Origin of the sequence: Chromobacterium sp. ATCC 53434 (assembly GCF_002848345.1) — a bacterium.
Taxonomy (GTDB): Bacteria; Pseudomonadota; Gammaproteobacteria; order Burkholderiales; family Chromobacteriaceae; genus Chromobacterium.
On record NZ_CP025429.1, the window covers coordinates 782,566 to 895,878 of the forward strand.

98 protein-coding genes, 8 tRNA genes, 3 rRNA genes and 2 pseudogenes (1 of these 111 only partly in view) are annotated in these 113,313 nt (G+C 65.1%); 68 read left to right on the top strand and 43 right to left on the bottom strand.

The window, feature by feature from the left end; translation table 11 throughout:
- The first annotated feature begins 3 nt into the window (after positions 1-3).
- The 3 genes from CXB49_RS03630 to CXB49_RS03640 all read left to right on the top strand — a co-directional run bounded on the left by CXB49_RS03630 (position 4) and on the right by CXB49_RS03640 (position 1,335).
- A tRNA-Pro gene (locus CXB49_RS03630) sits at positions 4-80 on the top strand.
- Positions 81-141: 61 nt separating this feature from the next.
- Positions 142-217 (top strand) — tRNA-Thr (locus CXB49_RS03635).
- A gap of 71 nt (positions 218-288) precedes the next feature.
- Positions 289-1,335 carry an IS630 family transposase gene (locus tag CXB49_RS03640; protein WP_101706528.1) on the top strand — a complete coding sequence of 349 codons (1,047 nt, stop codon included), beginning with the start codon at positions 289-291 and terminating at the stop codon, positions 1,333-1,335.
- A gap of 374 nt (positions 1,336-1,709) precedes the next feature.
- On the opposite strand, the gene CXB49_RS03645 is transcribed toward CXB49_RS03640, so the two are convergent.
- Complete coding sequence (locus CXB49_RS03645) at positions 1,710-3,170, bottom strand: PQQ-binding-like beta-propeller repeat protein (RefSeq protein ID WP_101707131.1); 1,461 nt, start codon at positions 3,168-3,170, stop codon at positions 1,710-1,712.
- A gap of 974 nt (positions 3,171-4,144) precedes the next feature.
- Between CXB49_RS03645 and CXB49_RS03655 the strand changes: the two genes are divergently transcribed.
- The 7 genes from CXB49_RS03655 (at position 4,145) to CXB49_RS03685 (ending at position 8,779) form a co-directional block, all read left to right on the top strand.
- A complete protein-coding gene (locus tag CXB49_RS03655) occupies positions 4,145-4,468 on the top strand; it encodes a PepSY domain-containing protein (RefSeq protein ID WP_101707132.1) in 324 nt (107 codons plus the stop codon).
- Complete coding sequence (locus tag CXB49_RS03660) at positions 4,455-5,090, top strand: undecaprenyl-diphosphatase (RefSeq protein ID WP_101707133.1); 636 nt, start codon at positions 4,455-4,457, stop codon at positions 5,088-5,090. The genes CXB49_RS03655 and CXB49_RS03660 overlap by 14 nt, the downstream gene beginning before the upstream one ends.
- A gap of 31 nt (positions 5,091-5,121) precedes the next feature.
- On the top strand, positions 5,122-5,904 hold the full coding sequence (locus CXB49_RS03665; protein ID WP_101707134.1) for a hypothetical protein: 783 nt from the start codon (positions 5,122-5,124) through the stop codon (positions 5,902-5,904).
- A gap of 26 nt (positions 5,905-5,930) precedes the next feature.
- Positions 5,931-6,401, top strand: a complete 471-nt coding sequence (locus CXB49_RS03670; protein WP_199406777.1) for a hypothetical protein — start codon at positions 5,931-5,933, stop codon at positions 6,399-6,401.
- A complete protein-coding gene (locus CXB49_RS03675; protein WP_101707135.1) occupies positions 6,398-7,063 on the top strand; it encodes a response regulator transcription factor in 666 nt (221 codons plus the stop codon). The genes CXB49_RS03670 and CXB49_RS03675 overlap by 4 nt, the downstream gene beginning before the upstream one ends.
- Positions 7,039-8,391 carry a HAMP domain-containing sensor histidine kinase gene (locus tag CXB49_RS03680; protein WP_101707136.1) on the top strand — a complete coding sequence of 451 codons (1,353 nt, stop codon included), beginning with the start codon at positions 7,039-7,041 and terminating at the stop codon, positions 8,389-8,391. Before CXB49_RS03675 ends, CXB49_RS03680 begins: the two co-directional genes overlap by 25 nt.
- 127 nt (positions 8,392-8,518) lie before the next feature.
- The gene (locus tag CXB49_RS03685) at positions 8,519-8,779 is read left to right on the top strand and encodes a hypothetical protein (RefSeq protein ID WP_158300604.1); all 261 of its coding nucleotides are present in this window, start codon (positions 8,519-8,521) and stop codon (positions 8,777-8,779) included.
- Between the two features lie 756 nt (positions 8,780-9,535).
- Here the strand turns inward: CXB49_RS03685 and CXB49_RS03695 are convergent.
- Positions 9,536-10,375 (bottom strand): SPOR domain-containing protein, encoded by an 840-nt coding sequence (locus CXB49_RS03695; protein WP_101707137.1) that lies wholly within the window; start codon positions 10,373-10,375, stop codon positions 9,536-9,538.
- Positions 10,376-10,507: 132 nt separating this feature from the next.
- Here CXB49_RS03695 and ndk point away from each other — a divergent pair, with 132 nt between their 5' ends.
- The 15 genes from ndk to CXB49_RS03770 all read left to right on the top strand — a co-directional run bounded on the left by ndk (position 10,508) and on the right by CXB49_RS03770 (position 25,845).
- A complete protein-coding gene (ndk, locus tag CXB49_RS03700; RefSeq protein ID WP_011137089.1) occupies positions 10,508-10,933 on the top strand; it encodes a nucleoside-diphosphate kinase in 426 nt (141 codons plus the stop codon).
- Between the two features lie 67 nt (positions 10,934-11,000).
- The gene (rlmN, locus tag CXB49_RS03705) at positions 11,001-12,095 is read left to right on the top strand and encodes a 23S rRNA (adenine(2503)-C(2))-methyltransferase RlmN (RefSeq protein ID WP_101707138.1); all 1,095 of its coding nucleotides are present in this window, start codon (positions 11,001-11,003) and stop codon (positions 12,093-12,095) included.
- A gap of 32 nt (positions 12,096-12,127) precedes the next feature.
- Positions 12,128-12,835 (top strand): type IV pilus biogenesis/stability protein PilW, encoded by a 708-nt coding sequence (pilW, locus tag CXB49_RS03710; protein WP_101707139.1) that lies wholly within the window; start codon positions 12,128-12,130, stop codon positions 12,833-12,835.
- Positions 12,836-12,837: 2 nt separating this feature from the next.
- Positions 12,838-13,782 (top strand): helix-turn-helix domain-containing protein, encoded by a 945-nt coding sequence (locus CXB49_RS03715; RefSeq protein ID WP_101707140.1) that lies wholly within the window; start codon positions 12,838-12,840, stop codon positions 13,780-13,782.
- Positions 13,783-13,795: 13 nt separating this feature from the next.
- Positions 13,796-15,091 carry a flavodoxin-dependent (E)-4-hydroxy-3-methylbut-2-enyl-diphosphate synthase gene (gene ispG, locus CXB49_RS03720; protein WP_101707141.1) on the top strand — a complete coding sequence of 432 codons (1,296 nt, stop codon included), beginning with the start codon at positions 13,796-13,798 and terminating at the stop codon, positions 15,089-15,091.
- A 35-nt stretch (positions 15,092-15,126) separates the two neighbouring features.
- A complete protein-coding gene (gene hisS / locus CXB49_RS03725; RefSeq protein WP_101707142.1) occupies positions 15,127-16,398 on the top strand; it encodes a histidine--tRNA ligase in 1,272 nt (423 codons plus the stop codon).
- A 17-nt stretch (positions 16,399-16,415) separates the two neighbouring features.
- Positions 16,416-17,045, top strand: coding sequence for a tetratricopeptide repeat protein (locus CXB49_RS03730; RefSeq protein ID WP_101707143.1), 630 nt, complete (start codon positions 16,416-16,418; stop codon positions 17,043-17,045).
- Between the two features lie 4 nt (positions 17,046-17,049).
- Complete coding sequence (gene bamB / locus CXB49_RS03735) at positions 17,050-18,189, top strand: outer membrane protein assembly factor BamB (protein ID WP_101707144.1); 1,140 nt, start codon at positions 17,050-17,052, stop codon at positions 18,187-18,189.
- Positions 18,190-18,199: 10 nt separating this feature from the next.
- Positions 18,200-19,609: a ribosome biogenesis GTPase Der gene (gene der / locus CXB49_RS03740; protein ID WP_101707145.1), complete on the top strand. Its 1,410-nt coding sequence runs from the start codon at positions 18,200-18,202 to the stop codon at positions 19,607-19,609.
- Positions 19,610-19,700: 91 nt separating this feature from the next.
- On the top strand, positions 19,701-19,961 hold the full coding sequence (gene hfq / locus CXB49_RS03745; protein WP_101707146.1) for an RNA chaperone Hfq: 261 nt from the start codon (positions 19,701-19,703) through the stop codon (positions 19,959-19,961).
- A gap of 100 nt (positions 19,962-20,061) precedes the next feature.
- A complete protein-coding gene (hflX, locus tag CXB49_RS03750) occupies positions 20,062-21,192 on the top strand; it encodes a ribosome rescue GTPase HflX (RefSeq protein WP_101707147.1) in 1,131 nt (376 codons plus the stop codon).
- Positions 21,179-22,378 carry an FtsH protease activity modulator HflK gene (gene hflK / locus CXB49_RS03755; RefSeq protein WP_101707148.1) on the top strand — a complete coding sequence of 400 codons (1,200 nt, stop codon included), beginning with the start codon at positions 21,179-21,181 and terminating at the stop codon, positions 22,376-22,378. Before hflX ends, hflK begins: the two co-directional genes overlap by 14 nt.
- Entirely contained in the window at positions 22,375-23,259 is an 885-nt protein-coding gene (gene hflC / locus CXB49_RS03760; RefSeq protein ID WP_101707149.1) for a protease modulator HflC, read from the top strand. Before hflK ends, hflC begins: the two co-directional genes overlap by 4 nt.
- 99 nt (positions 23,260-23,358) lie before the next feature.
- Complete coding sequence (locus CXB49_RS03765; protein WP_101707150.1) at positions 23,359-24,510, top strand: ATP phosphoribosyltransferase regulatory subunit; 1,152 nt, start codon at positions 23,359-23,361, stop codon at positions 24,508-24,510.
- Between the two features lie 39 nt (positions 24,511-24,549).
- Complete coding sequence (locus CXB49_RS03770) at positions 24,550-25,845, top strand: adenylosuccinate synthase (protein ID WP_101707151.1); 1,296 nt, start codon at positions 24,550-24,552, stop codon at positions 25,843-25,845.
- A gap of 78 nt (positions 25,846-25,923) precedes the next feature.
- Here the strand turns inward: CXB49_RS03770 and CXB49_RS03775 are convergent, their stop codons facing one another.
- Complete coding sequence (locus tag CXB49_RS03775) at positions 25,924-26,274, bottom strand: VOC family protein (protein WP_101707152.1); 351 nt, start codon at positions 26,272-26,274, stop codon at positions 25,924-25,926.
- Positions 26,275-26,333: 59 nt separating this feature from the next.
- Positions 26,334-27,581 (bottom strand): cytochrome-c peroxidase, encoded by a 1,248-nt coding sequence (locus tag CXB49_RS03780; RefSeq protein WP_101710590.1) that lies wholly within the window; start codon positions 27,579-27,581, stop codon positions 26,334-26,336.
- Between the two features lie 162 nt (positions 27,582-27,743).
- On the opposite strand from CXB49_RS03780, the gene CXB49_RS03785 reads away from it, so the two are divergent.
- Complete coding sequence (locus CXB49_RS03785; protein WP_101707153.1) at positions 27,744-29,855, top strand: acid phosphatase; 2,112 nt, start codon at positions 27,744-27,746, stop codon at positions 29,853-29,855.
- Between the two features lie 101 nt (positions 29,856-29,956).
- Positions 29,957-31,354, top strand: coding sequence for an MFS transporter (locus CXB49_RS03790; protein ID WP_233492928.1), 1,398 nt, complete (start codon positions 29,957-29,959; stop codon positions 31,352-31,354).
- A 51-nt stretch (positions 31,355-31,405) separates the two neighbouring features.
- Here CXB49_RS03790 and CXB49_RS03795 read toward each other — a convergent pair whose 3' ends face one another.
- The 3 genes from CXB49_RS03795 to CXB49_RS03805 form a co-directional block, all read right to left on the bottom strand.
- A complete protein-coding gene (locus tag CXB49_RS03795) occupies positions 31,406-32,485 on the bottom strand; it encodes an ABC transporter ATP-binding protein (RefSeq protein ID WP_101707154.1) in 1,080 nt (359 codons plus the stop codon).
- Positions 32,478-34,220 (bottom strand): iron ABC transporter permease, encoded by a 1,743-nt coding sequence (locus CXB49_RS03800; RefSeq protein WP_101707155.1) that lies wholly within the window; start codon positions 34,218-34,220, stop codon positions 32,478-32,480. Before CXB49_RS03800 ends, CXB49_RS03795 begins: the two co-directional genes overlap by 8 nt.
- A gap of 69 nt (positions 34,221-34,289) precedes the next feature.
- Positions 34,290-35,375: an ABC transporter substrate-binding protein gene (locus CXB49_RS03805; protein WP_101707156.1), complete on the bottom strand. Its 1,086-nt coding sequence runs from the start codon at positions 35,373-35,375 to the stop codon at positions 34,290-34,292.
- A gap of 121 nt (positions 35,376-35,496) precedes the next feature.
- On the opposite strand from CXB49_RS03805, the gene CXB49_RS03810 reads away from it, so the two are divergent.
- The 12 genes from CXB49_RS03810 to CXB49_RS03865 all read left to right on the top strand — a co-directional run bounded on the left by CXB49_RS03810 (position 35,497) and on the right by CXB49_RS03865 (position 47,126).
- On the top strand, positions 35,497-36,177 hold the full coding sequence (locus CXB49_RS03810) for a response regulator (protein WP_101707157.1): 681 nt from the start codon (positions 35,497-35,499) through the stop codon (positions 36,175-36,177).
- Complete coding sequence (locus CXB49_RS03815) at positions 36,170-37,561, top strand: sensor histidine kinase (protein ID WP_158300605.1); 1,392 nt, start codon at positions 36,170-36,172, stop codon at positions 37,559-37,561. The genes CXB49_RS03810 and CXB49_RS03815 overlap by 8 nt, the downstream gene beginning before the upstream one ends.
- Positions 37,562-37,695: 134 nt before the next feature.
- Entirely contained in the window at positions 37,696-38,628 is a 933-nt protein-coding gene (locus tag CXB49_RS03820) for a LysR family transcriptional regulator (protein WP_101707159.1), read from the top strand.
- 145 nt (positions 38,629-38,773) lie between these two features.
- Positions 38,774-39,637, top strand: coding sequence for a VOC family protein (locus CXB49_RS03825; RefSeq protein WP_101707160.1), 864 nt, complete (start codon positions 38,774-38,776; stop codon positions 39,635-39,637).
- 13 nt (positions 39,638-39,650) lie between these two features.
- Complete coding sequence (locus CXB49_RS03830; protein ID WP_101707161.1) at positions 39,651-40,334, top strand: class II aldolase/adducin family protein; 684 nt, start codon at positions 39,651-39,653, stop codon at positions 40,332-40,334.
- Positions 40,298-41,809 carry a 2-hydroxymuconic semialdehyde dehydrogenase gene (locus CXB49_RS03835; protein WP_233492929.1) on the top strand — a complete coding sequence of 504 codons (1,512 nt, stop codon included), beginning with the start codon at positions 40,298-40,300 and terminating at the stop codon, positions 41,807-41,809. Before CXB49_RS03830 ends, CXB49_RS03835 begins: the two co-directional genes overlap by 37 nt.
- 71 nt (positions 41,810-41,880) lie before the next feature.
- On the top strand, positions 41,881-42,687 hold the full coding sequence (locus tag CXB49_RS03840) for a fumarylacetoacetate hydrolase family protein (protein ID WP_101707163.1): 807 nt from the start codon (positions 41,881-41,883) through the stop codon (positions 42,685-42,687).
- Complete coding sequence (dmpH, locus tag CXB49_RS03845) at positions 42,684-43,472, top strand: 2-oxo-3-hexenedioate decarboxylase (RefSeq protein WP_101707164.1); 789 nt, start codon at positions 42,684-42,686, stop codon at positions 43,470-43,472. The genes CXB49_RS03840 and dmpH overlap by 4 nt, the downstream gene beginning before the upstream one ends.
- A gap of 24 nt (positions 43,473-43,496) precedes the next feature.
- A complete protein-coding gene (locus CXB49_RS03850; protein WP_101710592.1) occupies positions 43,497-43,688 on the top strand; it encodes a 2-hydroxymuconate tautomerase in 192 nt (63 codons plus the stop codon).
- Between the two features lie 17 nt (positions 43,689-43,705).
- The gene (locus CXB49_RS03855) at positions 43,706-44,659 is read left to right on the top strand and encodes an acetaldehyde dehydrogenase (acetylating) (protein WP_101707165.1); all 954 of its coding nucleotides are present in this window, start codon (positions 43,706-43,708) and stop codon (positions 44,657-44,659) included.
- Positions 44,656-45,756, top strand: a complete 1,101-nt coding sequence (gene dmpG, locus CXB49_RS03860; RefSeq protein WP_101707166.1) for a 4-hydroxy-2-oxovalerate aldolase — start codon at positions 44,656-44,658, stop codon at positions 45,754-45,756. The genes CXB49_RS03855 and dmpG overlap by 4 nt, the downstream gene beginning before the upstream one ends.
- Before the next feature lie 26 nt (positions 45,757-45,782).
- Entirely contained in the window at positions 45,783-47,126 is a 1,344-nt protein-coding gene (locus CXB49_RS03865; RefSeq protein ID WP_101707167.1) for an aromatic acid/H+ symport family MFS transporter, read from the top strand.
- A gap of 174 nt (positions 47,127-47,300) precedes the next feature.
- Here the strand turns inward: CXB49_RS03865 and CXB49_RS03870 are convergent.
- From CXB49_RS03870 to CXB49_RS03885, 4 genes are all read right to left on the bottom strand, one after another.
- Positions 47,301-47,387, bottom strand: a tRNA-Leu gene (locus CXB49_RS03870).
- A gap of 59 nt (positions 47,388-47,446) precedes the next feature.
- A tRNA-Leu gene (locus tag CXB49_RS03875) sits at positions 47,447-47,533 on the bottom strand.
- A gap of 33 nt (positions 47,534-47,566) precedes the next feature.
- A tRNA-Leu gene (locus CXB49_RS03880) sits at positions 47,567-47,653 on the bottom strand.
- A 51-nt stretch (positions 47,654-47,704) separates the two neighbouring features.
- Positions 47,705-47,791 (bottom strand) — tRNA-Leu (locus tag CXB49_RS03885).
- A gap of 72 nt (positions 47,792-47,863) precedes the next feature.
- On the opposite strand from CXB49_RS03885, the gene rnr reads away from it, so the two are divergent.
- The 7 genes from rnr to CXB49_RS03920 all read left to right on the top strand — a co-directional run bounded on the left by rnr (position 47,864) and on the right by CXB49_RS03920 (position 57,678).
- Positions 47,864-50,662 (top strand): ribonuclease R, encoded by a 2,799-nt coding sequence (gene rnr, locus CXB49_RS03890; RefSeq protein ID WP_101707168.1) that lies wholly within the window; start codon positions 47,864-47,866, stop codon positions 50,660-50,662.
- A 440-nt stretch (positions 50,663-51,102) separates the two neighbouring features.
- A 16S ribosomal RNA gene (locus CXB49_RS03895) occupies positions 51,103-52,638 on the top strand.
- A 182-nt stretch (positions 52,639-52,820) separates the two neighbouring features.
- A tRNA-Ile gene (locus CXB49_RS03900) sits at positions 52,821-52,897 on the top strand.
- 86 nt (positions 52,898-52,983) lie between these two features.
- Positions 52,984-53,059, top strand: a tRNA-Ala gene (locus CXB49_RS03905).
- A gap of 256 nt (positions 53,060-53,315) precedes the next feature.
- A 23S ribosomal RNA gene (locus CXB49_RS03910) occupies positions 53,316-56,207 on the top strand.
- Positions 56,208-56,331: 124 nt separating this feature from the next.
- A 5S ribosomal RNA gene (gene rrf / locus CXB49_RS03915) occupies positions 56,332-56,446 on the top strand.
- The 16S, 23S and 5S rRNA genes sit together here with 2 tRNA genes alongside, the layout of an rRNA operon.
- Before the next feature lie 185 nt (positions 56,447-56,631).
- Positions 56,632-57,678, top strand: a complete 1,047-nt coding sequence (locus CXB49_RS03920) for an oxidoreductase (RefSeq protein ID WP_101707169.1) — start codon at positions 56,632-56,634, stop codon at positions 57,676-57,678.
- Here the strand turns inward: CXB49_RS03920 and CXB49_RS03925 are convergent.
- Entirely contained in the window at positions 57,675-57,992 is a 318-nt protein-coding gene (locus tag CXB49_RS03925; protein WP_101707170.1) for a hypothetical protein, read from the bottom strand. The two genes, CXB49_RS03920 and CXB49_RS03925, sit on opposite strands and share 4 nt — an antisense overlap.
- A 226-nt stretch (positions 57,993-58,218) precedes the next feature.
- On the opposite strand from CXB49_RS03925, the gene CXB49_RS03930 reads away from it, so the two are divergent.
- From CXB49_RS03930 to CXB49_RS03940, 3 genes are all read left to right on the top strand, one after another.
- Positions 58,219-58,959: an acetoacetate decarboxylase gene (locus CXB49_RS03930; RefSeq protein ID WP_101707171.1), complete on the top strand. Its 741-nt coding sequence runs from the start codon at positions 58,219-58,221 to the stop codon at positions 58,957-58,959.
- A 115-nt stretch (positions 58,960-59,074) separates the two neighbouring features.
- Complete coding sequence (locus tag CXB49_RS03935; protein ID WP_101707172.1) at positions 59,075-59,365, top strand: glycine zipper domain-containing protein; 291 nt, start codon at positions 59,075-59,077, stop codon at positions 59,363-59,365.
- A gap of 206 nt (positions 59,366-59,571) precedes the next feature.
- Positions 59,572-61,560 carry a methyl-accepting chemotaxis protein gene (locus CXB49_RS03940; RefSeq protein WP_101710593.1) on the top strand — a complete coding sequence of 663 codons (1,989 nt, stop codon included), beginning with the start codon at positions 59,572-59,574 and terminating at the stop codon, positions 61,558-61,560.
- A gap of 384 nt (positions 61,561-61,944) precedes the next feature.
- On the opposite strand, the gene CXB49_RS03945 is transcribed toward CXB49_RS03940, so the two are convergent.
- Complete coding sequence (locus CXB49_RS03945; RefSeq protein WP_101707173.1) at positions 61,945-63,867, bottom strand: protease pro-enzyme activation domain-containing protein; 1,923 nt, start codon at positions 63,865-63,867, stop codon at positions 61,945-61,947.
- Between the two features lie 530 nt (positions 63,868-64,397).
- Between CXB49_RS03945 and moaA the strand changes: the two genes are divergently transcribed.
- Positions 64,398-65,372: a GTP 3',8-cyclase MoaA gene (gene moaA, locus CXB49_RS03950; RefSeq protein ID WP_101707174.1), complete on the top strand. Its 975-nt coding sequence runs from the start codon at positions 64,398-64,400 to the stop codon at positions 65,370-65,372.
- Positions 65,373-65,389: 17 nt separating this feature from the next.
- Here the strand turns inward: moaA and CXB49_RS03955 are convergent, their stop codons facing one another.
- From CXB49_RS03955 to queC, 12 genes and pseudogenes are all read right to left on the bottom strand, one after another.
- Positions 65,390-65,911, bottom strand: coding sequence for a hypothetical protein (locus CXB49_RS03955; protein WP_101707175.1), 522 nt, complete (start codon positions 65,909-65,911; stop codon positions 65,390-65,392).
- Positions 65,912-65,920: 9 nt separating this feature from the next.
- Positions 65,921-66,769 carry a phosphoserine phosphatase SerB gene (gene serB, locus CXB49_RS03960; protein ID WP_101707176.1) on the bottom strand — a complete coding sequence of 283 codons (849 nt, stop codon included), beginning with the start codon at positions 66,767-66,769 and terminating at the stop codon, positions 65,921-65,923.
- Positions 66,770-66,842: 73 nt separating this feature from the next.
- Positions 66,843-67,313 carry a DoxX family protein gene (locus tag CXB49_RS03965; RefSeq protein WP_101707177.1) on the bottom strand — a complete coding sequence of 157 codons (471 nt, stop codon included), beginning with the start codon at positions 67,311-67,313 and terminating at the stop codon, positions 66,843-66,845.
- On the bottom strand, positions 67,310-68,077 hold the full coding sequence (locus CXB49_RS03970; RefSeq protein ID WP_101707178.1) for a DNA-binding domain-containing protein: 768 nt from the start codon (positions 68,075-68,077) through the stop codon (positions 67,310-67,312). Before CXB49_RS03970 ends, CXB49_RS03965 begins: the two co-directional genes overlap by 4 nt.
- Positions 68,064-68,894: a DUF692 domain-containing protein gene (locus tag CXB49_RS03975; protein ID WP_101707179.1), complete on the bottom strand. Its 831-nt coding sequence runs from the start codon at positions 68,892-68,894 to the stop codon at positions 68,064-68,066. The genes CXB49_RS03970 and CXB49_RS03975 overlap by 14 nt, the downstream gene beginning before the upstream one ends.
- A 58-nt stretch (positions 68,895-68,952) precedes the next feature.
- The gene (locus CXB49_RS03980; protein WP_101707180.1) at positions 68,953-69,201 is read right to left on the bottom strand and encodes a DUF2282 domain-containing protein; all 249 of its coding nucleotides are present in this window, start codon (positions 69,199-69,201) and stop codon (positions 68,953-68,955) included.
- 91 nt (positions 69,202-69,292) lie between these two features.
- The gene (locus tag CXB49_RS03985; RefSeq protein WP_101707181.1) at positions 69,293-69,544 is read right to left on the bottom strand and encodes a DUF2282 domain-containing protein; all 252 of its coding nucleotides are present in this window, start codon (positions 69,542-69,544) and stop codon (positions 69,293-69,295) included.
- Between the two features lie 323 nt (positions 69,545-69,867).
- Positions 69,868-70,503, bottom strand: coding sequence for a 7-carboxy-7-deazaguanine synthase (gene queE, locus CXB49_RS03990; protein ID WP_101707182.1), 636 nt, complete (start codon positions 70,501-70,503; stop codon positions 69,868-69,870).
- A gap of 16 nt (positions 70,504-70,519) precedes the next feature.
- The gene (locus tag CXB49_RS24325; RefSeq protein WP_304441850.1) at positions 70,520-70,846 is read right to left on the bottom strand and encodes a 6-carboxytetrahydropterin synthase; all 327 of its coding nucleotides are present in this window, start codon (positions 70,844-70,846) and stop codon (positions 70,520-70,522) included.
- A 39-nt stretch (positions 70,847-70,885) separates the two neighbouring features.
- A pseudogene (locus tag CXB49_RS24330) lies at positions 70,886-71,236 on the bottom strand (6-pyruvoyl tetrahydropterin synthase family protein); the annotation flags it as partial.
- Between the two features lie 93 nt (positions 71,237-71,329).
- Positions 71,330-71,539: pseudogene (locus tag CXB49_RS24335) on the bottom strand (6-carboxytetrahydropterin synthase); the annotation flags it as partial.
- 1 nt (position 71,540) lies between these two features.
- A complete protein-coding gene (gene queC / locus CXB49_RS04000) occupies positions 71,541-72,245 on the bottom strand; it encodes a 7-cyano-7-deazaguanine synthase QueC (RefSeq protein WP_101707184.1) in 705 nt (234 codons plus the stop codon).
- A 270-nt stretch (positions 72,246-72,515) separates the two neighbouring features.
- Between queC and CXB49_RS04005 the strand changes: the two genes are divergently transcribed.
- Complete coding sequence (locus tag CXB49_RS04005; RefSeq protein ID WP_101707185.1) at positions 72,516-73,610, top strand: M35 family metallo-endopeptidase; 1,095 nt, start codon at positions 72,516-72,518, stop codon at positions 73,608-73,610.
- Between the two features lie 215 nt (positions 73,611-73,825).
- On the top strand, positions 73,826-74,977 hold the full coding sequence (locus CXB49_RS04010; protein WP_101707186.1) for a PP2C family protein-serine/threonine phosphatase: 1,152 nt from the start codon (positions 73,826-73,828) through the stop codon (positions 74,975-74,977).
- A gap of 48 nt (positions 74,978-75,025) precedes the next feature.
- Here the strand turns inward: CXB49_RS04010 and CXB49_RS04015 are convergent, their stop codons facing one another.
- From CXB49_RS04015 to CXB49_RS04030, 4 genes are all read right to left on the bottom strand, one after another.
- The gene (locus CXB49_RS04015) at positions 75,026-75,955 is read right to left on the bottom strand and encodes a diguanylate cyclase (RefSeq protein WP_101707187.1); all 930 of its coding nucleotides are present in this window, start codon (positions 75,953-75,955) and stop codon (positions 75,026-75,028) included.
- Complete coding sequence (locus CXB49_RS04020; RefSeq protein ID WP_101707188.1) at positions 75,952-80,523, bottom strand: response regulator; 4,572 nt, start codon at positions 80,521-80,523, stop codon at positions 75,952-75,954. The genes CXB49_RS04015 and CXB49_RS04020 overlap by 4 nt, the downstream gene beginning before the upstream one ends.
- A gap of 163 nt (positions 80,524-80,686) precedes the next feature.
- The gene (locus CXB49_RS04025) at positions 80,687-82,756 is read right to left on the bottom strand and encodes a prolyl oligopeptidase family protein (protein ID WP_101707189.1); all 2,070 of its coding nucleotides are present in this window, start codon (positions 82,754-82,756) and stop codon (positions 80,687-80,689) included.
- A 179-nt stretch (positions 82,757-82,935) separates the two neighbouring features.
- Positions 82,936-84,390: an amidase gene (locus CXB49_RS04030; RefSeq protein ID WP_101707190.1), complete on the bottom strand. Its 1,455-nt coding sequence runs from the start codon at positions 84,388-84,390 to the stop codon at positions 82,936-82,938.
- 120 nt (positions 84,391-84,510) lie between these two features.
- On the opposite strand from CXB49_RS04030, the gene CXB49_RS04035 reads away from it, so the two are divergent.
- Complete coding sequence (locus CXB49_RS04035; RefSeq protein ID WP_101707191.1) at positions 84,511-85,113, top strand: TetR/AcrR family transcriptional regulator; 603 nt, start codon at positions 84,511-84,513, stop codon at positions 85,111-85,113.
- 36 nt (positions 85,114-85,149) lie between these two features.
- Here CXB49_RS04035 and CXB49_RS04040 read toward each other — a convergent pair whose 3' ends face one another.
- From CXB49_RS04040 to CXB49_RS04050, 3 genes are all read right to left on the bottom strand, one after another.
- On the bottom strand, positions 85,150-86,244 hold the full coding sequence (locus tag CXB49_RS04040) for an alkene reductase (protein WP_101707192.1): 1,095 nt from the start codon (positions 86,242-86,244) through the stop codon (positions 85,150-85,152).
- 28 nt (positions 86,245-86,272) lie between these two features.
- Entirely contained in the window at positions 86,273-87,013 is a 741-nt protein-coding gene (locus tag CXB49_RS04045) for an NADPH-dependent oxidoreductase (RefSeq protein ID WP_101707193.1), read from the bottom strand.
- Positions 87,014-87,089: 76 nt separating this feature from the next.
- Positions 87,090-87,707, bottom strand: coding sequence for a TetR/AcrR family transcriptional regulator (locus tag CXB49_RS04050; RefSeq protein ID WP_101707194.1), 618 nt, complete (start codon positions 87,705-87,707; stop codon positions 87,090-87,092).
- A 197-nt stretch (positions 87,708-87,904) separates the two neighbouring features.
- On the opposite strand from CXB49_RS04050, the gene CXB49_RS04055 reads away from it, so the two are divergent.
- Positions 87,905-88,861 (top strand): metallophosphoesterase, encoded by a 957-nt coding sequence (locus CXB49_RS04055; protein ID WP_101707195.1) that lies wholly within the window; start codon positions 87,905-87,907, stop codon positions 88,859-88,861.
- Positions 88,862-88,876: 15 nt separating this feature from the next.
- On the top strand, positions 88,877-89,194 hold the full coding sequence (locus CXB49_RS04060; protein WP_101707196.1) for a cupredoxin family copper-binding protein: 318 nt from the start codon (positions 88,877-88,879) through the stop codon (positions 89,192-89,194).
- Between the two features lie 17 nt (positions 89,195-89,211).
- On the opposite strand, the gene CXB49_RS04065 is transcribed toward CXB49_RS04060, so the two are convergent.
- Positions 89,212-89,484, bottom strand: coding sequence for a metal/formaldehyde-sensitive transcriptional repressor (locus tag CXB49_RS04065; RefSeq protein ID WP_101707197.1), 273 nt, complete (start codon positions 89,482-89,484; stop codon positions 89,212-89,214).
- Positions 89,485-89,599: 115 nt separating this feature from the next.
- On the opposite strand from CXB49_RS04065, the gene CXB49_RS04070 reads away from it, so the two are divergent.
- On the top strand, positions 89,600-90,703 hold the full coding sequence (locus tag CXB49_RS04070) for a nickel/cobalt efflux transporter (RefSeq protein ID WP_101710594.1): 1,104 nt from the start codon (positions 89,600-89,602) through the stop codon (positions 90,701-90,703).
- A gap of 182 nt (positions 90,704-90,885) precedes the next feature.
- Positions 90,886-93,153: a nitric-oxide reductase large subunit gene (locus CXB49_RS04075; RefSeq protein ID WP_101707198.1), complete on the top strand. Its 2,268-nt coding sequence runs from the start codon at positions 90,886-90,888 to the stop codon at positions 93,151-93,153.
- A 50-nt stretch (positions 93,154-93,203) separates the two neighbouring features.
- On the opposite strand, the gene CXB49_RS04080 is transcribed toward CXB49_RS04075, so the two are convergent.
- On the bottom strand, positions 93,204-93,731 hold the full coding sequence (locus CXB49_RS04080) for a GNAT family N-acetyltransferase (RefSeq protein WP_101707199.1): 528 nt from the start codon (positions 93,729-93,731) through the stop codon (positions 93,204-93,206).
- A gap of 231 nt (positions 93,732-93,962) precedes the next feature.
- Here CXB49_RS04080 and CXB49_RS04085 point away from each other — a divergent pair, with 231 nt between their 5' ends.
- Positions 93,963-94,277: a hypothetical protein gene (locus CXB49_RS04085; protein WP_101707200.1), complete on the top strand. Its 315-nt coding sequence runs from the start codon at positions 93,963-93,965 to the stop codon at positions 94,275-94,277.
- A gap of 54 nt (positions 94,278-94,331) precedes the next feature.
- On the opposite strand, the gene CXB49_RS04090 is transcribed toward CXB49_RS04085, so the two are convergent.
- Positions 94,332-94,667, bottom strand: coding sequence for a hypothetical protein (locus CXB49_RS04090; protein WP_199406778.1), 336 nt, complete (start codon positions 94,665-94,667; stop codon positions 94,332-94,334).
- Positions 94,664-97,288, bottom strand: a complete 2,625-nt coding sequence (locus CXB49_RS04095) for a glycoside hydrolase family 15 protein (RefSeq protein WP_101707201.1) — start codon at positions 97,286-97,288, stop codon at positions 94,664-94,666. The genes CXB49_RS04090 and CXB49_RS04095 overlap by 4 nt, the downstream gene beginning before the upstream one ends.
- A gap of 332 nt (positions 97,289-97,620) precedes the next feature.
- On the opposite strand from CXB49_RS04095, the gene hmpA reads away from it, so the two are divergent.
- Together hmpA and CXB49_RS04105 are read left to right on the top strand one after the other, a co-directional pair.
- Positions 97,621-98,835 (top strand): NO-inducible flavohemoprotein, encoded by a 1,215-nt coding sequence (gene hmpA / locus CXB49_RS04100; protein WP_101707202.1) that lies wholly within the window; start codon positions 97,621-97,623, stop codon positions 98,833-98,835.
- 69 nt (positions 98,836-98,904) lie between these two features.
- Entirely contained in the window at positions 98,905-99,342 is a 438-nt protein-coding gene (locus tag CXB49_RS04105) for an Rrf2 family transcriptional regulator (protein ID WP_101707203.1), read from the top strand.
- A 216-nt stretch (positions 99,343-99,558) separates the two neighbouring features.
- Here the strand turns inward: CXB49_RS04105 and CXB49_RS04110 are convergent, their stop codons facing one another.
- On the bottom strand, positions 99,559-99,939 hold the full coding sequence (locus tag CXB49_RS04110; protein ID WP_101707204.1) for a VOC family protein: 381 nt from the start codon (positions 99,937-99,939) through the stop codon (positions 99,559-99,561).
- A gap of 115 nt (positions 99,940-100,054) precedes the next feature.
- On the opposite strand from CXB49_RS04110, the gene CXB49_RS04115 reads away from it, so the two are divergent.
- Positions 100,055-100,396 carry a YnfA family protein gene (locus CXB49_RS04115; RefSeq protein ID WP_199406779.1) on the top strand — a complete coding sequence of 114 codons (342 nt, stop codon included), beginning with the start codon at positions 100,055-100,057 and terminating at the stop codon, positions 100,394-100,396.
- A 106-nt stretch (positions 100,397-100,502) separates the two neighbouring features.
- Here CXB49_RS04115 and CXB49_RS04120 read toward each other — a convergent pair whose 3' ends face one another.
- Genes CXB49_RS04120 through CXB49_RS04130 form a run of 3 tightly spaced genes read right to left on the bottom strand, consistent with a single transcriptional unit; the run spans position 100,503 to position 102,458 of the window.
- Positions 100,503-101,549: an IS630 family transposase gene (locus CXB49_RS04120; RefSeq protein WP_101706528.1), complete on the bottom strand. Its 1,047-nt coding sequence runs from the start codon at positions 101,547-101,549 to the stop codon at positions 100,503-100,505.
- Between the two features lie 28 nt (positions 101,550-101,577).
- The gene (locus tag CXB49_RS04125) at positions 101,578-101,985 is read right to left on the bottom strand and encodes a DMT family transporter (protein WP_101707205.1); all 408 of its coding nucleotides are present in this window, start codon (positions 101,983-101,985) and stop codon (positions 101,578-101,580) included.
- A 2-nt stretch (positions 101,986-101,987) separates the two neighbouring features.
- Positions 101,988-102,458 carry a DMT family transporter gene (locus tag CXB49_RS04130; RefSeq protein WP_101707206.1) on the bottom strand — a complete coding sequence of 157 codons (471 nt, stop codon included), beginning with the start codon at positions 102,456-102,458 and terminating at the stop codon, positions 101,988-101,990.
- A 121-nt stretch (positions 102,459-102,579) separates the two neighbouring features.
- Here CXB49_RS04130 and CXB49_RS04135 point away from each other — a divergent pair, with 121 nt between their 5' ends.
- Both CXB49_RS04135 and CXB49_RS04140 read left to right on the top strand, forming a co-directional pair.
- Entirely contained in the window at positions 102,580-103,527 is a 948-nt protein-coding gene (locus CXB49_RS04135; protein WP_101707207.1) for a LysR family transcriptional regulator, read from the top strand.
- Positions 103,524-104,939, top strand: a complete 1,416-nt coding sequence (locus tag CXB49_RS04140) for a deoxyribodipyrimidine photo-lyase (RefSeq protein ID WP_101707208.1) — start codon at positions 103,524-103,526, stop codon at positions 104,937-104,939. Before CXB49_RS04135 ends, CXB49_RS04140 begins: the two co-directional genes overlap by 4 nt.
- Here CXB49_RS04140 and CXB49_RS04145 read toward each other — a convergent pair.
- Positions 104,929-105,750, bottom strand: coding sequence for a helix-turn-helix domain-containing protein (locus CXB49_RS04145; RefSeq protein WP_101707209.1), 822 nt, complete (start codon positions 105,748-105,750; stop codon positions 104,929-104,931). The genes CXB49_RS04140 and CXB49_RS04145 overlap by 11 nt on opposite strands.
- Before the next feature lie 102 nt (positions 105,751-105,852).
- Between CXB49_RS04145 and CXB49_RS04150 the strand changes: the two genes are divergently transcribed.
- From CXB49_RS04150 to CXB49_RS04170, 5 genes are all read left to right on the top strand, one after another.
- Entirely contained in the window at positions 105,853-106,743 is an 891-nt protein-coding gene (locus CXB49_RS04150) for a DMT family transporter (RefSeq protein WP_233492930.1), read from the top strand.
- Positions 106,744-107,304: 561 nt separating this feature from the next.
- The gene (locus CXB49_RS04155; RefSeq protein WP_101707211.1) at positions 107,305-108,951 is read left to right on the top strand and encodes an Nramp family divalent metal transporter; all 1,647 of its coding nucleotides are present in this window, start codon (positions 107,305-107,307) and stop codon (positions 108,949-108,951) included.
- 160 nt (positions 108,952-109,111) lie between these two features.
- The gene (locus CXB49_RS04160; protein ID WP_199406780.1) at positions 109,112-109,840 is read left to right on the top strand and encodes an MgtC/SapB family protein; all 729 of its coding nucleotides are present in this window, start codon (positions 109,112-109,114) and stop codon (positions 109,838-109,840) included.
- A 234-nt stretch (positions 109,841-110,074) separates the two neighbouring features.
- Positions 110,075-111,601 (top strand): fumarate hydratase, encoded by a 1,527-nt coding sequence (locus tag CXB49_RS04165; RefSeq protein WP_101707212.1) that lies wholly within the window; start codon positions 110,075-110,077, stop codon positions 111,599-111,601.
- 271 nt (positions 111,602-111,872) lie between these two features.
- Positions 111,873-112,649 (top strand): class I SAM-dependent methyltransferase, encoded by a 777-nt coding sequence (locus CXB49_RS04170; RefSeq protein ID WP_158300606.1) that lies wholly within the window; start codon positions 111,873-111,875, stop codon positions 112,647-112,649.
- A 1-nt stretch (position 112,650) separates the two neighbouring features.
- On the opposite strand, the gene CXB49_RS04175 is transcribed toward CXB49_RS04170, so the two are convergent.
- Positions 112,651-113,064 carry a DUF2721 domain-containing protein gene (locus CXB49_RS04175; protein ID WP_101707214.1) on the bottom strand — a complete coding sequence of 138 codons (414 nt, stop codon included), beginning with the start codon at positions 113,062-113,064 and terminating at the stop codon, positions 112,651-112,653.
- A protein-coding gene (locus CXB49_RS04180; RefSeq protein ID WP_101707215.1) for a L,D-transpeptidase crosses the window boundary here: on the bottom strand, positions 113,064-113,313 show its final stretch. 380 nt of this gene lie beyond the right edge of the window; 250 of the gene's 630 nt are visible here — the last part of the coding sequence; its start codon lies off the right edge, out of view — the gene reads right to left on this strand; it ends in the stop codon at positions 113,064-113,066. The genes CXB49_RS04175 and CXB49_RS04180 overlap by 1 nt, the downstream gene beginning before the upstream one ends.

Below are 113,313 nucleotides of genomic sequence, written 5' to 3' on the forward strand. Positions count from 1 at the left end.
AATCGGAGTGTAGCTTAGCCTGGTAGAGCGCTACGTTCGGGACGTAGAGGCCGGAGGTTCGAATCCTCTCACTCCGACCAGATTCAAAAAGCCTTGATTTTCAGATTGAAGAGAATCAGGGCTTTTTTAACGGTTTGGTTTGCCGGTATAGCTCAGTTGGTAGAGCAGCGCATTCGTAATGCGAAGGTCGGGGGTTCGACTCCTCTTACCGGCACCATTAGAATCAAAGGGTTGCGGCTTATTTATTAATTCGGCAGTAATAATCCGTACAGATTGTATACTTCCGGCATGGAAAAAATCGATGTGCGCAAGCTTGAACTGGCCGCCCGTGAGCAGCTGAGGCGTACCGCTATCCGGATGTACAAGCGAGGCCGGTCTCAAGCCAGTATTGCCGAAGAACTCGGGCTGCGCCGCCCCACCATTTCCGCCTGGGTGGTGCGTGAGGCAGCACTAGGTGCGCAGGGATTCAAAGAACAGAAGCGCGGTCGCGCCGAAGGCACCGGCCGTCGGCTGACCGAGGCGCAGGAAGCCCGGATCAAGCAGGACATCGTGGATCGCACGCCAGACCAGATGAAGCTGAGGTTTGCCCTGTGGAGTGCTCAGGCGGTCAAGGCTGTAATCAAGCAGATGTTTCTGATCGATCTGCCGATCCGTACTGTCCGTCTGTACTTGGCCCGCTGGGGCTTTACGCCGCAGCGCCCGCTCAAACGCGCTTATGAGCAGCGACCGGCAGCAGTCGAGAAATGGCTCAAGGAGGAATACCCGGCTATCGTCGCGCGTGCCAAAGCGGAAATGGCTGAAATCAGCTGGGGCGACGAATCGGCGGTGTCGAGTGTTGAGCACTTTCCGCGTGGCTACGCCCCAAAAGGCCAAACCCCAGTTCTGGTGTTATCCCAATCGAAAAGAGCGCGCATCAACTTGATTTCGGCCATTACCAACCAAGGCAAGATGCGCTTCATGCTGTACCGGGAGACCTTGACGGCCCGGGTGCTGATCAAGTTTCTGATGCGGCTGATCCGTGATGCTGGCGGCAAGAAGGTGTTCTTGATCCTCGACAACTTGCGCGTGCATCACAGCAAGCTGGTGCAAGCATGGTTGGAGGAGGAAGAGAACAAGAAGGCGATTGAGTTGTTCTTCCTGCCCAGCTACTCACCGGAACTGAACCCGGATGAATACTTGAACGGCGACCTGAAGGCCAGAATGAGCGCAGGTGAGCCGGTTCGATCAGACGGTCAACTTCAAGGGAAAGTGCTGTCCCATTTACGCTCATTGCAGAAGCAGCCGGCCAGAATCCGGTCGTACTTCCGGCATGAAAAAATCCGCTACGCGGCATGAGCTTTCTGTACGGTATTTGACTGCCGGATTAATAGCTTGCAACCCTTTTTCTATGGAATTTCATCTTTAATGATGCGGGCGAATTCCCTCCTGCCTGATTCATATAAATCCATATTTTAATTCAGCGGCTGCTTGAATATCGCCGGGCGGTCCCGCTTGCCGGTGTCCGGCACCGACAAGCAGATCGCCAGCCCGCTGACGCCGGGTCTGAGCAAAACGCCGGCGATAGCCAATCGGCAGGCCGCCCGCGCGGCGCCAGCCACGGCTGCTGGCCGCCGGCGGGCAATAAAGCCGCGCCGAACAAGAAAAACCCCGGACTTCCGTCCGGGGTTTGCGCATTCCCGCATGCCGAATCGGAGTGGTCGACATCCACCCTATTCAGCCAAGCCGGTATTTCGAGAGTTGCCGAACTCGCACGGCCAGTCGGATTTGGCGAGAGGCTCCTTGGCGCTGAAAGCCGCGACATGATGCCGCAAAGCGCTGTTGCCGCCCTCCTCATGCACGGTGACAAAACCGAGATAAACGGTGCCGTCCGCCCCAAGCTGCGGGGCCGTCACCGCCCAGGCGGCCCGCCCCTGGCGAGCGAGAGTCGAAATCACGGCAGCGGTCGGCGGCAGCGAAACCCGCCACGACGGCTCCCCGGTCGACGCCGAGATCGCATGCAGCTGCGGCGTACGCAGCAAGTCATAAGGGGCAGCCTTGCCGGCCACATGATAAGCATTGGACAGCAGGCTGAAATAAATGCTGCCCCCGGCGGTTAGAACCGGCGCCCCCGCCATCAGTCCGTCAACGGCATATCGCCACTTCACGCTCCCGGTCTGGCTGTCTATCGCGTAGAGCGTAGTGGCAAGCGCCTCCTCACCCTCGACATTCCGCGCCTTGCCCCCGGCGACAAAGATCACCCCCCGCTCACCGATAATCACCGTGGACAAGATGCCCAGCTGGCTATCCGGCAGCCTGATATCCCTGGCTTTTCGATAGCCCCCGTCGACGCCCATTTCCAGAATATCGATTTGATTGCCTGGTACCAGACGCTCCGTCGAGGAGCCCGGACTGTCATGCTCAACCGTTGCAAACATTGTGCCATTGCGCGCGATGGTCAGTCGGCGGTAGCTGCTGCCGACAGGATTTTCGGCGAACGCCGCCTCGACACCGCTATCAACCTTCAAGCCGATTACGCCATTCTTATAGGTTTTCTCATCGCCAAAGACCGCATAGGGAAAATAGAGCAAGCCATTGCGCCCCATGCACAGATGACGGATCGCAATCCCGCTTCGGCTCCAGCGCCACAGAATCTCTCCCGTATCCTGCCTTAAGGCATAAACATGTCCGCCATCTATATCGTTGTGTGAAATATACAGCACGCCAGCGGATAAAATCACACCATGCCCCATATTGATCATATGCGCTTCATTACCGGTGGCAGGTGATAGCTGAGAGAAAGATAGACTCCATTTTTCGCCGACGCCAGCGTCAAGTTTGGCAAGCACTTTTACAATCTCGTCATCACTGATGACTTTTTCCGCAACAATATAACTGGAATAAATATCGCCGTGATCATCGACCGCCAAAATGGAATCGAAGTAAGGCTGTATATTAAATCTACTCCAAATCTCCCGCCCCTCAGCGGCATCTATTGCGGTCAGCCGCCGCGACATGACCGAGGTAATATATATTTTTGATTTATCAACGGCCAGCTGCATTCCCGGCCCTTTTATTATATATTCTCCATCCCAGTCTACCGTTCCCAAATCATACTGCCACTTTCGCGCACCAGCCTCAGGATTCGCCTGATCGAATCTAACAAAGGCGGAGTCAGGCAACGAAGTCAACATATCGCTCTCCAATCACGCTCAACAGATCATCAATCAAAACGAATGAATTGCCAAATCAGCACATCTATTGCATCCGATAAAGCAGCCCATCCCTCCCAGACATGCCGCAGCGCGCTCCGGAACACGCTTTGGCAGTGAAGCTGCGCATAGCCCGCAACCACCCTGGACTGAATAGGGCCACAGCCAAATTCCAGCCGCCCCATCAGTTCGGATATATCAGAGCAATCCGAACAGGACCCGGCTCCGTCAAGGCGCAGGCAATCACGCTCCGGCAGAAGCTAAAACGGCATAGCATTGAAATGCTCGCCCGCATGCGCCGAGCGCGCAGACCAGTTGAAATCCGGTTCAAGAACACTCAGGGGGGGAGGGGGCAGTTCCACCAATTGGGATGGAGAATGGAAAATGATTCAGAGCTTGTTTGAGACAGCAATATAAACCACTGCCGGACATACTTTATGAAAACGCTGCGACAATGAAGGACCAGGCCATGGGCTCGGTTAGGATGCGGCATCGGGAATGATGGTTGGACGAAAGAGAGCAAGAGACGGAAATTCCGCCGCCGAAAGGACGGGCCGCAGCAATCAGACAGGCGCGGCAGCGGACAGCGCGCCAAATCCCCCAAGCAAAATACTCGCCGACGGAAAAAGCAAAAGGCCCGTTCTAATGAACGGGCCTTTTGCTTGGGTATTCTGGCAGGCGGTACGGGGCCCGAACCTGTGATCCTCGGAATCAAAATCCGATGCTCTACCAGCTGAGCCAACCGCCAACACTGCCTTCTCGCCACGCGATTTGCATCGCGCCACAATGTCCCTGATCGTGAATGACGCCGGGGATGGGTTGTTCTTTGCGCCCCGCATCCGCAGGGGCGGCCTCGAGGCGCCTGAATAAAGATCGCGATCGGGCTCTAAGCCTACGCTAAGTTTGTCCCCGTACTCTCCGTGCCATGCGCTTGGCGCGTCATTCGGGGGTTCGATATGTACCGTTATTCCAAACTGTCTCTGCTGGCCATCATCGTCTTCACCTGCGGCGCGGCCGCCTATGCCGCGAGGAGCGGCGCCAGAAACGATGCGCTGGCCGTTTCCCAAGTCAGGATTCCGCTGACCCAGGCGATCGCGATCGCCGAGCGGCATGTGAATGGCAGGGCGGTCCGAGCGGAGAGCGAACGCGCCGACCTCGGCTGGGCGTATGCGGTGGAGGTGGCCCGCGGCGGCAAGACCTTCGATGTCAGTGTCGATCCCGACAAGGGCGTGGTGCTGGCGCCCCGGGAGGAGAGGATGGACCGCGATGAGCGCGATTGACGGCCTCATCGGCCTGGGGAGCGCGCTGAAGGGCCTGAATTTCGCGCTGTTCGCCAGCTTGAACGCGCCCGCGCATCCGGCGCCGGCGATATTGTATCTGGCAATGTTCTGCGCCGAAGGCCTGATCTGGGCGATTCCCGCCGGGATCGGACTGGCCTGGCTGCGCGGCGGCGAGTCCGCCCGCAAGGCGGCGCTGGCGGCGGCGATGGCCGGACTGGCCGGCTTGCTGCTCAATCAGTTGATCGGCCTGGCCTGGCCACATCCGCGGCCATTCATGATCGGGCTTGGGCATACGCTGATTCCGCATGCCGCCGATTCCTCCTTCCCCAGCGACCACCTGACCCTGTGGTGGTCCGCCGCCTTCAGCCTGCTGCTGCGGCTGGACTGCCGCCGCGTCGGTTATGCGCTGGCCGCGCTGGGCCTGGCCATGGCCTGGGCGCGCATTTATCTGGGCGTCCACTTTCCGTTCGACATGGCGGGCGCCGCCGCGACGGCGTTGGCAGCCGCCTGGCTGGCCGGGCCGCAGCATCAGCCGCATCTGGAACCGATATACCGTCTCGCGCTGCGCGCCCGCCGTTTGTTGTTCGGCAGGCTCATCGTCGCCGGATGGCTGCGCGCCTGAGCGGCGCGGGAACAATTGAAAGGAGAATGCGATGAACACGCTTCCCGCCGCCGAGCCGGCGCGATGGCTGAACAAGGTGCCGGAGGTTGCGCTGACCTTCTGGATCATCAAGATTCTTTCCACCACCGTCGGCGAAACCGGAGCGGACTTCCTCGCCGTCGACGCCGGCTGGGGGCAGGGCGCGACGCGGGCGCTGATGGGCGCGTGCCTGGCGGCGGCTCTGTTCGCACAGTTGCGGACCCGTCGCTGCGTCCCGTGGCTGTACTGGCTCACCGTGGTGCTGGTGAGCGTGGTGGGCACCCAGATCACCGATTGGCTGAGCGACGGGCTGGGCGTCAGCCTGTATGCCAGCACCGCCGCCTTCGCCGCCGCGCTGGCGGCGATCTTCATCGTCTGGCACCGGATGGAGCGCACGCTGTCCATTCGCGATGTCTGCACGCCGAGGCGGGAGGGTTTCTATTGGACGGCCATCCTGTGCACCTTCGCGCTGGGGACGGCGGCCGGCGATCTGGCGACCGAGGCGCTTGGACTGGGCTTCACGCTGGGCGCGCTGGTGTTCGGCGCCTTGATCGCCGCGGCCTGCGCCGCCTGGCGCATGGGGGGCAACGCGGTGCTGACGTTCTGGCTGGCCTACATCCTGACCCGGCCTTTCGGCGCGGCGCTGGGCGACTGGCTGACCCAGGCCAAGGCTTATGGCGGCATCGGTATCGGGGCGATGTGGACCAGCGGCTTGTTCCTGTTGGTGATCGCCGTCCTGGTGGCCGCCGCGCAGATGGGGTGGTCCGGCCGCAAAGCCGCCGCGGCCGCCGAATGAGGTCTTTCATTTTCCCAGGAGCGATCATGCAACACTCTCACTCTTTCGGACGGACGGCCATGCTTGCCGCGTCCATCGTTCTGTTGGCTGGGGCGGCTGGGTGTTCCAGGCAGGGCGGCGCCGGCAAGGCTGCGGCCGCGCCAGCGGTTCACGCGCAGGCCTCCCGTCTGGGCGATCTGAGCGCCTTCCGCCGCATCGCCGCCGATGTGGCCGGCATTGTCGGCAAGGGGAACTTGCCGGCGGCGAAGGCGCGGATCAAGGATCTGGAACTGGCCTGGGATGCGGCGGAGGCCGGATTGAAGCCGAGGTCGGCCCAGGATTGGCATATGCTGGACAAGGCGATAGACCAGCGCGCTGGAAGCGCTGAGGGCCGATGCGCCCGATCCGGCCGACTGCAAGGCGGCGACGGCGGATTTGCTGCGGGCTTTCGATGGCGGCCAGAGAGGCGCTTGAGCGGGAACAAGCCTGCGGTGGGAAAACGCGGAGGAGGGGGATGAGGGTATTGCTGATCGAGGACGATCCGATGATAGGCGAGGCGGTCCAGGCCGCGCTGCGCGACGAGGGGCAGGCCGTCGATTGGGTGCGGGACGGGCGTTCCGCGCTGACGGCGCGGGGATGCCAGCACTATGATCTGGTCTTGCTCGATCTAGGCCTGCCGGGCAGGGATGGCCAGTCGGTGCTGGCCGCCATCCGCGCCGGCGGCGACGCGATTCCGCTGTTGGTCATCACCGCCCGCGACGGTCTGGACGACCGCTTGCGCGCGCTGGACGGCGGCGCGGACGACTACCTGGTCAAGCCGTTCGAGATGGCGGAGCTGCTGGCGCGCATGCGCGCGGTGCTCCGGCGCAAGGGCGGCAGCGCGGCGCCGCTACTGGGCAACGGCAAGGTGTCGCTGGACCCGGCCACGCGTATGGCGACGGTCGCCGGCGGCGAGCCGGTCCAGCTGTCCAATCGCGAATTCTCCCTGTTGCACGCGCTGTTGATGCGCCCGGGCGCCATCCTGTCGCGCGGCAGTCTGGAGGACCGCATCTATGGCTGGGGCGAAGAGGTGGAAAGCAACGCGGTCGAGTTTCTGATCCATTCGCTGCGCCGCAAGCTGGGAAGCGACGTGATCAAGAATGTCAGGGGGGCGGGATGGATGGTTTCAAAAGGCGCTTGAGCGAGTCGGTGCAACTGAGGCTGTCGTTCGCGCTGACCGTGGCCATCCTGCTGTTCGGCGTGGTGGCCGGGGTGTTTTCCTTTGCGTCCGCGCTCGACGAGGCGCATGAATTCCAGGACGACGTGCTGCGCCAGGTGGCCGCGCTGCTGGACAGGGAGCGGCTGCCGGCCGATTTTCCCGAAGGTGGCGCCCAGGGCGGAAACGAGGAGTCCAGGGTGATCGTGCAGCGGCTGGGAAGCTGGAGGCCGGCGGCGCCCGGGGTCGACGCCGGCGGCGTGCTGAGGCTGGAGAAATCCCTGCCGGACGGTTTGCAGACGGTGGAGACCAATGGCGAGAGCTTCCGCGTGCTGGTGCGGACGATGAAGGACGGGCAGCGGATCGCCGTCGCGCAGGAGGCCGGCTTTCGCGACGAACTCGCCCGGGACGGCGCGCTGCGCACGGTGATGCCTTTCCTGTTGCTGGTTCCGTTGCTGTTGCTGATGGTGGCCAAGCTGGTGCGGGGCATGTTCCGGCCCATCGCCGAGCTGTCCCGCGAAGTGGACCAGCGCGCGGAGCAGCAGCTGCATCCGCTGGACCCGGATGGCCTGCCGATGGAGATCAAGCCTTTCGTGTTGGCCATCAATCGCCTGCTGGAGCGCGTCGCGCAGTCGATGCGGGCGCAGCGGCGCTTTGTCGCGGATGCTGCCCACGAGTTGCGCTCGCCGCTGACCGCCTTGTCGCTGCAGGCGGAACGCCTGGCCGACGCCGAGATGTCCGAGGCGGCGCGGGAGCGCTTGTCCGTGTTGCGCGGCGGCATCGCGCGCGGGCGCAATTTGCTGGACCAGCTGCTGGCGCTGGCCCGGGCGCAATCGGCGACGGCGGCGCCGTCCGCGGTGTCTGTCACGGAGGTGTATCGCCGGGTACTGGAGGATTTGATGCCGCTGGCGGAGGCCAGGCATATCGACATCGGCGTCGAGGGCGGGAGCGATGCCTGGGTGTGGGCGGCCGAGCTGGATCTGTTCACGCTGCTGAGGAATCTGGCGGACAACGCGATCCGCTACACGCCGGCGGGCGGCCGGGTGGATCTGGCCGTCGGCGCGGCGGACGGGCGGGTGTTGTTGACGATAGACGATACCGGCCCCGGCATCCCCCGCGACGAGTGGGAGCGGGTGTTCGACCCTTTCTATCGCAGCCTGGGAAGCGGAGAGCAGGGGGCTGGGCTGGGCTTGTCCATCGTGCGCACCATCGCCGAGCGGATCGGCGCGCGGGTCAGCCTGTCCTTCCGCGACGAGGCCGGCCAGTCCGGTCTGCGGGTGTCGGTCAGCATGCCGGCGGCGCGCGGGATTTGACGCGCGGGCGATGATTTCTGGCCGCTAAGTTCCGGCTAAGTCTGGCCTGCTAAGTTGCAATGGCATGATGCTGGGCGTGCGTCCCGCATTGCGCGTTTCGCGTTCGAATCCTTTCGGGAGACACACCATGATGATCGCCTCGGTTTCCGCCCAGGTCCCGCAGACCGCATTGACAGCAGACGCCGCGCCCGCAGCCGCGCCGCAACCGCAGACGCAAGCTCAACCCGCCCAGCCGGTGGCGCAGGAAAAGGTCACCATCAGCAGCGCGGCCCGGGCCTTGCAGGAGCTGGCGGAAACGGCCACGCAAACCGCCAAGGAGGCCCAGAGCGGGGATAGGCAGGCCCAGCGCAAGCTGGCGGCGGAAGAGGCGCGGCGGGCCGCGCGCTGATTCGGGAGGCCGGTCTGCGTGACGCGGGCCGGCCGTCGGTAATCGCGGCATCCGTTCTTTGGCGCGGCGGATTCGGGCGGCTGGGCGCTGCTTGCCCATTATCGCCCGGCAGTATTTGATCATCGGACCGGATTATCTTTCAGAAGGCCGCGCGTCGATTGGCCGGAGGTATTCTTTTCTCCGCGGCGGTTTTTCATATTCATCCGCCTTGCGAAGGCGATGGGCGCCGTATGAGAAGTCGCGGGAGGCGAAGCGATGGCTTTATTGCTGTAACTATTTGAATCAAATCGTTAATTGTGGAAAGTTTTCTTTTGGGCGGTATTTGCGGCGACGGTGCCCGCGAATGGTTGAATCCGCCGCCCTTTACCGGTGTTCGCGTTACCTCTTCCGGATTGGGTGGGCTGTGATTTCGGTTTTTATCCGGAAGCGCGCCTGAGTCGCCGCCGGCGTTGATATCCGGCTTGCCCGGGCTTGGCGATCGGCCGCAGAATTTTTTAAAAAAGTCTTGTCAGGAAGAATGCCGCACGGTATAGTTCGTCTCTCTGTGACGAGCGATGCAAATCGCGAATCCAGATAGGCGATGTTGGCGGTTAGCTCAGTTGGTAGAGCATCGGATTTTGATTCCGAGGGTCACAGGTTCGAGCCCTGTACCGCCTGCCAGGAATTACGAAAAGCCCCGGATGAAAATCCGGGGCTTTTTCATTGCGGCTGCCGGCGCGGTCGCGGCAACGGGGTCCCTGCGGGGGCCCCGTTTTGCTATTGGCCGGCGGCCAGCAGCGGCGAGTAGCCGAGCTCGCGCAGTTTCTTCATCGCCTCGTCCGCTTCGGCGCGGTTCTTGAACGGTCCGAGTTGCACGCGGGTGACGGTGTGGGCGGCGATGCCGTGTTTCTGCAGATCGCGAACCAGTTTCTGCGCATTGCCTATGCTGGAGAACAGGCCCAGCTGCACCTGGTAGCCGACCGAGCTGCCGGCCGGTTCCGCCTTGGCCGGAGCGGGCGGGGCCGCGCTCGCTGCCGGCGCGCTATTGGCGGTGACGGTCGGCGCGACGGTCGGCGTCGTATTGGCGGCTGCGGGCGCCGGAGCGGTGTTGCCGCCCGGCGCGGTCGATGTGGGCGGTGTTGCGGCTCTGGCCTGCGCCTGGTGCGCCGGCGGATTCGTCTTGGCGGGCGCCGGGCCGTGGCTGGCGCGTTCGCCGGCTGCCTGGCGGGTCGCCGCCTGTTGATTGGCTATCGCCGGCGTCTTGCTCAGGTCCGGCGTCTGCGGGCTGTTCGCGGCCGGGGTCGCCGGCGCGTGGCTGGCGGTGTCGGCGGCGGGCGCGCTGCTCTGGACCGTCGGCGCGCTGGCGGCCTGCGGCGCGGGGGCGGTCGCGGCGGTGTCCGGCGCGGCGGCCGGCTTGATGATCTTGCCGGAGCTCGGACTTTGCGCGTCGCTGCTCATCTCCTGCTTCGGCTTGGTCAGCGCGTCCATCAGCGGGATCGCGGCCAGCGCGACGGCAACCAGGCCGCCGGCGAACCAGAGCCGCTTTTTCAGCTTGCTGTTGAGGTCGGATTCTTCGCCGCCGTCGGCCGGCGTCTGCTGTTGGTTTTGTTCGCGCATGGTGCCTGAGTGGAATGTGCAGCACGTGTTTGAAAACACTGCTAAAATATCGGGTTCGTCAGAATTGGGTAACCCGAGTGGCCGCATAATACTCAAGTTTAGCCACTTGTCTTGTCGTTAGGGAGAATTTATATGGCAATTGAACGTACCTTGTCCATCGTGAAGCCGGATGCCGTAGCGAAGAACGTAATCGGCAAAATTTACGATCGTTTCGAATCCGCCGGCCTGAAGATCGTTGCCGCCAAGATGAAGCAACTGTCCCGCGCCGAAGCCGAAGGCTTCTATGCCGTGCACAAAGAGCGCCCGTTCTTCAAGGATCTGGTCGACTTCATGGTTTCCGGCCCGGTGATGATCCAGGCGCTGGAAGGCGAGAACGCCGTGCTGAAGAACCGCGAACTGATGGGCGCCACCGATCCGAAGAAGGCTGAAGCCGGCACCATCCGCGCCGATTTCGCCGAGTCGATCGACGCCAATGCCGTTCACGGTTCCGACAGCGTTGAAAACGCTGCCATCGAAGTGGCCTACTTCTTCGCCGCTTCGGAAATCAGCTCCCGCTGATTGCCGCTGTAGTTGAATGACCGGAGGTCGCCGCTGCCGGCGGCCTCTTTTGCCTGTTGAGGATTGCATGAAAACCAACCTGCTCGACTTCAATCTGGACCAGCTGACGCAGCACTTTGCCGAGATGGGCGAGAAGCCCTTCCGCGCCAAGCAGGTGATGCGCTGGATGCACCAGATGGCCGAAGACGATTTCGACGCGATGACCGACCTCGCCAAGAGCCTGCGCGCCAAGCTGCACGAGCGCGCCGAGGTGGGCGTGCCGTCGCTGATGACCGGGCAGGAGTCCAGTGATGGCACCCGCAAGTGGCTGCTCGACGTCGGCACCGGCAACGGTGTGGAAACCGTGTTCATTCCGGAAGACGAGCGCGGCACCTTGTGCGTGTCATCCCAGGTGGGTTGCGCGCTGGAGTGCACGTTCTGCTCCACCGGCCGCCAGGGATTCAATCGCAACTTGTCCACCGCCGAGATCATCGGCCAGCTGTGGTGGGCGAACAAGGCGATGGGCGTGACGCCGAAGAACGAACGCGTCGTGTCCAATGTGGTGATGATGGGCATGGGCGAGCCGCTGGCCAATTTCGACAATGTGGTCAGCGCGATGCAGATCATGCTGGACGACCACGGTTACGGCCTGTCCCGCCGCCGCGTGACGCTGTCGACCTCCGGCCTGGTGCCGCAGATGGACCGGCTGCGCGAGGAATGCCCGGTGGCGCTGGCGGTGTCGCTGCATGCGCCGAACGACGCGATCCGCGACGTGATCGTGCCGATCAACAAGAAATATCCGTTGTCGGAGCTGATGGCCGCCTGTAGCCGCTATCTGGAAAAGGCGCCGCGAGATTTCATCACCTTTGAATATGTGATGCTTGACGGGGTCAACGATAGGCCGGAACATGCTCGCCAGCTGCTGGAATTGGTCAGGGACGTGCCGTGCAAGTTCAATCTGATTCCGTTCAACCCGTTCCCTAACTCGGGTTATGATCGCTCCAGCAACAACGCGATTCGCATTTTCCGTGAAATTCTGCAAGAACAAGGATACGTGGTGACCGTGCGCAAGACCCGCGGCGACGATATCGACGCGGCCTGCGGCCAGCTTGCCGGCCAGGTGCAGGACAAGACGCGGCGCCAGGCCAAGTGGACGCAGATCATCGAGGATAGAAAACTATGACGTCATGGCGGGGGTGGTTGGCTGGATGGCTGTTGGCATTTGGCATCGCCGCCCCCGCCGTGGCGGCGAGCAATCCGCACGAATTGGCCAGGGTGCGCAGTCAGCTGGCCGTCGAATACGCCAAGATAGGCAATCTGAAGGCGGCGCTGGACAATGCCAACCAGGCGGTGGCGGCCGACTCGTCCTATGTGACCGGCTATGTCACCCGCGCCTACGTGCTCGGCTTGCTGAGGCAGGACGGCCAGGCCGAGAGCGATTTTCAGCAGGCCCTGCGTCTGGATCCGGCCAGCCCGGAAGCCAATAATAATTACGGCCTGTTCCTGTGCGAGCACGGACGGGTCCAGGATTCGCTGGCGCTGTTCCAGAAGGCGCTGGCCAATCCATTGTATGATTCGCCGCAGTCGGCCTATCTGAACCTGGGGCGCTGCAGCGCCAAGCTGGGGCAGACCGACCAGGCCAACGACTATTTGCTGAGCGCCTTGCGCGCGGCCCCGGACTTCGCGCCGGCGCTGCGCGAGCTGGCCGAGATGCATCTGGGACTCGGTAACGCCAAGCTGGCCGCGTTTTATTTCGCCCGCCTGCACCGCGGCTCGGACGGCCTGGACGCGCCCGACTGGTGGCTGGGAGCCAGAATCGCCCGAAAGACCGGCGACGGCGCGCTGGAGCGGGAATGCGAGAACGCGCTGAAGAACCGGTATCCGGACTCTAGAGAAACACAACTGCTGTTGAGTGGAAGCTGAGGATGGAAGAAAAAATCGAACATCACGACGCGTCGGCGCCAGGCGGCATCGGCGCCCGTTTGCGGGCCGCTCGCGAGGAGGCCGGCCTGGGCCTGGGGGAAGTGGCCGACAGGCTGAAGCTGTCGATGAGGCAGCTTGAGGCGATAGAGCGCGACGATTTCGCCGCCTTGCCCGGCGCGACCTTCGTCCGCGGCTTCGTCCGTAATTACGCCCGTTTTCTGGAAGTCGATCCGGCGCCGCTGATGCAAGCTCTGGAACAACATTTCCCTTCCGCGGTCAATGATGTGGCCAACTTGGTCAAGGGCACGGCGGCGCGCGAGCATGCCGAGGAGCCGGACGAGGAGGAAGAGGAGGCGTCTTCCGGCGATGGCGGCAAATGGGCGCTGCTGTTGCTGCTTGTCGCGGGGCTGGCCGGCGGCGGTTACTGGTACGTCAATCGCGACGATTCGCCGATCAAGGCCGCGGCCGAACGCGCGGCGAATGAACTGGCGCCGATGCTGACCGAACAGTCGTCCGCGCCGGTGGCCAGCGCGGCGGCTTCGACGCCGGCGAAGGCGGTCCTGGCCGCCAAGCCGGCCTCCGCGCCGACGATTGCCGCGACAACGCCCAAGCCGGCGGCGTCGGCTGCCCTGGCCGCGGTCAAACCGACGGCCAGCGCGCCGGCCAAGCTGCTCAAGGCGCAGCCGGCCAGCGCGCCGCAGGCCCTGGGCTCCGATCGCGTCAGCGTCAACGTCAAGGATGCGGCCTGGGTCTCGGTGCAGGACGCCAATGGCCGCAGGCTGATCTACAAGGTGCTGCAGCCGGGCGATTCGACCGAGGTGACCGGCGCGGCGCCATTCAAGGTGGTGGTCGGCAACGCCGATCAGGTCGAGTTGAGCTACAACGGCAAGCCGGTGGACCTCTCCGACAAGATTCGCGGCACCACCGCCAAGATTCAACTCAAGTGATGCAGGGTAGCGAATGGATAGCGTGAACATCGCGCGCCGTTCCACCCGCCTGGTGCGGGTGGGACATGTTTTGGTGGGATCGGCCGCGCCGGTGATGGTCCAGTCTATGACCAATACCGACACCGCCGACGCGGCGGCCACCGCCGAGCAGGTGTACCAGCTGGCCGAAGCCGGCTCCGAGGTGGTGCGCATCACCGTCAACTCGCCGGAGGCGGCGGCGCGCGTGGCGGAAATCCGCCAGCGTCTCGACGATCTGGGCTGCGAGGTGCCGCTGGTCGGCGACTTCCACTTCAACGGCGACCGCCTGCTGAAGGAGTTTCCGGACTGCGCGAAGGCGCTGGCCAAGTACCGGATCAATCCGGGCAATGTCGGCAAGGGCGCGAAGGGCGACGACAAGTTCGCCTTCATGATCCGCACCGCGATGGAATACGACAAGGCGGTGCGCATCGGCGTCAACTGGGGCAGTCTGGATCAGGCGCTGCTGGCGCGGATGATGGACGCCAACAACCGCGCCCAGGCCCCGTTGCCGCTGCCCAAGCTGATGCAGGAGGCGCTGATCGTGTCGGCGCTGGAGTCGGCCGAGAAGGCGGTGGAGATCGGCCTGTCGCCGGACAACATCATCCTGTCGTGCAAGGTCAGCAATGTGCAGGACCTGATCAGCGTCTACCGCGAGCTGGGCGGTCGTTGCGACTACCCGCTGCACCTGGGCCTGACCGAGGCCGGTATGGGCAGCAAGGGCATCGTCGCCTCCAGCGCCGCGCTGGCGGTATTGCTGCAGGAAGGCATAGGCGACACGATACGGATCTCGCTGACGCCGCAGCCGGGCGAGGCGCGCACCAAGGAAGTGGTCGTCGCGCAGGAGCTGCTGCAGACCATGGGCCTGCGCAGCTTCACGCCGCTGGTCACCGCCTGTCCGGGCTGCGGCCGCACCACCAGCACCTTCTTCCAGGAGCTGGCCGACCATATTCAGAGCTATCTGCGCGAGCAGATGCCGATCTGGCGGTTGCAGTATCCGGGCGTGGAGGACATGAAGGTCGCGGTGATGGGCTGCGTGGTCAACGGACCCGGCGAGTCGAAGCTGGCCGACATCGGCATCTCGCTGCCGGGCACCGGCGAAGTGCCGGTGGCGCCGGTCTATGTCGACGGCCAGAAGGATGTGACGCTGAAGGGCGACAACATCCCGGCTGAGTTCACCGCCATCGTCGACAACTACGTCAAGACCCGTTACGGCGAGGGCGGCGCCAAGCGCCGCGAGGACGGCGGCAGCCGCACCATCCCGATCCGGCCTATCCCGTCGGCGAAGGTCTGACGAAAACAGAATTCAGCGGATACAAGAAGATAGCAATGGCTCAGAAATACCAAGCGGTCAAAGGCATGAACGATGTGCTGCCGGCCGAATCCTACCAGTGGGAATACTTTGAAGAGGTGCTGCGCAAGCTGCTGGCCGACTACGGCTATCAGAACATCCGCACCCCCATCGTCGAGGGCACGCCGCTGTTCGTGCGTTCCATCGGCGAGGTGACCGACATTGTCGAGAAGGAAATGTACACCTTCATCGACAGCCTAAACGGCGACAGCCTGACGCTGCGCCCGGAAGGCACCGCCGGCACGCTGCGCGCGGTGGTAGAGCACAATTTGCTGTACAACGCCACGCCCAAGCTGTGGTACATGGGCCCGATGTACCGCCACGAACGCCCGCAGAAGGGCCGCTACCGCCAGTTCCACCAGGTGGGCGTGGAGGCGCTGGGCCTCGCCGGTCCGGACATAGACGCCGAAATCATCGCGATGACCGCCGATCTGTGGCGCCGGCTGGGCATCAGCCAGTACGTGCGGCTGGAGATCAACTCGCTGGGCAACGCCGCGGAGCGCGCCGCCCACCGCGAGGCGCTGATCGCCTATCTGGAACGCCACGTCGACATCCTGGACGAGGACGGCAAGCGCCGGATGCACAGCAATCCGTTGCGGGTGCTGGACACCAAGAACCCGGCGCTGCAGGAAATGGCCAACGCCGCGCCCAAGCTGTCCGACTACCTGGGCGAGGAGTCGCGCGCCCACTACGAGGGCTGGAAGGCGATGATCGCCGCGCTGGGCCTCGAATACATCGAGAATCCGCGCCTGGTGCGCGGCCTCGACTACTACAACCGCTCGGTGTTCGAGTGGGTGACCAGCGAGCTGGGCGCCCAGGGCACCGTCTGCGCCGGCGGCCGCTACGACGGCCTGATCGAGCAGCTGGGCGGCAAGGCCGCGTCCGGCATCGGTTTCGGCATGGGCATGGAGCGCGTGTTGCTGCTGCTGCAGGACAAGGGCCTGTTGCCGGCGCAGCGCAGCGTCGACGTCTTCCTGGTCAACCAGGGCGAGGGCGCCGGCCTGTACTCGATGAAGCTGGCGCAAAGCCTGCGCGCCGCCGGTTACGCGGTGGTGCAGCACCTGGGCGAAGGCAGCTTCAAGTCGCAGATGAAAAAGGCCGATGCCAGCGGCGCCGAATTCGCGCTGATCGTCGGTGAAAACGAAATCCAGGCCGGTCAGGTGGTGGTGAAGGCGCTGCGCGCCGAAGCCGCCCAGCAGACCGTGGCGGCCGATGCGGTTCTGGCCACCCTCGCCACTCTGAAAGCTTGATAGGAAGGGGGAACGCGATGGCGTTCGACTTGCAGGAACAGGAACAGATCGATTCTCTGAAGGTATTCTGGCAACAGTGGGGCAAGCTGATCGGCGGCGCGGTGCTGGCCCTCAGTCTTGGCTATCTGGGCTACAAGGCCTACGGCATGTACCAGCGCGGGCAGTCCGAGAAGGCCGCGGTCGCCTACGAGGCCGTCGACGACGCGGTGGCCGCCAAGGACATCGCCAAGCTGAAGGCCGCGATCCAGCAGCTGCAGGGCGAATACGCCGGCACCGTCTACGCCAGCCGCGGCGCGCTGGTGCTGGCCAAGGCCGCTTTCGACAAGAACGACGCGGCGCTGGCCGAAAGCCAGCTGCAGTGGGTGCTGAAGAACGGCAACGACGTCGAGCTGCAGGCCATCGCGCGCCTGCGCCTGGCCTCCTTGTTGCTGGACCAGAAGAAGTACGAGGGCGCGATCGGCGAGCTGAGCCAGGAACATCCGGCGGCCTTCGACGCGCAGTATCTCGAATTGAAGGGCGACGTCTTCGTCGCCAAGGGCGACAGCGCCGCCGCGCGCGACGCCTACAAGGCCGCCCTGGCCAAGCTGGTGGAGGAAAGCCCGAACCGCCAGCTGGTGCAAACCAAGCTCGACGCGCTGGGAGGCTGACCGAATGCGCCGCCATCTGTTGTTCACCGCGATGATGTCGTCCCTGCTGCTGGCCGGTTGCGCCAGCTGGTTCGAGGGTTCCTCCCAATTCCAGCCGACGCCGCTCGCGACGATCAAGCCGCTGCAGACGCTGGACGTCAAGTGGACCTTGTCCCAGGCGGCGCCGGCCGCCAGCTTCCTGCCGGTTTACGCCAACGGCAATGTGGTGACCGCCGACGCCGAAGGCCGCATCCGCAGCGTGGACGCGCTGTCCGGCCGCGTGCAGGCCGACGTGGCGCTGAAGCGCGCGCTGGCCAGCGGCGTCGCCGTCAGCGGCGACACCGTGCTGGTCGGCACGCAGGACGCCAAGCTGCTGGCCGTCGACCGCGCCAGCGGCAAGATAGCGTGGGAGCAGCCGCTGACCAGCCTGCTGCTGGAGCCGCCGCAGATCGCCGGCGGCATCGTCGTCGTGCGCACCAACGACGCCCGTCTGACCGGCTTCAACCTGACCGACGGCAAGCAGCAGTGGTCGCAGGCCAATGTGCTGCCGCAGCTGACCGTGCGCAACAACGGCTCGATGCAGGCGGTGGGCAAGGAGGCGGTGATGGTCGGGCAGGCCGGCGGCCGGCTCGACATCGTCAATCCGCTGACCGGCAACGTGCTGTGGCAGGGCGCGGTCGCCACGCCACGCGGCGCCACCGAGCTGGAGCGCGTCACCGACGTCACCAGCCGGCCGGCCTTCGACGGCAGCCAGGTGTGCGCGGTGGCCTATCAGGGCCGCGTGGCCTGCTTCGACGCCCGCAGCGGCAGCCTGCAGTGGGCGCGCGAAGTCTCGTCCAGCCGCGGCGTGGCATTGGACGCGCGCAACGTCTACGTCACCGCCGAGGACGGCTCGATCTGGGCTTACGACCGTCAGAGCGGCCGCAACGTCTGGAAGAACGACGACCTCAAGTACCGCAATGTCTCCGGCCCCGCGCTGATTGGGCGCTTCGTGCTGGTAGTGGATGGCGAAGGCTACGCCCATCTGCTATCCAACGAGAGCGGCAGCATTGTCGGACGTAACAAGATCGGTACCTCCGGGCCGGTCAATCAACCGGTGTCGCTTGGCTCCTCCGCCCTGATTCAGGGACAGGACGGCCGCCTGGCGATGCTGAATCTGGGATAAGCAGTTTTAGATGAAACCTACCGTAGCGCTGGTCGGCCGCCCCAATGTGGGCAAGTCGACCCTTTTCAACCGGCTGACCCGCAGCCGCGACGCCCTGGTCGCCGACCAGCCGGGCCTGACGCGTGACCGCCACTACGGCCAAGGCCGCGTCGGCGAGAAACCGTACCTGGTGGTCGATACCGGCGGCTTCGAGCCGGTGGTCGACGAAGGCATTCTGTTCGAGATGGCCAAGCAGACGCTGCAGGCCGTCGACGAGGCCGATGCCGTGGTCTTCCTGGTCGACGGCCGCGCCGGTCTGACGCCGCAGGACAAGATCATCGCCAACCGCCTGCGCCAGCTGGATCGTCCGGTGTTCCTGGCCGTCAACAAGGCCGAGGGCATGAAGCACGCGATCGCTGGCGCCGAGTTCCATGAGCTGGCGCTGGGCGAGCCGCTGGTGGTCTCGGCCGCCCACGGCGACGGCGTGCGCGAACTGATGGAGCTGGTGCTGGAAGGCTTCCCCGACGAAGTCGAGGAAGAGGACAGCCGCCACCCGAAGTTCGCGGTGATCGGCCGCCCCAATGTCGGCAAGTCGACGTTGGTCAACGCCATCCTCGGCGAAGAGCGGGTGATCGCCTTCGACCAGGCCGGCACCACTCGCGACAGCATCTATATTGATTTTGAGCGAGAAGGCCATACCTATACCATCATCGACACCGCCGGCGTGCGCCGTCGCGCCAAGGTCAACGAGATGCTGGAGAAGTTTTCCGTCATCAAGACGATGAAGGCGATCGAAGACGCCAACGTCGCGGTGCTGGTGCTGGACGCGCAGCTGGACATTTCCGAGCAGGACGCGACCATCGCCGGCTTCGCGCTGGAAGCGGGCCGGGCCTTGGTGGTGGCGGTCAACAAGTGGGACAATCTGGACGGCGAACAGAAGGAAAACGTGCGCCGCGAGATCGCCCGCAAGCTGAACTTCCTGGATTTCGCAAAGTTTCATTACATCTCGGCCATTGAAGGCCGCGGTGTGGCAGACTTGTTCAAGTCCATCGACGAGGCCTACCGCGCGGCGATGGCCAAGCTGGCGACGCCGAAGCTGACGCGGGTGCTGCAAGTGGCGCTGGAACGCCAGCAGCCGCCGCGTGCGGGCCTGATCCGCCCGAAGATGCGCTACGCGCACCAAGGCGGCCAGAACCCGCCGATTATCGTCGTGCACGGCAACGCGCTCGACAATATACCGGCCAGTTACACCCGTTATCTGGAACATACGTTCCGCAAGGTGTTCAAACTGCAGGGCACGCCGCTGAGAGTGCAGTACAAGTCGTCGGACAATCCGTTCGACAACGACGAGAAGGACAAGCCGCGGGCCAAGGCCAAGCCGATGTCCAAAATGCGGGGCAGGGAAAAGGAAGTTCGCTACGGCAAGAACAGCAAGAAATAGTACGACGGAATGTTTTCTGCTAAAAATAAGCAGGCCGCCGCGCTGTTCGCTGTACAGTTAATACAACAATCAACGATTCGGAGAAAAACGAATGAGCTCTAAAGGGCAAATGTTACAAGACCCGTTCCTGAACATCCTGCGCAAGGAACACGTGCCGGTCTCCATCTACCTGGTCAACGGCATCAAGTTGCAGGGTCAGGTCGAATCTTTCGACCAATACGTCGTCCTGTTGAAGAATACGGTGACCCAGATGGTTTACAAACACGCCATCTCCACCGTGGTTCCGGCCCGTCCGGTCAACATCCCGCACGAACATCCGGTGCAAAAGCAGGAACAGGCGCAGGACGCGTAAGCCGTCTTCGCTCCGCCGATCGGGCCGATTGGCCGCATCCCAGGATGTGGTCATTCGGCCTTTGTCGTTTATCGCCGTACTCAATATGGTGTAGCAAACAGTGTTTGATCGTCCCGACTTAGGCGACCAGGCCATCCTGGTCAGCCTGGATTTTGGTGATGCCGACTATCAGGAAAGCGTCGCGGAATGCGCCGAGCTGGTGCGCGGCAGCAAGGTGGAAATCCTGGGCATGGTGCAGGGCAAGCGCCAGCGGCCCGACGCCGCGCTGTTCGCCGGCAAGGGCAAGGTGGAAGAGATAGCCGTCATGGCGCGGGCGACCGGCGCCAATGTGGTGATCTTCAACCACGCGCTGTCGCCGGGCCAGGAGCGCAATCTGGAGCGCGCGCTGCAGTGCCGCGTGATAGACCGCAACAGCCTGATCCTCGACATCTTCGCCCAGCGCGCCCGCAGCCACGAGGGCAAGCTGCAGGTGGAGCTGGCCCAGCTGTCCCATCTGTCGACCCGGCTGGTGCGCGGCTGGACCCACCTGGAGCGGCAGAAGGGCGGCGTCGGCCTGCGCGGCCCCGGCGAGACGCAGCTGGAAACCGACCGCCGTCTGCTCGGCATCCGCGTCAAGGCCTTGAAGGACAGGCTGGTCCAGGTGCAGAAGCAGCGCAGCACCCAACGCAGGAGCCGCAACCGCGCCGGCGTCGTCTCGGTGTCCATCGTCGGCTATACCAACGCCGGCAAGTCCACCTTGTTCAACGCGCTGACCAAGGCCAACATCTACACTGCGGACCAGCTGTTCGCGACGCTGGACACCACCAGCCGCAAACTGTTTCTGAATCACGATTGCTCGGTGGTGCTGTCGGACACCGTCGGTTTCATCCGCGATCTGCCGCACACGCTGGTGGCGGCCTTCCGCGCGACGCTGGAGGAGACGGTGCAGGCGGATCTCTTGCTGCACGTGGTCGACTGCGCCAGCGAGACGCGCGAGACGCAGATCGACGAGGTCAACAAGGTGCTGGCCGAGATCGACGCCGACGGCATCCCGCAGCTGATCGTGTGGAACAAGAGCGACCTGCGCGAGCTGCCGCCGGAGATAGAACGCGACGACGAGGGCCGCATCGTCGCGGTGCGAGTGTCGGCTTTGCGTGGCGAGGGTCTGGAACTCTTGCGCGAGGCGATTGCCGAACGGGTGCAAGTTTCCGCAAACAACCATAAAGAACCATACGAGCATGTCGCAGAATGACCCGAACCGTGGCCGCAACGGCCAGAATGGGCCACCGGACCTCGATGAAGTGTTCCGTGATCTGAACAGAAAACTTTCCCGCCTGCTTGGCGCCAAGCCCGGCGGCGGCGGCGGCCGTCCCGGCGGGACGGCGACGCCGCCGTCGTACGGCAGGGGCGCGGCCGCGGTGGCCGGCGTGCTGGCCGCCTTGTGGCTGGCCAGCGGCTTCTACATCGTTGACGCCCGCGAGGAGGGCGTGGTGCTGAGGCTGGGCAGCTACAACCGCGTGACCGAGCCCGGCCTGCAATGGCATGCGCCCTACCCGTTCGAGAAGGCCGAGATCGTCAACCTGACCGAGTTGCGCAGCATCGAGGTCGGCTATCGCGGCAGCGCGCAGAACCGCGTGCCGGAAGAGTCGCTGATGCTGACATCGGACCAGAACATCATCGACGTGCAGTTGTCGGTGCAATACGACATCAAGGACGCGCGCGCCTTCCTGTTCAACAACGCCGCGCGCGAGCGCGACGGCAAGGACCTGGTCAAGCAGGCGGCCGAGACCGCGATCCGCGAAGTGGTTGGTCGCAACAAGGTGGACTTCGTGCTGAACGAGGGCCGCGCCCAGATCGCCGCCGACGCCCGCAAGCTGATCCAGGAGGTGCTGGACCGCTACCGGGCCGGCATCCGAGTCGCCAAGGTCAACATCAACGACGTGCAGCCGCCGCAGCCGGTGCTGGCGGCGTTCGACGACGCGGTCAAGGCGGGACAGGACAAGGACAAGCTGCTGAACGAGGGGATGGCCTACGCCAACGAGGTGGTGCCGAAGGCCAAGGGCATGGCTTCGCGACTGGTGCAGGAAGCGGAAGGCTACCAGCAGCAGGTGGTCGAGCGCGCCCAGGGCGATGCCGAGCGTTTCAAACAGGTGTTGCCTGAATACAACAAGGCGCCCAAGGTCATGCGCGACCGTCTCTACCTGGACATGATGCAGCAGATCATGAACAACAGCAGCAAGGTGCTGGTGGACCAGAAGGGCGGCAACAGCCTGCTCTACCTGCCGCTGGACAAGCTGACCCAGATGGCCTCGCCGGCCGCTGTCGCGCCGGCGCCGTCCTCCGCCAACCCGACTCCGGCCCAGCCGGCCTCGCCGCCGGCGGCGAAGAACGGGCGCGACGCGTCGCGCGGTCGTGATTTCTTTGGAGCGGAGCGATGACTGAAAGACTGATTCCCATGCTGACGGCGGCGGTCGGTGTGCTGTTCATCGCCAGCCTGTCGCTGTTTACCGTCGATCAGCGCCAGTACGCGCTGGTTTTCCAGTTCGGCGAAGTGGTGAAGGTGATCTCCGAGCCGGGCATGCAGTTCAAGATTCCGCTGCTGCAGAATGTCCGCTATTTCGATCGCCGCGTGCAGACGATAGACGCCGAGGCGCCGGAGCTGTTCAACACCCGCGAGAAGAAAAACGTGCTGGTCGACAGCTTCGTCAAATGGCGTGTTGTGGATGTGTCACAGTTCTACAAGAGCGTCGGTTCCGAGACCGCCGCGGTCGCGCGCTTGAAGCAAACCATCAATGACGGCCTGCGCGCCGAGTTCGGCCAGAAGACCGTCGCCGACGTCATTTCCGGCCAGCGCGACCTGGTCATGGAGACGGTTCGCAAGCGCGCGGACGCAGATGCGCGTAAAATAGGCGTGGAAATTCTCGACGTACGCTTAAAACGCGTCGATTTTCCGGATAAAATAAGCAGTTCCGTCTACGACCGCATGCAGTCCGAGCGCCGTACGGTGGCCAGCCAGCTGCGCAGCGAGGGTTCAGCCGACGCCGAGCGCGTCAGGGCCGAAGCCGACAAGCAGCGCGACGTGATCCTGGCCGAGGCCTACCGCAAGGCGCAGGAGCTGAAGGGCGCCGGCGACGCCAAGGCGGCGGCGATCTACGCCGACGCTTACGGCAAGAACCCGGAGTTCTACGCCTTCTGGCGCAGCATGGACGCGTACAAGGAGTCGTTCAAGAACAAGAGCGACGTGCTGGTGCTCGATCCGAGCAGCGATTTCTTCAAATACCTGAAGAATCCGCAGGCAGGACAGGGCAAGGGCAAGTAGGCGACAATTTGATATACGAGAACACTGGCCGGGGCGACCTGGCCAGTTTGCTGATGACAAGGCGGGTCGCACCCCGCCTTTTATTCTGTTGAAGACGAAATGCGCAATTGGCTGTTACCCGAATACATCGCCGACATCCTGCCGGCCACCGCCCGCCAGGTCGAGTCGGCCAAGGCCGCGATGCTGGAAGGCTTCCGCGTGGCTGGCTACGAGCTGGTGCTGCCGCCGCTGATCGAGTACATCGACTCGCTGGTCAGCGAGGGCGACGTCACGCTGGATCTGAAAACCTTCAAGCTGGATGACCAGCTGTCCGGACGCCAGCTGGGCCTGCGCGCCGACATCACGCCGCAGGTGGCGCGCATCGACGCCCACCTGCTCGGCGGGCGCACCGGCGTGACCCGGCTGTGCTATGCCGGCAGCGTGGTGCACAGCCGTCCGTCCGGCCTGACCAGCTCGCGCGAGCCGCTGCAGGTCGGCGCCGAATTGTACGGCTATGCCGGCATCGAGGCCGATCTGGAGATCATCGCGCTGATGCTGTCGACGCTGGAGAACGCCGGCGTGAAACAGCTGAGGCTGGATGTCGGCCACATCGCCATCTACCGCGGCCTGGCCGCGGCGGCCGGCCTCGCGCCGGAAGTGAGCCGCGAGCTGTTCGGCCTGTTGCAGAACAAGGACGCCGCCGGCATCGCCTCGCTGGTGGCCGGCGTCGCCGAGCCGTACAAGAGCGCCTTCCTGGCGCTGCCGGAGCTGTATGGCCCGGCGGCGGTGCTGGAGAAGGCGCGCACCCGGCTGCCGTCGCTGCCGGAAGTGGAGCTGGGCCTGATGCAGCTGTCGGCGATCGCCCGCGCGATGGAGGGCAGGGCGGAGCTGAGCTTCGACCTGGCCGAGCTGCGCGGCGACTTCTACCATACCGGTCTGATGTTCGCGGCGTACGCGCCGGGCTGGTCCGACGCGATCGCCCGCGGCGGCCGCTACGACAATGTCGGCCGCCGCTTCGGCCGCGCCCGTCCGGCCACCGGTTTCAGCCTGGATCTGCGCGACCTGCTGCGCATCCTGCCGGAGCGCGACTCCAGCCGCGGCATCCGCGTCGCGGCGCGCGATCTGCCCGCCGCCGCGGCCGAGGTGGCGCGCCTGCGCGCCGGCGGCGAGATGGTGGTGGTCGATTACCTGGGTGAATCCGCGGCCGCGCTGAACTGCGACCGCGAGCTGGTGCTTGCCGCCGATGGCTGGCAGCTGGCGCCGTTTAACTGACTTTTTGTTTGAATCCGACTGAAGAAGAGGTTTTTTCCAATGTCCAAGAACGTTGTCGTGATTGGCACCCAATGGGGTGACGAAGGCAAGGGCAAGATCGTTGACTGGCTGACCGACCACGCGCGCGCCGTCGTGCGTTTCCAGGGCGGCCACAATGCCGGCCACACCCTGTGGGTGAATGGCAAGAAGACCGTCGTCCGCCTGGTGCCGTCCGGCATTCTGCGCCCGGACGTCGAGTGCTTCATCGGCAACGGCGTGGTGCTGTCGCCGGAAGCGCTGCTGAAAGAAATCGACGAGCTGGAGGCCGCCGGCGTCAACGCCTCGGCCCGTCTGAAGATCGCCGAGGGTTGCCCGCTGATCCTGCCGTACCACATCGCGCTGGACCAGGCGCGCGAAGCCGCCAAGGGCGATGCCAAGATCGGCACCACCGGCCGCGGCATCGGCCCGTGCTACGAGGACAAGGTCGCGCGCCGCGCGCTGAAGGTCATCGACCTGTTCGATCCGGCCCGCTTCGAGACCAAGCTGAAGGAAAACGTAGACTACTACAACTTCCTGCTGACCCAGCTGTTCAAGGCCGAGCCGGTTAGCTACGAGGCGATCCTGGCCGACACCATGAAGATGGCCGAGCGCATCAAGCCAATGGTGGCCGACGTGTCGCGCACGCTGTACGACCTGAACGAAGCCGGCACGCCTATCCTGTTCGAAGGCGCGCAGGGCACGCTGCTGGACATCGACCACGGCACCTATCCGTACGTGACCTCGTCCAACTGCGTCGCCGGCGCCGCCGCGCCGGGCGCCGGCGTGCCGCCGCAGATGCTCAACTACGTGCTGGGCATCGTCAAGGGCTACGCCACCCGCGTCGGCTCCGGTCCGTTCCCGACCGAGCAGGAAAACGAAATCGGCGCCTTCCTGGCCGAGCGCGGCAACGAGTTCGGCTCCGTTACCGGCCGCCCGCGCCGCTGCGGCTGGTTCGACGCCGCCGCGCTGAAGCGCTCCATCCAGATCAACGGCGTGTCCGGCCTGTGCGTGATGAAGCTGGACGTGATGGACGGCCTGAAAGAGATCAAGCTGTGCACCGGCTACATGCTGAATGGCCAGAAGGTCGACATCCTGCCGTTCGGCTCCGACGCCGTCACCAAGTGCGAGCCGGTGTACGAAACGCTGCCGGGCTGGACCGGCACCACCGTCGGCGTCAAGCGCTGGGAAGACCTGCCGGCCAACGCCCAGGCCTATCTGAAGCGCATCGAAGAGGTTTGCGGCGCCCCGGTAGACATCGTGTCCACCGGTCCGGACCGCGAAGAAACCATCGTGCTGCGCCACCCGTTCGGTCTGTAAGCGAAGCTAGGCTTCAGCGATGAAAAAGCCCGCCGTTTTCGGCGGGCTTTTCGTTTGCGCGCTTCCCGACCCGGACGGTCATTCGTGCTGCAGGATGTTTATCAGCTTGCCCAGCGGATCGCGGATGAAGAAGCGGCGCACGCCCCAGGGTTCGCTGGCGGGCCCGTATTCGACGGCAATGCCGGCGTCGCGCACCCTGGCCAGCGCCTGCTCCAGATCATCCACCTCCACCGACAAGGCCGGGACCGGCGTCCCGGAGCCGCCTTCGCTGGCGAAGCTGATCTGTGGCTGCATGGCGGCACCGGAGGCGTAGGTGCGGATCCAGCCGTGATCCATCACCAATTCCAGGCCTAGCACGTCGCGATAGAAGGCATCGACCCGGCCTGGGTCATCCACGTCGAAATTGGCGATGATGCGGCGGATTTTCATTGTCCGATGTCCATGGCGGTTTGAATCATTCATCATAGCCCGCCGTGGCGCGATGGATCTCAGCTCTTGCCCCGGCCGGCGGGTTTGTAGCCGTCGTTCAGCGTCTTCAGGAAGGCCAGCATGTCGTCGATGTCCTTTTCGTCGAAGGCCGGCTTGCCGCCCGCTTTGCCGCCGAACGGCGCTTCCATGTTGACGTTGGCCTGGTAGCGGGCCGGCAGGTCGTCGAATTTGGCGGTCTTGCCGTCGCGGCCCTTCGGATACCACTTGGCCGGATTGGTGTCGCGCTCGGCGTAGAAGCGCAGCACCTGGCGCAGGTCGTGGAAGGCGCCGTTGTGGAAGAAAGTCTGGCGGGTGGCGACGTTGCGCAGGCCGGGCGTGCGGAACAGGCCGCAATAGTCGGCGCGCCGCTTGAAGTCGCCGCGATACGGTCCGCACAGGCCCAGATCGAAATAGCGGCCGTCGCGATTGGCGGCGATGGCCGGATTGCGTGGCGCGCCGACGGCGATGTGGCCGAAGTCGCTGAAGGCGGGGAAGGCGCCGCTTTCGCTGCGCTGGCTCAGGTGACAGGAGGCGCAATTGCCCTTGGCCGGATCGTTGAAGGCCTTCAGGCCGCGGGCCTCCTGCGCCGACAGCTTGGTCTGGCCGCGCAGATAGGCGTCGTACTTGCTGTCGTACGGATAGAACTCTTTCGGATTCTGCTGGAAGGTTTCCAGCGCCAGCACCGCCTTGTCGAAGGCTTGAGCCGGGTGCGCGAAGATGTCCTTGCCGAACAGTTCACGGAAGCGGGCGGCGGCCGGCGAGGCCTGCAGCCGCTTTGCCGCCTGGGCCGGCGTGCCGTTGGCCATCTCGTTGGCGGCCAGCAGCGGCAGCGCGGCCTGGGCGTGGGTGGAGTCGGCGCGGCCGTCCCAGGTATAGCCGCCGGTCGGGCCGGCGTCCTCGCTGTCGTTGCCGTCGTTGTCATGGAAATGCTCGCTGAACGGCGGCACGTTCTGCAGATAGCGCAGCGACGGGACGGCGCGGGTGCCCGGCTGCCTGCCGTCGCGGCCGCCCAGCTGCGCGGCCAGGCCGTTCGGCGGTCCGTAGGCGTGGCTGGGGCTGTGACAGCTGGCGCAGGACATCGCGCCGGAGGCCGACAGCGAGCGGTCGAAGAACAGCTGGCGACCCAGCGCCTCCAACTGCCCGGCGCTGACCGGGTGGGCGGACGGGGCGTAGCTGGCGCCCAGATAGGCGGGCTTGGGTGCGGCGCCGGACAGCGCGGCGATCAGCAGCGCGGCCAGCGCGCTGCTGCGGATCAAGGTGTGGCGCATGATGTTCACGAAGCGGGGATGTGGGCGGGGACTCTACTGCCGAAAAATGACGGAAATATGAAAACCGCTTCGAAGGCGGGAAAATATTAACCAAATGTAAATGGAGTGTAACATTCGATCGGGATAATCCGCACTCTCCCTAGAACCGCAAGGAAAACAATAATGCAACGCCTGAGCTGTGGCTTCGCGCTGACCCTGATCGGCGCCGCCGTGTTGAGCGCCTGTGGCGGCGGCGGCTCCTCCGCCTCGTCCACCACCAGCGGTGTGGTGACCGGCAGTTATTTCCGTCATGCCAAGGTATGCCTGGACCAGAACGGCAACGGCCGTTGCGACGCCGGCGAGCCGTCCACCTATACCGACGCCAACGGCGCCTTCACGCTGAAGGGCAATGGCGCGGTGCTGGTCGAAATCGGCACCGATGCCGTCCGCTACGATCCGGACAGCGATACCGCGACGCCGGTGAGCGACCCGTTGATCTTCCGGGCGCCGGCCGGCGCCGGCAATGTGGTGGTCAGCTCGCTGAGCACCGAGGTGGCCGACCTGATGGACGGCGGCATGGACTTGAACACCGCCCGCAACGCGGTGGCGGACCGCCTGGGCGTGACGCCGGACAAGGTGCTGGCGGACCACAACAAGGAAAGCGATCCCGACATCAAGGCCACGCTGAAGGCGGCGATCAACCAGAACATCGACGCCATCGCCAGCGCGGTGAAGGACGCCGGTCCCGGCGGCGACCTGAAGGCCAGCCTGCACCAGCGTCTGGGCATGGCCGACATCAAGAACGTCGTGGTGATCTACGCCGAAAACCGCGGCTTCGACAATCTGTACGGCTTGTTCCCTGGCGCCAACGGCATTCCGGGCGTCAACCCCAGCGCGAAGGGCCAGATCGTCGCGCAGAAGGATTTCGACGGTTCGACGCTGCCGGCGCTGCCGCCGACCTGGGGCGGCCTGACCGCCGCCGGCCAGAGCGTGACGCTGCCTCAGGCGCAGACGGTAGGCTTCGCCAACAAGCCGTTCCAGATCGACAACCCGGCGGGCCTGAACGGCACCGGCGTGGTGGTGCCGCAGTCGGTCATCACCCGCGACCTGGTGCACCGCTTCTACAATAACCAGATGCAGATCGACGGCGGCGCCAACGACAAGTTCGCCGCCTATTCCGACGCCGGCGGCCTGTCCATGGGCTATTACGACGGCAGCAAGATGGCGATGTGGAAGCTGGCGCAGCAGTACACGCTGGCCGACAACTTCTTCATGGGCGCTTTCGGCGGCTCCTTCCTGAACCACCAGTACCTGGTCTGCGCCTGCGCGCCGGAATATCCGAACGCCGACCAGTCGGTGGCCAAGGGCAGCATCTCGGCGATAGACACCGACGCCAAGGGCAACTTCGTGCGACTGACGCCGTCGGCCAGCACGCCGGCCTCGGTCCTGTCCGGTCCGGCCAAGTATCTGAACGACAGCAATCTGACGCCTAAGGACGCCGCCGGCAAATACTACGCGGTCAACACCATGCAGCCGCCGTTCCAGCCCAGCGGCAACGCCGCGGCGGCGGCCGACAAGACCGGCAAGTACGCCGATCCGTCCAAGGCCACCACCTTGCCGGCGCAGACCCAGGCGACGATAGGCGACCGGCTGGACGCCAAGAAGATCAGCTGGGCCTGGTATGCCGGCGGCTGGAGCGCGTCGCTGGCCGACGCCAGCAATATCTACAACGGCAGCGTGCCGAACTTCCAGGCCCACCATCAGCCGTTCAACTACTACGCGACCTTCGATCCGGTGAAGCAGGCGGACTACCGCAGCCAGCACCTGAAGGATTTCGATGGCCAGTTCCTCGGCGACGCCGCGGCCGGCAAGCTGCCGCAGGTGGCGTTCTACAAGCCGCAGGGCAATCTGAACCAGCACTCCGGCTATGCCAGCGTGGCCGATGGCGACGCCCACATCGCCTCGGTGATCGCCCAGTTGCAGCAGAGCCCGCAGTGGAAGAACATGCTGGTGGTGGTGACCTATGACGAGAACGGCGGCTATTACGACCACGCCGCGGTGCCGAAGGGCGACCGCTGGGGTCCTGGCACCCGCATTCCGGCGATCCTGATCTCGCCGTTCGCCAAGAAGGGCTATGTCGATCATACCCAGTACGACACCGCCTCGGTGCTGCGTTTCCTGACCCGCCGCTTCGGACTGAAGGCTCTACCGGGCGTGACAGCGCGCGACGTCGGGCTGGTGAAGAACGGCGGCAAGCCGATGGGCGACTTCAGTACCGCGCTGACCTTCCGCTAAGCCGCGCGGGCCGCCCGTTCGTCGGGCGGCCCGGCCGGCGCGAACACGGCGGCGGCGGGCGATGATAAACTAGCTGACAATTCGTTTCCCGCTGATTCGCCATGCAGTTGAAAATCGCTTCCGGCATGCTGACGCCGCTGATCGTCGCCACGGCCTTGTTCATGGAAAACATGGACGCCACCGTCATTTCCACTTCGCTGCCGGCGATCGCGAAGGATCTCGCCGTCGATCCGATCTCGCTGAAGCTGGCGCTGACCTCCTATCTGGTCAGCCTGGCGGTGTTCATTCCGATCAGCGGCTGGATGGCCGACCGCTACGGGGCGCGCCGCATCTTCCGTTCCGCCATCATGGTGTTCATGTTGGGCTCGCTGCTGTGCGCGGCCACCGGTTCGCTGCACGGCTTCGTGCTGGCGCGCTTCCTGCAGGGCATAGGCGGCGCGATGATGGTGCCGGTGGGACGGCTGGTCATTCTGCGCACCACGGACAAGGCTGATCTGGTGCGGGCGCTGGGCTACCTGACGGTGCCGGCCTTGCTGGGGCCGGTGATAGGGCCGCCGCTGGGCGGCCTGATCAGCACCTATTTCCATTGGCGCTGGATCTTTCTGATCAATATTCCTATCGGCCTGCTGGGCATGGCGCTGGCGGGGCGCTATATCGCGAATCTGACGGAGGAGAGCGTGCCCAGGCTGGACGTGGCCGGTTTCGTCCTCACCGGCGCCGGGCTGTCCATGCTGATGCTGGGTCTGGCGTCGGAGGGCCGGCACATGCTGTCCGCCGCCGCCTCGATCTGGCTGACCGGCTTGGGCGCCGCGCTGCTGCTGGCCTATCTATGGCATTACCGCCGCCAGCAGCATCCGTTGCTGGATCTGTCGTTGCTGCGCCTGCCCACTTTCCAGGCCGGCGTGGTCGGCGGTTTCATGTTCCGCGTCGGCATCGGCACCATCCCCTTCTTGTTGCCGCTGATGCTGCAACTGGGCTTTGGCTTCACGCCGTTCGAATCCGGCCTGCTGACCTGTTCGACGGCGATGGGGGCGATAGGGATGAAGACCATCGTCGCCAGGGTGCTGCAGCGCTTCGGCTTCCGCCGGGTGCTGGTGGTCAACAGCCTGCTGGCCGGCTGCTCGGTGGCGCTGTACGTGCTGTTCCGCGCCGACACGCCGCACTGGATGATGCTGGCGGCCTTTGTGCTGGGCGGCTGCCTGCGTTCGCTGCAATTCACCAGCCTGAACGCGATCACCTTCGCCGACGTCGACAAGGAGAGGCTCAGCCAGGCCACCAGCCTGTCCAGCGTGGCGCAGCAACTGGCGGCCGGCTTCGGCGTCACGATGGGCGCCTTCGCCTTGCAGACGGTGTCCTGGTGGCAGGGGCATCTGCAACTGACGGCCGGAGACTTCGGCCAGGCTTTCCTGATCATGGGCAGCCTGACCGCGCTGTCCAGTCTGCTGTTCCTTAAGCTCGAGCGGAACGCCGGGCAGCAGGTATCCGGCGGGCATGAATGACGGCCGCCGGGCGTAGCCGGTTCCCCGGCGTTTCGCCGGGGGAACCGTAGCCTAGGCCTGGTCCGAGCTTGCGTCGGCGAACGCCCAGGTGTCGAGCTCGCCGAATTCCAGCCAGCACTCGCCGGCCGTCCTGGGCTCCTGCCCATAGGCGCGCAACCGACCCTCTCCCTGTTGCAACAGATATTCCCAACGGTCGCCCAGATACATCGCGGCGAGCAGCCTGGCCGGCAGACGGTTGTGGCCCGGCTCGTCGCGCACCCTCAGCCGTTCGAGGCGGATCACCGCCTGGGCTTTTCCGCCCACCGGCAACGGGTGGCGGGCGGTGGCCCGCAACTGCCAGCCGTCGCCGTTCAGCGTGACGCTGTCGCCTTCGCTGGCGGCGACGGTGGCGCACAAGGTGTTGTTGGCGCCCATGAATTGCGCGCTGTACAGGGTGTCGGGCCGGGCGTAGAGCTCGGCCGGCGTGCCGGACTGTTCGATGCGGCCATGCTTGAGCAACAGGATGCGGTCGGACATGGCCATCGCCTCGCCCTGGTCGTGGGTGACGCACAAGGCGGACAGTTTCAGCTCGATGATCAGCTCGCGCAGCCAGGCGCGGGCCTCCTCGCGCAGCTTGGCGTCCAGATTCGACAGCGGCTCGTCCAGCAGGATGACCGGCGGGTTGTAGACCAGGGCGCGGGCGATGGCCACGCGTTGCTGCTGGCCGCCGGAGAGCTGATGCGGGTAGCGCTGTCCCAGCGCGCCCAGGCCCAATTGCTCCAGCACCTGCCGGACGCGGTCGGCGATCTCCTGCTGCCCGGTCTTGCGCAGCTTGAGGCCGTAAGCCACGTTTTCCGCCACCGTGCGGTGCGGCCACAGCGCGTAGGACTGAAACACCAGTCCCAGCGAGCGGCGCTCCACCGGCAGATCGTGGCCGGCGTTGCCGTCGTACAGCGCTTGCCCGTTCAGATGGATGCTGCCGGCGGAAGGCCGCTCCAGTCCGGCGATGGCGCGCAGCAGCGTGGTCTTGCCGCTGCCGGACGCGCCGAGCAGGGAAACGACCTCGCCGGCGTTCAGGCTGAAGGACACGCCTTGGAGAATCGGCGTGGCGTCATAGCTGAGAAACAGATTGTCGACGACGAGTTTAGTCATGCAATTTCACTCCCAGGCGCAGTGCCGCGGCCAAGCCGGCGCCCACCATCAGAATATTGATCACGGACAGCGCGGCCACCTGGTCGACCGCGCCGGTGGCCCACAGCGAAACCAGCAGCGAGCCGATGACTTCGGTGCCGGGGGACAGCAGGTAGACGGCGGTCGAGTATTCGCGCTCGAAAATCATGAAGATCAGCAGCCAGCTGGAGATCAGGCCGAAGCGGATCAGCGGCAGGGTCACGTCCAGGCTGGCGCGTCGCGGGCCGGCGCCGGCGCTGCGGGCGGCCTCCTCCAGTTCCGGCCCCACTTGCAGCAGCGCGCTTTGCACCAGCCGCGTGCCGTAGGCCAGCCACACCACGGTGTAGGCCAGCCAGATAGAGAACATGCTGTTCTTCGCGCCCTGCAGGCCAGGGACAAACAAGAACACCCACAGGAAGGCGAGGCCGGCCAGGATGCCGGGCACCGCGCGCGGCAGCAGCACCAGATAGTCCAGCAGCCGGCTGCCCCAATCATGGCGGCGATGGCCGGCGAAACCCACCAGTGTGTAGAAACCCACCGCCAGCGCGCCGCCTATCACGCCGATGCCCAGCGTGTTGACGATGGCGCGCACGATGCTGTCCTCCTCGAACAGCAGGGTGAAATGTTCCAGCGTCAGCGCGTCGGCGAGAGCGACGCCTTCTCCCCAGTGGCTGACCACCGAGCGCAGCGCGATGCCGGAAATGGGCACGGCCACGGTCAGCAACAGCCATAGCAGCACGACGGCGGCGGCGGGGTGGCGCCATGCGCCCAGCGACAGCGCGTGCTGGCGGCCCGCCTTGCCTTTCACCGTGACGAAGCGGTTGGCGCTGCGCAGCAGGCGGCGCTGCAGCAGCACCAGCGGAAAGGTGATGGCGATCAGGCATACCGCCACCGCGGCCATCAGGTGATAAGAAGGAATGCCCAGCTTGTTGGTGAGCTTGTACAGATAGGTCGCCAGCACCAGATGGCCTTCCGGATCGCCCAGCACCAGCGGCAGGCCGAAGATTTCAAAGCCGAGAAACAGCACCAGCACGCCGGAGAACAGCAGCGACGGCATGATCATCGGCAGGCTGACGTCGCGCGCCACCCGGAACGGGCTGGCGCCGGCCACCCGCGCCGCCTCCTCGACGTCCGATCCCAGGTTGCGCAGGGCGGCGGAGGCGTACAGGTAGATGTGCGGCACATGGGTGAGGCCGGCGATGACGGCGATGCTGGTCAGCGAATAGAGGTTCCACGGCAGCTCGTCCGCGCCGAGCAACTGCTTGAACCACAGCGAATAGAAACCCACCGGCCCGATGGCGACCACGTAGCCGAAGGCCAGCACCATAGGCGAGACGAACACCGGCGTCAGCAGCAGCGGAGCCAGCCAGCGTCGGCCGGGCAGATCGGTGCGGACCATCAGGAAGGCGAGCATGCCGCCCAGCGGTATGGCGATCAGGGCCATGCCGACGGCGATGGCCGCCGAGTTTTTCAGCGCGGACCAGAAGTCCGGATCGGCGAAGATGAAACGGTAGGCGTCCAGGCCCAGGTTTTTCTTCGCCATGAAAAATGGCTGGTCGAGCAGGCTTTGATACAGCACCAGCGACAACGGCGCCATGACGGCCAACGCGACGCAGGCTATCAGCAGATTGCGCCAGCAGAGATGGCGGAGCAGCGGATGACTGGGCGCGGTTCGCCGCGCCGCCGGGGGCGGCACGGCGGTGGAGGAGGTGTTCATTGCGGTGACTCCGGGATGTGGGCGTCCGGCGCGGAGCGGGGCGACGCCGCGCGCGGGACGGGATGCGGCTCAGTTCTTCAGCGCCTGCTGCCAGTTGCGCATGAAGTCCAGACGCTTGGCCTGGTCCAGGTAAACCAGCAGGCCGGGACCGATCTGTATCGGCTTGATGCTGTTGCCCAACTGCTGGTTCAGCGCGGACAGCGAGGCCGCGCCGTCGACGTCGGCCCGCAAGGAGAACAGATCGGCCTGGTTGGCGAGAATGTCCTGTCCGCGTTTCGACAACAGGTAGTCCAGCCACAGCCGGGCGGCGTTGGGGTTTCTGGCCTTTTTCGACACGATGGCCAGGCGGCTGGCGACCTGGGTGTAGTCCTTGGGATAGACGTAGCCGATCGACGGGTCCTTCTTGGCCTTGGCGAAGGCGTAGGAGCCGAGAATGTTGTAACCGATCAGGTTCTCGCCGGAGGAGATGCGCTCCATCATCGCGCCGGTGGAGGTCTGCAGCTTGACGCCGGCTTGTCCCAGCGCGCGCACCAGCTCCCACACGCCCTGCTGGCTGTAGCGATAGTCCTGGGTCAGGAAGTTGAAGCCGACGCCCGAGCGCTCGATGTCGTAGGTGGTGACCTTGCCCTTGAAGCGCGAGGGGTTGGCTTTGAGGATGCGGATCAGGTCGGCCCGGGTCTGCGGGATTTCCGCCGGCTTGAGCAGGCGCTTGTTGTAGACGATGGCCACCGGTTCGTAAGTGGTGGCGTAGGCCTGCTGCCGGTAGTGGGCCCACTTGGGCAGCTTGGGCGTTTCGGGCGAGGCGTAGCTGGCGGCGTAGCCGTCGTTGACCAGCTTCACCTGCAGGTCCATCGCCGAACTCCAGACCAGGTCGGCGCTGACGCTGTCGGCCGCGTTCTCGCTGATGAAGCGGTTGTAGATCTCGGTGGTGTTCATGTCGTGGTATTCCACCTTCACCGCCGGATACAAGGACTGGAAGTCCTTCAGCAGCGGCCGGGCGATGGCGCTGTCGGTGGCGGAATAGACGATCAGCTTGCCCTCCTTGGCGGCGGCGCTTTCCAGATTCTGGTAACTGGACGGATAGTGCGCCGGCGCGGCCCAGGCCGCGCCGCCGAACGCCGCGATGCAGAGTGATAGTTTCAGCTTGCCATGCATGATGTCCTCCTCCTGTGGGAGCCCTGATCGGGCTCGTCTTGGCTCCGCCGCTCTATTGGCTGCGGTCTGGCAAGCATGGTATTAGAGTAAACCTTTCAATCCGCTTTCAATTTGGCAGCTCATGCGCATTCTTCTGGTGGAAGACAATCTGGATCTGGCCGAATCCCTGCTCAAGGCCTTGACGCAGGCGGGCTTCGCCGTCGACGCGATGCGCGACGGCCAGGATGCCGACCATGTGCTGCGCACCCAGGACTACGCGCTGGTGATCCTGGATCTGGCCTTGCCCAGGCTAGACGGCTGGGAAGTGCTCAGGCGCCTGCGGGCCCGGCGCAAATCGGTGCCGGTGCTGATCCTGACCGCGCACGGATCGGTCGAGGACAGGGTCAGGGGGCTGGACATGGGCGCCGACGACTACCTGCCCAAGCCGTTCGACCTGGTCGAACTGGAGGCCAGGGTGAGGGCGCTGATACGCCGCAGCCATGGGCACGAGCACAATCTGCTGAGCGTCGGCGACTTGAGCTACGACGGCGCCAGCCGCCTGTTCACGCTGGCCGGCCTGGCCTTGAAGCTGACGCCGCGCGAGCATGCGGTGCTCGAGCTGCTGATGCTGCAAGGGGGCAAGGCCATCAGCAAGGACGCGCTGTCGGAGCGCATTTTCAGCCTGGACGAATCCGGCAGCGCCGAGGCGATGGAAATCTACGTGTACCGCTTGCGCAAAAAGCTGGCGCACGGCGATGTCGGCATCGTCACGCTGCGCGGCCTGGGTTATCTGCTGGCGCGGACGGAGCGAGGCGATGGCTAGCGGAAGCGGCGGGCCGCGGAGCAGTTTGCGGCTGCGCTTGCTGTGGGGACTGCTGCTGCCCTTGCTGCTGCTATTGTCGCTGGACGCCTGGCTGACTTATCGACGCAGCCTGGCCGGCGCCAACGCGGCTTTCGACCGCATGCTGCATACCTCGGCGCGCGCCATCGCCAACGGCATCAGCAGCCATGGCGGGGACGTCCGGGTGGACATTCCGTATTTCGCCTTGCAGATGTTCGAGAGCAATGCCGCCGGCAAGGTGTTCTATCGGGTCAGCGACGCGCGAGGCAAGCTGCTGACCGGCTACGGGGACCTGCCGCTGCCCGCCCGGCGAGGCGCGGGGGCGCCCGCCTTGCAGTTTTCCGATGCAGATTACCTGGGCGAGGACGTGCGTCTGGTCAGCCTGCGCCTGTCGGTGCGGGACATGCTGACCTTGCGGGACCTGGATGTCTGGGTGCAGGTGGCCGAGACGCCGGAGTCGCGGCGGGAACTGGCGCGTAGCCTGCTGCTGGGGTCGTTGCTGCAGGAAATCCTGCTGGTGTTGACGCTGCTGCTGATCGTCTCGCTGGCGGTGAGCCGAGGACTGCGCCCGTTGCGGTGGCTGTCGGAGCAGATGGCGTCCAGGCCGCAAGGGGAGCCGCTGCCCAGGGCGGGCCTGCCCAGCGAGCTGATACCGCTGGTCGACGCGCTCAATTTGCACGACGAGCGCTTGCAGCGGCTGCTCGCCGCCCGCCGGCGCTTCATAGACGACGCCGCCCACCAATTGAAGACGCCGCTGGCGGTGATGCAGGCGCATGCGGAACTGGCCCTGCGCGAGGACGACGCCGGTGCGCAGCGGCAGCAATTGCTCCGCCTGCTGGCCAGCCTGCGCCAGGCCGGGCATATGGTGGGCCAGTTGTTGCAGATGTCGCGGCTGGAGCCGGACAACGGCCAGGCGATCGAGATGGAAACCGTCGATGTGGCGGCGCTGGCGCGCGAGGTGGCGCTGGAGTGGGCCGCGGCCGCGCACGAGCGGCGGGCCGATCTGGCTTATGAAGGCGTGCAGGCCTTGCCGGTGTGGGGCAACCGGGCCCTGTTGCGCGAACTGTTGAACAATCTGCTGGACAACGCCTTGCGCTATGCCGGCCGCGATGCGGTGGTGACGGTGGCGGCCGTCGACATGCCGGACGCCTGCCTGCAGGTCAGAGACAGCGGTCCCGGCATTCCGGAGGCGGAGCGCGACAAGGTATGGCTGCGTTTTTACCGGCCGGCCGGCGAGCGGAGCGAAGGCAGCGGCCTGGGCCTGGCCATCGTCAGAGAGATCGCCGCCAGGCATGGCGCGCGCTTGTCGCTGGACCAGGCGGACGAGGGCGGCGCGCGCGTCAGCGTCTATTTCCCCAGGAACTGAGGCGGCTATTTGTTATTTTATATAAAATCTAAATTAGAATAGTGTGAAAGAAGACTGGCGGGATGGAAAGACGGCTTCGACCTCTCCCGGCGCTTGGCGATCGCGGGCGCGAGGGATGGTTCGGGGAGGCGCGGATGAATCTTCTGACTCTGGATCTGAACCTGCTGCTGGTGTTCGATGCCATTCTGAGAACGAAAAGCACGACGCTGGCCGCGGAGGAGCTGAGCCTGACGCAGTCGGCAGTCAGCAATGCCTTGAGGCGCTTGAGAATAGCCTTCGACGACCCTCTGTTCGTCAAGACCAGGGACGGCATGCTGCCCACCGTCTTGGCCAAGGAGCTGGCCGATCACGTTCACGCCGGCCTGGCATCGTTCCGGCAGGCGGTGGAAACCAGAAGCCATTTCGACCCCCTGACCTCAGACCGCTCGTTCACCATCTATATCAGCGACATCGGGCAGATGGTCTTCATGCCCAGGCTGATCTCCCACTGTGCGTCGGCGGCGCCCAATATCCGCATCGCCACCGTCGACGCCTCGCCGAAGGAGGCGCAGCATGCGATGTCGGCCGGCGAAATCGATCTGGCCATCGGCCTGTTCATGAGCTTCGATCCCGGTTTCCATCAGCAAAGACTGTTCCGCGAGTACTACGTCGTGATCGCGCGCGATGGACACCCGGCGATATCGGCTGGGCTGCCGCTGGGAATATTCCTCGATGCGCGACATGCGGTGTACAGGCCAACGGCGGGCAGCCACGCGATGTTCGAAGAAGTGGTCGAGCGGATATTCGAGGCAAACGGATGCGTCAGGCAGGTCGCCGTCCGGCTCGCCCATTCGCTCGGGCTGTCGCAGATCATCGCGGCCAGCGACCTGCTGGTTTGCGTGCCTAGCCGCTTGGCGCACGCCTTCAATGGCTATGCGAACATCCGGGTTTTTCCGCTGCCGTTTGACGCGCCCGCCTTCGATATCTCTCAGCTCTGGCATAGGCGGTGCCATCGCGACGCCGGCCACCGCTGGCTCAGGCACACTGTCGCATCGCTGTTCGACCAGACGGTCGGCGCGCATTTATGATGTAAATACCGTGTATTCACACAATTTGTTGGTGTGGCGGGGGGCGGCCGGCCTACCTTGAGCGAATCAACGCGGCAGCCTCCGTCGTGCCCGGAGCAGGGCTTCGACCAGGCTGCAGCGGGTAGCGCAACGCTGGAGGCCGGCCGTGATCAATCTGCACGCCATTCGCTATGTCCGCCTGGCGACGAAGGACATTCAGTCCACCGTCCAATACGCGCAGCAGATACTCGGGCTGCAGCAGGTTCGCCGCGAAGGGCCCTTTTTCTATTTTCGCAGCGACGATAGAGACCACTCCGTCTGCTACTACGAAGGCGATCCGGCCGAGCAGACCGTCGCCTTCGAGGTCGGCGCGGCGGCCGAGCTGGATGCCGCCGCCGCGCAACTGGAGGCGATGCGCGCGCCGGTCAGGCGCGGGCGCCGGGACGAGAGCGAGATGCGGCGCGTAGAGGATTTCATCACCTTCTCCGATCCTAGCGGCAACCAGATAGATTTGGTGCTGCGTCCGCATGACAGCGGCCGCCGATACCACGCGTCGCGCGACGCCGGCATAGAGTCGTTCAGCCACGTCGGCCTGCGCACGACCGACGCCGCCCGCGACGAGGCGTTCTGGACGACGACCTGCAATGCGCGTGTGTCGGACCGGATAGGCGACGCGCCGCTGCTGCGCATAGACGAGGTGCACCACCGGATCGCGCTTTTTCCGTCGGACCGGGCCGGCGTCCAGCACGTCAACTTCCAGGTCGGCAGCATCGACGACCTGATGCGCTCCTACTACTTCCTGCTCGAACGCGGCGTGCCGATACGTTTCGGCCCCGGCCGGCACCCGACCTCCGGCGCCGTCTTCCTGTATTTCGCCGGCCCCGACGGCATGGTCTACGAGTATTCGACAGGCGTGCGCCTGATCGCGGCCGACGAGGAGGCGGGCTATCAGCCGCGCCAGTTTCCCTTTGGGCCGACCGGCTTCTGCATGTGGGGCGCCAGGCCCGGCATAGAAGAATTTTCCGTCTGATGCGGAGGAGACGATGCTTGACGACCTTCATTCCGACACCGACCGCAAGCTGAGAGTCGCGGCGCGCGCGCTGGGCCGGGCGGGCCTGGCACACGCTTACGGACACTTCAGCGCGCGGCTGGACGCCGGGCACTTTCTCGTCTGCGCGCCCAAGCCGATGGCGCTGCTGGAAAGCGCGGACCAGGGGACGGTGGTGCCGGTCAACGGCGCGCTGCCCGACGGCGTGCTGGGTGAGGTCCGCATCCATCAGCAGATCTATGCCCGGCGCCCGGACGTCGGCGCCGTCGCCAGAAGCATGCCGCCGAAGCTGGTGTCACTTTCCGTCTTGTCGCGCACACCGTTGCCGCGGCACGGCTTCGGCAGCTATTTCGCGCCCTTCGTTCCGCTTTGGGACGATCCGCTGCTGATCCGCAGCGACGCGCAGGCCGGCGCGCTGGCCGAGCTCATCGGCGACGGCCGGGCCGTGGTGATGCGGGGCAATGGCGCCGTCGTCGCCGGGGATTCGATAGAGGAGGCGCTGGTCTTGAGCTGGTATCTGGAGGATGCGGCGCGCGTGGAGCTGGATGTGCTGTCCTGCGGGGCCGGGCTATTGAGCAAGACGCTGACGCAGGTGCAGTGCGAAGCCCGCGCGACGTTTTCCGGACGGATTCTGGAGCGGATGTGGGACTACCTCTGCTCGGGCGATTGCGAACGCTGAAGGATGGGTCGATGAGAGACAAGACCGCGTTTCAGAATTTCATCAATGGCGAGTGGGTATCGACGGAGCGCCATTTCGATAATGTCAATCCTGTAGACGGCAGCCTGATCGGGCCGGTGCACGAGGCCGGCGCGGACGAGGTCGGCGCCGCGGTGAAGGCCGCGCGCGCCGCGCTTTCCGGGCCATGGGGCCGCTTCAGCGTAGAGCGGCGGGTCGAACTGCTTCACGCGATAGCCGACGGCATCGACCGCCGCTTCGACGACTTCCTGGCTGCGGAAATCGCCGACACCGGCAAACCGATGTCGCTGGCCAGCCATCTCGACATCCCGCGCGGTGCCGCGAATTTCCGGCTTTTCGCCGACATCGTCAAGAATGCGGCTACGGAATCGTTCGGGATGGCCACGCCGGACGGCGGCCATGCGCTCAATTACGCAGTCCGGTCGCCCAGGGGAGTGGTCGCCGTGATCTGTCCGTGGAATCTGCCGCTGCTGCTGATGACATGGAAGGTGGGGCCGGCGCTGGCGTGCGGCAACGCCGTCGTCGTCAAGCCCTCCGAGGAGACCCCCGGCACCGCCACGTTGCTTGGCGAAGTGATGAACGAGGTCGGCGTACCACCCGGCGTGTACAACGTCGTCCACGGCTTCGGGCCGGAATCGGCCGGCGAGCATCTGAGCGCGCATGGCGGCGTCAACGCCATCACCTTCACCGGCGAGACCCGCACCGGCGAGGCCATCATGAAGTCGGCCGCTCGCGGCACGCGCCCGGTCTCCTTGGAGCTGGGCGGCAAGAACGCGGCCATCGTGTTCGCCGACTGCGATTTCGACAAGGCCGTCGACGGGGTGGGGCGCTCGGCGTTCGCGAACAGCGGACAGGTCTGTCTGGGAACGGAGCGTGTCTACGTCCAGCGGCCTATCTTCGATCGCTTCGTCGCGGCGCTCAAGGCTGGGGCGGAGTCGCTGAGGCCCGGCAATCCGTACGACAAGCACATGGACTTCGGCCCGCTGATCTCGCAGCAACACAGGCGGAAAGTGCTTTCCTATTACGAGCGCGCGCGGGCCGATGGCGCGACGGTGGTGACCGGCGGCGGCGTGCCCCGCATGGAGGGCAGGCTGGCGGAAGGCTCTTGGGTGCAGCCTACGATATGGACCGGCCTGGCCGAAAGCTCGGCGGTGATCCGCGAGGAAATATTCGGCCCCTGCTGCCATATCGCCCCCTTCGATACCGAGGACGAGGCCATCGCCCTTGCCAATGCCAGCGAATATGGACTGTGCGCCTCGGTCTGGACCGGCGATATCGGCACCGCCCACCGGCTGGCGGCGGCGATAGACGTCGGCCTGTGCTGGATCAACTCGTGGTTTCTGCGCGACCTGCGCACGCCGTTCGGAGGCGCCAAGGCGTCCGGCATCGGACGGGAGGGCGGCGTCCATTCACTGGATTTCTATACGGAGTTGCGCAATGTCTGCATCCGTTTCTAAGCGCCTTCCCGGCGGTTGTTTACGGCCCCGAGGCGATCGCGAACAGACTTTGAACAGGCGCTGAGGCCAGCATGGACCCATCCGACATCAAGCGCCACGGCGCGGAGCTTTATCAGGCGTTGCTCGCCGGCCAGCCGGTCCCGCCGCTGTCGTCCCGCGCGCCCGGCATGACGCTGGACGATGCCTATCTCGTTCAGACCGAGACGGTGGCCCTGCGGCTGGCAGATCGTCATGAGAGGGTGCTGGGCAGGAAGATAGGCGTGACCAGCCAGGCCGTGATGGACCTGCTTCGCGTCGATCAACCGGACTTCGGCGTGCTGACATCCGGCATGGCCTGCCAGGACGGCGCGGTTCTTTCATTGGCGCCATTCATCTCGCCGAAGGCCGAGGGTGAGATCGCTTTCATTCTGAAGCATGAGCTGTCCGGCCCCGGCGTCATGGCCGCCGATGTGCTTCGCGCGACCGAATGCGTGATGCCCTGCATCGAACTGGTCGACTCCCGCATCGAGGACTGGAAGATCACCATCGTCGACACCGTCGCCGACAACGCGTCGTCCGGCGCTTTCGTGCTCGGCGATCAGGCGATCTCCCCGTCGAGGATGGATCTGTACACCGTGGGCATGACGCTGGAACGCAATGGCGAGATCGTCGCGACGGGCGCCGGCGCGGCGGCCTTGGGGCATCCGGCGAACGCCGTGGCGTGGCTAGCCAATGCGCTGGGCCGCCACGGCCAGGGATTGCGGGCGGGGGAGCTGGTGTTGTCTGGCTCGCTCGCCACGATGATTGCGGTGAGCGCCGGCGACAATCTGTTGCTGCGGCTAGGCGGCATCGGCACGGCATCGGTGCGGTTCGGCCAGGCGCCGGGGAGAGAGCGATGAATCTGGACAGGCATGCGATTGCCCGCCTCGCGGAGATGCTGGAATCGGCCGAGATCGAACGGCGAGCGGTGGTGAAGATTACCGAGGAGTGCCCGGATCTGGACCAGGACGACGCCTATGCGATCCAGGATGAAATCCGCCGGCGCAAGGAGGCGCGGGGCGTGCGCATCGTCGGTTACAAAATGGGCCTGACCTCGCTGGCGAAAATGCGGCAGATGGGCGTGGCGGAGCCTGTGCGCGGTTTTCTGACCGGCTACGGCTATTGTGTCGACGGTGCGAGCATCGCTACAAAGGATTTGATCCATCCGAAGGCGGAGGCGGAAATCGCCTTCGTGCTGAAGCGTTCGCTGACCGGGCCGGGCTGCACGATAGCCGAGGTGCTGGCGGCGACGGACTTCGTCGTGCCGGCCGTCGAGATCATCGACTCGCGTTATCTGGATTTCAAATTCGATGTGCCGAGCGTGATCGCCGACAACACGTCGGCCGCGAGGTTTGTCGTCGGCGGCGGCCACAAACCGGTGGACGGCCTGGACTTGAAGACCCTGGGCATCGTCCTCGAGAAGAACGGCGTGGCCGTCGCGACCGCGGCGGGCGCGGCCGTGCTCGGCCATCCGGCGCAGAGCGTCGCGATGTTGGCGAACATGCTGGCGCAGCGCGGGGAAACGCTGTCGGCGGGCGCTTTCATCATGACCGGCGGAGCCACCGAAGCCATTCCGGTCAAGGCGGGTGACAGCGTCACCGCGCGGTATCAAGGGCTTGGATCGCTGACGATGCGCTTTGTTTGATGCGCGCGAATGCCGGGGAAGAATATGCCGATCATTCAGGTTTCCATGATGGAAGGCCGCAGCGACGGAGAGAAGGCGAGGCTGATCGAGGCGCTGACGGCCGCCGTCGTCGAGCAATTGGGCGCGCCGCGCAAATCGGTTCGGGTCCTGATCAACGAAGTGCCGAAGGCGAACTGGGGCATAGCCGGGAAAACGGCCAAGGAGCTTGGCCGATAAGCTGTAGGGAGAGCGATATGGATCATGTCGAACGGGCTAAGGTGGCGATCATCGGATCGGGAAATATCGGCACGGATTTGATGATGAAGTTGCTGTGCCATGGGCGGAGCCTCGAGCTTGCCGCCCTGGCCGGCATAGACGCGAAATCGGACGGCTTGGCGCGGGCTGGGCGGCTGGGCATCGCGGCCATTTCGGATGGGATCGATGGCCTGCTTGCCTGGCCCGGCATCGACGCGATCAAGATCGTCTTCGACGCGAGCTCGGCCGGCGCGCACCGCCGGCACAGCGAGCGGCTGCTCGCGCGGGGCATCAAGGTCATCGACCTGACGCCGGCCGCGATCGGGCCTTTCGTCGTTCCGGCCGTCAATCTGGACGCGGAACTGGACGCGCCGAACATCAATATGGTGACCTGCGGCGGCCAGGCGACGATTCCTATCGTCGCCGCGGTTTCGCGGGTGGCGAAAGTCCGTTACGCCGAGATCGTCGCATCGATCGCCAGCCGGTCGGCGGGGCCGGGGACCCGGGCAAACATCGACGAATTCACCGAGACGACGGCCCGCGCGATCGAGAAGCTTGGCGGCGCGGACAAGGGCAAGGCCATCATTGTCCTGAATCCGGCGGAGCCGCCGCTGATGATGAGGGACACCGTCTACACCCTTTCCGAGCCGGCGGATGCCGCGCTGATCGAGCGCAGCGTCGCCGACATGGTGGCCAGGGTGCAGGCCTATGTCCCCGGCTACCGGCTGAAGCAAAGCGTGCAGTTCGATCTTCACGACGACGCGCATCCGCTTTCTGTGCCCGGGCTGGGCAAGGTTTCGGGCTTGAAGACGACGGTCCTGCTCGAGGTGGAAGGGGCGGCCCATTACCTGCCGGCTTATGCCGGCAATCTGGACATCATGACCAGCAGCGCGCTGATATGCGCCGAACGCTTCGCCGAGTCGGCGATGGCGATATGGGAGGGAAAGCGATGAATCCCGCGGGAAAGAAGCTGTACATCTCCGACGTGACCCTGAGGGACGGCAGCCATGCGGTGCGCCACCAGTACAGCATCGCGAACGTTGTCGCGATCGCGGCGGCGCTGGACGCCGCGGGCGTCGACAGCATAGAAGTGGCGCATGGCGACGGCCTCGCCGGCTCGTCGTTCAACTATGGCTTCGGCGCCCACGCCGATGTCGAATGGATCGCCGCGGCCGCGGAGGCGGTCCGGCACGCCAGGATAGCCACGCTATTGCTGCCCGGCGTCGGCACCGTCCGCCATCTGCGCGAGGCCTATGACGCCGGCGCGCGCGTCGTGCGCGTCGCGACGCACTGCACCGAGGCGGATATTTCGAAGCAGCATATAGAATGCGCCGCCAGACTGGGCATGGACGCGGTCGGTTTCCTGATGATGAGTCATATGGCGGAACCGGCGGCGCTGGCTGAACAGGCCAGGCTGATGGAATCGTACGGCGCAAGCTGCGTATATATCGTCGATTCGGGCGGCGCGCTGGACATGAATGCCGTCCGCCAGCGCTTTCGGGCCTTCAAGGACGCGCTGAAGCCCGAGACGCAAACCGGCATTCACGCGCATCACAATCTGAGCCTGGGCGTCGCCAACTCCATCGTCGCCGTGGAGGAGGGCTGCGACCGCGTCGATGCCAGCCTGGCCGGCATGGGGGCCGGGGCCGGGAACGCGCCGCTGGAGGTTTTCATCGCTGCGGCCAGCCGCCTCGGCTGGAATCACGGCTGCGACCTCTACCGCCTGATGGACGCCGCCGACGACATCGTCCGGCCGCTTCAGGACCGGCCGGTCCGGGTGGACCGCGAGACGCTGGCGCTCGGCTATGCCGGCGTCTATTCCAGTTTCCTCAGACATGCCGAGGCGGCGGCCGCGAAGCACGGGCTCTCGACGTTGGACATCCTGGTGGAACTGGGGCGCCGACGGATGGTGGGGGGCCAGGAAGACATGATCATCGACGTCGCGCTGGATCTGAAAAGGAGGCGGGAGTCGGCTACGGCTTGCGAAGAGACGGAAACCTCGATCAAAATCGCGCGGGAAACGCCGGTGGGCACCAGACCCGCCGCTTAGCGACGCAAGGACAATAGGGGGGAAGCATGAAGGCGGCAGATTTGATCAATGGAAGCGGCATTTCGAGGCTACAGCTCGCAGTGCTCGCGTATTGCCTGCTGATAGTCACGCTAGACGGATTCGATACCGCATCGGTCGGCTATCTGGCGTCCTCGCTGCGTGCGGAATGGGCGATGCAGACCGCGAGCATGGGGAATATCTTCGGCGCGGGACTGCTGGGCCTGATGATAGGGTGTTTTTTGTTCGGGCCGGTGGCGGATCGCATAGGCCGCAAGAGAGTGCTGATCGCTTCCGTCGTTTTTTTCGGATGCGGCAGCGTGGCTTCGGCATTTGCCCAGTCGCCTGAACAGATGGCCGTGCTGAGGCTGTTGACCGGACTCGGTCTCGGCGGCGCCATGCCGAACGCGATCACGCTGAGTTCGGAATATAGCCCGGCCCGTCTGCGCTCACTGCTGGTGACCACCACGTTCTGCGGCTTCACGCTGGGCTTCGCCGTCGGCGGCTGGGTGGTCGCGTGGCTTCTTCCCATCATTGGCTGGCGGGGGGTATTGCTTGCCGGCGGTCTGGCGCCGCTGATGCTCGTGCCATTGCTGCTCGTGTATTTGCCGGAGTCGCTCGACTATCTTCTCGCCAATGGGCGGCGAGCCGGCGAGGCCCTGCGGATCGCTAAGAAGATCAGGCCGGACATCACGGCTATCGCCGCCCAGGACAATGCTGGGCCTCGCGCGCTGATTCCGGTGCGGGGCCTGCTTGCCGGCGATGTCCGATCGGGAACCGTTCTGCTGTGGCTGAGCTACTTCTGCACGCTGTTCGCCTTCTACCTGTTGTCGAGCTGGCTTCCGCTGGCGCTGAAGGATTCCGGCTACTCCATCGCCGAGGCGGCCCGCCTCGGGGCCATGCTTCCGCTGGGCGGAACCGTCGGCGCCGTCGTCATCGGTTACTGGATGGACAGGCGCAATCCTTATCTGGTGCTGGCCTGCTCATATCTGATCGCCGCGACCTCCCTGCTGCTGCTGGGCTGGAGCGCTCACGATCCGGTTCTTCTGCATATTGTGGTCTTTGGCGCCGGCCTTGGCGTGGCCGGTTCCCAGACCGGGGCCAATGCCTTGACCGCGTGCTTTTATCGCAGCGACGTGCGCGCCACCGGCGTCAGCTGGGCTCTGGGCATGGGGCGGGTCGGTTCGATACTGGGGGCCATGGTCGGCGGCGTTTTGCTGGCCGCCTTGGGAGACATGTCGACGGTGTTTGGAATGGTGGCCATTCCGGTCTTCCTGGCTGCGATGCTGATGCTGTTGATGAGAAGTCTTCAGGCTCGCCGACAAGCAGGCGTGCTCGAGCCGCTGGAATTGGGGGCGACGGACCATCGATAGGCTGGTCGGTATCCAGGCTCTGCGAGTGCGGATTCCGAGGGGCAGGCGGTGGCCTGCGTCTCGGCTATCGGCGCCAAGGCCCGATGTCGCGGAGTGAAGAAATACAAAAAGCCCCGTAATATCCGATGATATTACGGGGCTTTTTGCAGCATTTCGACTAGTGTCGAAACAATTTGGTGCCCAAGAGAAGACTCGAACTTCCACACCCTTGCGGGCGCTAGGACCTGAACCTAGTGCGTCTACCAATTCCGCCACCTGGGCAAAACTCTGATTGTATTGCTGCTGAAACCTGGAACTGAAAGCGCCAGATTCGAAATATCTGGTGCCCAGGAGAAGACTCGAACTTCCACACCCTTGCGGGCGCTAGGACCTGAACCTAGTGCGTCTACCAATTCCGCCACCTGGGCATGCGACTTGATGCTGAATAAAACAATCTGTGTTGGTGCCCAAGAGAAGACTCGAACTTCCACACCCTTGCGGGCGCTAGGACCTGAACCTAGTGCGTCTACCAATTCCGCCACCTGGGCCAACCAGATTTTCATGATGCCAGCTTAGCAACGAGCTTACAATAGTAAGATTGGTGCCCAAGAGAAGACTCGAACTTCCACACCCTTGCGGGCGCTAGGACCTGAACCTAGTGCGTCTACCAATTCCGCCACCTGGGCGTCGCTTTGCTGTATCATTTGTTGCATCGCTGCAACGAGATGCGAATTATAGACATTATCTAGAGGGTGTCAATGGCTCAGTCAGAAAAAAAACAAAAAAAGCTTTCCCTTCGCGAGCAGGATCCTTTCCTGGAACGGGAAAAACTTAAATATTCCAATCCCTTGCCCAGCCGCGAGTTCATCATGCAGATACTCGCCGAGCAGGGGGTGCCGCTGTTCCCCGACGAACTGGGACAGATGCTGTCCATCGCCAGCGACGAATCGACTTATTTCGAACGCCGTTTGCGCGCGATGGAGCGCGACGGCGAAATCATCATCAATCGCAAAGGCGCAGTCTGCGTCGCCCAGAAACTCGATCTGATCCGCTGCAAGATATCCGGTCACCGCGACGGCTACGGTTTCGCGATGCCGGACGAGGGCGAGGGGAATGGCAGCGACATCTTCCTGCCCGAGCGCGAAATGAAAAAGGTGATGCACGGCGACCGCGTAATGGTGCGGCCGTCCGGCGTCGATCGCCGAGGCAGGCAGGAAGGCCGGATCGTCGAGGTGCTGGAGCACGCGGTGACCCGCTTGGTCGGCCGTATCCAGCATGAGCGCGGCGTATGGGTAGTGCGGCCGGAAGACCGCCGCCTGAACCACGACATCCTGATCGAACCGGGCGGCGACGCCGGCGCCAAGGACGGCCAGGTGGTGATGGTGAACATCCTGCAACAGCCGGACGCCCATCATCAGCCGGTTGGCCGGGTCGATGAAGTACTAGGCAACTACGCCGATCCGGGCATGGAAATCGAGATCGCGCTGCGCAAGCACGCGCTGCCGCACCGTTTCCCGGACGAGGCGCTGGAGCAAGCCAAGGCGACGCCGAAGAAGGTGCGCAAAAAGGACTGGAGCAAGGACCGCGTCGATCTGCGCGAGCTGCCGCTGGTGACGATAGACGGCGAGACCGCGCGCGATTTCGACGACGCGGTGTACGCCGAGAAGCAGGGCAAGGGTTACCGGCTGGTGGTGGCGATCGCCGACGTCAGCTTCTACGTGCAGCCCGGCGACGCGCTGGACAAGGAAGCGCTCGATCGCGGCACCTCGGTCTATTTCCCGCGCCGGGTGATCCCGATGCTGCCGGAAGCGCTGTCCAACGGCATCTGTTCGCTGAATCCCGACGTCGAGCGGATGTGCATGGTTTGCGACATGCAGATCAACGCCAAGGGCGAGGTCAAGAAATACAAGTTCTATCCGGCGGTGATGCAATCCAAGGCCCGCCTGACTTACAACCAGGTATGGGACTGGCTGCAGAACGGCACCGATCATCCGATGCTGCCGCATGTGAAGGATTTGTACGCGCTGTTCAAGATACTGCTGGCCGCGCGGGCCAAGCGCGGCGCGATCGAGTTCGACTCGGTCGAAACCCAGATGATCTTCAACGACAAGGGCAAGATCGAGCGCATCGTTCCCATCGTGCGCAACGACGCGCACCGGCTGATCGAGGAGTGCATGCTGGCGGCCAACGTTTGCTCGGCCGACTTCCTGCAGGCCAACGGCCACAAGGCGCTGTACCGCGTGCACGAAGGCCCGACCGAGGAAAAGCTGGAAAACCTGCGCACCTATCTGCGGCTGGTCGGCCTGACGCTGGGCGGAGGCGACAAGCCCACCGCCAAGGATTACGGCAAGCTGGCCGGAGAGATTCACGGCCGTCCGGACGCGCCGGTGCTGCAGACCATGTTGCTGCGCTCGATGCAGCAGGCGGTCTACACGCCGGACAACAATGGCCACTTCGGTCTGGCTTATGAAGCCTATACCCACTTTACCTCGCCGATCCGCCGCTATCCGGACCTGCTGGTCCATCGCGCGATCAAGGCGGTGCTGAAGGGCGGCAAGTACAAGCCCGGCAAGTGGGCGCAGCTGGGCGTGCACTGCTCGATGACCGAGCGCCGCGCCGACGACGCCAGCCGCGACGTCGAGTCCTGGCTCAAGACCTACTACATGCGCGACAAGGTCGGCGAAGTCTTTCAGGGCAAGATCAGCGCGGTCACCAGCTTCGGCGTGTTCGTGCTGCTGGACGACGTGTATGCGGAAGGCCTGGTGCACATCTCCGAGCTCGGCAAGGACTACTTCCATTTCAAGAAGGACATCCAGGCCATCGTCGGCGAGAAGAGCGGCATCCAGTACCGGCTCGGCGACACGCTGACCGTCAAGGTGATGGGCGCCAATCTGGAAAGCTCGCAGGTGGATTTCGCGCTGGTCAGGGATGAGCCGTTGGCGCAGGCAGGGGAAGCGGAGGCGGTTGAGAAGCGGCCTTCCCGATCGAGCCGCCGCCGTCGCGGCGGCAGGAGCGACGCATCGACGGAGGCGCGTCCGGCAGCTCCCCAGGAAGCCTCTCCGGCCAGCGAGCCGGTCGAGCCTCCGGTCAAGCCGGCGGGCTTGCCGCAAGCGCCGAGAGGCCGTCGGCGTCCGGCCCAGGCCGCAGGCGAAAGTCAGAAGGCGGCCGAGTCCGCAGCGCCGCAGGCTGCCAAGCCGGTGGCGAGCAAGGCGCCGGCGGTGAAGCCCAAGGCGGCGCCCGAGGCGAATGCCGCTGTCGCCAAGCCGGCCGCGCCGAAAGGACGCGCCCGTACGGCCAGGCCGGTTGAGGAAAAACCGATCGAGGAAAAACCGCTTGCCCGCAAGCCGGCCGAGAAAAAGCCGGCTGTGGAAAAACCGGCTGCGGAAAAGCCAGCCGGCGCCGAGGCGCCCAAAGCGCCGGCCGCGAAGCCGGCGACGCGTCGCCAGGCTGCGAAGAGCAATCCGGAAGCGGCGCCAGCGGAGGCGCCGACCCAGCCTGTCGCGCGCAAGCGCGGCAGCGGCAGGAGCAATGCCAAGCGGCGCACCGACGAGGAGTGATCAGCTCCTATCTATATTTAAAGGTATAGGCAAACCGGCTCGAATCGATGATTCGAGCCGGTTTTTGCTTGGCGGCGCGGTCTTTCATCGTGGCGGGTATGGCTTGTTTGCATCGCTTCTGGAACTTTTTTCAATGGCTGTTCCTTTGAAAATCATGGGCTTGTGATTTTCGTTTGGAAATCTTGCGAAATTTCTCGCGAAAGGTGTTGACGCCTCCTGGGGTGGCCGGTATAGTTCGCCTCCTCAGCTGACGCAGCGAACGAAACAGCGGAAACGAAACGGTTTCCGGTGAAGACGACGCAGCGGCCAGCACTGCTATTTAACAGAACGAATAACCGATAGGTGTAAGTGCTTGGCGAAAGCCGACACTTGCACTGCAAGAGACAAGAGATACTTGTTTATTTCTTTGAACTTGCGTGCCAGAAAATTGCTATGAGATTGAACTGAAGAGTTTGATCCTGGCTCAGATTGAACGCTGGCGGCATGCTTTACACATGCAAGTCGAACGGTAACAGGGTGCTTGCACCGCTGACGAGTGGCGAACGGGTGAGTAATGCATCGGAATGTACCGTGTAATGGGGGATAGCTCGGCGAAAGCCGGATTAATACCGCATACGCCCTGAGGGGGAAAGTGGGGGACCGTAAGGCCTCACGTTATACGAGCAGCCGATGTCTGATTAGCTAGTTGGGGAGGTAAGAGCTCACCAAGGCGACGATCAGTAGCGGGTCTGAGAGGATGATCCGCCACACTGGGACTGAGACACGGCCCAGACTCCTACGGGAGGCAGCAGTGGGGAATTTTGGACAATGGGCGCAAGCCTGATCCAGCCATGCCGCGTGTCTGAAGAAGGCCTTCGGGTTGTAAAGGACTTTTGTCAGGGAGGAAATCCCGCTGGTTAATACCTGGCGGGGATGACAGTACCTGAAGAATAAGCACCGGCTAACTACGTGCCAGCAGCCGCGGTAATACGTAGGGTGCGAGCGTTAATCGGAATTACTGGGCGTAAAGCGTGCGCAGGCGGTTGTGTAAGTCTGATGTGAAAGCCCCGGGCTCAACCTGGGAACGGCATTGGAGACTGCACGACTAGAGTGCGTCAGAGGGGGGTAGAATTCCACGTGTAGCAGTGAAATGCGTAGAGATGTGGAGGAATACCGATGGCGAAGGCAGCCCCCTGGGATGACACTGACGCTCATGCACGAAAGCGTGGGGAGCAAACAGGATTAGATACCCTGGTAGTCCACGCCCTAAACGATGTCAATTAGCTGTTGGGGGTTTGAATCCTTGGTAGCGTAGCTAACGCGTGAAATTGACCGCCTGGGGAGTACGGCCGCAAGGTTAAAACTCAAAGGAATTGACGGGGACCCGCACAAGCGGTGGATGATGTGGATTAATTCGATGCAACGCGAAAAACCTTACCTGCTCTTGACATGTAACGAACTTGGTAGAGATATCTTGGTGCCCGAAAGGGAGCGTTAACACAGGTGCTGCATGGCTGTCGTCAGCTCGTGTCGTGAGATGTTGGGTTAAGTCCCGCAACGAGCGCAACCCTTGTCATTAGTTGCCATCATTAAGTTGGGCACTCTAATGAGACTGCCGGTGACAAACCGGAGGAAGGTGGGGATGACGTCAAGTCCTCATGGCCCTTATGAGCAGGGCTTCACACGTCATACAATGGTCGGTACAGAGGGTTGCCAAGCCGCGAGGTGGAGCTAATCTCAGAAAACCGATCGTAGTCCGGATCGCACTCTGCAACTCGAGTGCGTGAAGTCGGAATCGCTAGTAATCGCAGATCAGCATGCTGCGGTGAATACGTTCCCGGGTCTTGTACACACCGCCCGTCACACCATGGGAGTGAGTTTCACCAGAAGTGGGTAGGCTAACCGTAAGGAGGCCGCTTACCACGGTGGGATTCATGACTGGGGTGAAGTCGTAACAAGGTAGCCGTAGGGGAACCTGCGGCTGGATCACCTCCTTTCTAGAGACTGGCGATTGCCAAGTACTTACAACCTATCGGTTATTCAAGTTAAGGGCATTTTCGATGAAAATCTGCGCAGCTCTGCGTTGAAAGCCTCCTCGTGTACTCGATGTACACGTCGTCAGCTTTCGCCTTGATCTGCTTGATTTTGATCGAAAAGGATGTGGTATCAAACGACTACTGGGTTTGTAGCTCAGCTGGTTAGAGCACTGTGTTGATAACGCAGGGGTCGTAGGTTCGAGTCCTACCAGACCCACCAGTATTTTTTGGGTCAGGCAAGGCGCGAAGAAGCGAAGTGTGCTCATGCACATGAGCGACTGAGCAACGCAGCATCACCCAAAAAGAGGGGGATTAGCTCAGTTGGGAGAGCACCTGCTTTGCAAGCAGGGGGTCGTCGGTTCGATCCCGTCATCCTCCACCACTTACGCCGCAAACAAAATCAAATTGAGAAGTTTGATTCTGTTTGCGTTGTAGAAACGCCCGATCTTTAACAAACTGAAGAAGCCGAATATATAAGACGGCGAAACAAACGATAGGAGTTAACTCTTCTGTTGAATGAATCGTCATCTTGGGTATTTGATTGTATCTAAGGCTGCGTCGCCATATCAAAAGGGGCGGTGCGGTCGTCGCACAAACACTCTCTGTTGTTTTAGTGATTTAGGTTACTGAAATGATAGGGTCAAGCGACTAAGTGCATCTGGTGGATGCCTTGGCGATCACAGGCGATGAAGGACGTGTAAGCCTGCGAAAAGCGCGGGGGAGCTGGCAATAGAGCTTTGATCCCGCGATATCCGAATGGGGAAACCCACCGCTTAGGCGGTATCCCTGACTGAATACATAGGTCAGTGGAAGCGAACCGAGTGAACTGAAACATCTAAGTAACTCGAGGAATAGAAATCAACCGAGATTCCGTAAGTAGTGGCGAGCGAACGCGGAACAGCCTGTACGTGTTATGGATTGTGTTAGTGGAAGGTTCATGGAAAGGACCGCCGTAGTGGGTGATAGCCCCGTACACGAAAACACATTCCAGGGACTAGGCGTACGAGAAGTAGGGCGGGACACGCGAAATCCTGTCTGAAGATGGGGGGACCATCCTCCAAGGCTAAATACTCGTGATCGACCGATAGTGAACCAGTACCGTGAGGGAAAGGCGAAAAGAACCCCGGGAGGGGAGTGAAATAGAACCTGAAACCGGATGCATACAAACAGTGGGAGCGGACTTGTTCCGTGACTGCGTACCTTTTGTATAATGGGTCAGCGACTTACGTTCAGTAGCAAGCTTAACCGAATAGGGGAGGCGTAGGGAAACCGAGTCCGAATAGGGCGATTTAGTTGCTGGGCGTAGACCCGAAACCGAGTGATCTATCCATGGCCAGGATGAAGGTGCGGTAACACGCACTGGAGGTCCGAACCCACTAGTGTTGCAAAACTAGGGGATGAGCTGTGGATAGGGGTGAAAGGCTAAACAAACTCGGAGATAGCTGGTTCTCCCCGAAAACTATTTAGGTAGTGCCTCATGTATCACTTCCGGGGGTAAAGCACTGTTATGGCTAGGGGGTCATTGCGATTTACCAAACCATGGCAAACTCTGAATACCGGAAAGTGCAATCATGGGAGACAGACGGTGGGTGCTAACGTCCATCGTCAAGAGGGAAACAACCCAGACCGCCAGCTAAGGTCCCAAATGATCAGTTAAGTGGTAAACGAAGTGGGAAGGCCCAGACAGCCAGGATGTTGGCTTAGAAGCAGCCATCATTTAAAGAAAGCGTAATAGCTCACTGGTCGAGTCGTCCTGCGCGGAAGATGTAACGGGGCTCAAACTGATAACCGAAGCTGCGGATGCACAGTTTACTGTGCGTGGTAGGGGAGCGTTCTGTAGGTCTGTGAAGGTGTCTCGTAAGGGATGCTGGAGATATCAGAAGTGCGAATGCTGACATGAGTAGCGATAAAGCGGGTGAAAAGCCCGCTCGCCGAAAGCCCAAGGTTTCCTACGCAACGTTCATCGGCGTAGGGTGAGTCGGCCCCTAAGGCGAGGCTGAAAAGCGTAGTCGATGGGAAACGGGTTAAAATTCCCGTACTTTTATGTAGTGCGATGTGGGGACGGAGAAGGTTAGGTCAGCAGACTGTTGGAATAGTCTGTTCAAGCCGGTAGGCTGGGGTGGTAGGCAAATCCGCCGCCCCTTAAGGCCGAGACGTGATAACGAGGGTCTACGGACCTGAAGTGACTGATACCACGCTTCCAGGAAAAGCCACTAAGCTTCAGCTACATAAGAACCGTACCGCAAACCGACACAGGTGGGCAGGATGAGAATTCTAAGGCGCTTGAGAGAACTCAGGAGAAGGAACTCGGCAAATTGATACCGTAACTTCGGGAGAAGGTATGCCTGTTGGGGTGTAGTGATTTACTCACGAAGCTCTGACAGGTCGCAGAGAATCGGTGGCTGCGACTGTTTAACAAAAACACAGCACTGTGCCAACACGAAAGTGGACGTATACGGTGTGACGCCTGCCCGGTGCCGGAAGGTTAAGTGATGGGGTGCAAGCTCTTGATCGAAGCCCCGGTAAACGGCGGCCGTAACTATAACGGTCCTAAGGTAGCGAAATTCCTTGTCGGGTAAGTTCCGACCCGCACGAATGGCGTAACGATGGCCACACTGTCTCCTCCTGAGACTCAGCGAAGTTGAAGTGTTTGTGAAGATGCAATCTCCCCGCTGCTAGACGGAAAGACCCCGTGAACCTTTACTGTAGCTTTGCATTGGACTTTGAACAGACTTGTGTAGGATAGGTGGGAGGCTTTGAAGCCAGGACGCTAGTTCTGGTGGAGCCGACCTTGAAATACCACCCTGGTGTGTTTGAGGTTCTAACCTTGGTCCGTGATCCGGATTGGGGACAGTGCATGGTAGGCAGTTTGACTGGGGCGGTCTCCTCCCAAAGTGTAACGGAGGAGTTCGAAGGTTACCTAGGTACGGTCGGAAATCGTGCTGATAGTGCAATGGCAAAAGGTAGCTTAACTGCGAGACCGACAAGTCGAGCAGGTGCGAAAGCAGGACATAGTGATCCGGTGGTTCTGTATGGAAGGGCCATCGCTCAACGGATAAAAGGTACTCCGGGGATAACAGGCTGATACCGCCCAAGAGTTCACATCGACGGCGGTGTTTGGCACCTCGATGTCGGCTCATCACATCCTGGGGCTGTAGCCGGTCCCAAGGGTATGGCTGTTCGCCATTTAAAGTGGTACGTGAGCTGGGTTCAAAACGTCGTGAGACAGTTTGGTCCCTATCTGCAGTGGGCGTTGGAAGTTTGACGGGGGCTGCTCCTAGTACGAGAGGACCGGAGTGGACGAACCTCTGGTGTACCGGTTGTCACGCCAGTGGCATCGCCGGGTAGCTAAGTTCGGAAGAGATAACCGCTGAAAGCATCTAAGCGGGAAACTTGCCTGAAGATGAGACTTCCCTGGAGGCTTGACCTCCCTGAAGAGTCGTTCGAGACCAGGACGTTGATAGGTCGGGTGTGGAAGCGCTGTGAGGCGTGAAGCTAACCGATACTAATTGCTCGTGAGGCTTGATCCTATCATTTGAGTGACTTGGAGAACCAGGTGACGATGATGGAGTGTTGTGCGACACAATTAAATACCGAATATTCGAGGGTTGGTTTGAAACCGGCCCAGGCTTCTTGAGTTTGTACCAGTTTATGTCTGGTGGCCATAGCGAGGTGGTCCCACGCCTTCCCATCCCGAACAGGATCGTGAAACGCCTTAGCGCCGATGATAGTGTGGCATTCGCCATGTGAAAGTAGGACACCGCCAGACGCCCGATAAGCGAAACCCCAGCTCGATGAGCTGGGGTTTTTGCGTTGTGCGGCCGAAACGCACGACCCCGAAAAACAGCCCCGCCGGAGCAATCCGGCGGGGCTTTGTCGTTTCCGGACGGCCGCTCGGGATTTCGGTTCTACCGCGCGCCAACGTATCATGGCGTCTTCGACTGGAGGAACGAGATGGCTGAACGACTGCGGGCGGGTTTATTGGGATACGGCTATGCCGGCGCGACTTTTCACGCGCCCTTGCTGCAGGCGGCCGATGGCGTAGAGTTGGTCGCCGTGGCGTCCAGCAGGCCGGAACAAGTGAGGGCGGCGCTGCCTGGCGTTCGGCTGTTCGCCGCGGCGGAGGATTTGCTGGCGGCCGACGATATCGAGCTGGTGGTGATCGCCACGCCGAACGACAGTCACTTTCCGCTGGCTGAGGCGGCTTTGCGCGCCGGCAAGCACGTGGTGGTGGACAAGCCGTTCACGCTGCGGGCCGAGGAGGCCCGGCAATTATGCGAATTGGCCGAACGCGAAGGCCGGCTGTTGTCGGTATTTCACAATCGACGCTGGGATGCCGATTTTCTGGCCTTGCGCGGCTTGTTGCAGGACGGGAGGCTGGGACGCGTCGTGCATTTCGAGTCGCATTTCGATCGCTACCGGCCGCAGGTGAGGCAGCGCTGGCGCGAGTCGGATGTACTGGGCGCCGGTTTGTGGTACGACCTGGGACCGCATCTGCTCGATCAGGCGGTGCAGTTGTTCGGTCTGCCGCAGGCCATCCTGCTGGAGCTGGCCGTATTGCGCGATGGCGCGGTCGGCGACGACTGGTTCCACGCCCTGCTGCGCTATCCGGACAAGAGGGTCTTGCTGCATGCCGGCACGCTGGTGGCCGACGCCGGGCCGCGTTTCATCGTGCACGGGACCGAGGGCAGCTTCACCAAATATGGACTGGACCCGCAGGAGGATGCGTTGCGGGCCGGCGTTCTGCCGGGAATATCGGGCTGGGGGCGGGATCCGCAACCTGGGCGCGTGATGGGGGCGGAGGGGGGGGCTGGCGATTATGCCGGCCCGGACGGCGCCTACACGCGGTATTACCCTATGGTGCGCGACGCTATCCTGGCCAAGGGAGCCAATCCGGTGCCGGCGCGGGAAGCCTGGCGGGTGATGGCGCTGCTGGAATTGGGGCTGCGCAGCGCCGATCTGCAGGCCTGGCAGACGGCGGCCGACAGCCTGGCTGGCTAGCGCTTGGTTTTCTTCTTGTCGCCGGTCTCTACGGCGATGACTTCCTCCGCGCTGGCGGCGGCGCGCATCTGCGGCGCGATTTCGGTCAGCAATTGTTCCAGCAGTTTGCTGCGCGAGCTGATGTGGTGGTCGAAGCGCCAATCCTTCAATAGATCGATGGCGACGTCGAAGTAGCGCATATCGATGTCGTACAGCTGGCTCAGGTCGAAGGAGCGGCCCATTTCCAGCGCGGCGGCCAGCTCTTTCAGAACTTGCATCTGTTGCGGATCGTGTCCTTCTTCGATGAAACGGCGGATTTTCTTGGCTGCGTTCATTGGCTGTCCTGTCCCGGTGCCGGGTGTGGTGTCGTCTAGCTTGGTTTGCCTGCCATCATGGTCGGGCTTGAGGTGTGCGTCAACTCCCTGGCCGCGAGTCGGGAATCGAGGCGCTGATGCCGCCGCTGTCCGTTCAGCATATTGAGGTCTGGCGGACGCCGGCCTATCGTGAGCCTTGCCCGCCAGATACCGCCGCGCTTGCGGCTTTGATATGAGGAGGACTCCGATGAAACAGCAAGAAGTGCGGCAGCACGCCTATGCGATGCCGCTGACCAGCCCGGCCTTCCCACCCGGTCCCTACCGTTTCGTCAACCGGGAGTACATGGTCATCACTTATCGGACCGATCCGGCGGCGATAGAGGCCGTGTTGCCGGAGCCGTTGCTGCCGGCGGAGCCGGTGGTCAAATACGAATTCATTCGGATGCCGGACTCCACCGGTTTCGGCGATTATTCCGAGAGCGGGCAGGTGATTCCGGTGACCTTCCAGGGCGTGCGCGGCAGCTATGTGCATTCGATGTTCCTGGACGACCAGCCGCCGCTGGCCGGCGGGCGCGAATTGTGGGGGTTTCCGAAGAAGGCGGGCCGTCCCCGGCTGGAGGTGCATCAGGACACGCTGGTCGGCAGTCTGGATTTCGGCCCGGTGCGCATCGCCACCGGCACCATGGGCTACAAGTATCAGACGCTGGACCAGGCCGGTTTGCTGGCCAGCCTGGCGGAGCCGAATTTCCTGCTGAAGATCATTCCCCATGTCGACGGCACGCCGCGGATCTGCGAGCTGGTGCGTTATCACACCACCGATGTCACCATCAAGGGCGCCTGGAGCGCGCCGGGCTCGTTGGAGCTGCATCCGCACGCCCTGGCGCCGGTGTCCCGGCTGCCGGTGTTGGAGGTATTGTCGGCGCGGCATTTCGTTTGCGATCTGACGCTGGATCTCGGGGTGGTGGCTTTCGATTATTTGCAGCAGTAGTGACGGGGGCGGGCGAGGCATGTAAATGAATGCGAACAATTGCTAACATTCGGATACAGACGCGGTCCAGGGCAGGCCTTATGCTTTGGCTTCGATTTTCCAGCGAGTGATAGCAATGAAGTCTAGCGTTCTGATGTTTGCCCTGGGCCTGGCCCTGTCCGCCGGCGCGGCTTGCGCCGATACCGCCACCAGCACCATCGTCGGCGGCGCGCTCGGCGGCGCGGCGGGCGCGGCGATCGGTCATTCGGTCGGCGGTCGCGACGGGGCCATCCTGGGCGGCGCGCTCGGCGGCGGCGCTGGCGCCGCCATCGGCAACAATTACGGCCGCAACGCCGAGCGCAGAGACGACGACAGGCCGCGCTACAAGCGTTGCCATCGTCATCACCGCCATCACCGCTGCCGTTGATCGGCGGCAGGCTTCGCCTGCCCTATTGCCGCGAAAGCGCCCGGATTCCGGGCGCTTTTTGCATTGCTCGACTAGAAAGAGTAGTGGCGCGGACTGCGGCCATTGCCGCCGCGCCGGAGTTTCCGGGGCCGATGGATGGCGCGTCTCGTTCGCGCGTGAACGGGGTGGGCGCCGGCCGCGCATTCGATGTCTGGGAGAGGTGGATCATGTTGTCGCGACTGTCGCTGGCCAATAAGCTGCTGCTGTTGATCGTGCCGTTTTCGCTTGTGATGATCGTGCTGGCGATGGTGCTGGCCCGGGACCGTCTGCATACGCTGGACGAAATGCAGCGTTCCGACCGGCTGATCGCGCTGGCTGTCGACTCCAGCCAGCTGATTCATGATTTGCAGGCCGAACGCGGCCTGAGCAACGGTTTTCTCAGCGGCAAGGCGGCGGCCCTGCCCGAGGCGCTGAATCAGGCGCGAAGCGCCAGCGACAAGAGCCTGGCGGCTTTTCAGCGCCAGACCGATGGCTTGAGCGATGACGCGATTCAGACGGACGCCAAGGAGACGGTGCGCCAATTGGGCGAGTTGCAGGCCTTGCGCGGCAAGGTGGCCGAGCGCGGCGTAGCGCCGGCCGACGCGTTCGGGTCCTACTCCAAGCGCATCGACGGCCTGATCGGCCTGATCGCGAATCTGGCTCAGGCCAATAGCGACGGCGATCTGTTGCGCAGCACCGCGGCGCTGCTCAGCCTGCAGTGCGAGAAGGAGTTTGCCGGCCGCGAGCGCGGTTTCGTCAACGGCATGCTCAATACCGGGGCTTTCGATCAGGCGGCGTTCGCGCAGGCGGCCGGCCTGACGGCGAAGCAGCAGGCTTGCAAGGGCCAGTTCGCCTTGATGGCGCCGGAAGCCTTGCGCGGCCAGATGGACGCGCTGGAGCAGGGACCGGAGAACCAGCGGGTGCAGGGCATGCGCGACAAGCTGTTCAAGACGCCGCTGGGCCAAGCACTGGGCATGGCCGCGACCGACTGGTTCCAGGCCACTACCGCGCGCATCGGCGCGCTGAAGAGTTTGCAGGACCAGTTGCTGCAGAGCCTGGCGCAGCAGGTGTCGGGCAAGGTCGATCAGGCGCGGCGCGACCTGCAATGGACGATGGCGGGCTGCGGACTGGTGATCCTGTTGCTGTGCGCGATGGGATGGCTGATCTATCGCAGCGTCCATGGCCCGGTTTTGTACCTGGAGCGCTTGATGACGACGATGAGCCGCGATCTCGACCTGGGGCCGCGCGCGCAGATAGACGGCGGCGACGAGGTCGCCCGGATGGGCCTGGCCTTCGACCAGTTGGTGGAGGCTTTCGCCCAGACGCTGGGACAGGTGAAGGACAATGCGCATCAGGTGGTGGAGGCCGCCGACGCGATGCTGTCGATTTCGCAACGCGCGGCCGACGCTTCCAGCACGCAAAGCCAGTCGGCGGCGCAGATCGCGGCGGCGGTGGAGCAGATGACGGCCGGCATCGAGGCGGTCAGCGACAATACCCGGCTGTCGTTGACGGTGGCGCAGCAGATGCAGAGCAGCGTCACCGGCGGCCGGGAGCGGATGAGCAGCACCGCCACCGCGATCAGCCAGACCGCCAGCGTGCTGGACGACGCCGGCGGCCGCATCGAAACCCTGCAGCGCAAGTCCGAGGATATTCGCTCCATCATCACCGCGATCCGCGAAATCGCCGACCAGACCAATCTGTTGGCGCTGAACGCGGCGATAGAGGCGGCGCGCGCCGGCGAGCAGGGCCGCGGTTTCGCCGTCGTCGCCGACGAGGTGAGAAAACTGGCCGAGCGCACCGGCAAGGAGACGCTGGACATCACCGCGCTGATCGAGGACATCCGTTCGGAAACGCAGACCGCGGCAATGCACATGCAGGAGGCCAGGCAGCGGATGGAGTCGGGCATGCAGATGGTCGGGCAGACGGTCGGCGATCTGGAGCACATACACGGCGAGGCGGCCGAGGCGGCCAGCAAGAGCCAGGGCACGGCGGCGGCGATGGCCGAGCAGAGTCTGGCCAGCAGCGAGGTGGCCAGCAATATCAGCGTCATCGCCTCGCTGGCGGAGTCGAACTCCGACATGGTGAGGGAGGTGGCGGCGCTGTCCAGGCGGCTGAACGGCGCGGCGTCGCAATTGGCGGAGCTGGTGGACCGCTTCCGCCACGCCGGCGGCCGCTGAGAACCTGTTCACGATCTTTTTTCAAGCAGCGCAGCCCAGCCAGCAGGCCAGATGCAAGGCGGAGGGCGTAGGCCTTGGTGATTCCAAGGCCTAGCCTGACAACGCGGCAGATGGCCTGCTGGCTGGGCTGCCTTTCGGGGCGGTGTTCTGCCGGCGCATGGCTTTGTCAAACGTCCCTGGCAGTGAACGACACTGCGGCGGGCCGTTTTCCGCGCCCTGCATCCGGCAGAAAACCGCCGATGCCGCAAAAAGATCGTAAACAGGCTCTGAGAGCCTGCCCGAAGTCTTCTTGCGGCAGCGCTCGCCGGAACCTTTGCGCAGGCGCCTGCCGGGATTGAGGAAAACGGCCCCGCGAGGGGCCGTTTCTCATTGCTGCGGGAGGTCTCAGAACCAGAAGTAGCGGCGCAGCGCGGCGTCCAGGTTGGCGACGTCCGGCACGCCGACGCCGGTGGCCTGGTCGTAGCCGCGGTGCGAGGCGTAGCCCCAGTTGCCGCCGGCGGTGACGTCGCGCAGCGGCGCGCCGTGGTGGCCGAAGCCGTGATAGGCGTGGCCGGTGGCCAACAGGCCGTACAGCGAGAAGTTCAGCAGGCCCAGGCGACCGCCCATCGATTGGTTCAACAGCGCGGTGATGCCGGCCAGCTGCGGCGCGACGAAGCTGGTGCCGCCGTTGTTGCTCAGTACCGAGAAGCCGTTCTTGCTGGATGTGTAGTAGACCACGTAGCCGGTCTCCGGGTCGCCGTTCATCGAGATGTCCGGCACGTTGCGGCCCTTGAAGTGGGCCGGCACGCTGGCGATCACCTGCGGCGGCGTCTGGCTGTTGTCGACCAGTTGCTGGCCGGCCGGCGTGTTCTGCATGCCCGGCACCCAGTTCTGATAGAACGGGCGGCTGATCCAGCCGCTGACGCCGCCGCCGCCGCCGACCGGGAAGATGCCGCATGCCACGGAGTCCTTGCCCAGCGCCTTGCACAAGCCATCCAGGTAGTCCCAGCCCCAGGCGCGCTCGCTGGCGATCTTGACCTGCATCGCCTTGCCGTTCGGGTGGAAGGTCAGCGTGGCGGGCACGGTGGTGGCGCCGGCGGCGGTGATGAACTGCTGGTTGGCCGGGCTGTCCACCGACAGCACCTTGCTGTACTGCGGCAAGGCGGCGGCGCGGTTCACGTCGTAGGCGCCGGAGTCGCCGGCGGCGGCGAATAGGGTCTGGCCCTGCAGCGCGGCCTGCAGGAACAGATCGTGGTAGGCCTGCAGCACATTGGTGGTCTTGCCGTTAACCGGATCGGCCGCCTGGCTTTGCTGATCGAACCATTCCCATTCGCCCCAGCTGACCGACAGGGTGTCGGCGGTGTTGGACTCTATCGCCTGGGCGAAGGCGTCGACGAAGCCCTGGGTGGTGTTAGGCGCCTGGTAGACGATGATCTTGGCCGCCGGCGCGATGCCGCCGGACTGCTCGACGTCCAGCGTGGTCTCGTCGGAGCCGCCGTCGTCGCTGGGGGCGCCCGGGCCGCCGTCGATGTCGACCACCGTCAGCCGGTTCGGATCAGTGGCGAGACCGAGCTGGCTCCAGTACTGGAAGGCGTCGGACGGCGTGAAGCTGGCCAGCGTGACGATGCCTATGGTGGCGCCCTTGCCGTGCACGCCCTTGTTGTACAGCGGCGTGATGTTGTAGTAGCGGGCCAGGTCGGTCACCGTCCATTGGCCGGGCGCGTTGCCGCCGGTGACCGGCGCGCTGCTCTTGCCGGCGGCCGGTTGCAGGTGGTTGGGCAACTGGCGCAGATGCGGGCGGAAGTGCGGGCGGCTGTCCAGGCCGATCACGGCCTGGACGTCGCTCAGATCCACAGTCGGCGCGGAGGCGCGAACCGGCGCGATATAGCGGGAGGCGCCCTGGACGGCGGTCTTGTTCTGGAATACGTGGACTTCGGCGCCGAAGACCTTCTGCACGGCGGCGGCCGGGCCGCTGACCTGCAGCAGCGAGCCGCCTATGCGTTTGACGCCGAGGCCGGCGGCCTGCAGGCGGGCGCTGATTCGTTCGACGGTGGCGTCGGTCGGCGCGAAGCGGGCGCGGAATTCGGCCGGGCTCAGGAAGCGGTGGTAGTTCGGGCTGGCCGGCGTGTGGACTTCCTGCAGATAGCGGGCGGCGGCGTCGCGGTCGCGCAAGTGCAGGGCGACGGTGACGGTCAGCTTCTGCGCCGGCGCCGCTTGCTCGACCTTGCCGAGGTCGACGGCGGTGGCTGCGGTGGCGGCCATGGCGCCGGAAGCGCTTGCGGCCAACAGGGCGGCGGCCAGACTGCTTATTTTGAATGTTTTTGTCATGTTGATTTTCTCCTTTGTATGGTGTGGGCCGCGGCTTGTGGCGCGATCCGGCCGGGATGGGCGCGTGGCCTTCGCCGACGCGCCATGCGGCGCGTTTCGGCTTCAGTTTGTCGCTCCGACCTATCCAATTTGAATAAATTGGCGGGACCAGTATAGGAACGGCCGATTATTGCAAGTTGGGTATTTTGTAAAGTTCTATGTAGCGAACTTGCCGGCAAGACCTCTCCAACTTCTTGATATGAAATATAAATAGAGAGCGCTTTGACTGTAATGACGATGGCGGCGGACCGCGATGGCCGGCGATCGGACCATCGATGGCGGCAGAGGGCGGTTCCGCGTCGCTTGTCCGGGAAACATTTGGATTTTGTCAACTATCGATCGGATTGATCGGTGGCGGGGGGCGGGCTGAAGTACAATTCAGATAGAGTTCTTTGGCTGTTGAGATATTGAATTGCCCGATTGTCGAAATACAGACAGATTGTCTGGCCCGCGGCGACCAATCGATACGGCGCAACCAGGTTGGAGGAAACATGCTGATTGATCGGTTTGGCCGCAGCATCGAGTATTTGCGGCTATCGGTGACCGACCGCTGCGATCTGCGCTGCAACTATTGCCTGCCCAAGGGTTTCAAGCATTTCGAGGAGCCGGACAACTGGCTGAGCTTCGACGAGATCGAGCGAGTGGTGGCGGTATTCGCCCGGCTGGGCACGCGCCGGGTCAGGCTGACCGGCGGCGAGCCGCTGCTGCGTCGCGATCTGCCGGCGCTGGCGGCCAGATTGTCCGCGCTGCCGGGGCTGCAGGATTTGTCGCTGACGACCAACGGCACCCAGTTGCCGCGCCATGCGGCCGCGCTTCGCGCCGCCGGCGTCAGCCGCATCAATCTGAGCCTGGATTCGCTGCGGCGCGACTGCGTCGAACGCATCACCGGCAGCGACAGCCTGCCCAAGGTGCTGGAGGGCCTGGCGGCGGCGAAGGCGGCGGGCTTCTCGCCGATCAAGATAAACATGGTGGCGATGCGCGACGTCAATGACGCCGAGATCGAGGCGATGGCGGCTTTCTGCGTCGAGCAGGGCCTGATCCTGAGGCTGATAGAGGCGATGCCGATGGGCGAGACCGGCCGCGCCGCGCATTATCTGGATCTGCAGCCGGTACTGGAGCGCCTGCGGCTCCGCTTCGATCTGGTCGAACAAGCCCGCGAGCTGGGCGGCGGTCCGGCCCGCTACTGGAGCAGCCGCGACGGCGCGTTCTCGCTGGGCGTGATCACGCCGATCTCGCAGCATTTCTGCGCCAGCTGCAACCGGGTGAGGCTGTCGGTGGACGGCACGCTGTACCTGTGCCTGGGGCAGGACGAGAAGATGGAACTGCGCCCGCTGCTGCGCGCCGGCATCGACGACGCCGGCCTGGAGGCGGCCATTCGCGAGGCGATAGAGCTGAAGCCGGAACGGCACGAGTTTCGCGAGCAGCCAAAGAAGCTGGTGCGCTTCATGTCGATGACCGGCGGCTGAGCACCGGGGGCGGGCGCCTAGCGCTCCAGGATCGCCCGGCGGTGGCGGCGGAACACCCATTTTTCCCACATCAGCAGCGTGTCCTGATCGAAGGAGGCGCTGATGTCGGCCACCGCGAGAAAACGTTGTCCCATCGGCTGGCACAGCGTCACCTTGCCGTACAGGAACAGGCTGAGCGCCGAATCCGGGTTCGGATACAGCGACAGCAGCAGGGCTTGCCCGGGCTGCCAGGCCTGGTTGTCCTGCCAGGCCGCCGCGTGCAGCCCCAGGCGGCAGGGCGCGCAGGCCGGCCGGTCCGGGTGGCGCGCCAGCAGCGACACCTCCAGCGCCAGGTCCAGTTTGGCTTCCAGCCGCATCAACGCGGGGTTGGTGTCTTCCGGCGTTTCGCCGGGGGCCGCCAGCACGCGCATTGCCAAGCGGGTTTCGCGCTGCAGCCGGGGCGGGTAATCGCCATTCAGCGGCTGGGCGAGAAAGGGGAGCTCGGCGTCGAAGCTGACGGTGTCCAGCAGCGGCAGGGGGGAGACTTGTTTATCCGGCATGGTCGTCGCTCAGTGATACAACCGCAGAATGGCGTCCAGGCCGCCGTGCTCGATGGCGATGTCGGCTTCGGCGCTGACGCGGGGCTTCGCATGATAGGCGATGCCGACGCCGGCCTCGTGCAGCATCGGCAGGTCGTTGGCGCCGTCGCCGACCGCCAGCACCTGGCCGGGCGCCAGTCCCAGCGCGTCGCGGGTGGCGATCAGCAGCCTTCTCTTGGCTTCGGCGTCGACGATGTCGCCTACCAGCCGGCCGGTGAGACGGCCATCGACGATTTCCAGCTGGTTGGCGTAGGCCTGGTCCAGGCCGTAATCGGCTTTCAGCCGGTCGGTGAAGTAGGTGAAGCCGCCGGAGACCAGCAGCGTCCTGACGCCGTGCCGCTTGCAGGCGGCCAGCAGTTCCAGCGCGCCGGGATTCAGCCGCAGCCGCTGTTCGTACACTTGGCGCAAGGCGTCTTCCGGCAGCCCGGCCAGCAGCGCCACCCGTTCGCGCAGGGCGGCGGCGAAGTCCAGCTCGCCGCGCATCGCGCGCTCGGTGATCTCGGCCACCTGCGGCTTGATCCCCTTGATGTCGGCGATCTCGTCTATGCACTCGATATTGATCAGCGTCGAATCCATGTCGGAAACCAGCAGACGGAAATCGGCGAAGCTTCGACCATCGTCGACGTAGGCGGCGTCGTAGCCGTGACGGCGACAGCGTTCGAGAACCTCGGCGCGCCGGGCGGGATCGGCGCCGCGCATCCGCACCACGTCGATGCGCGGATGATCGCGGTGCGGCGCCTCCGCCAGGCCGGCGATATCGTCGATATGCAGCGGATCCGGCTGCGGGGCGAGTACGACCAGGGTTTTCAGTGTGCTCATGGTGCGATAGGCGTCAAGACGGTTGCTTTCATTATGCCACGTCTTGCGCCGGCTGCCGCCCCGGTATCTGCGCTCAGGCGGTCTTGGCGCAGCGTCCGGCGAGCCAGCGTTTGAGCGGGGCGTCGGCGGAGAGCAGGCCGGGTCCGAAGGCCAGCAGCACCAGCAGCTGGGCGCCCCAGAAATAGTGGAACTGGCGGGTGGCTTCGGTCAGGCCGGGATAGCTGATCACCGCCACCGCGTTCAGAATGAACAGGCCGGCGGCGGCGAAGCGTCCGCCCAGGCCCAGCGCCAGCAGCGAGGACAGGCCCAGCTCGCCGCAGGTGGCCATCACCGCCGCGACGGCCGGCGGCAGCAGCGGCACGTGGTATTCGTCGGTGAACAGCGCCAGCGTGATGTCCCAGTCGTCTATCTTGGTCAGGCCGGAACGGAAGAAAACATCGAGCAGCCACAGCCTGAGAAGCAGCAACACCAAGGGCTGCAGCAGGTCGGTATAGCGGATCAGCAGCCGGTAGGCGCAGACCGCGGGTCTGGCAATCGCATTCATTGGATATCTCCTTGTCCGGCGTCGATGGCGGCCAGCAGCGGCGGCTGGAACAGGCCCAGCAGCGCCGCCTGCAGATCGAAGCCGGCGTCTATGGCCTGGGCCCGAGGCGCGGCCTCGGCCAGCGTGGCGCCGCCGAACAGCGCGGCGTAAAAGGCGTGGCGGGCGTCGTCCAACGCCAAGGTCTTCACTTCTCCGCGCTCGCGGTAGACCAGCGCGTTTTCCGCCGGCAGCGCCAAGAGCCCGTCCAACGGCGCGTGTTCGCGATGGGCGCGCCAGATGCTGAGCGCCGGGCTGCCGGCGCGGCACAGCGCGACGTCGGGCAGCGGCCAAAAGCGCAGCGCTTCCCATTGCCCGGGCGCGAAGGCGGCCAGCGCCGAGGTGTCCAGCGCTTCGGCGTCGGCGGCGTAGTAGCTGCGGTGGATCGCCCATTCGAGCCGGGCGACGTCGGCCAGATAGGGCAGCTCGCGGCAGGGTTCGAAGCCGGCGACGAAGTCGGCGAAACCGGCGCCGTAACGGTGCAGATTGCCGCTGTCCGACCGATGGCGCTTGGCGTACTCGCGCGCCAGCGCGGTGAAGAAGTCCCCGCCGACCAGCTCGCGGCAGACCGGATGGCTGTGCGCCAGCGTGTCGATCAGGCCGATGCGGTAATTGTTGCGGTAGACCGCCAGCCCCGCCGGGGCCAGTCCCAACGCGGCGGCGGCGGGAGCTTGCGCTGGATCGGCGATCGCCTCCAGCAGCGCGTGCTGCCAGTCATGCCAGTTCATCGCGGCTCTCCAGTATCGCCTGGGCCTTGGCGGCCTCGGCGCGCAGCTCGGCCAGCGGTGGGATGTCCAGGTCCCATTCGATCAGCGTAGGACGCGGGCCCAGCCGCTCGACGATCTCGCGGTAGAACCGCCAGACGCCGTCGTGCACCGGCTGGCTGTGGGTGTCCACCAGCATGCCTTCGCGTTCGCTGTAGCCGGCCAGGTGGATTTCGCCGATGGCGTCGGCCGGCAGCGCGGCCAGCACAGCGTCGGTGTCGGTGCCGAGGTTGATGCGATTGACGTAGAGATTGTTGACGTCCAGCAGCACGCCACAGCCGGTGTTGCGGACCAGCTCGGCCAGGAATTCGCCCTCGTTCATCTCGTTGCCCGGAAATTCCACATAGCTGGACAGGTTCTCCAGCAGTATGGTCCGGCCCAGCGTGTCCTGGGTTTCCGCGACGTGGCCGGCGACGGCGTCCAGCGCGGCGCGGGTGTACGGTATCGGCAGCAGGTCGTTGACGTAGCGGTGCGGGGAGTGGTTGAACGACAGATGCTCCGACACCGCGGCGGGATTCACCTCGTCTATCAGCCGACGAAGCGAGGCCAGATGGCCGCGGTCCGGGCGCGCGGCCGAGCCGAGGCCCAGGCCGACGCCGTGCAGCGACAGCGGCCAGCGCGCGGCGACGCGGTGCAGCATGGCCAGCGGTGTGCCGCCGTCGAAGAAGTTTTCGCTGTGCACCTCGACCCAGCCCAGCGGAGGCAGGGTGTCCAGGACTTCGCGATAGTGAGGGGCGCGCAGGCCTATGCCGCAGGCCGCGGGAAGCGTGGTCAAGGTCATGCTGGTGTTCCGGGAGGAGGGCGGCCCGCGGGCATGCGGGCCGTCATGGGATCGGCGATTACTTCGCGGACTTGCCGCCCAGCTTCTCGCAGCTGCCCTTGGCCACGTATTTCCAGTCGGCCGGGTCCTTGTCCACCTTGGCCTGGCCAGCGCAGGCATGGCTGCCGGACGCACAGTCGTTCTTGCCTGCCTGGGCGATGCCGAAGCACTTTTCCTTTTCCGCGGCGGCGGCCGGGGCGGAGGCGAGGGCGCCGATGGCGATGACGGCGCCGAGGGCGGATGCGATCAGGGCTTGGTTCTGTTTCATGTCTGACTCCTGGTTTGGGACGCCCGGCGGCGGAGGCCGCCGTGTCCGGGCGTATGGTACTCAAAGCGGCCGGCCTTGCCAGCGGGGAAAATCACATCGGTTTGGTTTGACCGCCCATTTGCTGGCAAGTGCCGGTCGGGACCAGCTTGAAGTCGGCCGGGTCGTTGTCGGTCTTGGCCTGTCCGGCGCAGCCGTGGCTGGCGGTCTTACAATCGTTCTGGCCGACCTTGGCGATGCCGAAGCACTGGTCCTTGTCGGCGGCGGCGGCCGGAGCGGAGGCCAGCGCGCCGAAGGCGATCAGTGCGCCGAGAGCGGAAGCGATCAGAGTCTTGTTGCTGTTCATGACTTTCTCCTGGGTAGTTCGCCGGGATTGGCGAAGGCGACTGGGTCGCCGAAGTGGCGGATGCCTGCGGTCCTGTTGCGCTCAAGCATGATCCGACATCCATTGAGTCGAGGCGGTCGGATACTTCTTACGCCGGGAGAGAAAAAAATCCGCGGCCAGGATCTTCGTGCCGGACGATTGCCACTTGTCATCCGGTGCCGTTGCATCCGTGTTATAGCGCGGCTTTGCCGAAATAGTCCGAAGGCCCGGCCGAGGGGGCAGCATGAGGGAGGGGGGCGGGACCGCGGGCGCGGTCCCGGAAGGCATGGCGGCGTTGAGCGGCCTTAGCGGATATGAACCACTTTATGGGTCTGCACCGACAAGCGCCATTGCGGATGCGCCATGCAGTAGGCGATGGCGGCGCGGGTGTTGGCGGCGAGGTCGGGGCCGTCCATCGGCTGCAGATAGAAGGTGGCGAAGTCCAGGTGGGCGACGGTTTCCGGCAGCTGGGTCGCTTGCGGATAGACCAGCTTCAGCTCGTCGCCGCTGCGTTGTTTCAATTCGGCGCCGGCCTTCGGGCTGACGCAGATCCAGTCCAGTCCGGCCGGCGCGGCGACGGTGCCGTTGGTTTCGACGGCGATTTCGAAACCCCGGGCGTGCAGCGCGTCCACCAGCTCCGCATCCAGCTGCAGCAGCGGCTCGCCGCCGGTGCAGACCACATAGGGCGCGCCGCCGGCGTCCTTCGGCCATTCGGCGGCGATGCGGGCCGCCAGCGCGGCGGCGCCGTCGAATTTGCCGCCGTCGGGGCCGACGCCGACGAAATCGGTGTCGCAGAACTGGCAAACGGCCTTGGCGCGGTCCTCCTCGCGGCCGGACCACAGATTGCAGCCGGCGAAGCGGCAGAACACGGCCGCGCGGCCGGCCTGACGGCCCTCGCCTTGCAGCGTGTAGAAGATTTCCTTGACGGTATAAGTAGTCACAGCGTTTTCTCGCGGGTCACAACAAGGGCCAGCGCATGTCCTGGCGGAAATGCAGAGACACGCCGGCCTGCTCGTCTTCCATCAGGTCGATGCGGGCCAGCTCCGGCACCAGCGGCGCCAACTGGGCGTGCACCCATTCCGCCACCGCGGCGTTGTCGCCGCGGCGCAGGCCGGGCAGCCGGTCCAGCGGATTGTGGTCCAGCTGGCGGTAGATCGGCTTGAAGCGGTCCTTGACGTCGCCGAAGTCGAGCAGCCAGCCCATCGTGCGGTCTATGTCGCCGGCCAGCATCAGCCGCACCAGATAGCTGTGGCCGGTGTAGGCGCCGTCGGCGCCGAAAGGCATCGCGCTTTCGAAACGCTGTTCCTTCCAGATGCGGAAGCGCTGGCCGTCGAACTGGCTGCCGGCGCTGTGCGTCTCGCGGACCTCGACCCAGGCGAGGCCGGGCACGGCGTTGTGCAATTCCCGGTACAGCCACTGGGCCAGCACCTCGCTGGTGGGGTTGTCCAGGCCGTCGATGTCGTTCAGGTAGCGGTGGTTGAGCCGCTGATGCAGCGGGGCCCAGGCGCGGGCCAGATCGTGCTGGCCGCTCAGGGCGGCGTCGGCGACGATGCGCACGCCGAAGCCGTGGCCGTGCAGCCGTCCGCATTTGTGGCCGGGCGGCACATGCGGCAGATGATGGGCGGCCTCGAACGACGCGTTCAGCCAGCTGAGCGCGCGGGCGCCGTCCAGCATCACGCCGCGGTCGGGCGCGCCCTGCAGCATGACGGCCGCCGGGCGGGGCAGCGCGCCGGCGATGTGGCGCGCCAGCGCCAGGTCGTCGCAGGCGGGCAGGACGGCGTTCAGGTCGGCGTAGTCCAGCGGCGCCGCCGCGGCTTGCACGGCGGCCTGCAGCGCGGCCTGGTCGAGGCCTTGCGCCTCGCTGCGGACGGTGACGCGGAAACTGTGGCCATGGGGCCGCGCGGCCTTGCCGGGGTCGGCAGGCAGCCGCCGGGCCGCCTCGAAGCCGGCGCCGGCGATCAGATAACAGGCGTGCATATCAATTTCCCCGCGCAGTCGTCCGGCAGCGTTCGACCAGCGGATCGGCGACGCCGGCGGCGGCGAAGCCCTGGGCGCGCAATTCGCATGACGCGCAGCGGCCGCAAGGCGGCACCTCGCCGTTGTAACAGGTGTGACTCCAGGACAGGGCTTCCATCGCGCCCACCTGTTGCGCCAGTGTGACAGTCTGGGCCTTGGACATATACATCAGCGGCGCATGCAGCTCGACCCGGCTGTCCATGCCCAGCCGCAACGCCACCTCCAGCGCTTTCAGCGTGTTCTCGCGACAGTCGGGGTAGCCGGAATAGTCGGTCTGGGCGACGCCGGTCACCAGATGGCGCGCGTCGCGGGTATAGGCGAAGGCGGCGGCGAAGGTCAGGAAGATCAGGTTGCGGCCCGGCACGAAGGTGTTGGGCAGCGCGTCGTCGGCGCGGGTGCCGGTTTCCGGCGCGATGGCGGCGTCGGTCAGCGCGTTGCCGCCGATGGCGGCGAAAGTGTCGATGGGCAGCACGGTCTGGCGCACGCCGGCGAGCGCGGCGATCTTGCGCGCGGCGTCCAGCTCGACGCGATGGCGCTGGCCGTAGTCGAAGGTCACCGCCTCGACATTGGCGGCGCCGAAGCGTTGCAGCGCCCAGTAAAGGCAGGTGGTCGAGTCCTGGCCGCCCGAGAGCACCACCAGGGCTTTTTCATTAGATGCTTGATTCATATTCCGTCGAGAACAGTCGAGGGTTTGTGACGGCGCGTCGGGATCGGTCTCACCCGCCGCGCAAACCACTGATTTTAACCCACTATAGACCTGGCGGGTGAGGGGATGGGGTTGTGGCTAAAATATGACATATGGCATATGCGCAACGAGGGGATTTTTTTTGATTGCGATCATGACATGTTCATGCAATTAATGATCTGTGCATGATGACTGTGCACTTTATAACTTTTCGTGATGTACAAAGCATCCTGACAACAAAGGGAAAACAATATGGACAAGAGATTGCCAATCGCCGCCGCAGCGTTGCTGCTGGTCGCTTCCGCCGCCCACGCCGCCGACCTGCAGGTCAGCCTGGGACAACCTGTGGTCAGCGCGGCCCAGGACGTCGACGTGACGGTCAGCTATCGCAATACCGGCAAGGAGACGCTGCATGTCTACCGCTGGTTCGTGCCGGCGCAGCAGTTGCAGGAACAGTTTCTGGCGGTGAGCGTGGACGGCAAGCCGGCGGAATACCTGGGACCGCGTTACAAGCGGGTGGTGCCGTCGCTGCGCGATACGGTGGCGCTGGCTCCGGGCGCTTCGCTGAACGCCAAGGTGAGGGTGTCGGACTACTATGATCTGTCGAAGGCGGGCAAGCTGAGCGTGCGCTTCGAAAGCAGCGGCGGCAAAGTGCTGAACCGCAGCCTGCCGGCCGGCGTCAGCGCCAAGCAGGCCGCCCAGCCGCAGCAGGACGAGGCCATCGTCTCCAATGCGGTCGGCGCCTACAGCGCCGGCAAGGTCAGCCCGCTGCTGCAGCGTTCGCAGGCCGCCAAGCTGGAGTGGCAGGCGCTGGCCCGCAGCGCGGTCAGCGGCGTGACCTATGCCGGCAATTGCTCGGTCACCCAGCAGAACCAGTCCCGGGACGGCGTGACCGCCGCCGGCTCGATGGCCGATGACGCCAACGCCTATCTGAACGGCACGCCGTCGGGCACGCCGCGCTACGTGACCTGGTTCGGCAAGTACAGCCAGGCAAACTGGAGCACCGCCAAGGCCCATTACGTCAAGATCAAGGACGCGCTGGACACCAAGCCGATCAAGCTGGATTGCAGCTGCACCGACGGCGGCACCTATGCCTACGTCTATCCGTCGCAGCCGTACACCGTCTATCTGTGCGGAGCGTTCTGGACGGCGCCGACCAAGGGCACCGACTCCAAGGGCGGCACGCTGGTGCACGAGTTGTCGCACTTCACCGTGGTGGCGGGCACGCAGGACCATGTCTATGGTCAGGCCGGCGCCAAGAATCTGGCCAAGAGCAGCCCGTCCCAGGCGCTGGACAACGCCGACAACCACGAGTACTTCGCCGAGAACACCCCGGCGCAGCAGTAAGCGCTTGAGCTAGGCCAGGCGGCGCTTCCCGGTTGGGGAGCGCCGCCGTTTTCGTTCAGGCGTAGCGACGCGCGGCATTCCTGCCCGGCGTGTCGTATTATGGGAGTGCCGGGCCGCGCCGAACATTGGCCGCTCCGGTTCGTCCGCGCCCGAGGCGGCGCCGTCCCCGGCGGGGACTCGCCGTCGATGCGCCGCTGCATCGCTTGGAGGAAGTGATGTCGTCGACGTCCATCTTGCTGGTAGAAGATAGCGCTACCAACCGTTATTTCATCGAGCAGTTCGTCATGGAGCTGGGCTATCGCTGCGTGTCGGCCAAGAATGGCCGGGAGGCGGTCGAGTATTGCCGGGACACGACGCCCGACCTGATCCTGATGGACGTGATCATGCCGGAGATGGACGGGTTGCAGGCGACCGCCGAGTTGCGGAGGATGTTCGGCGAACACTGGGTGCCCATCATTTTCCTGACCAGTCTGAACGAGCTGGAAAGCGTGGTCGAGGGGCTGAAGGCCGGCGGCGACGATTATCTGGCCAAGCCGGTCAGCTTCGACCTGCTGTCCGCCAAGATCCAGGTCTTCCTGCGCATCGCCGAAATGCAGAACCAGATCAACCAGGATGCGATCCGCCTCGAGAAGTACTATCGCGAGAACGAGATGGAGCAGCAACTGGCGCTGGAGCTGATGGAGCGGCTGATCCACCAGCGCGCCTCGATGCCGGCCCATATCTGGCAGTATCTGAATCCGGCCGCCAATTTCAACGGCGACCTGATCATCGTCAGCCAGCCGCCGTCAGGCGGCGAGCACATCATGTTGGCCGATTGCACCGGCCACGGCCTGACCGCCGCGATCAGCGCGTTGCCGGCGATAGACTGCTTCTACGAAATGACCCACGCCGGATGCGCGATGACCGAGATCGCCCGCGGCGTCAATCAGAAGCTGCACCGGCTGCTGCCGGGCGGCCGCTTCGTCGCCGCGTCGCTGATCGAGATCGCGCCGGCCGGCGACGAGATCCGCATCTGGAACGGCGGCGTGCCGTGCGTGCTGCTGTTCGACGAGCGCGGCGATCTGGTCGCGCGTTGCCCGTCCCATCATCCGCCGCTGGGCATCCTGCCGCAGGAGGCCTTCGACGACGCGGTGCAGGTGCTGCCCTGGCGCGCCGGGCAGGCCCTGGTGGTCAGCTCGGACGGCATCACCGAGGCCAAGGACGGGGGCGGGGCGATGTTCGGTCTGCCGGGCGTCGAGGCCGCGGTGCGAGCCGGCTGGCCGGACCGCATCGGCGACGCGGTGCTGGAGGCGGTCAAGGCCCATATGCTGGGCGGTGCCGCCAGCGACGACGTTTCGCTGCTGGTGGTCAGCCATCCAGGCGTTTAGCCTGCGGCAGAAAACCACCGCTGCCGCAAAAAGATCGTGAACAGGTTCTTAGACCGCGCAGACCCGGCCGCGCCCCGTCCCCTTGGCCAGATATAGCTGGTCGTCTGCCAGTTCTATCAGCTGCCGGCTGTCGGAATCGGCTTCCGGTTCGATCGCGGCGACGCCCAGGCTGAGGGTGACGCAAGGCGAGACGTCGGAGGCGGAATGCTCGATCTGCAGTTCGCGCACCGCCGCCTCGATCCGGATGGCCACCGATACCGCGCCGGCCAGGGTGGTTTCCGGCAACAGGCAGGCGAACTCCTCGCCGCCGAAGCGGGCCGCCAGGTCGTATGGCCGATGGGCCTGTTCCTGCAAGGCGGCCGCCACTTGCCGCAGGCACTGGTCGCCGGCGCTGTGGCCATAGCAGTCGTTGTACTTCTTGAAGTGATCGACGTCGGACAGGATCAGCGCGATGGTGGCGCCGCTGCGCTGGCAATGCCGCCAGGCCTGATCCAGTCTTTCGTCGAACAGCCTGCGGTTGGCGATGCCGGTCAGTCCGTCGGTGAAGGCCAGCGAGCGCAGTTGATCGGCCTGGAACTTCAAGGTCAGGTGGGCGTTGACCCGGTTGCGCAGCGTGGCGGGAATCACCGGCTTTGTGACGAAATCCACCGCGCCGGCTTCCCAGCAGGCGATTTCCTGTTCCTGCCCCTGATGGCCGGTGACGAAAATGATGGGGATGCCGCTGGTGTCCGGCGCGCCCTTCAGATGGCGGCACACGTCCATGCCGCTCATGCCCGGCATTTCGATGTCCAGCAGCACCAGGTCCGGCGGCGTGGCGCGACAGAAGGCGAGGGCCTGCTCGCCGTTGGTGGCCATGAAGACATCGTGTTCCGGGTTCAATATCTGATTGGCCACCATGATGTTGGTGGGCTGATCGTCCACCACCAGGATGCGGCCGCGGCGGTCGTCCTGCTGGGAGAAGGCGGGAGAGCGGTTCATGGCTGGTCGACTTTCTGCTGTCCGAGGATGTCGTCGCACAGGCGGGCGGCGGCGGCGAAATCCATTTGCATGATGGCGTCGGAGAGGGCACCGAATTGTTGCGGCATGGTGTCCTGGTAACGCTGCTGCAACTGGTTGAAGGTTTGCAGCGCCTCCAGATTGGCCTCGTTCAGCAAGCGTCGCAGCGCCGACAGCTCGCGGCTCAGATCCTCGTTCGCCTGCGGTGGCGGCGTCGATGGCCGCGGAGCGGATGCCAGCAGCTGTCCGGCCAGCTCCCGCGCGGCGGCGGCGGCTTGCGGCGCCGCCTGCCGCAGCGCGGCGAAATCGTCGGGCCACGGCTGGGACGGGTCGCGCAGCGTCTTTTCGGCGGCGGCGGCGTCGGCCGACAGCGCTTCGGCGCCGACGGTGGCGGCCAATCCCTTCAGCGTGTGCAGGGTCTGCACCGCCGGCTCGCGCTGCCGCTGCTCGGCGGCGGTCTGCAGCGTCGCGATCAAGCCCTGGACTTCGTCGGCGAAGCTGAGCAGGGTGCGGCGGTAGATTTCCTGGTTGCCGCCGAAGCGGGGGAGCGCGGCCCGGCTGTTCAGCAGGCCGGCGTCGGCCGCCGGCGGCGGCTGGATCGATGCCGGCGGCGGCTCCGCCGGCATCGTGTCGGCGCCGCCGGTATGTCTATGGATCACGCTGACCAGTTGCCCCAGGTCGAACGGCTTGCCGACGTGGTCGTTCATGCCGGCTTCCAGCGCGGCCTCCTTGTCGGCCGGCATCACGTTGGCGGTCATCGCGATGATGGGCAGCTGCTCGGCGGAGAAGCTGGCGCGGATCAGCCGGGTGACGGTGTAGCCGTCCATGTCCGGCATCTGGATGTCCATCAGCACCAGATCGTATAGCGGCGAGGCTTTCTGCACCGCCACCAGCGCGTCCTGGCCGCAGTCGGCGACATCGATGGCCGCGCCCTCGTTGCTCAGCAGCTCGCGCGCCACCTGCTGATTGGTCGGGTTGTCCTCGACCAGCAGCAGGCGCAGTCCGGCCAGCCGCGGTTCGATATGCGGGGCGCGCGTCGGCAGCGGGGCCGGCTGGCCGTGGCTGGCGTGGGCGTCGGCCACGGCGTCGAACAGCATCGACGCGGTCACCGGCTTGATCAGGAAGCTGTCGAAGATGCCCGGTTGCTGCTTCTGGCGCTGGGCGAACAGCTCGCGGCCGTAGGCGGTGACCATCACGATCACCGGCGTGTGGCGGCCGCTCTGCATCCGGCGCAGCCGGCTGCAGGTTTCCCAGCCGTCCATGCCGGGCATGCGCCAGTCCACCAGCACGATGTCGTAGTCCGCCCCGTCCGGGCGGGCCTCCACCAGTTCCAGCGCTTCCTCGCCGCTGCCGGCGACATCGACCTGCCAGCCGAAGGAGCGCAGGATGGCGCTTTGCGCCTGGCGGGCGCTGTCGTTGTCCTCGATGACCAGGCAGCGCAGGTTTTGCAGCGAAACCACGCCGGTCGCGGCGGCCGCTTGCGGCGGATCGGCCGCCTCGCAGGCGATCTCGAAGCTGAACACGCTGCCCTGGCCCTGCGTGCTCTCCACGCTCAGCTGGCCGCCCATCAGCGTCACCAGGCGCTGGCTGATGGCGAGGCCTAGCCCGGAGCCGCCGTAGCGGCGGGCGGTCGAGGTTTCCGCCTGGGAAAAGCCCTCGAAGATGCGCTGGCACTGTTCCGGCGAGATGCCGATGCCGGTGTCGCGCACCGCGAAGGCGATGCGGATCCGGCCCTCCTCTTGCTGCAGCAGGCGGGCGGACAACACCACCTCGCCCTGTTCGGTGAACTTGATGGCGTTGCCGGACAGATTGATCAGCACCTGTTGCAGCCGCAGCGCGTCCGAGACTATCCATTCGGGCAGGGCCGGGTCGATGTCGAACAGCACTTCGACGTCCTTGTTGCCGACATTGGCCGACAGGATGACGCCGATGTCGCGCAGCAGCTTGTCGATGCTGAACGGGTGCGGGTCCAGCGTCAGCTTGCCGACCTCCACCCGGGAGAAGTCGAGAATGTCGTTCAATATGCCCAACAGCGTGCGCGCCGCCGACATGGCTTTTTCGGTGTAGTCGGCCTGGCGGATGTCGAGGCCGGTCTGCTGCAGCAGTTGCAGCATGCCGAGCACCGCGTTCATCGGCGTGCGGATCTCATGGCTCATATTGGCCAGAAATTCCGATTTGGCGCGGCTGGCGCTGTCGGCGGCGGTCTTGGCTTCCAGCAGCCAGTTCTCCTGCTCGCGCTGCAGCGTCACGTCCCGGTTGATGGCCAGCATGCGGCTGGGCTTGCCGCCCGGGCCGTATTCGATCAGCGCGGCTGCCTGCACGTAGCGGATCTCGCCGTCCTGGCGGACGATGCGGAAGGTCGGGTTGAAGACGTCGCCGCCTTCCAGCGCGGCCTGCAATTGGTGTTCGACCGTCGCCACATCGTCCGGATGGATGCGGGCGCGCCAGTGGTTGTAGTAGAGGCCGAATTGCTGGAAGGAGCGCGGGATGTCGTAGATCTCGAACATGCGCTCGTTCCATTCCAGCGCGTCGCTGTCTATCTGCCAGCTCCAGATGCCCAGTTCGGCCACCTCGGCGGCCTTGACCAGCTGGTCGCGGGCCGATTCCAGATTGCGTCTGTCCTCCTCGCGCTGGGTGATGTCGGAGGCGATGCCCAGATAGCCGGTGATGTCGCCGACCTCGTTCTCCAGCCGCGACACGGTCAGCTGCGCCGGCAGCTCGCGGCCTCCGCGGCGGACATAGGTCCATTGCCGCTCGTCGGTCGTCTGGTGGCGCAGCCGGGCGACGATGGCGTCGAAGCCGGCCGCGATTTCCTCGCCCAGCTCCGCCGTTTGCCTGGCGGCCTCGGCCTCCAGTTCGGCCGCCAGATGGAAGGACGCCATCGACGCCTTGCCTATCATGTCGTCGGCGAGATAGCCCAGCATCCGTTCCGCCGCCGGATTGAACAGCGTGACGGTGCCATCGGTGTCGGTGGCGATGATGGCGTAACCGGCGCTGGCGAGGATCGCGTTCTGCAAGGCCGAGTAGATGCGGATCTGGCTGGTGCGCTCTTCCACCTGCTGCTCCAGCGAGGCGTTCAACTCGCGGATGCGCTTCTCTATCGCCTTCTGTTCGGTGATGTCGCGTATCGTCAGCGCGACGCCGCCGATCTCGCCGTGGGCGCGCCGGATCGGCGACAGCGTGATGGCGACGTCGAGCAGCTGGCCGTCGCGGGTGCGGTAGACGGTGTTCAGGCAGTTCTGGACGCCGCCCTCCACCGCCTGCTTCAGCAGCGCGGCGTCTTCGGCCTCGCCGCCGGGAGAGGCGATCAGATCGGTCAGCCGGCGATCCAGCGCTTCTGCCGGCGGATAACCGAACATCTTGTCGGCGCCGTGGTTCCAACTGGTGACCACGCCGTCCGGCGAGCAACCGACGATGGCGTCGTAGGAGCTGTCGACGATGGCGGCCAGCTCGGCCTGGCGCGCGCCGGCCTGGCGGTATTTTCTCAGGTAGAGCAGGGAAACGGCGCCGATCAGCGCGAACATGGCCACCATCGTGGCCAGCGTGGCCGATCGGGTGGCGGCCACGATGCCGGCCACCGCGGAGTCGGGCAGCACGGCGAAGACCTGGCAGTAGTGGCCGGGCGTGGCGGTGGAGAACGGCACCCTGAACGAACGGGCGTAGGCGATGCCGTGCGGCGAGGTATAGGTCGGCAGGCTGGCCGGCTGGCCGATGCCGGGCGGCACCGGGTGGAAATCGTCCTGCCAGCGCCAGTTTTGGCCGCGCTCGAAGCCGAAGGTGCGTTTCGGGTCCGGCTGCAGCAGATAGTCGCCGCGCTGGTTGGCCAGATAGATGCGCAATTCGACCGGGATGCTTTGCGTCAGCGAAGCCAGCAGCGCGCTGGCGTTGAAATTGATGACGACCACGCCGAATACCTTGCCGGCGAGGTCGTAGATAGGGGTGGCGACCCTCAGCGTCGGCACCGGCCGGCCGCCGGCCTGGCGCTGATGGCGGGCGCCGCTGTCCAGGTCGGAGAAGTAGACCTGGCCCGGTTTTAGCTTGACGGTCTGCTGCACGTAATCGCGCGCGCCTCGTTGCGGGATGTCGACGGTGGGAATGGCGGAGATCCGTCCCTGGTCGTCGCGTTCTATCCGCACCAGCTCGCGACCGCCGTCGGCGACGCCGATGAAGCGGATGGACGAGAATTCCGGATTCGAGGCGAGGAAGGCGTGGAAGACCGCGCTGAGGCGGCCGTGCCAGGCGGAGGCGGTGGAGTTCTCCTGCGGATCGACGCCGCCGTGCGCGCTGGCGCGCATCAGGCCCAGCACCGGCGGCGTGGCGCTGAGGAACAGCACGTCGCGTTCCAGCTGGTCGAACTGCTGACGCAGTATGGCGTTGCGGGTCTGGGTGACGTAGCCCAGCCGGGTCTGGTAGGCGTCGAGCAGCTGCTGGCGCTGATGCAGGCCGGTCTGAAACACCACGACCGCGGTGACGACGACCGCGGTGCTGATGAAACCGATTACCAGGCGCCATTCGTGTCTGAGCCAGGCGGCGGGGCGGAAAAGGGGCAAGATGCAGCTCCTGGAGCGGGTTCGAGGAGGCGTGGCCTGTCGGTCCAATTATAGGAAGCGGCGCGCCTCATTCAAATTGCATCCGCGTCGGCGCCAGGGGACGGCGGCGGTGCGACGCTTGATGTGAACAGGCCCCGCGGATGGTTTCGCGGGGCCCGTCGTGTCAGCGCAGCTGCCTCCACAGGAAGGCGTATTCCATGGCCGCGATTCTGGCCTCCTCCTCGTGGTTGGCGGCGGCGCCGTGACCGCCCTCGGTGCGCTCGTAGTAACGGACATCGGCGCCGATCGCCTTCATCGCCGCGAACATCTTGCGGGCGTGGCCCGGATGGACGCGGTCGTCCAGCGTCGAGGTGACGAATAGCGTGGCCGGGTACTTGGTGCCGGGGCGGATGTTCTGATACGGCGAATAACGCTTGATATAGGCCCAGTCCTCGGGCTGGTCCGGATTGCCGTATTCATCCATCCAGCTGGCGCCGGCCAAGAGCTTGTTGAAGCGCCGCATGTCCAACAGCGGCACCTGGCAGACGATGGCGTGGAACAGCTGCGGATACTTGGTCAGCATCACGCCCATCAGCAAGCCGCCGTTGCTGCCGCCCTTGATGCCGAGGTGGCGGGCGTCGGCGATGCCGCGCTGGCCCAGATCCTTGGCGATCGAGGAGAAGTCGTCGTAGGCCTTCTGGCGATTGTGCTTCAGCGCCGCTTCGTGCCAGGCCGGACCATATTCGCCGCCGCCGCGGATATTGCCGAGCACGTAGACGCCGCCCCGATCCAGCCAGGCCTTGCCCAGCGCGCCGCTGTAATAGGGCGTCATCGACACTTCGAAGCCGCCGTAGCCGTACAGCAGCGTCGGGTTCTTGCCGTCCAGCTTCAGATTCTTGCGCGCCACCACGAAGTAGGGCACGCGGGTGCCGTCGTCGGAGCGGGCGAAGAACTGCTGGATGCGGTAGGGCTTGGCGTCGAAAAAGGCCGGCTGCTGCTTCAGCGGCTCGCGCGCGTCGCTGCCGGCGTGGGCCAGCGACAGCGCGGTCGGCGTCAGGAAGTCGGTGAAGGTGAAGAAATAGTCGTCGGAGTTGTCGCTGTCGACGGCGCTGACGCCTATGCTGCCGTAGCCGGGCGCGGCCACCGGGCGCGACTGCCATTTGCCGTCGGCCACTTTCCATTCGACCAGCCGGCTCTTGACGTTGTCGAGCACCGTCAGGATCAGCGCGTCGCGGGTGTCGGCGCTGTCGGCCAGCGAGGTGGAGGCGCTGGGCTGGAACAGCGGGGCGAAATCGCGCTTGCCCTGCAGATAGTCGTCCAGTTTGACGGCCAGCAGGCTGCCGGCCTTCCAGTCATGACCGCCGACGCTCCAGTCCTGGCGCGGTTTCAGCAGCAACCAGGGGCCGTGGAAGCTGACTTCGGCGTGGCCGGGTTTGTCCAGCTTCTGCCACTTGCCGTCCTGCAGCAGGTAGACGTCGTTGCTGAAGAAGCTGGAGCCTTGGGTGATCAGGTCGTAGCGATGGCCGGCGCTGTCGACGCGGCCGGCGCTGACCGAGATGTCGGACGGTTTGCCCTCGAGCAGTGTCGCGGCTTCGGCCAGCGCTTGGCCGCGCTTCCATTCCTTGACGATGCGCGGGTAGCCGGAGTTGGTCAGCGAGCCGCTGCCGAAATCGGTGGCGACATACAGCGCGTCGCGGTCCTTCCAGTGGACTTCGCTCTTGGCTTCCGGCACGACGAAGCCGCCGTCGACGAAACGTTTGGCCGGCAGGTCGAACTCGCGCACCACCGCGGCATCGCCGCCGCCGCGGCTCAGGCGCACCAGGCAGCGGTCCTGCTTGGGCTTGACGCAGTCCGCGCCCTGCCATACCCAGTTTTCCTTTTCGTCGCGGGCCAGCTTGTCCAGGTCCAGCACCGTTTCCCAGGCCGGCTTGGCCTTGCGGTATTCGTCCAGCGTGGTGCTGCGCCACAGGCCGCGCGGATGTTCGGCGTCGCGCCAGAAGTTGTAGTAGCGCTCGCCTATCTTTTCGATGGAGGGGATGCGGGCGCCGGAATCGAGAATGGCGAGGATGTCGCGCTTCAGTTGCGGAAAGCTTTTCCAGCCGTCGGCTTCCTTGGCGGTCTGCGCGTTCTGCTGGTGAACCCATTGCAGCGCGTCCTTGCCCTGCACGTCCTCCAGCCACAGATAGGGGTCGTCGGCCGCATGGCACTGCGCGGCCAGCAGCAGGGCTGCGGACGCGAGCAGTCTGGTCTTCATGATGTTCTCCTGAGTGCGGAGCCCTTGCCGCCGGCGCGGCCGGCGTGCAGGGCGTCCTGTTGTCGCGGCGCGCCGCTTGCGGCGGCGGGCCAGTCCCAGACTGTAGCGCGTTTCAAATCCTATTGTCATCATCGCGACGCGCCGCTTCACCCGGTTTCCTCGTCGATCGGCTTCGCGCCTCAGCAGTCCCCCGTCCACAGCGCCGGCCGGCGTCCCGCCCACGGCAGGCTGCGCTCCAGCTGGCCGGCCATCCGGAACAAGGCGTCCTCCCGTCCAGCCGGCGCGACGAATTGCATGCCGACCGGCAGGCCCGACGGCGGGTCCTGGAAAAGCGGAACCGACATGGCCGGCACGCCGGCGGCGTTGAAGACCGGGGTGAACGGCGAGCCGCCGATCACGCGTTCGGTCCACTGGTGGCCGTCCATCGTTTCCGCGCCGACGGCATAGCTGCCCAGCGGCGGGGCCAGCTCGGGCAGCGTCGGCGTCAGCAGCAGATCGTAGCGGCTGAAGAAGGCCGCTACGCCGCGGGTGACGGCATTGCGCAGGTCCAGCGCCCGCACGATCTCGACGCCGCGGATCTCGCGGCCGGTGCGATAGACGGCGAGCGTCTGCGGTTCCAGCGTGGAGAGATCGATCCGGCGCCCGGTCGCGGCGGCCATATCGTCTATCCAGGCGGCGATATTGGCGGCCCACAGCACCGAGCTGGCATCGACGAAGCTGTCCCAGCTGCAGCCCAGCGGAAGTTCCGCTTCCTCGACGATGTGGCCGAGCGATTCGCACAAGCGCATCGCGTCGGCAAGATGTCCGAGTATCGATGGCGCGGTGCGCTTGCCGCCCCAGGCTTGCGGCATCACGGCTATCCTCAGCCGGCCGGGCTCGGCGCCGACTTGCGCGAGATAGCTGCCGGCGGGTTCGGCGATGGCGAACGGTTGCCCGCCGTCGGCGCCGTGCGCGGCGTCCAGCAGCGCGGCGCTGTCGCGTACCGAGCGGCTGACGCCCAGCTGCGCGGCGAGCCCGTGGATGGCCTCGTCCAGCGCCGGCCCGTTGGACACGCGGCCGCGCGTCGGCTTCAGTCCGAACACGCCGGAGGCGGCGGACGGGATGCGGATCGAGCCGGCCGCGTCGGTCGCGTGGGCCAGCGGCACGATGCCGGCGGCCACCGCCGCCGCGGCGCCGCCGCTGGAGCCGCCGGCGCCGTGCGCCGCGTTCCAGGGATTGCGGGTCGGGCCGCAGAGCGCGGACTCGGTGGTGCCGCTCCAGGCGAACTCGGGCGTGGTCGTCCGTCCCAGCGTCGCCAGTCCGGCCTCGCGAAAGCGCCGCATCAGGATGGAGTCGGCCGCGGCGGTGTAGCCTTGCGCCAGCCGGCTGCCGAATTCTATCTTCCTGCCGGCCATGGTCACGCCGACATCCTTGATCAGGAAGGGCACGCCAGCGAGCGGCGAGCCGCGCTCCATCGCCTGGGCGATGCCGGACAGCTCGGGCTGCCAGGTTTCGATGACCGCGTTGATCCGCGGATTGACCGACGCGCATGCCCGCAGCGCCGCGTCGGCGAGTTCCCGCGGGCTGACTTCCCCGCGCGCGACCAGCTCGCCCAGGCCCACCGCGTCGTACTGCGCATATTCCGAAAGCTTCATCATCGACCTCCATTGAACGCGTCGCGGCTCGACATGAGCCCGATAGCGATGATACCGTTCGGTATCAATGGTGAGCATGATGATACCGATCGGTATCATCGTCAAGACGGAGAAAGAATAATGAGCGACAAAAAAGCGGCCGGGCCTGCCGCGCCGCCGCGGGAACGGCTGCTGGCCGCCGCCGGCGAGCTGTTTTACAACGATGGCATCCGGGCGACCGGCGTCGAGGCGATCGCGGCCCGCGCCCAGACCACCAAGATGGCGCTCTACCGCCACTTCCAGTCCAAGGACGCGCTGCTGGCCGAGTGGTTGCGCCAGGTGATAGACGGCTATTGGCGGGCGTTCGACGCCATCGAGGCCGCCCACGCCGGCGATCCCCGCGGCCAGATTCTCGGATGGGCGGCCTTTTTCGCCGACGACGCCGGCGCCTGGTCGCATCGCGGCTGTCCGTTCATCAATTCGATCGCGGAGCTGCCGGACAGCGAGCACGCCGGCCGCAAGCTGATCGCGGAATACAAGACGCGCCAGTGGCGGCGGCTGGCGGACCTGTGCGCGGCCGCCGGCCTCGCGGCGCCGGAGGACACGGCGAGCGAGCTGATGCTGGTGTTGGAGGGCGCGCAGGTCGCCGCGCAGAACCGGTCTATCGACGATGTCGGGACGCGGCTGATGCGGATCGTCGGCGCGATCGTCGAACGGCAGGCGAAGGCGCTGAGCGGGGAATGAGAAGCCCCGCCGACGGCGGGGCTGGCTGGCGGAGGCTTACAGCGCGGGGTAGTCGGTATAGCCTTCCGCGCCGCCGCCGTAGAAGGTTTCCGGTTTCGGCGGGTTCAGCGGGGCATTGCGCTTCAGCCGCTCCACCAGGTCCGGATTGGAGATATAGCTGCGGCCGAAGGCGGCGGCGTCGATATAACCCTGGCTCAGCAGCGTCTCCGCCTTTTCCGCGGTATAGCCGCCGGCGCCGATGATCACGCCCGGATAGCGCTGGCGCAGCGAGGCGCGGAAGCCGTCGTCGAGCTTGGGGCCGCCGGCCCAGTCCGGCTCGGAAATGTGCAGGAAGGCCAGCTTGCGCTTGGCCAGCTGCTCGGCCAGGTACAGCGCCATCTCCAATTGGTCGGTGTTGGTGACGCCGTTGAAGATGCCCAGCGGCGAGATGCGGATGCCGACGTGATCGGCGTCCCATTCGGCCACCACGGCGTCGACGACTTCCAGCAGCAGGCGGGCGCGGTTCTCCACGCTGCCGCCGTAGCGGTCGGTGCGGACATTGGCTTCAGGCGACAGGAACTGGTCCAGCAGATAGCCGTGGGCGCCGTGGATTTCCACCAGGTCGAAGCCGGCGCGGCGCGCATTGTCGGTGGCGCGGCGGTAATCGTCGACGATGTCCTCGATTTCCTCGATCTCCAGCGCGCGCGGGGTGTCGCACTGCTCGCGAACCAGGCTGCCGTCGGCGGCGCGGATATTGGTGCGGCTGTCGGCCTGGATGGCCGACGGGCCGACCGGCGCGTCGCCGTTAGGCTGCAGCGAGCGGTGCGAGATGCGGCCGGTGTGCCACAGCTGCAGCGCGATCCTGCCGCCGTCCCGGTGAACGGCGTCGGTCACTTCGCTCCAGGCGCGGACCTGTTCCTCGCTGTAGATGCCGGGCGCGCCGGCATAGCCCTTGGCGGTGGCGGAGATGTGGGTGCCCTCGGCGACGATCAGGCCGGCGCTGGCGCGCTGACGGTAGTACTCCTTGGCCAGCGGGCCCGGGACGTCGCCCGGTTCGATATTGCGCAGGCGGGTCAGCGGGGCCATCGCCACGCGGTTGGCCAGCGTGATGGCGCCCATGGTCAGCGGGGTGAACAGTTTGTCGGCTTGCATATCGGTTTCCTTGAGAAAGTCGTCGGGATTACTGCTCGAAGCCAAAACCCTGGGCGCGCGCGGCCGGCGCGACCTTGGGGAAATAAACCTGGCGGTAGTAGCGGGCGGTGTTGGCGGTCCACGGCTCGCCGTCGGCGCGGCCGATGTCCTGCCAGTGCCGGCTCAGCGTCTCGTCGTAGGCGGCGATGTGGCCGGCCAGATCGTCGGCGTGGTAGCGCTCGCGGTGGACAAAGCTCGCGCGCGGCAGGCGCGGCTTCTGCTCACTGTCGTCCTTGATGTGGCCGATCACCACGCCGGCTAGCGGAAAGGTCAGTTCCGGTAGCGCCAGCAGGTCTATCATCGCCTGCGGATCGCGGCGGATGCCGCCGATCGGCACCGCGCCCAGGCCGGCGGCGTGGGCGGCGGTGATCAGATTGCCCAACGCGATGCCGGCGTCCACCGAGCCGACGGCGAAGGCCTCGACGCTGTCGTGTATCACCTGCTTCTCGCCGGCCATCTCGACGCCGAGGCGGGTCTTGTGGAAGTCCATCACCACGGCGACGAAGACCGGCGCCTGGGCGATCCACGGCTGGCCGCCGGCGATCTCGGCGATGCGCTGGCGGCGCTCGGCGTCCTGCACCACCACCAGCGAGACTTGCTGGCCGTTGATCGAGGTCGGGCCTTTCCAGGCGGCGTCCAGCACGGCGTCCAGCATTTCCGGCGCCACGGGCTGGTCCCGGTAGCTGCGCACACTGCGGTGGCTGTGCATCAGTTGCAAGGTTTCGTTCATCGGTGACTCCATTCTGAGTAGACCAGTCGTCTAGTATTTGTTTCAAGAAAACCCGCCGGCTGCGGCGGGGCTTGCTTTATCGTTTACAGCTGGCGTTGTCGGGTCGCAGCAGCATGGTCTCGGTCAAGCGGTAGGCGTTGTGCATCGGTTGATCCGAGCGCTGAACCTTGTACAGCAGCGCGCTGCCCACCCACAGGCTGTACAGGCTGGCGGCCAGCTCGTCGGCTTCCAGATAGGTGCACAGGCTGCCTTCGGCCTGGCCGCGGCGTATGGCGTCGGCCAGGCGGGAAATCAGCCGTCCCATGCCTTCGGCCAGCATCTCGCGCATCGGCTCGGACAAGTCCGACACTTCCGCCGCCAGCTTCACCGCCAGACAGGTGTGGCTCTGCTCGGTGCAGCGGTGGGTGTCGAGCCAGCCCTGGAAATAGCGGATCAGGCAATCGCGGGCATTGCCGGTTTCCGGCCGCAGCAGCACTACCAGCCTTTCGTCGTAGCTGAGGAAGTAGCGGCGCAGCATTTCCACGCCATAGCCTTCCTTGGACGGAAAGTAATGGTAGAACGAACCCTTGGGCACGCCGGCGGTGGAGAGTATCTCCGCCAGTCCTACGGCTGCGAAGCCCTTGCCGAGGATGATCTCCTCGCCGGTGGCCAGCAGGTGCTCGCGGGTGTCGGCTGAATGATTGGCGCGTGACATGGATTGAATGCTACTAGACCAGTCGTCTAGTTTCAAGAAAATTATCGGTCCGCCGCCTTGCCGTTGTCGTTTTCATCCCACAGGCGCGCGCTTGACTGCGCCGGATGCCCATCCTACAACCAGCTCAGCGCGTCGCCGCCCTGTGGCCTATCCGGTCGGACGGCCGGGCTGTGGCGCATGGATGAAGGGAGCGGGCAATGGACGAAAAGGATACGACGGAGCAAGAGGGCGCGCCGGATGCCGGCCGCCGCGAGGCCCTGGGCTGTCTGGCCGCCTGGTCCGGCGCGGCGCTGGTGTGGACCATGGCGGGCGGGGTGCCGCGGGCGCGGGCGGCGGGAGAGATGGGCGCCGACGACGGCGGCTTGAGCTTCGTGCAGATCAGCGACACCCATCTGGGTTTCCATCGCGATGCCAATCCCGACGTGCAGGGCAGCCTGCGCCGCGCGATCGCCGACATCAACGCGCTGACGCGGCCGCCGGCCTTCGTCGTGCACACCGGCGACGTCAGCCATCTGTCCAAGCCGGAGGAGTTCGATCTGGGACGGCAGATGTTCAAGGAGATCCGCGTCGACCGCGTCCACACCATCCCGGGCGAGCACGATGCGCTGGACGACGGCGTGTCGGGCTATTTGAAGTTCTTCGACCACGATGGCAAGGGCAGGGCCTGGTACAGCTTCGAGCAGGCGGGCGTCTATTTCGTCGCCTTGAACAATGTGCTGAATTTCTCCACTGGCCGGCTGGCGGCGCTCGGCGACGAGCAGCTGGCCTGGCTGAAGCGCGATCTGGCCGGGTTGTCGCGCTCCACCCCCATCGTCGTGCTGGCGCATATTCCGCTGTGGACCATCTACGAGCCATGGGGCTGGGGCACCGCCGACGCCGACCAAGTGATGGCTTTGCTGCGGCCGTTCGGCTCGGTGACGGTGTTGAACGGCCATATCCATCAGGTGATGCAGAAAGTGGAGGGGCACGTCGCCTTCCATACCGCGCGCTCGCTGGCCTATCCGCTGCCGACGCCGGGCCAGGCCGGATTCGGCGAGCCGGCGCCGGTCAAGGTGCCGGCCGGCGAGCTGGGCAAGCTCTTGGGCACCCGGCAGATCACCGTGCTGCGCGGGCAGAGCGAGCTCGCGATGGTGGACACGCCGCTGGATCACTGAACAAGGAGAAACGGCATGAGCGCATGGACATCAGGATGGTTCTTGGGGATCTGGCTGGTCGCGACGGCGGCGTGGGCCGGGCCGCAGCAGGTGGACATCAGCAAGTTCGCCTTCACACCGAAGGAGGTGACGGTGGCGCCGGGCACCAAGGTGACGTGGGTCAACCACGACGAAATCCCGCATACGGTCTCCGGCCGCGACAAGTCTTTCGTCTCCAAGGCGCTGGACACCGACGACCGTTATGAACACGTGTTCGACAAGGAGGGGGACTACGCCTACTTTTGCGCCGTGCATCCGTATATGACCGGCGTGGTGCACGTGCGCAAGCCCTGAGTCGAGTCCGGACCGGCTTACTTCAAATAGGAGCGGAGCACCTGCAGCACGGCGTCCAGGTCGCGCTGGCGTTGCTCCGGCTCCGGCTCCTTGACCACGTGGTCGGTCAGGTGGCCCTCCATCACCGCCAGCATCAGTCCGTTGACCGCGCCGCGTATCGCGGCGATCTGCTGCAGGATGGCCGAGCAATCGCCGTCGTTCTCCAACTGCTTCTCCAGCGCGGCGGCCTGGCCCTGCAGGCGGCGCACCCTTGCCAGCAGCTTGGCCTTGTCCCGTACCGTGTGCGACATCTCGTGGTTCTCCGTTCTCGATCGGCTGATCTTAGCATGGCAGATACTGGGGGCTAGTATATTGATACTGGGGGTGAGTATAATGCCCCGCATCTTCCCCTATCCGGAAATCGCCATGACTTCGTTCGCCGCCCTGCTGCAGCAGGGCAACGCCTGGCTGTTCCTGCCCAGCGCCGTCGCGCTGGGCGCCTTGCACGGCCTGGAGCCGGGCCACTCCAAGACCATGATGGCCGCCTTCATCGTCGCGATCCGCGGCACGGTGCGGCAGGCCGTGCTGCTGGGCCTGGCGGCCACCGCGTCCCACACCGCGGTGGTCTGGCTGGTGGCGTTGGCGGGACTGCATTTCGGCCGCAACTGGAACGCCGAAACCGCGGAGCCGTATTTCCAGATTGCGTCGGCGGCGCTGGTGATCATGGTGGCCGCGTGGATGATGTGGCGCACCTGGCGCCACAGCCGGCATGGCCATGATCATGGCCACGATCATCATCACGACGGAGAAAGACGTATCGATACCGGGCATGGCGTCGTGACGCTGGAAATTGTCGAGGCCACCGCGCCGCCGCGCTTCCGCCTGGCCGCCGCGGATGGCCGCCGGCTGGCGTGGCGCGCCGGGCAGGCGACGCTGGAGACGGAACGCGCCGACGGTCTGCGGCAGGCTTTTTCCTTCCGCGACGCAGGCGGCTTTCTGGAGTCGGTGGAGGAAATACCGGAGCCGCACGACTTTGTCGCGCGGCTGAGGCTGGGGCACGGCCGCCACAGCCACGACTACGAGGTCGAATTCATCGAGCGCCATCATCACGTGATGGCCGAGCATCAGGGTGTGGACGTGTCCACATCCGGCTACCAGGACCCGCACGAGAGGGCGCACGCCGACGACATCCGCCGCCGCTTCGTCGGGCGGGACGTCAGCACAGCCCAGATCGTGCTGTTCGGCCTGACCGGCGGCCTGGTGCCATGCCCTGCGTCGATCACAGTGCTGCTGCTGTGCCTGCAACTGAAGCAGGTGGCGCTGGGCGCGACGCTGGTATTGTGCTTCAGCGTCGGCCTGGCGCTGACCATGATGGCATCCGGCGTGCTGGCGGCGCTGAGCGTCAAGCATGTGGCCGGCCGCTGGAGCGGCTTCGGCGAATGGGTCAGGAAGGCGCCGTATGCCTCCGGCGCGCTGATCATGCTGATGGGCCTGTACCTGGGCTGGTCCGGCTGGTCGCAGCTGTCCTGAACCGCCGGTCGTGCCAGCGCAGGCGGCTCCCGCGCGGGGCCGCCTTTTTCATTGATATCCGGGGGCCGGATGCGGCCGGCTTGATCTGTATCATGTTTAAAGATGTGCAATATATACATCTTTAAGGGGAGCCGCTACGCTGCATACCGAACGAGCCACAGGGAGGCTCGAAGGAAATGCGGATGAAAAACACGCGAAGACTATGGGGATGGCTGGCCTTGATCTGCCTGCTGTCGTTCTCGGTCCTGCTCTATATGGGCAAGGAAATCTACCAGGCGGCGCCGCCGATTCCGGCCGTGGTGCAGGGCGCCGACGGCAAGACGCTGTTTACCGGCGAGCAGATACGCCGCGGCCAGCAGGCCTGGCTGTCGTCCGGCGGCCAGCAGCTGGGCACGGTGTGGGGGCATGGCAGCTATCTGGCGCCGGACTGGTCGGCCGACTGGCTGCACCGCGAGGCGCTGGCGCTGCGCGAGGACTGGGCCCGGCAGCGTTTCGGCCAGCCCTACGCGCGGCTGGACCTGGGCCGGCAGGGCATGTTGGACGCCGAGCTGCGCCGCGAGATGCGCGCCAACGGCTATGACGCGGCCAGCGACACGCTGACGCTGGGCGTGGCCCGCGCCGCCGCCGCGCGCGCGGTGGCCGGGCATTATCAGGGCCTGTACGGCGCCGATCCGGCCTTCGACAAGCTGCGCGAGCAGTACGCGATGACGGCCGACGCGCTGCCGTCGGCCGACGACCGGCTGGCGGTGTCGGCCTTCTTCTTCTGGTCGGCCTGGTCCGCCGCCGCCGACCGTCCGGGCGAGACCGGCGTGTCCTACACCAATAACTGGCCGCACGAGCCGCTGGTCGGCAACGCGCCCACCGCGGCCAACGGCATGTGGTCGATCGCCAGCGTGATCCTGATGCTGGCCGGCATCGCCGCGATGGTGTGGTACCACATGGCCGCCGGCGAGGGCGAGGCGCCCGCGCAAGTGCCGGACGCCGACCCGCTGGGCCGGCTCGAGGCCACGCCGTCTATGCGCGCCACCCGCAAGTATTTCTATGTGGTGATCGGCCTGTTGCTGACCCAGGTGGGCATGGGCGCCATCACCGCCCACTACGCGGTGGAGGGCCACAGCTTCTTCGGCCTGCCGCTGGCCGAGGTGCTGCCCTGGGTGGTCAGCCGCACCATACACACCCAGTTCGGCGTATTGTGGATCGCCACCGCCTGGCTGGCCACCGGCCTGTATATCGCGCCGCTGCTGTCCGGTCACGAGCCCAAGCATCAGAAGCTGGGCGTGGACGCGCTGTTCTGGGCGCTGATCTTCATCGTGGTCGGTTCCACCGTCACCGGCTGGCTGGGCACGCTGCAACGGCTGGGCACGGACTTCAGCTTCTGGATCGGCAACCAGGGCCTGGCCTACACCAGCATGGGCCGGGTGTGGCAGATCCTGCTGTTCGTCGGCCTGCTGTTCTGGCTGTTCCTGGTGGCGCGCGCGCTGCTGCCGGCGCTGCGCGATCCCAAGACCGAGGGCCGCAGCCTGATCGCGATGCTGCTGCTGTCCGCCACCTGCATCGGCCTGTTCTACGCCACCTCGCTGGCCTGGGGCCAGCGTACCCACTACTCGATGATCGAGTACTGGCGCTGGTGGCTGGTGCATCTGTGGGTGGAGGGCTTCTTCGAAGTGTTCGCCACCGCGGTGGTCGCGCTGATCTTCGCGCGGTTGGGCCTGATCCGCATGGCCAGCGCCAACCGCGCCATCGTGCTGGAAACCATTGTCTTTCTGTTCGGCGGCATCCTGGGCACGCTGCACCATCTGTACTTCACCGGCGCGTCCACTGCGGTGATCTCGATCGGCGCGGTGTTCTCGGCGTTCGAGGTGGTGCCGCTGGCGCTGGTGGGCTTCGAGGGCTGGCAGACCTACCGTCGCGGCGGCGCCGCGCCATGGGTGGCGCGCTACAAGTGGGCCATCCTGTGCTTCGTCGCCGTCGGCCTGTGGAATACCGTCGGCGCCGGTCTGCTGGGCTTCGCCATCAACCCGCCCATCTCGCTGTACTACGTGCAGGGGCTGAACATGACGCCGGCCCATGGCCACGCGGCGCTGTTCGGCGTCTACGGCATGCTGGGCATAGGCCTGATGCTGTTCTGCCTCAGCGGCGTGTCCGATGCCGAGCGATGGGACGACCGGCTGCTGAAGCCGGCCTTTTGGATGCTGAACATCGGCCTGTTCATGATGGTGTTCCTGTCCATTCTGCCGTCCGGCATCTACCAGGCCTGGGCCAGCGTCGAGCATGGCCTGTGGTACGCGCGCTCGCCAGAGGTGGTGCACTCGGCGCTGATGCAAAACCTGGTGTGGCTGCGGGTGCCGGGCGACATCGTGTTCGCGCTGGGCGTGCTGTATCTGGGCCGCTTCGCGCTGAAGCTGCTGGGGAGGCGCCGGGCGGCGGCGGGAGCCGCGCAGCGGGCGTGATCGATCGCCTCGCGAGAAAAAGCCGGACCCGTGTCCGGCTTTTTCTCGTTTCAGAGGATCTTGTACATCAGCGTGGTCGCCTGCAGCGTTTCGCCTCGGGCGTCCAGTGCGTAGCCGGGTATCTGGCCGGCCGTCCGGTAGGCGAGGGCGCGGTATAGCGGCTCGGCCTTGTCGCCGCTGGCGGTGTCCAGCGTCAGCAGGCTGCGGCCGCGCGTGCGCGCCTGCTCCTCCAGTCGGGTCATCAGCGCGCGGGCGACGCCCCGGCGGCGATGGCGCGGGTGCACCATCAGCTTGCACACCTCGGCCCGATGAGGCTGGTTGGGCGGGGTGTCGCAGTCCAGCTGCACGCTGCCGGCCAACTCCCCATCGACGAAGGCGACCAGCAGCGCCCGGTGGCCGCCGGCGACGCCGGGCAGCGTCTTGTCCCGCCAGAAGGCCGAAGCCTGTTCGATGGGAAAGGGCTGCACGAAATGGATGCTGGCGCCGTCGTGCACGCAGGCATGCAGCAATTCGGCCAGCTCCAGCTGCCAGGCTTCGGTTTGGGCGGTGTCGAACAGGGCGATTTCCAGTCTTGGCATGAGCTTTCCTTTGACGATGAACGGCAAGCGGCGGTCCGATCCGGTCGCCGGGCATGCGATGAAGGGAAGCAATCGGCATGCCTGCCGGGGAGGAAGGCCCCGGCCGCGAAAGCTCCGGCGCTCCGGCTTCGCCCACCAGTCTTCGATCGGATCGCTCCCAAAAGCGTCTGGTCAGATCTTAGTGGCTATGAAAAAGTGGTATTTATAAGTTTTTCACTATGGGATGAAGCTATGAAAACCTTTGCCAAAACCGCGGTCTGCCTGGCCATGTCGATGGGGATGTCCGTTGCCGGCGCCGCCGCCATTTGCGATGGCAAGTGGGCCCTTGTCACGACGTATACCTGCGACGGTTCGCCGATGTACAAGATGGCCAAATGCATCCTGGTGGGACGCGACAAGAACCTGGACGGCAAGTGGGACGATGGCGACGAGTTCCAGGTCCGCTTCGAGGACGAGGCGTGGCAGTCTATCGATTACGCGAAGGCCTGCACCGGCGACAACGCCCACTTTTGCGACAAGCCCGAGAAGGCGCAGTGCCTGAAGTGAGCGGCTTCGCCATCGCCGCCTTCAGGCTCGCCGGCATGGCTTGCTTGTCGGCGCTCAGGGATCCGGCGGGCGCGGCAGCGCTTGCGCGCCGGGGATGTCCGGCGCGCCGCGCTGGACCTCGGCCTTCGTGATGACCGGGGCCGCGTCCGGCCGCCAGCTGTTGCCGCCCTTTTTGACCGGCGGCAGCGCCGGGCGGGCAGGGGGCCGCCATGCCGTGATCGGCGTGGCCTGATCGGCTATGGGCGCGATGGGCCGAGTCGGCGGCGCGGCGGCCGGTTTGGCCGTGGTCGGCGGAGCGGGGGGCGTCGCCGCCGGCCATAGCCGCCAGGCGCCGCCGCCGGCCGCCGCGACGGCAAGCAGAACGGCGGGCCAGACGCGGCGCCGGCTCACCAGCCGACCTGGTCGTTCAGGTTCAGGCCGCCGCTGGCCGGCGTCTGCAGGCTGCGGTTGCCGGTCAGGCTTTCCCAGACGACGCTGCCGTCGGCGTTCTTGCGGTAGTACTTGTAGGCGATCTTCTGGCCGGCAGGCAGGTTGACGCCGTTCCGCCACGACGGGTAGGCGGCGGCATCCAGCGGAATGCCGAGGTCGGTGTTCCAGCCGCCCAGCTGGCGCGCGTCGCCGGTGACGTAGAGCTGCTGGCCCCATTGCATGGCGGCGCCGGCGTTGATGGCCACCGCCACCTCGCCGGCCTTGGGCGCGGCGCGGCAGTTGTTGTAGCGCGCGCAGACCACCTGCGGGATGTCGATCACGCGGCCGGCGTTGATCGAGGCCAACAGGCTGATGTATTCGCCCATCGCCCAGTTCAGTGGTCCCATCGACTTGGTGGCGCTGCCCGGCCGGTAGCCGACCGGCGTCGTCACCGCCCAGCCGTCCGGCAGCGTCGCGCTGTTCGACCACACCTGCTCCGGCAGCATGCCTTCCGGCGTGGCCAGCAGCTTCAGCGTGGCGAAGTACGGTTGGCCGGCGCCGCCGGCGCCCTGGCGGGCGATCTCGTACATGCCGCGCTCGGCGGTGAAGATCGGCCACAGCCGGCCGACGCCGGCGCCGTCGAAGTCGCCGCCGTCGTTGTGCTCGCCGTAGCCATCGAAGTTGTAGCGGAACCAGGCGTTGGCCGGCAGCCTGGGCGCGCCGGGCAGCGCCAGATACTGGCCGAGCACGCTGTCGAACACCGATATGGTGTTGACGATGGTCGGGTCGTCGGCGCGCTTGACACCCATCCGCACCAGTTCGAGGAAGCCGCCGTCGACGACGCGGCGCGCGTCGTGGCTGCCGCCGCCGTTCTTGACCGTCAGCGTCTGCGGCGCGTCCGGCCCGGCCGACGGATTGAAGCTGGCGCGGTCGGCGCCGGCGCCCGAGCGATTGGCCGGATTGATCCGGATGTAGTAGCTGCCGTTGCCGAAGCCACCGCTGCTGGTGTAGGTCCAGGCGGCGACGTTCTGCTGCCAGTAGTCGGCGGCGGACAGATAGCGGCCGGCGCTGGCGTCGTCGCCGTTGGCGCGGGCGATGTCGGCGGCGGCCACCAGGCCGGCGATCTCGGCGGCGATGGTGGGCGGCGAGTAGCCGGCATTCTCCTCCCAGCGCTCCTGGTAGCTCCACGGACCGGTGGAAACGATGTAGTCGGCGGTCAGCTTGATCTTGGGCCAGAGCGGATTGGACACCGTAGTGCCCAGCCGCCAGGCCAGCAGGATGGGCATCGCCTGCTCGTCCATCTGCGTGCCCTGCCAGTACGGCCAGCCGCTGATCCAGGCATTTTGCGGAAAGCGGCCGACGCGGCTGTAGCCGGCGGCGCAGCCGGGCGCGTTGTACTCGGCCGCGCCGCAGTCGCTGCGCTGCTGCAGCGTGTTGAACAGATAGCCGACCACCGCGCTCGCGGTGGCGGCGTCGCCGGCGGTATAGAGGGCGTTGGCGAATTTGAACAGGTCGCGCGGCCACACCAGGTGGTAGCCGCCCTGATTGGCGTCGCCCTGGGTCTCGCCCCACGGCGTGCCGATGCCGGCGATCATCGCGCCGTTGCTCTTGTCCTGCATCGTCTTCAGCGTCATCGCCGCCAGATAGTAGCGGTCGTCGGCCAGGCCGCCCTGGGTGGACAGGCCGGCGGCATAGGCATGCCAGGCCTGGTCGTACTGTTGCTGGGCGACGGAGAGGTCGCCGCCCAGCGAGGCGGCTGCGGTGTTGACGGCGTCGCCCTGGCTCTTGCCGAAGCCCAGCACCACGTCGAAGGACACGCTGTTCGCCGTCGGATCGCCCAGATCCAGCCAGCCCATCTGCGCGACATTGCCGTTGCTGGCCGAGCCGTAGGTCCAGTTCATCGCCTGGTCGCCGCTGCCTATCAGATCGGTCCAGCCGTCGCTGTTGCCGACGAAGCCGTTGGACAGCATCGCCTGGCCGTTGACGGTTTTCCACGGCCGGCTGGCCATCAGCGCCGACGCGCGGCTGTTATGACTGGCGGCCAGCGCGTAGCCGCCGGCGGTGGCCACGGTCTGGGCGCTGTTGCCGGCGCCGGCGTTGTCCAGATAGGGCTTGAACAGCGTGTAGACATTGAAGTCGCCGACGGTACGGCCGTTCAGCGCGGTGAAGGTCACGCGCTGCACCAGCGCGTCGCGGGCGGGATCGGCGAAGATGCGCTTGCTGATCCGCCAGTTGTGGCTGTCGTTGCCGGTGCTGGCGATCCAGCTCATCGTGCGCGTGTCGCTCTGGCCGGCGGCGTAGGCCTGGCGTTTTTCCTCGTCGACGAAGGTCCGGCCGGCGTCGCCGACCAGGAATTGCAGATCCACCGATTCCGGCGTGTCCAGCACCGGGTAGTAGACCTCGGACACGATGCCGCGGTAGCCGGTGAAGTAGACGCGGGAAGGGCTGTTCACCGCGGTGCCGACGAAGGACTTGGCGGCCGGACCGCGGACTGGCGCGTCGCCGGGCGCGCCAAAGGCTTCCGCGGCTTGCGCCGCCGGAGCGAACAGGCCGGCGATCAGGATGCCCAGCAGGGCGGGGCGGCTCAGGGACCGATGGGACATGCTTGTTGTCTCCTTGTTATGGCGCTGCTGTTGACGAAGCGTTGAGGCTTGATGTCAATGTAATTTTGTTACGAGAATATACCAAAAAATTTAATCGTCATGAATTGGCCGGTCTCGATTTGGCCAGACGCTCGGCCGCGACGGCGGAAGACCGCGCCGGCAGCCGTCATAAAGGACGGCGACAGCCGTGGGGCGGCGCGTCGAAGCTGTAATTTTGTGACGCCGGTCAAATAAAGATGTATTATTTGTACATCTTTTATCGATCCCCCCGGCTGAAGGGGGATTTTTTCGGCATTAAAAATGTATTTTATAAACATGTTAAGGAGCGCAGCATGCTGAGCGAACAAACCCGATCCCTGGTCAAGGCCACCGTGCCGGTGCTGCAACAGCACGGCGTGGCGCTGACCAGCCATTTCTACCGCCGCATGTTCGAACACAATCCGGAACTGAGGAACCTGTTCAATCAGGGCCATCAGCATTCCGGCCAGCAACAGCAGGCGCTGGCGATGGCGGTGCTGGCCTACGCCCAGCACATCGACGATCCGTCTCCGCTGCTGCCGGTGCTGACCCGCGTCGCGCACAAGCATGTCAGCCTGGGCATACGCGCCGAGCATTACCCCATTGTCGGCAAGCATCTGCTGGCGTCGATACGCGAGGTGCTGGGCGAAGCGGCAGGCGACGAGCTGATCCAGGCCTGGGCCGAGGCCTACGGCCTGCTGGCCGACACGCTGATCGGCATCGAGAACGACATGTATCGCGACGCCACCAACGCCGACGGCGGCTGGAGCGGCTGGCGGCCGTTCCGGGTGGCGAGAAAGGAGGCGGAGAGCGAGGAAATCACGTCCTTCTATCTGGCGCCCGGCGACGGCGGCGCGCTGCCGTCGTTCAAGTCTGGCCAGTACGTGTCGGTCAAGCGCTTCATCGCCGAGTGGGGGCTGAGCCAGCCGCGCCAGTACAGCCTGTCCGACGCGCCCAACGGCGAATATCTGCGGATATCGGTCAAACGCGAGGACGCGGCCGACGGCAAACCGGCCGGCCGGATGTCCAATCTGCTGCATCGCGAGGTCCAGGTTGGCGACGTGCTGGAACTGAGCGCGCCGCGGGGCGATTTCTTCCTGCATGAGGACCGGACCGGGCCGGCGGTGCTGATCAGCGCCGGCGTCGGCCAGACGCCGATGCAGGCGATGCTGGGCAGCTTGCTCGAGCGCGGCGGCCGCGAAGTGCGTTTCCTGCATGCGGCGCGCCACGGCGGCGCGCACGCGATGGGCGCCAGGCTGCGTCAGCTGGCCGAACGCCACCGGCAGTTGCAGATCCATGTCTGCTACGAAACCCCGCGGCGGCAGGACGCCGCCGGTGTCGACTACCATTCCGCCGGCCGGCTGGACCTGGACGGGGTGAAGGGCATGGCGCTGCTGCCGGACGCCGATTACTACCTGTGCGGACCGCTGGGCTTCATGAACGCGCAACGCGACAGCCTGCGTCGCCTGGGCGTGGCCGCCGAACGCATCCACTACGAAGTGTTCGGCTCCAATCCGCAGGCCGATTGAGTCCGGCGATTGAGACGGCGGCGCATCCGCGTTATGCTGCCGCCGACTCTCTGAACTGACTAGAACGCCATGCAACTGACCCGATTCACCGACCTCGGCCTGCGCGTGCTGATGTATCTGACCGGCCAGCAGCCCGGCCAGCTGGCCACCATCCCGGAGATCGCCGAGCGGTTCGAGGTGTCGCGCAACCATCTGGTCAAGGTGGTGCACTTCATGGCGCAGCAGGGCTGGCTGGCCACCACGCGCGGCAAGGGCGGCGGCATGGCGCTGGCGCGGCCGCCCGGGCACTACCGGCTGGGCGAGGTGGTGCGCGCGCTGGAGGGCAAGCCGCAGCTGATAGACTGCGCCGAGCCGCCGTGCGCGCTGAGCCGCGGCTGTCTGCTGAAGGGCGCGCTGGACGAGGCGCTGGCGGCCTTTTTCCTGACGCTGGACGGCTATACGCTGAGCGATATCGTCGCCAGTCCCACAGGCGAAGCCATCATCCGCCTTCACCGTTCGAGCCGCTGATAGCGCCCTGATCCTGCGTTGCGCCTCCTTGCCGTACGATGTGTACTGTCTGCGTCGGCGCGCCTTGGCTCAGGGCGCTATCAGCGGCTCTGGTGCCTGAGTCATTCGGCGTTGCGCCTCCTTGCCGTACGATGTGTACTGTCTGCGTCGGCGCGCCTTGGCTCAGCGCTTTTGTCTGCGGCGCTTGATTCGACATCCGGATTTATGTGTCGGCGCTTAGGCTGTCGCCGGGCCTTTCAGCTCCACGCCGTTGCCGTCCGGGTCGCGCAGATAGATCGACGGGCCGACGCCTTCGGCGCCGAAACGCTGCTTGGCCGGTTCGACGGCGATGCCCAGCCGGGAGAGGTGGTCGCGGATCGCGTCTTCGTCGAACGGTTCCACCCGCAGACAGAAGTGATCGACATTGCTGCCTGACGGCTCGCCTCCGGCCAACAGGTCGATCAGCGCGCTGCCGGCGTCCAGATGCACCAATCCCAGTTTTTCCTGTCTTTTCACCACGCGGCAGCCCAGCGTTTCCAGATAGAAGCGTTCCGAACGGACGGGGTCGGCGACGCGCAGCACGATGTGGTCAATTCCTCGGATGCGAAACGGGATCATGGCATTCTCCGGTGGGGGGATGTTGATATGCTATTTAAATTAATGCTTGATGTTAAATTGTTATTTTTCATGACGTCGATAGCGCCGTAGACGGCGCCGGGACGCTGGGGGACATATGGAGTGGCTGTCCGGCCTGCCGCGTGTGGCGGGCCTGTTCGTGTTGACCGCATTGGCCGAGATCGTCGGCTGCTATCTGCCGTGGCTGGTGTTGCGCGAGGGCAGGCCCTTGTGGTTGCTGATGCCGGCGGCGCTGTCGCTGGCGCTGTTCGCCTGGCTGTTGACCCTGCATCCGGCGGCGGCCGGCCGCACCTACGCCGCTTACGGCGGCGTCTACGTGGCGGTGGCGATAGGCTGGCTGTGGCTGGTGGACGGCGTGCGGCCGGATCGCTGGGACGCGATCGGCTGCGCGCTGGCGCTGGCCGGCATGGCGGTGATCATGCTGGCGCCGCGCGGCTAGGCGGCCGCATCAGGCCGCGGTACGACGCGCCGGCGAGCTGGCGGCGTGGCCGCGTCTGGATGCGTACAGGCCTATTAATCCGGCAGTCAAATACCGTACAGAAAGCTCATGCCGCGTAGCGGATTTTTTCATGCCGGAAGTACGACCGGATTCTGGCCGGCTGCTTCTGCAATGAGCGTAAATGGGACAGCACTTTCCCTTGAAGTTGACCGTCTGATCGAACCGGCTCACCTGCGCTCATTCTGGCCTTCAGGTCGCCGTTCAAGTATTCATCCGGGTTCAGTTCCGGTGAGTAGCTGGGCAGGAAGAACAACTCAATCGCCTTCTTGTTCTCTTCCTCCTCCAACCATGCTTGCACCAGCTTGCTGTGATGCACGCGCAAGTTGTCGAGGATCAAGAACACCTTCTTGCCGCCAGCATCACGGATCAGCCGCATCAGAAACTTGATCAGCACCCGGGCCGTCAAGGTCTCCCGGTACAGCATGAAGCGCATCTTGCCTTGGTTGGTAATGGCCGAAATCAAGTTGATGCGCGCTCTTTTCGATTGGGATAACACCAGAACTGGGGTTTGGCCTTTTGGGGCGTAGCCACGCGGAAAGTGCTCAACACTCGACACCGCCGATTCGTCGCCCCAGCTGATTTCAGCCATTTCCGCTTTGGCACGCGCGACGATAGCCGGGTATTCCTCCTTGAGCCATTTCTCGACTGCTGCCGGTCGCTGCTCATAAGCGCGTTTGAGCGGGCGCTGCGGCGTAAAGCCCCAGCGGGCCAAGTACAGACGGACAGTACGGATCGGCAGATCGATCAGAAACATCTGCTTGATTACAGCCTTGACCGCCTGAGCACTCCACAGGGCAAACCTCAGCTTCATCTGGTCTGGCGTGCGATCCACGATGTCCTGCTTGATCCGGGCTTCCTGCGCCTCGGTCAGCCGACGGCCGGTGCCTTCGGCGCGACCGCGCTTCTGTTCTTTGAATCCCTGCGCACCTAGTGCTGCCTCACGCACCACCCAGGCGGAAATGGTGGGGCGGCGCAGCCCGAGTTCTTCGGCAATACTGGCTTGAGACCGGCCTCGCTTGTACATCCGGATAGCGGTACGCCTCAGCTGCTCACGGGCGGCCAGTTCAAGCTTGCGCACATCGATTTTTTCCATGCCGGAAGTATACAATCTGTACGGATTATTACTGCCGGATTAATAGCAGGATCAGCGCGATGCCGGCCGCTTGAGCCAGCGCGGATTTGCCGCCCGCTCCCGCCAGGCGGTCGATCAGCACGCCGGCCAGCATCTGGCCGGCGATCACCAGCAGCGCCGTTTTCATCGTGCCCAGCCTGGGCAGCGCGAAGCCGTTGAGCGCGACGAAGACCGCGCCGATGACGCCGCCGCACCAGGCGGTCCAGGGCGCGTCCAGCGGCAGGCGAAGCGTTGCCGCGCCGCCGGCCAGCAGCAGGCTGAGGAACAGAAAGCCGCCCAGGTGGTTCCAGAACGAGGCGGTCAGCGCGCCGTCGTGTTGCGCCAGCTTGCCGTTTAGGGACCGGCTGCCGCCTATGCACAGTCCGTTGACGATGGCCAGGGTCATGAAAAGCAACATGTTCAGGCTCCGAAAATCAGGATGGCGCAGCCGGACAGCACCAGCGGCAGCGCCAAGACGTCGTTCAGGCGCAGCGGCCGGCGCGGCATGCCGAACAGGCCGAAACGGTCGGACAGCAGGCCGAACAGCACTTGCCCCGTCATGCCCAGCGCCAGCGTGCCGGACAGCGCCAGCGGGCTGTTGACGGTGATGGCGGCCAGCGCCACCGTCAAGGCGCCGGGCAGGCCGCCCAGATAGGCCCAGCGGGGCGGTCGGCCGCTGTCCGGCCCGGTCTGCCGCAGGGCCAGCCACAGCAGCAGCGCGGCCAGCATGCCTATCGCGTGGGCCAGCCACGAGGCGGTCAGCGGATTGCCGTAGGCGGCGAGCCGGCTGTTGCAGTGAATCATCAGCGCGAGCAAGGCGCCGGCGAGCAGCGCCAGCGCGCCGGGCCCGTGCCGTTTGAACGGCTGGGCCGCGGGATGACGGGAGTGCATGGAAATCCTTCTTGTCTTGAACGAACGCGGCTGGGCCGAATGCCGGAACTGTACATTGTGTCCTGTTGACTGATAATCCGTATTTTTGGAAACTTATTGCGGATAAAAAGTGGACAGTCAGATGGAGCATTTCGCCGCGATACCGATTTTCGTCGCCGTGGTCGAGGCCGGCGGTTTCTCGGCCGCCGCCGAGCGGCTGGGACTCTCGAAGTCGGCGGTCAGCAAGCGCGTCCGGCAACTGGAGGCCGGCCTGAACGTGCGGCTGCTGCAGCGGACCACGCGCAGCCTGAGCCTGACCGAGGCCGGCGAGCGCTATTACGACCGCGCTCGCGGCGCGCTGGCGCTGGCCCGCGAGGCGGAGGAGGTGGCGGCCGGCTTGCAGGGCAGGCCGCAGGGCCTGCTCCGGGTCGCCGCGCCGATGGCCTTCGGCCGGCTGCACCTGTCGCCGCTGGCGGCGGAATTCCTGCGCCGCTACCCGGACATCCAGCTGGACATGGCGATGGACGACCGGATGGTGGACCTGGTGGAGGGCGGCTACGACCTGGCGGTGCGCATCGGCAATCTGCCGGACAACCGCATGGTGGCGCGCCGCCTCGCGCCGTGCCGGGTGGTGGTGTGCGCGTCGCCGGGTTATCTCGCCGAGCACGGGACGCCGGCGCACCCGTCCGAGCTGGCGCGGCACAACTGCATCCATTACTCGTACTACCGCGGCGGCGCCAGCTGGGTTTTCGCCGGGCCGGACGGCGAAATCCGCGTGCAGCCGCGCGGCAATTACCAGGTCAACAACAGCGAGGCGCGGCGTGACGCGCTGCTGGCCGGCCTGGGCATCTGCGAGATGCCCACCTTCATCGTCGGGCCCGACCTGGCCGCCGGCCGGCTGGTGGCGGTGCTCGGCGATTACCCGCTGCCGCCGCACGCCATCCACGCGGTGTTTCCGCAGCGGCGGCTGCCGGCCAAGGCGCGCGCCTTCATCGATTTTCTCGACGAAAAACTGGGCGGCGAGACGCCGGCGTGGGACGACGGCCTGCCGCCGTCTGCGCTGTCATCGAAATACGGGGAACGCCAATGAGCAAACGCTATCGGGCGGCGCTGGTCTGGCTGCGCCGCGATCTGCGGCTGGACGACCACGCCGCCTTCTACCACGCGCTGAAGCACAGCGAGGCGGTCGCGCCGGTGTTCGTGTTCGACGCCGCCATCCTGGACGCGCTGCCGCGCGATGACCGCCGCGTCGATTTCATCCATCAAAGCGTCGCGGCCTTGAAGGCGGAGTTGAACGCGCTGGGCGGCGACCTGCTGGTCCGCCAGGGCCTGCCTGTCGACGAGATTCCACGGCTGGCGGCGGCGCTCGGCGCCGACGCGGTGTTCTGCAACCGCGACTACGAGCCGGCCGCCCGCGAGCGCGACGCCGAGGTGGCGCGGCGGCTGTCTGAAAACGGCGTTGCCTTCCACGCCGCCAAGGATCAGGTGATCTTCGATACCGACGAGGTGCTGACCGGCGCCGGCAAGCCGTTTTCGGTGTTCACGCCGTACAAGAACGCCTGGTTGAAAGCGCTGACGCCGTTCCATCTGCAGGCCTACCCGGTGCGGCGCTATCTGGGTGCGCTGATGCCGCGAACGCCGGAGGCGATGCCGTCGCTGGCCGACATCGGCTTCGCAGCCAGCGATCTGTCCAGCCTGCCTGTTCGGCCCGGCGCGGCCGGCGCCGAGGCGCTGTTCGCCGATTTCGCCGACCGCATCGAGCGCTACAAGGCGCAACGCGACTTTCCCGGCGTCAAGGGCGTGTCCTATCTGAGCGTCCACCTGCGCTTCGGCACCCTTTCCATCCGCCAGTTGGCCGCCTACGCCTGGCACGACGGCGGCGAGGGGGCGATGACCTGGCTGAGCGAGCTGATCTGGCGCGATTTCTACCAGCAGGTGCTGTGGCACCGGCCCGACGTGGTGGAGCGCGCGTTCAAGCCGGAATACGACGCGCTGCCGTTCCCCAACGACGCCGAATGGTTCGACGCCTGGCGCGACGGCCGCACCGGCTATCCGCTGGTGGACGCGGCGATGCGCCAGCTGAACCGCAGCGGCTATATGCACAACCGGCTAAGGATGGTGGCGGCCAGCTTTTTGGTGAAGGACCTGCTGATAGACTGGCGCTGGGGCGAGCGCTACTTCGCCGAGAAACTGCTGGATTTCGACCTGGCGGCCAACAACGGCGGCTGGCAGTGGGCGGCCAGCACCGGTTGCGACGCCCAGCCGTACTTCCGCATCTTCAATCCGGTCAGCCAGAGCGAGAAGTTCGACCCGGACGGCCGCTTCATCCGTCGCTATGTGCCGGAGCTGGCGCGGCTGCCGGACAAGCTGATCCACGCGCCGTGGCTGGCCAGGCCGGAGCAGCTGGCGGACGCCGGCGTGCGGCTGGGGCGCGACTACCCGCAGCCGCTGGTCGACCACGCGGTTCAGCGAGAGTTGGCGCTGGCCCTGTTCAAGCGCTGAATTCGTCCGGCCAGCAGCCTTCGTCCAGCGACTGGCGACGGTAGCGTTCCGGCGAGTCGCCCAGGTGTTTCTGGAACATCGCGATGAAGGCCGACGGCGTCGCGTAGCCCAGCCGCGCCGAGATGTCCTGCACGCTGTCGCCCTGTTTCAGCCAGGACAGCGCCTCCAGCAGCCGCGCCCGGCTGCGCCACTGGCCGAAACTGATGCCCAGCTCGCGCTGGAACAGCCGCGCCAGCGTGCGCTCGGTGCTGAACACGCGCTCCGCCCATTGCTTCAGCGGCGTGGCGTCGGCCGGGTCCCGGCGGATCGCGTCCAGTATCGGCTGCAGCAGCCGTTGCCGGCTGTCGGGCAGGTAGCTGGCCTCGCGGCCGGATTGCAGGATGCGCTGGCACAGCAGCTCGGCCTGGCGGATGTCCCAGGCGTCGGTCGGCACCGTGATCTGGCGCTGGCCGAAGTCGTCCAGCAGCGCGCGCACCAGCGGCGTCTGCTCCAGCAGGCAGGTGGCGGGGGGCAGCCGCGCGGCCAGTTCGTCGCCGACGTAGATCGAGGTGTAATACATCGCCTGATGGATGTAGGCGGCGTGCGGCACCGCCGGCGGCGTCCACAGCAGGTATTGCGCCGTCGCCACCACCCGGCCCTCGTCCAGCAGCAGTTCCATCATGCCCAGATTGATGCGGCTCAGCTGTCCCCAGCGATGGCGATGGCGGGCGAACTCGCTTTTCGGCGCGAAGCGATGGAAACGGAAGGTCAGCGGCATCGGCTCCGACAGGCCATGGTCGCTGGCGAAATAGTCGTCTTGCGCGCTGTCCATATTGTCCGGTTTGCCTCAGTGCTTTGTCTGTTTTGCATTATATCATCCATAACGGACGGCTCTACAATAGATGCGATAGAGTCGAAGGAGGCTGTGATGGCCATGCTGTTTCCCCTGCTGGCGGTGCTGATCTGGGCCGCCAACACCATTGTTTCGAAGGCCGCCGCCCAGGTGTTGGACCCGGCGGCGATTTCCATCTACCGCTGGCTGCTGGCGGCGCTGGTATTGACGCCGTTCTGCCTGCCGGCGTTGCGCCGCCGCGCCGACGAGCTGAAGCCCTGGCTGGGCAAGCTGCTGACGCTGGCGATGCTGGGCATGGTGATGTTCCAGTGCCTGGCCTATTACGCCGCGCACAGCACCAGCGCCACCAATATGGGCGTGATCACCGCCCTGGTGCCGCTGCTGGGCCTGCTGCTGAATGCCGCGGTGTTTCGCCAGCCGGTCGGCCGGCTGGCCTGGTTCGGCGTGGCAGTGTCGCTGGCCGGCGTGATCTACCTGCTGGGCAAGGGCGATCCGCTGAGCCTGCTGGCCAACGGCGTCAATACCGGCGACGCGCTGATCCTGGCCGGGGCGGCGTCCTACGCCTTGTACGGCATCCTGCTCAGGCGCTGGGCGCCGCCGTTCGGCGCCTGGCTCAATCTCTACCTGCAAGCCAGCCTGGCGGTGCTGCTGCTGTCGCCGCTGACGCTGACCGCGCACAGCATGGCGATTCCGGCCAAGGGCGTCGGCCTGGTGCTGTTCGCCGGCATAGGCTCCTCGCTGCTGGCGGCCTATTTCTGGATGCGCGGCATCCAGCGGCTGGGCAGCGAGCGCACCGCCATTTTCATGAATCTGCTGCCGCTGTTCACCGCGCTCTTGGCCAGCGCGCTGCTCGGGGAGACGATACACGGCTACCACTGGCTGGGCGGCGGACTGATCCTGCTGGGCGTGGCGCTGGGGCAGGGCATGTTGCGGCTGGGCAGGGCGAGACGGATGGCTTTTGTAAATAAATAACACAATCCATTAACAAAAGTTTACTCGATCGGCGTGGCGTTTTATTGCGCCGACGGCGCGATGGGGAAGGCAAATTCGCGCGCCGGATCGATGGGTCGCCATGTCGTGGCAGATTGCTGCGCATGGTCGTGTTGCGGCGCAAAAAAGCCTTGCCATCGGGGTGTTGACGTTTATTTCGCGGCGGGATTACCATCGCCGCGTTTTCATTACTGGGGGCTGATGCCTTGGAAAGTTGCAGTAGTAGTTGGTTATCCACCGGGTCGTGCTGACCGGCAAAGGCATCGTCACCATTTTCTTGGCCGCTGTCCCGCCGCGAGGCTAGACAGTGCGCATCCCAGGCTAGGCCGTTTGGCCGCAGCCGCGCATCTACCCTAAAACCGTTACTGCTGATGACCGCGTGCCGATCCCTGTTCGGACGCCTAAATCAGGTTTGCGCATGTTCGCGCCCGCTTCGCGGAATGTCTCCTCCGCCGCTGCCGCGCGTTTGTGCCCGCATGCCTTCGTTTGCTTGAAAAACGACGGGCGGTCCCCGTTTGCGCCGCCCGTACGGAGACGATGACAATGACAAATACCGTCAAGAACGAAGCTGTACTCGATAGCGCCCATGTCGGCGATATCCGCGGTGCTTTCGGCACCATCCGCCACGGCGACGTGGCCGCCCGCAACGGCGTCTGGCAGCGGCTGCGCACGTTGCTGGCCATCCTGGGCCCCGGCCTGATCGTGATGGTTGGCGACAACGACGCCGGCGCCTTCAGCACTTACGCCCAGGCCGGCCAGAACTACGGCACCTCGCTGCTGTGGACGCTGATCCTGCTGATTCCGGTGCTGTATGTGAACCAGGAAATGGTGCTGCGCCTGGGCGCTGTCACCGGCGTCGGCCACGCCCGGCTGATCCTGGAGCGCTTCGGCAAGTTCTGGGGCGCTTTCAGCGCCATCGACCTGTTTCTGCTGAACGCGCTGACCATCGTCACCGAATTCATCGGCATCACGCTGGGCCTGCAGTATCTGGGCCTGCCCAAGGAGTGGGGCGTGATCGCCGCCGCCGGCCTGGTGATGGCCGCGGTCAGCACCGGCGACTTCCGCCGCTTCGAGCGCTTCTCGATGATTCTGGTGGTGTTCAGCCTGCTGTTGGTGCCGGTGTTCATGATGGTGCATCCGCCGATGGCGCAGATCGGCCACGACCTGTTCGTGCCGGGCATGCCGGCCGGCGGCAAGCTGTCCGACGTGATGCTGCTGATCATCGGCATCGTCGGCACCACCGTGGCGCCGTGGCAGCTGTTCTTCCAGCAGAGTTATGTGATAGACAAGCGCATCACGCCGCGCTTCATCAAGTACGAGCGCGCCGACCTGTGGCTGGGCATCGTGCTGGTGCTGATCGGCGCCATCGCCATCATCGGCATGTCGGCCGCGCTGTTCGCCGGCAAGCCGGAGTTCGGCAACTTCCAGGACGCCGGCGCTGTCGCCGCGGGCCTGGGCAAGTACCACAGCCACTTGGCCGGCGTGCTGTTCGCGGTCGCGCTGATCGACGCCAGCCTGATCGGCGCCAGCGCCGTGTCGCTGTCCACCGCCTACGCGCTGGCCGACGTGCTGAACATGAAGCACTCGCTGCACCGCAAGCCGTCCGACGCCCGCGCCTTCTACCTGGTCTACTTCCTGCTGATTGCCGGCGCCGCCGCGCTGGTGCTGATTCCGGGCGTGCCGCTGGGCCTGCTGACCAATGCCGTGCAGACGCTGGCCGGCGTGCTGCTGCCGTCGGCCTCGGTCTTCCTGCTCTTGCTGTGCAACGACAAGGACGTGCTGGGCCCGTGGGTCAACGGCCGCTGGACCAATCTGTTCACCGGCCTGGTGGCGGCGGTGCTGGTGCTGTTGTCGGTGATCCTGACCGCTTCGGTGCTGTGGCCGGACATCTCCAGCCAGACCATCGTCAATGTGCTGGTCGGCGGCGGCATCGTCGGCGGCATCGTGGTGATCGCCGCGCATACCGTCAAACTGCGCCGCGACGCCGAAACCGGCGCTGATCTGGCGGAAGAGGCCAAGCCGAGCAAGCTGTACATGCAAACCTGGCGCATGCCGCCGCTGGATCAGTTGAAGCCCATGGCGCTGTCCCGCAGCAACCGGATGTGGATGGCCGTGCTGCGCGGTTATTTGCTGGTGGCTGTCATCATGGTGGTGTACAAGGTGACGCAAGTCGCCTTGATCGGCCACTGAGGGCGGGTTAAGGTGTGACCGGCGTGGCGCGTCAAGCGCGGCGTCGGCGGCGCGAAGCCGTCCGCGGGGACGGCTTTCTCATTTAGGGCCTGCGCGTGGTGGTTGTCCTGGAAAGCCACCACGCGCCTTCCTTGTCAACCTCACACAAGCAGGAGGACGCATGCACTATAACCTGCACAATCTGTTCGATTTCGACCTGTTTGGCCTGCTGCACTCGCTGGTCTGTCTGGCGATGGCCTTCGTCTGCGGCACCGTGATCGGCCTGGAGCGGCAATACCGCCAGCGTACCGCCGGCCTGCGCACCAACGCGCTGGTGGCGGTCAGCGCGGCGGCCTTCGTCAATATGGCGCTGCAGCTGGACGGTTCCGGCAGCGCGGCGAGAGTGGTGGCCTATGTCGTCTCCGGCGTCGGCTTCCTCGGCGCCGGCACCATCATGAAGGAGGGGCTGAACGTGCGGGGCCTCAATACCGCCGCCACGCTGTGGGGCTCGGCCGCCACCGGCGCCTGCGCCGGCGCCGGCATGCTGGGCCAGGCCGTGCTGACCACGGTCTTCGTGCTGGCGGTGAACACGCTGCTGCGACCGGTGGTCAATTCGATCAACCGCCGTCCGATCGACGACGACGCCAGCGAGGTCACCTACCAGTTGTGCGTGATCGCTAGCCGGGACGAGCAGAAGCTGGCGCTGGCCCAGGTGGGCGAGCTGCTGGAGCAGGCCAACTATCCGGTCGGCGATCTGGATGTCGAGGCCTTTGGCGACGACGAGGTGGAAATGACGGCGACCTTGCTGGCCACCTCGGTCGATTCGGACGAACTGGACCGCATTGCCGCCGATCTGGCAGCCAAGTCCTATATCAGCCAGGCTTACTGGAACACCAGCACCAGCGAGTGAGCGCGGGAGGATGGGCAAGCACAGCCGCCGAGGCGATCGCCCGGCGGCTGTTTCGCGTCCACAGGCGGGCAGACTGCGCGCCACGACTCCTTGTCCGCCATCAATGTTCATGACAGACGGTGTTACAATCATAACTAGGTTTTTAGTTGCCGCAGGGCGTAGCCAGAATAAGGCGCCGGCGGCGGGGTAATCCACGGGCGGCCCGACCGGCGCCCGGTTTCTCGAGACAGCCTTATGACCATCATCCGCCAGGAAGACTTCATCCAGAGCATTGCCGATGCCTTCCAGTACATCAGCTGCTACCACCCGAAAGACTATATCGACGCGCTGTATCAGGCTTATCTGAACGAGGAGAGCGCCGCCGCCAAGGACGCGATGGCGCAGATCCTGGTCAACAGCCGCATGTGCGCCGAGGGCCGCCGGCCGATCTGTCAGGATACCGGCATCGCCGTGGTCTTCCTGAAGGTCGGCATGAAAGTGCAGTGGGACGCCCAACTCGGCGTGCAGGAGATGGTCAACGAGGGCGTGCGCCGCGCGTACAACCACCCGGACAACAAGCTGCGCGCCTCGGTGCTGCTGGATCCGGCTGGCAAGCGCCAGAACTCCAAGGACAACACCCCGGCCGTCGTGCATTTCGAGATCGTCGAAGGCGACCAGGTGGACGTGATCTGCGCGGCCAAGGGCGGCGGCTCGGAGAACAAGTCCAAGATGGTCATGCTGAACCCGTCCGACTCCATCGTCGACTGGGTGCTGAAGACCGTGCCGACGATGGGCGCCGGCTGGTGTCCGCCGGGCATTCTCGGCCTGGGCATAGGCGGCACGCCGGAGAAGGCGATGCTGCTGGCCAAGGAAAGCCTGATGGACCATGTCGACATCCACGAGTTGAAGGCCAGGTCCGCCGCCGGCGCCGAGCTGTCCCGCGTCGAGTCGCTGCGCCTGGAGCTGTTCGACAAGGTCAACGCGCTGGGCATCGGCGCCCAGGGCCTGGGCGGCCTGACCACGGTGCTGGACGTCAAGATCCTCGATTACCCGACCCACGCGGCGTCCTTGCCGGTGGCGATGATCCCGAACTGCGCCGCCACCCGCCACATCCATTTCCACCTGGACGGCAGCGGCCCGGCCCATCTGGAAACCCCGAGCCTGGAAGACTGGCCGGACATCACCTACGATCCGTCCAACGGCAAGCGCGTCGATCTGGACAAAATCACCAAGGAAGAAGTGGCCAGCTGGCAGCCGGGCGACGTGCTGCTGCTGAACGGCAAGATCCTGACCGGCCGCGACGCCGCCCACAAGCGCATGATCGACATGCTGAACAAGGGCGAGAAGCTGCCGGTAGACTTCACCAACCGCTTCATCTACTACGTCGGCCCGGTTGATCCGGTGCGTGAAGAAGTCGTCGGCCCGGCCGGCCCGACCACCGCCACGCGGATGGACAAGTTCACCCGCCAGATGCTGGAGCAGACCGGTTTGCTCGGCATGATAGGCAAGGCCGAGCGCGGCCCGGCGGCGATAGAGGCGATCCGGGACAACAAGGCGGTCTATCTGATGGCCGTCGGCGGCTCCGCCTACCTGGTGTCGAAGGCGATCAAGGCGTCCAAGGTGGTGGGCTTCGCCGACCTGGGCATGGAGGCGATCTACGAATTCGAGGTCAAGGACATGCCGGTGACGGTGGCGGTCGATTCCTGTGGCACCTCGGTGCACAACACCGGCCCGGCCGAATGGCGGGTCAAGATCGGCAAGATTCCGGTCAGCGCCGGTTGATCCGCATTGAGAAAGCCCCCGGAGACGGGGGCTTTTTCTTTGCCGGCGGGCAGGAGATGAACACCGGGCGTCATCGCCCGCCTGCCTGTCTGGACAGACAGGTGGTTCTGGTTGGAGCAGTAATCCAGCTTACAAGTGTTGTAGAGTCGCAGCACTAGCGACAGTTGACCGGTGTGCACGCATTTTTCTCTTGCAAATCTTCAGCTTGCGGCATAAATACTGAAAATGTTCACGGCATTGTTTTAGTGGTTTTACCTAGCGAGTAATGAATATGGCGCCCGGTTCCGTCGCAACCTTCAGCCTCTATTCCGATCTGTATGCGCGTTTTCGCCCATCGTATCCGGAGGCCTTGTACAACTGGCTGCTGCCGTTGTGTCCCGGCTACCTGCGGGCGTGGGACTGCGCCACAGGCAGCGGACAGACCGCCGTCCGGCTGGGCGAGAGTTTCGCCCGCGTCGACGCCACCGATATCAGCCCAGCCCAGTTGTCGGCGGCCGAGCCGCATACCCAGGTGTATTACCGCGAGTGTCCGGCCGAGGTGACGCCGTTCGACGACGGCTGTTTCGATCTGATCTGCGTGTCGCAGGCCCTGCACTGGTTCCACCATCCGTCGTTCTGGCCGGAGGTGCAGCGGGTGCTGAAGCCCGGCGGCCTCTTCGCCGCCTGGGGCTATCACCATTGCGTGGTGTCGCCGGAGATAGACCGCGCCTGCGGCGTGCTGTGGTCCATCATCGAGCCGTTCTGGTCCAGCCGCTGCCAACTGCTGTGGGACGATTTCCGCGGCAGCGGCTGTCCGTTCCCGCTGCTGAAGGCGCCCAGCTTCACCATCGCCAACGAGTGGACGCTGGACCATTTCCTCGGCTTTCTCAACACCACCTCGGCCAGCAAGCTGTGCAAGCAGGCCTTGGGGGAAAGCATCCTGGACGAGGCCTGTCTGCGCATCGCCCGCGCCTGGGGCGAAGAGGGGCGCATCCGCCGCGTCGAGCTGCCGCTGCACCTGATGGTGGCGCGCAAGGACGACGCGCCGGCCTTCGGCGGCCGCTACTGACTTAGCGCTGGCGGTCGTATTCCGCCTGCAGGTCGGACAGCAGGATGTTGAGCGCGTCGGACGAGCGCACCAGCTCCAGCAGGGACACCGCCAGCGACGCGATCATGCACAGCAGGCTGACGCCGAAGGTCAGCTCGCCCCAGGCCTGCCAGCCGGTGTAGATCTGGAACATCGCCACCGCGCACAGGAACAGGCTGCCTATGCCCATGAACTGCATCCACTTGATCAGCGTGATGCGGGTGCGCAGATTGCCGATCTGGCGCAGAATCTTCGGGTCGCGGCTGTCGCGGTATTCCTCGTACAGATTGCGGATGATGCTCGCCAGGCCGAGAAAGCGGTTGGTGTAAGCCAGCAGCAGCAGTGAAACGGCGGGAAACAGCAGCGCCGGCGTGGTCAGGTTCAGTGCGGAATGCATCAGGAGTTCTCGTCTATCCATACGTCGATGCCGGTTTCCACCGCATCGAACAGTTCAATCACATCGTGGTTCTTCATCCTGACGCAGCCCAGCGAGCTGGGGCTGCCCCACGGCACATGCTCGCCGGCGCCGTGGATGTAGATGGCGCGTTCGTAGCTGTCGACGCTGCCGCCCTGGTTGAAGCCGGGCTCCTGGCCGCACAGCCACAGGATGCGGGTCAGGATCCAGTCCTTGTTCGGATACTGCGCG

Bases quoted from the DNA above. Each gene is read 5' to 3' on its own strand.
- CXB49_RS03655 (WP_101707132.1), top strand. From the start codon at position 4,145: ATGTACCGTTATTCCAAACTGTCTCTGCTGGCCATCATCGTCTTCACC.
- CXB49_RS04030 (WP_101707190.1), bottom strand. From the start codon at position 84,390: ATGAAGCTTTCGGAATATGCGCAGTACGACGCGGTGGGCCTGGGCGAG.
- CXB49_RS04075 (WP_101707198.1), top strand. From the start codon at position 90,886: ATGAAAAACACGCGAAGACTATGGGGATGGCTGGCCTTGATCTGCCTG.
- CXB49_RS03670 (WP_199406777.1), top strand. From the start codon at position 5,931: ATGCAACACTCTCACTCTTTCGGACGGACGGCCATGCTTGCCGCGTCC.
- CXB49_RS04015 (WP_101707187.1), bottom strand. From the start codon at position 75,955: ATGAACCGCTCTCCCGCCTTCTCCCAGCAGGACGACCGCCGCGGCCGC.
- dmpG (WP_101707166.1), top strand. From the start codon at position 44,656: ATGAATCCCGCGGGAAAGAAGCTGTACATCTCCGACGTGACCCTGAGG.
- CXB49_RS04060 (WP_101707196.1), top strand. From the start codon at position 88,877: ATGAGCGCATGGACATCAGGATGGTTCTTGGGGATCTGGCTGGTCGCG.
- CXB49_RS04165 (WP_101707212.1), top strand. From the start codon at position 110,075: ATGACCATCATCCGCCAGGAAGACTTCATCCAGAGCATTGCCGATGCC.
- dmpH (WP_101707164.1), top strand. From the start codon at position 42,684: ATGAATCTGGACAGGCATGCGATTGCCCGCCTCGCGGAGATGCTGGAA.
- CXB49_RS03970 (WP_101707178.1), bottom strand. From the start codon at position 68,077: ATGAACTGGCATGACTGGCAGCACGCGCTGCTGGAGGCGATCGCCGAT.
- CXB49_RS04120 (WP_101706528.1), bottom strand. From the start codon at position 101,549: ATGGAAAAAATCGATGTGCGCAAGCTTGAACTGGCCGCCCGTGAGCAG.
- CXB49_RS03945 (WP_101707173.1), bottom strand. From the start codon at position 63,867: ATGACAAAAACATTCAAAATAAGCAGTCTGGCCGCCGCCCTGTTGGCC.
- CXB49_RS03715 (WP_101707140.1), top strand. From the start codon at position 12,838: ATGGAAGAAAAAATCGAACATCACGACGCGTCGGCGCCAGGCGGCATC.
- bamB (WP_101707144.1), top strand. From the start codon at position 17,050: ATGCGCCGCCATCTGTTGTTCACCGCGATGATGTCGTCCCTGCTGCTG.
- CXB49_RS04070 (WP_101710594.1), top strand. From the start codon at position 89,600: ATGACTTCGTTCGCCGCCCTGCTGCAGCAGGGCAACGCCTGGCTGTTC.
- CXB49_RS04110 (WP_101707204.1), bottom strand. From the start codon at position 99,939: ATGATCCCGTTTCGCATCCGAGGAATTGACCACATCGTGCTGCGCGTC.
- CXB49_RS04045 (WP_101707193.1), bottom strand. From the start codon at position 87,013: ATGAACGAAACCTTGCAACTGATGCACAGCCACCGCAGTGTGCGCAGC.
- CXB49_RS03665 (WP_101707134.1), top strand. From the start codon at position 5,122: ATGAACACGCTTCCCGCCGCCGAGCCGGCGCGATGGCTGAACAAGGTG.
- CXB49_RS04025 (WP_101707189.1), bottom strand. From the start codon at position 82,756: ATGAAGACCAGACTGCTCGCGTCCGCAGCCCTGCTGCTGGCCGCGCAG.
- CXB49_RS03685 (WP_158300604.1), top strand. From the start codon at position 8,519: ATGATGATCGCCTCGGTTTCCGCCCAGGTCCCGCAGACCGCATTGACA.
- CXB49_RS03935 (WP_101707172.1), top strand. From the start codon at position 59,075: ATGAAGTCTAGCGTTCTGATGTTTGCCCTGGGCCTGGCCCTGTCCGCC.
- CXB49_RS03840 (WP_101707163.1), top strand. From the start codon at position 41,881: ATGGACCCATCCGACATCAAGCGCCACGGCGCGGAGCTTTATCAGGCG.
- CXB49_RS04125 (WP_101707205.1), bottom strand. From the start codon at position 101,985: ATGTTGCTTTTCATGACCCTGGCCATCGTCAACGGACTGTGCATAGGC.
- CXB49_RS03975 (WP_101707179.1), bottom strand. From the start codon at position 68,894: ATGACCTTGACCACGCTTCCCGCGGCCTGCGGCATAGGCCTGCGCGCC.
- CXB49_RS04050 (WP_101707194.1), bottom strand. From the start codon at position 87,707: ATGTCACGCGCCAATCATTCAGCCGACACCCGCGAGCACCTGCTGGCC.
- CXB49_RS03850 (WP_101710592.1), top strand. From the start codon at position 43,497: ATGCCGATCATTCAGGTTTCCATGATGGAAGGCCGCAGCGACGGAGAG.
- CXB49_RS04055 (WP_101707195.1), top strand. From the start codon at position 87,905: ATGGACGAAAAGGATACGACGGAGCAAGAGGGCGCGCCGGATGCCGGC.
- CXB49_RS04155 (WP_101707211.1), top strand. From the start codon at position 107,305: ATGACAAATACCGTCAAGAACGAAGCTGTACTCGATAGCGCCCATGTC.
- hmpA (WP_101707202.1), top strand. From the start codon at position 97,621: ATGCTGAGCGAACAAACCCGATCCCTGGTCAAGGCCACCGTGCCGGTG.
- serB (WP_101707176.1), bottom strand. From the start codon at position 66,769: ATGAGCACACTGAAAACCCTGGTCGTACTCGCCCCGCAGCCGGATCCG.
- CXB49_RS04005 (WP_101707185.1), top strand. From the start codon at position 72,516: ATGGACAAGAGATTGCCAATCGCCGCCGCAGCGTTGCTGCTGGTCGCT.
- CXB49_RS04040 (WP_101707192.1), bottom strand. From the start codon at position 86,244: ATGCAAGCCGACAAACTGTTCACCCCGCTGACCATGGGCGCCATCACG.
- CXB49_RS04175 (WP_101707214.1), bottom strand. From the start codon at position 113,064: ATGCATTCCGCACTGAACCTGACCACGCCGGCGCTGCTGTTTCCCGCC.
- hflC (WP_101707149.1), top strand. From the start codon at position 22,375: ATGACTGAAAGACTGATTCCCATGCTGACGGCGGCGGTCGGTGTGCTG.
- CXB49_RS03640 (WP_101706528.1), top strand. From the start codon at position 289: ATGGAAAAAATCGATGTGCGCAAGCTTGAACTGGCCGCCCGTGAGCAG.
- CXB49_RS04140 (WP_101707208.1), top strand. From the start codon at position 103,524: ATGAGCAAACGCTATCGGGCGGCGCTGGTCTGGCTGCGCCGCGATCTG.
- CXB49_RS04170 (WP_158300606.1), top strand. From the start codon at position 111,873: ATGGCGCCCGGTTCCGTCGCAACCTTCAGCCTCTATTCCGATCTGTAT.
- CXB49_RS03940 (WP_101710593.1), top strand. From the start codon at position 59,572: ATGTTGTCGCGACTGTCGCTGGCCAATAAGCTGCTGCTGTTGATCGTG.
- CXB49_RS04115 (WP_199406779.1), top strand. From the start codon at position 100,055: ATGGAGTGGCTGTCCGGCCTGCCGCGTGTGGCGGGCCTGTTCGTGTTG.
- CXB49_RS03645 (WP_101707131.1), bottom strand. From the start codon at position 3,170: ATGTTGACTTCGTTGCCTGACTCCGCCTTTGTTAGATTCGATCAGGCG.
- CXB49_RS03955 (WP_101707175.1), bottom strand. From the start codon at position 65,911: ATGCCGGATAAACAAGTCTCCCCCCTGCCGCTGCTGGACACCGTCAGC.
- CXB49_RS04145 (WP_101707209.1), bottom strand. From the start codon at position 105,750: ATGGACAGCGCGCAAGACGACTATTTCGCCAGCGACCATGGCCTGTCG.
- CXB49_RS04160 (WP_199406780.1), top strand. From the start codon at position 109,112: ATGCACTATAACCTGCACAATCTGTTCGATTTCGACCTGTTTGGCCTG.
- CXB49_RS03820 (WP_101707159.1), top strand. From the start codon at position 37,696: ATGAATCTTCTGACTCTGGATCTGAACCTGCTGCTGGTGTTCGATGCC.
- CXB49_RS03985 (WP_101707181.1), bottom strand. From the start codon at position 69,544: ATGAACAGCAACAAGACTCTGATCGCTTCCGCTCTCGGCGCACTGATC.
- hisS (WP_101707142.1), top strand. From the start codon at position 15,127: ATGGCTCAGAAATACCAAGCGGTCAAAGGCATGAACGATGTGCTGCCG.
- CXB49_RS03775 (WP_101707152.1), bottom strand. From the start codon at position 26,274: ATGAAAATCCGCCGCATCATCGCCAATTTCGACGTGGATGACCCAGGC.
- CXB49_RS04080 (WP_101707199.1), bottom strand. From the start codon at position 93,731: ATGCCAAGACTGGAAATCGCCCTGTTCGACACCGCCCAAACCGAAGCC.
- CXB49_RS03810 (WP_101707157.1), top strand. From the start codon at position 35,497: ATGCGCATTCTTCTGGTGGAAGACAATCTGGATCTGGCCGAATCCCTG.
- der (WP_101707145.1), top strand. From the start codon at position 18,200: ATGAAACCTACCGTAGCGCTGGTCGGCCGCCCCAATGTGGGCAAGTCG.
- CXB49_RS04130 (WP_101707206.1), bottom strand. From the start codon at position 102,458: ATGCACTCCCGTCATCCCGCGGCCCAGCCGTTCAAACGGCACGGGCCC.
- CXB49_RS03800 (WP_101707155.1), bottom strand. From the start codon at position 34,220: ATGAACACCTCCTCCACCGCCGTGCCGCCCCCGGCGGCGCGGCGAACC.
- queC (WP_101707184.1), bottom strand. From the start codon at position 72,245: ATGAATCAAGCATCTAATGAAAAAGCCCTGGTGGTGCTCTCGGGCGGC.
- CXB49_RS03865 (WP_101707167.1), top strand. From the start codon at position 45,783: ATGAAGGCGGCAGATTTGATCAATGGAAGCGGCATTTCGAGGCTACAG.
- hflK (WP_101707148.1), top strand. From the start codon at position 21,179: ATGTCGCAGAATGACCCGAACCGTGGCCGCAACGGCCAGAATGGGCCA.
- hfq (WP_101707146.1), top strand. From the start codon at position 19,701: ATGAGCTCTAAAGGGCAAATGTTACAAGACCCGTTCCTGAACATCCTG.
- CXB49_RS03795 (WP_101707154.1), bottom strand. From the start codon at position 32,485: ATGACTAAACTCGTCGTCGACAATCTGTTTCTCAGCTATGACGCCACG.
- CXB49_RS03920 (WP_101707169.1), top strand. From the start codon at position 56,632: ATGGCTGAACGACTGCGGGCGGGTTTATTGGGATACGGCTATGCCGGC.
- rnr (WP_101707168.1), top strand. From the start codon at position 47,864: ATGGCTCAGTCAGAAAAAAAACAAAAAAAGCTTTCCCTTCGCGAGCAG.
- CXB49_RS03830 (WP_101707161.1), top strand. From the start codon at position 39,651: ATGCTTGACGACCTTCATTCCGACACCGACCGCAAGCTGAGAGTCGCG.
- CXB49_RS24325 (WP_304441850.1), bottom strand. From the start codon at position 70,846: ATGCCTTTCGGCGCCGACGGCGCCTACACCGGCCACAGCTATCTGGTG.
- CXB49_RS03925 (WP_101707170.1), bottom strand. From the start codon at position 57,992: ATGAACGCAGCCAAGAAAATCCGCCGTTTCATCGAAGAAGGACACGAT.
- CXB49_RS03680 (WP_101707136.1), top strand. From the start codon at position 7,039: ATGGATGGTTTCAAAAGGCGCTTGAGCGAGTCGGTGCAACTGAGGCTG.
- CXB49_RS03675 (WP_101707135.1), top strand. From the start codon at position 6,398: ATGAGGGTATTGCTGATCGAGGACGATCCGATGATAGGCGAGGCGGTC.
- CXB49_RS03770 (WP_101707151.1), top strand. From the start codon at position 24,550: ATGTCCAAGAACGTTGTCGTGATTGGCACCCAATGGGGTGACGAAGGC.
- CXB49_RS03930 (WP_101707171.1), top strand. From the start codon at position 58,219: ATGAAACAGCAAGAAGTGCGGCAGCACGCCTATGCGATGCCGCTGACC.
- CXB49_RS03660 (WP_101707133.1), top strand. From the start codon at position 4,455: ATGAGCGCGATTGACGGCCTCATCGGCCTGGGGAGCGCGCTGAAGGGC.
- CXB49_RS03855 (WP_101707165.1), top strand. From the start codon at position 43,706: ATGGATCATGTCGAACGGGCTAAGGTGGCGATCATCGGATCGGGAAAT.
- moaA (WP_101707174.1), top strand. From the start codon at position 64,398: ATGCTGATTGATCGGTTTGGCCGCAGCATCGAGTATTTGCGGCTATCG.
- CXB49_RS03815 (WP_158300605.1), top strand. From the start codon at position 36,170: ATGGCTAGCGGAAGCGGCGGGCCGCGGAGCAGTTTGCGGCTGCGCTTG.
- rlmN (WP_101707138.1), top strand. From the start codon at position 11,001: ATGAAAACCAACCTGCTCGACTTCAATCTGGACCAGCTGACGCAGCAC.
- CXB49_RS04010 (WP_101707186.1), top strand. From the start codon at position 73,826: ATGTCGTCGACGTCCATCTTGCTGGTAGAAGATAGCGCTACCAACCGT.
- CXB49_RS03980 (WP_101707180.1), bottom strand. From the start codon at position 69,201: ATGAAACAGAACCAAGCCCTGATCGCATCCGCCCTCGGCGCCGTCATC.
- CXB49_RS03785 (WP_101707153.1), top strand. From the start codon at position 27,744: ATGCAACGCCTGAGCTGTGGCTTCGCGCTGACCCTGATCGGCGCCGCC.
- CXB49_RS04135 (WP_101707207.1), top strand. From the start codon at position 102,580: ATGGAGCATTTCGCCGCGATACCGATTTTCGTCGCCGTGGTCGAGGCC.
- CXB49_RS03790 (WP_233492928.1), top strand. From the start codon at position 29,957: ATGCAGTTGAAAATCGCTTCCGGCATGCTGACGCCGCTGATCGTCGCC.
- CXB49_RS04085 (WP_101707200.1), top strand. From the start codon at position 93,963: ATGAAAACCTTTGCCAAAACCGCGGTCTGCCTGGCCATGTCGATGGGG.
- CXB49_RS04035 (WP_101707191.1), top strand. From the start codon at position 84,511: ATGAGCGACAAAAAAGCGGCCGGGCCTGCCGCGCCGCCGCGGGAACGG.
- CXB49_RS04105 (WP_101707203.1), top strand. From the start codon at position 98,905: ATGCAACTGACCCGATTCACCGACCTCGGCCTGCGCGTGCTGATGTAT.
- CXB49_RS03695 (WP_101707137.1), bottom strand. From the start codon at position 10,375: ATGCGCGAACAAAACCAACAGCAGACGCCGGCCGACGGCGGCGAAGAA.
- CXB49_RS04150 (WP_233492930.1), top strand. From the start codon at position 105,853: ATGCTGTTTCCCCTGCTGGCGGTGCTGATCTGGGCCGCCAACACCATT.
- CXB49_RS03765 (WP_101707150.1), top strand. From the start codon at position 23,359: ATGCGCAATTGGCTGTTACCCGAATACATCGCCGACATCCTGCCGGCC.
- CXB49_RS03730 (WP_101707143.1), top strand. From the start codon at position 16,416: ATGGCGTTCGACTTGCAGGAACAGGAACAGATCGATTCTCTGAAGGTA.
- CXB49_RS03805 (WP_101707156.1), bottom strand. From the start codon at position 35,375: ATGCATGGCAAGCTGAAACTATCACTCTGCATCGCGGCGTTCGGCGGC.
- CXB49_RS03780 (WP_101710590.1), bottom strand. From the start codon at position 27,581: ATGCGCCACACCTTGATCCGCAGCAGCGCGCTGGCCGCGCTGCTGATC.
- ndk (WP_011137089.1), top strand. From the start codon at position 10,508: ATGGCAATTGAACGTACCTTGTCCATCGTGAAGCCGGATGCCGTAGCG.
- ispG (WP_101707141.1), top strand. From the start codon at position 13,796: ATGGATAGCGTGAACATCGCGCGCCGTTCCACCCGCCTGGTGCGGGTG.
- CXB49_RS04065 (WP_101707197.1), bottom strand. From the start codon at position 89,484: ATGTCGCACACGGTACGGGACAAGGCCAAGCTGCTGGCAAGGGTGCGC.
- CXB49_RS03965 (WP_101707177.1), bottom strand. From the start codon at position 67,313: ATGAATGCGATTGCCAGACCCGCGGTCTGCGCCTACCGGCTGCTGATC.
- CXB49_RS04095 (WP_101707201.1), bottom strand. From the start codon at position 97,288: ATGTCCCATCGGTCCCTGAGCCGCCCCGCCCTGCTGGGCATCCTGATC.